Origin of the sequence: Desulfovibrio sp. JC022, from assembly GCF_010470665.1 — a bacterium.
Lineage (GTDB): Bacteria > Desulfobacterota > Desulfovibrionia > Desulfovibrionales > Desulfovibrionaceae > Maridesulfovibrio.
The window spans coordinates 173,015-288,357 of record NZ_VOPZ01000004.1 but is presented as its reverse complement, the minus strand read 5'-3'; the positions used below and the strand labels follow the sequence as shown (position 1 = coordinate 288,357).

General features: G+C 48.6%; 100 protein-coding genes and 1 tRNA gene (2 of these 101 running past the window's edge). 51 read left to right on the top strand and 50 right to left on the bottom strand.

Going from position 1 to position 115,343, the window contains the following annotated elements:
* Nucleotides 1–1,125, top strand: partial view of a PEP/pyruvate-binding domain-containing protein gene (locus FMS18_RS08335; protein WP_163293358.1) — the final stretch only. 1,455 nt of this gene lie to the left of the window's left edge; 1,125 of the gene's 2,580 nt are visible here — the last part of the coding sequence; its start codon lies off the left edge, out of view; the stop codon is at nt 1,123–1,125.
* Nucleotides 1,126–1,529: 404 nt separating this feature from the next.
* Here FMS18_RS08335 and FMS18_RS08330 read toward each other — a convergent pair whose 3' ends face one another.
* The 5 genes from FMS18_RS08330 to FMS18_RS08310 form a co-directional block, all read right to left on the bottom strand.
* On the bottom strand, nt 1,530–1,925 hold the full coding sequence (locus FMS18_RS08330; RefSeq protein ID WP_163293356.1) for a CBS domain-containing protein: 396 nt from the start codon (nt 1,923–1,925) through the stop codon (nt 1,530–1,532).
* Between the two features lie 12 nt (nt 1,926–1,937).
* Nucleotides 1,938–2,285, bottom strand: a complete 348-nt coding sequence (locus tag FMS18_RS08325; protein WP_163293354.1) for a P-II family nitrogen regulator — start codon at nt 2,283–2,285, stop codon at nt 1,938–1,940.
* 67 nt (nt 2,286–2,352) lie between these two features.
* Complete coding sequence (locus tag FMS18_RS08320; protein ID WP_163293352.1) at nt 2,353–3,168, bottom strand: DUF1538 domain-containing protein; 816 nt, start codon at nt 3,166–3,168, stop codon at nt 2,353–2,355.
* A gap of 64 nt (nt 3,169–3,232) precedes the next feature.
* Complete coding sequence (locus FMS18_RS08315) at nt 3,233–3,997, bottom strand: DUF1538 domain-containing protein (RefSeq protein WP_163293350.1); 765 nt, start codon at nt 3,995–3,997, stop codon at nt 3,233–3,235.
* Nucleotides 3,998–4,019: 22 nt separating this feature from the next.
* Nucleotides 4,020–4,412: a response regulator gene (locus tag FMS18_RS08310; protein WP_163293348.1), complete on the bottom strand. Its 393-nt coding sequence runs from the start codon at nt 4,410–4,412 to the stop codon at nt 4,020–4,022.
* A gap of 609 nt (nt 4,413–5,021) precedes the next feature.
* Between FMS18_RS08310 and FMS18_RS08305 the strand changes: the two genes are divergently transcribed.
* From FMS18_RS08305 to FMS18_RS08270, 8 genes are all read left to right on the top strand, one after another.
* Nucleotides 5,022–6,728 (top strand): PAS domain-containing sensor histidine kinase, encoded by a 1,707-nt coding sequence (locus FMS18_RS08305; protein ID WP_163293346.1) that lies wholly within the window; start codon nt 5,022–5,024, stop codon nt 6,726–6,728.
* Between the two features lie 2 nt (nt 6,729–6,730).
* A complete protein-coding gene (locus tag FMS18_RS08300; RefSeq protein WP_163293344.1) occupies nt 6,731–7,162 on the top strand; it encodes a response regulator in 432 nt (143 codons plus the stop codon).
* 30 nt (nt 7,163–7,192) lie between these two features.
* Nucleotides 7,193–7,609 (top strand): response regulator, encoded by a 417-nt coding sequence (locus FMS18_RS08295; RefSeq protein WP_163293342.1) that lies wholly within the window; start codon nt 7,193–7,195, stop codon nt 7,607–7,609.
* Nucleotides 7,581–7,973, top strand: a complete 393-nt coding sequence (locus FMS18_RS08290) for a response regulator (protein ID WP_163293340.1) — start codon at nt 7,581–7,583, stop codon at nt 7,971–7,973. The genes FMS18_RS08295 and FMS18_RS08290 overlap by 29 nt, the downstream gene beginning before the upstream one ends.
* A gap of 53 nt (nt 7,974–8,026) precedes the next feature.
* Nucleotides 8,027–9,307 carry a sulfite exporter TauE/SafE family protein gene (locus FMS18_RS08285; RefSeq protein ID WP_163293338.1) on the top strand — a complete coding sequence of 427 codons (1,281 nt, stop codon included), beginning with the start codon at nt 8,027–8,029 and terminating at the stop codon, nt 9,305–9,307.
* 1 nt (nt 9,308) lies between these two features.
* Nucleotides 9,309–9,995 carry a hypothetical protein gene (locus FMS18_RS08280; protein WP_163293336.1) on the top strand — a complete coding sequence of 229 codons (687 nt, stop codon included), beginning with the start codon at nt 9,309–9,311 and terminating at the stop codon, nt 9,993–9,995.
* A 119-nt stretch (nt 9,996–10,114) separates the two neighbouring features.
* A complete protein-coding gene (locus FMS18_RS08275) occupies nt 10,115–11,623 on the top strand; it encodes an ATP-binding protein (protein WP_163293334.1) in 1,509 nt (502 codons plus the stop codon).
* Nucleotides 11,624–11,625: 2 nt separating this feature from the next.
* The gene (locus FMS18_RS08270) at nt 11,626–12,963 is read left to right on the top strand and encodes a sigma-54 dependent transcriptional regulator (protein ID WP_163293332.1); all 1,338 of its coding nucleotides are present in this window, start codon (nt 11,626–11,628) and stop codon (nt 12,961–12,963) included.
* Nucleotides 12,964–13,222: 259 nt separating this feature from the next.
* Here FMS18_RS08270 and FMS18_RS08265 read toward each other — a convergent pair whose 3' ends face one another.
* From FMS18_RS08265 to FMS18_RS08225, 9 genes are all read right to left on the bottom strand, one after another.
* Nucleotides 13,223–14,356, bottom strand: a complete 1,134-nt coding sequence (locus tag FMS18_RS08265; RefSeq protein ID WP_163293330.1) for an ATP-binding protein — start codon at nt 14,354–14,356, stop codon at nt 13,223–13,225.
* A gap of 342 nt (nt 14,357–14,698) precedes the next feature.
* The gene (gene lipA, locus FMS18_RS08260) at nt 14,699–15,574 is read right to left on the bottom strand and encodes a lipoyl synthase (RefSeq protein ID WP_163293328.1); all 876 of its coding nucleotides are present in this window, start codon (nt 15,572–15,574) and stop codon (nt 14,699–14,701) included.
* Nucleotides 15,516–16,160, bottom strand: coding sequence for a lipoyl(octanoyl) transferase LipB (gene lipB / locus FMS18_RS08255; RefSeq protein WP_163293326.1), 645 nt, complete (start codon nt 16,158–16,160; stop codon nt 15,516–15,518). Before lipB ends, lipA begins: the two co-directional genes overlap by 59 nt.
* Nucleotides 16,161–16,406: 246 nt before the next feature.
* Nucleotides 16,407–17,594, bottom strand: a complete 1,188-nt coding sequence (locus FMS18_RS08250; protein WP_163293324.1) for a small ribosomal subunit Rsm22 family protein — start codon at nt 17,592–17,594, stop codon at nt 16,407–16,409.
* Nucleotides 17,584–19,143 carry an ASKHA domain-containing protein gene (locus FMS18_RS08245; RefSeq protein ID WP_163293322.1) on the bottom strand — a complete coding sequence of 520 codons (1,560 nt, stop codon included), beginning with the start codon at nt 19,141–19,143 and terminating at the stop codon, nt 17,584–17,586. The genes FMS18_RS08250 and FMS18_RS08245 overlap by 11 nt, the downstream gene beginning before the upstream one ends.
* 132 nt (nt 19,144–19,275) lie before the next feature.
* On the bottom strand, nt 19,276–20,073 hold the full coding sequence (locus FMS18_RS08240) for a sirohydrochlorin cobaltochelatase (RefSeq protein WP_163293320.1): 798 nt from the start codon (nt 20,071–20,073) through the stop codon (nt 19,276–19,278).
* A 116-nt stretch (nt 20,074–20,189) separates the two neighbouring features.
* Nucleotides 20,190–21,968, bottom strand: a complete 1,779-nt coding sequence (locus tag FMS18_RS08235; protein WP_163293318.1) for a chemotaxis protein CheA — start codon at nt 21,966–21,968, stop codon at nt 20,190–20,192.
* A gap of 5 nt (nt 21,969–21,973) precedes the next feature.
* Nucleotides 21,974–22,711 (bottom strand): Hpt domain-containing protein, encoded by a 738-nt coding sequence (locus FMS18_RS08230; RefSeq protein WP_163293316.1) that lies wholly within the window; start codon nt 22,709–22,711, stop codon nt 21,974–21,976.
* A gap of 28 nt (nt 22,712–22,739) precedes the next feature.
* Nucleotides 22,740–23,135: a response regulator gene (locus tag FMS18_RS08225; protein WP_163293314.1), complete on the bottom strand. Its 396-nt coding sequence runs from the start codon at nt 23,133–23,135 to the stop codon at nt 22,740–22,742.
* Nucleotides 23,136–23,293: 158 nt separating this feature from the next.
* Here FMS18_RS08225 and FMS18_RS08220 point away from each other — a divergent pair, with 158 nt between their 5' ends.
* The gene (locus FMS18_RS08220) at nt 23,294–23,884 is read left to right on the top strand and encodes an RNA methyltransferase (RefSeq protein WP_163293312.1); all 591 of its coding nucleotides are present in this window, start codon (nt 23,294–23,296) and stop codon (nt 23,882–23,884) included.
* Nucleotides 23,885–24,041: 157 nt separating this feature from the next.
* On the opposite strand, the gene FMS18_RS08215 is transcribed toward FMS18_RS08220, so the two are convergent.
* Entirely contained in the window at nt 24,042–25,718 is a 1,677-nt protein-coding gene (locus FMS18_RS08215; protein WP_163293310.1) for a glycosyltransferase family 2 protein, read from the bottom strand.
* Nucleotides 25,719–25,919: 201 nt separating this feature from the next.
* Between FMS18_RS08215 and FMS18_RS08210 the strand changes: the two genes are divergently transcribed.
* From FMS18_RS08210 to FMS18_RS08170, 9 genes are all read left to right on the top strand, one after another.
* A complete protein-coding gene (locus FMS18_RS08210) occupies nt 25,920–26,528 on the top strand; it encodes an L-threonylcarbamoyladenylate synthase (protein WP_163293308.1) in 609 nt (202 codons plus the stop codon).
* Between the two features lie 1,314 nt (nt 26,529–27,842).
* The gene (locus FMS18_RS08205) at nt 27,843–28,322 is read left to right on the top strand and encodes an NUDIX hydrolase (protein ID WP_163293306.1); all 480 of its coding nucleotides are present in this window, start codon (nt 27,843–27,845) and stop codon (nt 28,320–28,322) included.
* A 29-nt stretch (nt 28,323–28,351) separates the two neighbouring features.
* The gene (glgA, locus tag FMS18_RS08200; RefSeq protein ID WP_163293304.1) at nt 28,352–29,800 is read left to right on the top strand and encodes a glycogen synthase GlgA; all 1,449 of its coding nucleotides are present in this window, start codon (nt 28,352–28,354) and stop codon (nt 29,798–29,800) included.
* 82 nt (nt 29,801–29,882) lie between these two features.
* Nucleotides 29,883–31,787, top strand: a complete 1,905-nt coding sequence (gene glgB / locus FMS18_RS08195; protein WP_163293302.1) for a 1,4-alpha-glucan branching protein GlgB — start codon at nt 29,883–29,885, stop codon at nt 31,785–31,787.
* A 257-nt stretch (nt 31,788–32,044) separates the two neighbouring features.
* On the top strand, nt 32,045–33,025 hold the full coding sequence (pdxA, locus tag FMS18_RS08190) for a 4-hydroxythreonine-4-phosphate dehydrogenase PdxA (protein WP_163293300.1): 981 nt from the start codon (nt 32,045–32,047) through the stop codon (nt 33,023–33,025).
* A gap of 208 nt (nt 33,026–33,233) precedes the next feature.
* Nucleotides 33,234–35,096 (top strand): methyl-accepting chemotaxis protein, encoded by a 1,863-nt coding sequence (locus FMS18_RS08185; RefSeq protein WP_163293298.1) that lies wholly within the window; start codon nt 33,234–33,236, stop codon nt 35,094–35,096.
* A gap of 454 nt (nt 35,097–35,550) precedes the next feature.
* Nucleotides 35,551–36,303, top strand: a complete 753-nt coding sequence (locus FMS18_RS08180) for an ABC transporter substrate-binding protein (protein ID WP_163293296.1) — start codon at nt 35,551–35,553, stop codon at nt 36,301–36,303.
* Between the two features lie 10 nt (nt 36,304–36,313).
* Entirely contained in the window at nt 36,314–36,937 is a 624-nt protein-coding gene (locus FMS18_RS08175) for a hypothetical protein (RefSeq protein WP_163293294.1), read from the top strand.
* Nucleotides 36,938–37,092: 155 nt separating this feature from the next.
* Nucleotides 37,093–38,244 (top strand): GGDEF domain-containing protein, encoded by a 1,152-nt coding sequence (locus tag FMS18_RS08170; protein ID WP_163293292.1) that lies wholly within the window; start codon nt 37,093–37,095, stop codon nt 38,242–38,244.
* 37 nt (nt 38,245–38,281) lie between these two features.
* Here the strand turns inward: FMS18_RS08170 and ettA are convergent, their stop codons facing one another.
* On the bottom strand, nt 38,282–39,964 hold the full coding sequence (ettA, locus tag FMS18_RS08165; protein ID WP_163293290.1) for an energy-dependent translational throttle protein EttA: 1,683 nt from the start codon (nt 39,962–39,964) through the stop codon (nt 38,282–38,284).
* Between the two features lie 241 nt (nt 39,965–40,205).
* Here ettA and FMS18_RS08160 point away from each other — a divergent pair, with 241 nt between their 5' ends.
* The 6 genes from FMS18_RS08160 (at nt 40,206) to FMS18_RS08135 (ending at nt 47,286) form a co-directional block, all read left to right on the top strand.
* A complete protein-coding gene (locus FMS18_RS08160) occupies nt 40,206–42,530 on the top strand; it encodes a methyl-accepting chemotaxis protein (protein WP_163293288.1) in 2,325 nt (774 codons plus the stop codon).
* A 129-nt stretch (nt 42,531–42,659) separates the two neighbouring features.
* A complete protein-coding gene (locus FMS18_RS08155; protein WP_163293286.1) occupies nt 42,660–43,007 on the top strand; it encodes a TraR/DksA C4-type zinc finger protein in 348 nt (115 codons plus the stop codon).
* A 14-nt stretch (nt 43,008–43,021) separates the two neighbouring features.
* The gene (locus tag FMS18_RS08150) at nt 43,022–45,004 is read left to right on the top strand and encodes a cation:proton antiporter (protein WP_163293284.1); all 1,983 of its coding nucleotides are present in this window, start codon (nt 43,022–43,024) and stop codon (nt 45,002–45,004) included.
* Between the two features lie 2 nt (nt 45,005–45,006).
* A complete protein-coding gene (locus FMS18_RS08145; protein WP_163293282.1) occupies nt 45,007–45,810 on the top strand; it encodes a hypothetical protein in 804 nt (267 codons plus the stop codon).
* Nucleotides 45,811–45,819: 9 nt separating this feature from the next.
* On the top strand, nt 45,820–46,656 hold the full coding sequence (gene zupT, locus FMS18_RS08140) for a zinc transporter ZupT (protein ID WP_163293280.1): 837 nt from the start codon (nt 45,820–45,822) through the stop codon (nt 46,654–46,656).
* 69 nt (nt 46,657–46,725) lie between these two features.
* Complete coding sequence (locus FMS18_RS08135; RefSeq protein ID WP_163293278.1) at nt 46,726–47,286, top strand: flavin reductase family protein; 561 nt, start codon at nt 46,726–46,728, stop codon at nt 47,284–47,286.
* 36 nt (nt 47,287–47,322) lie between these two features.
* Here FMS18_RS08135 and FMS18_RS08130 read toward each other — a convergent pair whose 3' ends face one another.
* Entirely contained in the window at nt 47,323–48,933 is a 1,611-nt protein-coding gene (locus FMS18_RS08130) for a hypothetical protein (protein ID WP_239060988.1), read from the bottom strand.
* Nucleotides 48,934–49,460: 527 nt separating this feature from the next.
* Here FMS18_RS08130 and FMS18_RS08125 point away from each other — a divergent pair.
* The 9 genes from FMS18_RS08125 (at nt 49,461) to FMS18_RS08085 (ending at nt 61,817) form a co-directional block, all read left to right on the top strand.
* Nucleotides 49,461–52,565 (top strand): UvrD-helicase domain-containing protein, encoded by a 3,105-nt coding sequence (locus tag FMS18_RS08125; RefSeq protein ID WP_163293276.1) that lies wholly within the window; start codon nt 49,461–49,463, stop codon nt 52,563–52,565.
* A gap of 339 nt (nt 52,566–52,904) precedes the next feature.
* Entirely contained in the window at nt 52,905–53,666 is a 762-nt protein-coding gene (cbiR, locus tag FMS18_RS08120; RefSeq protein WP_163293274.1) for a cobamide remodeling phosphodiesterase CbiR, read from the top strand.
* Between the two features lie 100 nt (nt 53,667–53,766).
* Nucleotides 53,767–54,273 (top strand): bifunctional adenosylcobinamide kinase/adenosylcobinamide-phosphate guanylyltransferase, encoded by a 507-nt coding sequence (locus tag FMS18_RS08115; protein ID WP_163293272.1) that lies wholly within the window; start codon nt 53,767–53,769, stop codon nt 54,271–54,273.
* A 2-nt stretch (nt 54,274–54,275) separates the two neighbouring features.
* A complete protein-coding gene (locus tag FMS18_RS08110) occupies nt 54,276–55,268 on the top strand; it encodes a bifunctional oligoribonuclease/PAP phosphatase NrnA (RefSeq protein WP_163293270.1) in 993 nt (330 codons plus the stop codon).
* Nucleotides 55,269–55,317: 49 nt separating this feature from the next.
* Entirely contained in the window at nt 55,318–58,029 is a 2,712-nt protein-coding gene (polA, locus tag FMS18_RS08105) for a DNA polymerase I (RefSeq protein WP_163293268.1), read from the top strand.
* A 68-nt stretch (nt 58,030–58,097) separates the two neighbouring features.
* On the top strand, nt 58,098–58,400 hold the full coding sequence (locus tag FMS18_RS08100) for a DUF1844 domain-containing protein (protein ID WP_163293266.1): 303 nt from the start codon (nt 58,098–58,100) through the stop codon (nt 58,398–58,400).
* 119 nt (nt 58,401–58,519) lie between these two features.
* Nucleotides 58,520–59,572 carry an N-acetyl-gamma-glutamyl-phosphate reductase gene (argC, locus tag FMS18_RS08095; protein WP_163293264.1) on the top strand — a complete coding sequence of 351 codons (1,053 nt, stop codon included), beginning with the start codon at nt 58,520–58,522 and terminating at the stop codon, nt 59,570–59,572.
* A 102-nt stretch (nt 59,573–59,674) separates the two neighbouring features.
* Nucleotides 59,675–60,943: an EAL and HDOD domain-containing protein gene (locus FMS18_RS08090; RefSeq protein WP_163293262.1), complete on the top strand. Its 1,269-nt coding sequence runs from the start codon at nt 59,675–59,677 to the stop codon at nt 60,941–60,943.
* 19 nt (nt 60,944–60,962) lie between these two features.
* The gene (locus FMS18_RS08085) at nt 60,963–61,817 is read left to right on the top strand and encodes a protein-glutamate O-methyltransferase CheR (RefSeq protein ID WP_368854154.1); all 855 of its coding nucleotides are present in this window, start codon (nt 60,963–60,965) and stop codon (nt 61,815–61,817) included.
* Between the two features lie 54 nt (nt 61,818–61,871).
* Here the strand turns inward: FMS18_RS08085 and FMS18_RS08080 are convergent, their stop codons facing one another.
* The 3 genes from FMS18_RS08080 to FMS18_RS08070 form a co-directional block, all read right to left on the bottom strand.
* A complete protein-coding gene (locus tag FMS18_RS08080) occupies nt 61,872–62,249 on the bottom strand; it encodes a response regulator (RefSeq protein ID WP_163293260.1) in 378 nt (125 codons plus the stop codon).
* Between the two features lie 203 nt (nt 62,250–62,452).
* On the bottom strand, nt 62,453–64,504 hold the full coding sequence (locus tag FMS18_RS08075) for a ribonucleoside triphosphate reductase (protein ID WP_163293258.1): 2,052 nt from the start codon (nt 64,502–64,504) through the stop codon (nt 62,453–62,455).
* Nucleotides 64,452–65,132, bottom strand: a complete 681-nt coding sequence (locus FMS18_RS08070) for an anaerobic ribonucleoside-triphosphate reductase activating protein (protein WP_163293256.1) — start codon at nt 65,130–65,132, stop codon at nt 64,452–64,454. Before FMS18_RS08070 ends, FMS18_RS08075 begins: the two co-directional genes overlap by 53 nt.
* 539 nt (nt 65,133–65,671) lie before the next feature.
* On the opposite strand from FMS18_RS08070, the gene FMS18_RS08065 reads away from it, so the two are divergent.
* A complete protein-coding gene (locus FMS18_RS08065; RefSeq protein ID WP_239060987.1) occupies nt 65,672–66,178 on the top strand; it encodes a hypothetical protein in 507 nt (168 codons plus the stop codon).
* Here FMS18_RS08065 and FMS18_RS08060 read toward each other — a convergent pair.
* Nucleotides 66,144–66,446: a zinc-ribbon domain-containing protein gene (locus FMS18_RS08060; RefSeq protein WP_163293254.1), complete on the bottom strand. Its 303-nt coding sequence runs from the start codon at nt 66,444–66,446 to the stop codon at nt 66,144–66,146. The genes FMS18_RS08065 and FMS18_RS08060 overlap by 35 nt on opposite strands.
* A 286-nt stretch (nt 66,447–66,732) precedes the next feature.
* Here FMS18_RS08060 and FMS18_RS08055 point away from each other — a divergent pair, with 286 nt between their 5' ends.
* Nucleotides 66,733–68,316 carry a hypothetical protein gene (locus FMS18_RS08055; protein WP_163293252.1) on the top strand — a complete coding sequence of 528 codons (1,584 nt, stop codon included), beginning with the start codon at nt 66,733–66,735 and terminating at the stop codon, nt 68,314–68,316.
* 77 nt (nt 68,317–68,393) lie between these two features.
* Here FMS18_RS08055 and purU read toward each other — a convergent pair whose 3' ends face one another.
* Complete coding sequence (gene purU, locus FMS18_RS08050) at nt 68,394–69,263, bottom strand: formyltetrahydrofolate deformylase (protein WP_163293250.1); 870 nt, start codon at nt 69,261–69,263, stop codon at nt 68,394–68,396.
* Between the two features lie 260 nt (nt 69,264–69,523).
* Here purU and FMS18_RS08045 point away from each other — a divergent pair, with 260 nt between their 5' ends.
* Nucleotides 69,524–70,180, top strand: a complete 657-nt coding sequence (locus FMS18_RS08045; RefSeq protein WP_163293248.1) for a trimeric intracellular cation channel family protein — start codon at nt 69,524–69,526, stop codon at nt 70,178–70,180.
* 126 nt (nt 70,181–70,306) lie between these two features.
* Entirely contained in the window at nt 70,307–70,774 is a 468-nt protein-coding gene (locus FMS18_RS08040; protein ID WP_163293246.1) for a pyridoxamine 5'-phosphate oxidase family protein, read from the top strand.
* Nucleotides 70,775–70,862: 88 nt separating this feature from the next.
* Here FMS18_RS08040 and FMS18_RS08035 read toward each other — a convergent pair whose 3' ends face one another.
* The 9 genes from FMS18_RS08035 to FMS18_RS07995 form a co-directional block, all read right to left on the bottom strand.
* Nucleotides 70,863–71,267: a hypothetical protein gene (locus FMS18_RS08035; protein ID WP_163293244.1), complete on the bottom strand. Its 405-nt coding sequence runs from the start codon at nt 71,265–71,267 to the stop codon at nt 70,863–70,865.
* A 157-nt stretch (nt 71,268–71,424) separates the two neighbouring features.
* Nucleotides 71,425–72,159 (bottom strand): ABC transporter ATP-binding protein, encoded by a 735-nt coding sequence (locus FMS18_RS08030; RefSeq protein WP_163293242.1) that lies wholly within the window; start codon nt 72,157–72,159, stop codon nt 71,425–71,427.
* Entirely contained in the window at nt 72,159–72,926 is a 768-nt protein-coding gene (locus FMS18_RS08025; protein ID WP_163293239.1) for an ABC transporter ATP-binding protein, read from the bottom strand. The genes FMS18_RS08030 and FMS18_RS08025 overlap by 1 nt, the downstream gene beginning before the upstream one ends.
* 26 nt (nt 72,927–72,952) lie before the next feature.
* Nucleotides 72,953–74,029, bottom strand: coding sequence for a branched-chain amino acid ABC transporter permease (locus FMS18_RS08020; protein WP_163293237.1), 1,077 nt, complete (start codon nt 74,027–74,029; stop codon nt 72,953–72,955).
* Nucleotides 74,030–74,044: 15 nt separating this feature from the next.
* Nucleotides 74,045–74,953, bottom strand: coding sequence for a branched-chain amino acid ABC transporter permease (locus FMS18_RS08015; protein ID WP_163293235.1), 909 nt, complete (start codon nt 74,951–74,953; stop codon nt 74,045–74,047).
* Between the two features lie 51 nt (nt 74,954–75,004).
* Nucleotides 75,005–76,186 carry an ABC transporter substrate-binding protein gene (locus tag FMS18_RS08010; protein ID WP_163293233.1) on the bottom strand — a complete coding sequence of 394 codons (1,182 nt, stop codon included), beginning with the start codon at nt 76,184–76,186 and terminating at the stop codon, nt 75,005–75,007.
* Nucleotides 76,187–76,378: 192 nt separating this feature from the next.
* Nucleotides 76,379–78,445, bottom strand: coding sequence for a methyl-accepting chemotaxis protein (locus tag FMS18_RS08005; RefSeq protein WP_163293231.1), 2,067 nt, complete (start codon nt 78,443–78,445; stop codon nt 76,379–76,381).
* 137 nt (nt 78,446–78,582) lie between these two features.
* On the bottom strand, nt 78,583–78,900 hold the full coding sequence (locus tag FMS18_RS08000) for a hypothetical protein (protein ID WP_163293229.1): 318 nt from the start codon (nt 78,898–78,900) through the stop codon (nt 78,583–78,585).
* 16 nt (nt 78,901–78,916) lie between these two features.
* Nucleotides 78,917–80,527 (bottom strand): aminotransferase class I/II-fold pyridoxal phosphate-dependent enzyme, encoded by a 1,611-nt coding sequence (locus FMS18_RS07995; RefSeq protein ID WP_163293227.1) that lies wholly within the window; start codon nt 80,525–80,527, stop codon nt 78,917–78,919.
* Nucleotides 80,528–80,846: 319 nt separating this feature from the next.
* Between FMS18_RS07995 and FMS18_RS07990 the strand changes: the two genes are divergently transcribed.
* Nucleotides 80,847–81,320: a ferritin family protein gene (locus FMS18_RS07990; protein WP_136673927.1), complete on the top strand. Its 474-nt coding sequence runs from the start codon at nt 80,847–80,849 to the stop codon at nt 81,318–81,320.
* Nucleotides 81,321–81,398: 78 nt separating this feature from the next.
* On the opposite strand, the gene FMS18_RS07985 is transcribed toward FMS18_RS07990, so the two are convergent.
* The 4 genes from FMS18_RS07985 to hslV form a co-directional block, all read right to left on the bottom strand.
* On the bottom strand, nt 81,399–82,985 hold the full coding sequence (locus FMS18_RS07985) for a flagellar hook protein FlgE (protein ID WP_163293225.1): 1,587 nt from the start codon (nt 82,983–82,985) through the stop codon (nt 81,399–81,401).
* Nucleotides 82,986–83,241: 256 nt separating this feature from the next.
* Nucleotides 83,242–83,988: a lipopolysaccharide assembly protein LapB gene (locus FMS18_RS07980; protein WP_163293223.1), complete on the bottom strand. Its 747-nt coding sequence runs from the start codon at nt 83,986–83,988 to the stop codon at nt 83,242–83,244.
* A 184-nt stretch (nt 83,989–84,172) separates the two neighbouring features.
* Nucleotides 84,173–85,549 carry an ATP-dependent protease ATPase subunit HslU gene (gene hslU, locus FMS18_RS07975; RefSeq protein WP_163293221.1) on the bottom strand — a complete coding sequence of 459 codons (1,377 nt, stop codon included), beginning with the start codon at nt 85,547–85,549 and terminating at the stop codon, nt 84,173–84,175.
* Nucleotides 85,550–85,566: 17 nt separating this feature from the next.
* The gene (gene hslV / locus FMS18_RS07970; RefSeq protein ID WP_136673931.1) at nt 85,567–86,106 is read right to left on the bottom strand and encodes an ATP-dependent protease subunit HslV; all 540 of its coding nucleotides are present in this window, start codon (nt 86,104–86,106) and stop codon (nt 85,567–85,569) included.
* 251 nt (nt 86,107–86,357) lie between these two features.
* On the opposite strand from hslV, the gene FMS18_RS07965 reads away from it, so the two are divergent.
* Nucleotides 86,358–86,747: a hypothetical protein gene (locus FMS18_RS07965; protein ID WP_163293219.1), complete on the top strand. Its 390-nt coding sequence runs from the start codon at nt 86,358–86,360 to the stop codon at nt 86,745–86,747.
* Nucleotides 86,723–87,433: a hypothetical protein gene (locus tag FMS18_RS07960; protein WP_163293218.1), complete on the top strand. Its 711-nt coding sequence runs from the start codon at nt 86,723–86,725 to the stop codon at nt 87,431–87,433. The genes FMS18_RS07965 and FMS18_RS07960 overlap by 25 nt, the downstream gene beginning before the upstream one ends.
* A 46-nt stretch (nt 87,434–87,479) precedes the next feature.
* Here FMS18_RS07960 and FMS18_RS07955 read toward each other — a convergent pair whose 3' ends face one another.
* From FMS18_RS07955 to FMS18_RS07905, 11 genes are all read right to left on the bottom strand, one after another.
* Nucleotides 87,480–89,297 carry a chloride channel protein gene (locus FMS18_RS07955; protein WP_163293217.1) on the bottom strand — a complete coding sequence of 606 codons (1,818 nt, stop codon included), beginning with the start codon at nt 89,295–89,297 and terminating at the stop codon, nt 87,480–87,482.
* A complete protein-coding gene (locus FMS18_RS07950; RefSeq protein WP_163293216.1) occupies nt 89,297–90,280 on the bottom strand; it encodes a bifunctional riboflavin kinase/FAD synthetase in 984 nt (327 codons plus the stop codon). The genes FMS18_RS07955 and FMS18_RS07950 overlap by 1 nt, the downstream gene beginning before the upstream one ends.
* Nucleotides 90,281–90,346: 66 nt before the next feature.
* Nucleotides 90,347–91,810 carry a M48 family metallopeptidase gene (locus tag FMS18_RS07945; protein WP_239060985.1) on the bottom strand — a complete coding sequence of 488 codons (1,464 nt, stop codon included), beginning with the start codon at nt 91,808–91,810 and terminating at the stop codon, nt 90,347–90,349.
* A 153-nt stretch (nt 91,811–91,963) separates the two neighbouring features.
* Nucleotides 91,964–93,238: a transcription termination factor Rho gene (gene rho / locus FMS18_RS07940; protein WP_163293215.1), complete on the bottom strand. Its 1,275-nt coding sequence runs from the start codon at nt 93,236–93,238 to the stop codon at nt 91,964–91,966.
* Nucleotides 93,239–93,572: 334 nt separating this feature from the next.
* Nucleotides 93,573–94,088, bottom strand: coding sequence for a CarD family transcriptional regulator (locus FMS18_RS07935; RefSeq protein WP_163293214.1), 516 nt, complete (start codon nt 94,086–94,088; stop codon nt 93,573–93,575).
* 216 nt (nt 94,089–94,304) lie between these two features.
* On the bottom strand, nt 94,305–94,922 hold the full coding sequence (gene pth / locus FMS18_RS07930; protein ID WP_163293213.1) for an aminoacyl-tRNA hydrolase: 618 nt from the start codon (nt 94,920–94,922) through the stop codon (nt 94,305–94,307).
* A 76-nt stretch (nt 94,923–94,998) separates the two neighbouring features.
* Nucleotides 94,999–95,604, bottom strand: coding sequence for a 50S ribosomal protein L25 (locus FMS18_RS07925; protein WP_163293212.1), 606 nt, complete (start codon nt 95,602–95,604; stop codon nt 94,999–95,001).
* 66 nt (nt 95,605–95,670) lie between these two features.
* Nucleotides 95,671–96,615 (bottom strand): ribose-phosphate pyrophosphokinase, encoded by a 945-nt coding sequence (locus FMS18_RS07920; RefSeq protein WP_163293211.1) that lies wholly within the window; start codon nt 96,613–96,615, stop codon nt 95,671–95,673.
* Between the two features lie 40 nt (nt 96,616–96,655).
* Nucleotides 96,656–96,731: transfer RNA gene (locus tag FMS18_RS07915), tRNA-Gln, on the bottom strand.
* A 35-nt stretch (nt 96,732–96,766) separates the two neighbouring features.
* Nucleotides 96,767–97,639, bottom strand: a complete 873-nt coding sequence (ispE, locus tag FMS18_RS07910) for a 4-(cytidine 5'-diphospho)-2-C-methyl-D-erythritol kinase (protein ID WP_163293210.1) — start codon at nt 97,637–97,639, stop codon at nt 96,767–96,769.
* Nucleotides 97,640–97,733: 94 nt separating this feature from the next.
* Entirely contained in the window at nt 97,734–99,182 is a 1,449-nt protein-coding gene (locus FMS18_RS07905; RefSeq protein WP_163293209.1) for a DegQ family serine endoprotease, read from the bottom strand.
* 220 nt (nt 99,183–99,402) lie between these two features.
* On the opposite strand from FMS18_RS07905, the gene FMS18_RS07900 reads away from it, so the two are divergent.
* Nucleotides 99,403–101,388: a DUF3365 domain-containing protein gene (locus tag FMS18_RS07900; RefSeq protein WP_163293208.1), complete on the top strand. Its 1,986-nt coding sequence runs from the start codon at nt 99,403–99,405 to the stop codon at nt 101,386–101,388.
* Here the strand turns inward: FMS18_RS07900 and nagA are convergent.
* Entirely contained in the window at nt 101,357–102,517 is a 1,161-nt protein-coding gene (gene nagA / locus FMS18_RS07895; protein ID WP_163293207.1) for an N-acetylglucosamine-6-phosphate deacetylase, read from the bottom strand. The two genes, FMS18_RS07900 and nagA, sit on opposite strands and share 32 nt — an antisense overlap.
* 8 nt (nt 102,518–102,525) lie before the next feature.
* On the bottom strand, nt 102,526–103,323 hold the full coding sequence (gene nagB, locus FMS18_RS07890) for a glucosamine-6-phosphate deaminase (RefSeq protein ID WP_163293206.1): 798 nt from the start codon (nt 103,321–103,323) through the stop codon (nt 102,526–102,528).
* Between the two features lie 228 nt (nt 103,324–103,551).
* Between nagB and nagE the strand changes: the two genes are divergently transcribed.
* From nagE to ptsP, 3 genes are all read left to right on the top strand, one after another.
* The gene (gene nagE, locus FMS18_RS20660) at nt 103,552–105,411 is read left to right on the top strand and encodes an N-acetylglucosamine-specific PTS transporter subunit IIBC (protein ID WP_163293205.1); all 1,860 of its coding nucleotides are present in this window, start codon (nt 103,552–103,554) and stop codon (nt 105,409–105,411) included.
* A 64-nt stretch (nt 105,412–105,475) separates the two neighbouring features.
* A complete protein-coding gene (locus FMS18_RS07880) occupies nt 105,476–105,733 on the top strand; it encodes an HPr family phosphocarrier protein (protein ID WP_163293204.1) in 258 nt (85 codons plus the stop codon).
* A 39-nt stretch (nt 105,734–105,772) separates the two neighbouring features.
* On the top strand, nt 105,773–107,485 hold the full coding sequence (gene ptsP, locus FMS18_RS07875; RefSeq protein WP_163293203.1) for a phosphoenolpyruvate--protein phosphotransferase: 1,713 nt from the start codon (nt 105,773–105,775) through the stop codon (nt 107,483–107,485).
* On the opposite strand, the gene FMS18_RS07870 is transcribed toward ptsP, so the two are convergent.
* Nucleotides 107,486–108,709: an ROK family transcriptional regulator gene (locus FMS18_RS07870; RefSeq protein ID WP_163293202.1), complete on the bottom strand. Its 1,224-nt coding sequence runs from the start codon at nt 108,707–108,709 to the stop codon at nt 107,486–107,488.
* A gap of 138 nt (nt 108,710–108,847) precedes the next feature.
* Here FMS18_RS07870 and FMS18_RS07865 point away from each other — a divergent pair, with 138 nt between their 5' ends.
* Complete coding sequence (locus FMS18_RS07865) at nt 108,848–109,225, top strand: hypothetical protein (protein WP_163293201.1); 378 nt, start codon at nt 108,848–108,850, stop codon at nt 109,223–109,225.
* Between the two features lie 74 nt (nt 109,226–109,299).
* Here FMS18_RS07865 and FMS18_RS07860 read toward each other — a convergent pair whose 3' ends face one another.
* Nucleotides 109,300–110,013 (bottom strand): GntR family transcriptional regulator, encoded by a 714-nt coding sequence (locus FMS18_RS07860; protein ID WP_163293200.1) that lies wholly within the window; start codon nt 110,011–110,013, stop codon nt 109,300–109,302.
* Nucleotides 110,014–110,312: 299 nt separating this feature from the next.
* Here FMS18_RS07860 and FMS18_RS07855 point away from each other — a divergent pair, with 299 nt between their 5' ends.
* From FMS18_RS07855 to FMS18_RS07835, 5 genes are all read left to right on the top strand, one after another.
* The gene (locus tag FMS18_RS07855; protein WP_163293199.1) at nt 110,313–111,323 is read left to right on the top strand and encodes an amino acid ABC transporter substrate-binding protein; all 1,011 of its coding nucleotides are present in this window, start codon (nt 110,313–110,315) and stop codon (nt 111,321–111,323) included.
* 75 nt (nt 111,324–111,398) lie between these two features.
* Nucleotides 111,399–112,778 carry an amino acid ABC transporter permease gene (locus tag FMS18_RS07850; RefSeq protein WP_163293198.1) on the top strand — a complete coding sequence of 460 codons (1,380 nt, stop codon included), beginning with the start codon at nt 111,399–111,401 and terminating at the stop codon, nt 112,776–112,778.
* 2 nt (nt 112,779–112,780) lie between these two features.
* Entirely contained in the window at nt 112,781–113,869 is a 1,089-nt protein-coding gene (locus FMS18_RS07845) for an amino acid ABC transporter permease (RefSeq protein WP_163293197.1), read from the top strand.
* A gap of 12 nt (nt 113,870–113,881) precedes the next feature.
* Complete coding sequence (locus FMS18_RS07840; RefSeq protein WP_163293196.1) at nt 113,882–114,661, top strand: amino acid ABC transporter ATP-binding protein; 780 nt, start codon at nt 113,882–113,884, stop codon at nt 114,659–114,661.
* Nucleotides 114,662–114,672: 11 nt separating this feature from the next.
* Nucleotides 114,673–115,343, top strand: partial view of a glycerophosphodiester phosphodiesterase family protein gene (locus tag FMS18_RS07835; protein ID WP_163293195.1) — the 5' portion only. 157 nt of this gene lie beyond the right edge of the window; only the first 671 of its 828 coding nucleotides appear in the window; the start codon lies at nt 114,673–114,675; its stop codon lies off the right edge, out of view.

Here is a 115,343-nt window from a genome sequence, read left to right as displayed (position 1 = left end):
GGCGGAGTCATGGTTCTCAAACAGGCCCTGCCAAGCCGAGCGGCGTTATTGGACCGGTGCAGTGCGGTGATCACCGAGCAGGGAGGCATGGCCGGACACCTTGCCAATGTGGCTCGTGAATTCGGGGTTCCTGCCCTTTTCGGAGTCAAGGGGGCCCTTGATAAATTACAAGAAGGACAAATTGTAACTGTGGATGCTGACGGGCATGCGGTATATTCCGGTCCGGTGGAATCCTTGCTTACCGAAAAGCCCCGCAAACGGCTTATGAAGGGGAGCCTGGTGCAGACTGCGCTACGCAAGGCTGCAAGGCACATCGTTCGCCTTAATCTCACTGATCCGGATTCTCCTGATTTTCGTCCTTCAAAATGTAAAACCTACCACGATATCATGCGCTTCTGTCACGAAATGGCCGTTCGGGAGATGTTCGGGTTCGGTATAAGTGATGAGCATCTTATGGCCGCATCAAGGCAGCTTATCTGTAATGTGCCCAAGCAGTTCTGGATTCTTGATCTCGGCAATGGAGTCAGTGAGGAGGGAGATATTAATCTCAGATGTGTATTTATGGAGCATGTGCGTTCCATTCCCATGCGGGCTCTCTGGGCCGGGATGCAGGCTGTTCCCTGGGAGGGGCCCCCGGCAATCCATGGAAAGGGTCTAATGTCGGTCATGTTTGAAGCGACCATGAATCCCAACCTGAATATGACGTCACGCTCCCGTTATGCTCAGAAAAATTATTTCATGATTTCTGAGAATTATTGCTGTCTGCAATCCCGTTTTGGATTTCATTTCTGCTCCGTGGAGTCACTCGTTGGAGAACGTACTTCAGAAAATTATGCCAGCTTCCAGTTTAAGGGAGGGGCAGCAAACCCTGAACGCAAGATCCTTCGAGCAAAATTTATCGGCAGTATTCTCGAGGAACTGGATTTCAGGATTCGGATTCGTGAGGACAGTCTTACAGCCCGCCTTGAAGGACTGATTCAAGAAGACATGGAGTACCATCTCAAGGTTCTCGGCTATATGATAACCCATACCCGGCAATTGGATATGATCATGACTAATCCTGCAAGTGTTGAAAAATACAGACAGAAGTTTTTAAACGATTTTAAGATGTTTGAAAGTGACTGATCTGGCCGGGCCTCTTAAGTATCAATCAGGACCCGGGGAAGGCTGTTCAATTTTAAGTCGAAAAGTGGATTTAAAAACGTAAAACGGCGGATAAGGTAGTCCGCCGTTTCGAAGTCCGACCTGGGGGTGTTGGTGTGGTCAACTGTCGGACTATGTATGTCGATCCTAATTCTATCTTGATGAGATTCTGTTTTTACAACTGGTTTTTTGGTGAGGGGATACTCTGTCCGCAATTTGAGCATTTAATTGTTTTCAGCTTGTCTTCATATTTGACAATATTGATTTTACCACAATTCCGACACTTGCGTTTGCGGTTAAATGCTGCTTTGAGAGACGAATATATTCCCCACATGATGTTACTTCCTAAATAAGCTTATGCCCTTACAGTTGTTTCTGGAGGCAGATTATAGCAGGTCATTATCAAGTATAAGTGACTGAAGAGTGACCATCCCTACTATCTCGCCCATGTGTTCAACCGGTGCGCGTTGCACATCTGTGCGGTGCAGCAGCCGGACAGCATACCGGATATCCATCTGTGCGGGAATTGTAATCACAGGTTTGGTCATGATTTCATAAACAAAGATGTTTCCAGCATCACGATCAGGGACGAGAATTTTACCAATCAGGTCACTTATGGTGATAATGCCCCATGCATCGTCTTCATTTCTTTTGCTGACCAGAAGCTCTGAGACCTTGGTGGAACGCATGATTTCAGCGGCTTCTTTTGCCGAAGCCATGCCGTCAACTGTCTGAACATCACAGTTCATTACATCCCGAACCCTTACAATAACTGAATCCATTTCAATTCTCCCTTAAAAATAACTGTCGCGTACTTTTTCTTTGAAGATCTCAATCTGGCTTTCCATGCCGAATACATTTTCCACAGGCAGGACGAACGCAATACCTGTTCCCGGCTTGTGAAATTCCCCGGCAGTCTTGATGGCTTCCGTGACCGGTTTGACCAGATGTTCTTCCAGCAGGAAGAGAACAATATCTGTCTGGTCTTCAAGGGTCAGGCCGAAAAACGTCTTTGCCTCGCGCATTCCTGTTCCCCTGGCGGGAATAATTGTTGCGCCGGTAGCTCCGACTTCTTTGGCTGCATCAACAATGGCGTCGGTCTTGTCAGGTTTTACTGGAGCAAGGATAATCTTAAATTTCATTTTTCCCCCTGAGTCTACAGGTCCGGATATTATCGCATCGCGGTTACGAAGCGGTTGTCTTTATTATTTAAGTTTCACAGAGGCAGCTTTTTCTGGCTGTCTTTGTTTCTTCCGTTTTTGCTTTTCGGGCGGCCACGAAATGCGTGTACTGAGCATATCCCATGACCGTGATAATTGGAAACAGGCTGGCAAAAGCTATAAGCCCGAATCCGTCCAGAGCAGGGTTGCGGCCCGGAACTGATTCTGAAAGTCCCAGTCCTAAAGCAGCTACCAGTGGCACAGTCACCGTGGATGTTGTCACCCCGCCGGAATCATAGGCAAGGGCGATAATTTTCTTTGGTGCCATGAAGGTCTGGATTATCACGATCACATAGCCGGCCAGTATGTATATATAAAGAGGTGTACCGGTTACGATACGGAATGCCCCGAGAGAGATTCCCACCGCAACTCCGACAGCCACAGTAATACGCAGACCCCACTGACTGATAACCCCACCGGACACTTCCTTGGCTTTAATGGCAACCGCCAGCAGCGATGGTTCGGCAATTGTGGTTGAAAAGCCGATCATAGCTGCAAAAAGGTAAACCCAGCCGTAGGAAGTCCAGTCTGTGATAGCGTCGACTGCACCATCCCCCGCCAGCAGTGATGGCGCGGAGAGCTGGGTCGCCATGATCTTGCCTACTGGAAACAATGCTTTTTCCAGGCCGATCAGAAACATTGCCAGTCCCAGAACAACGTAAATGCCGCCTATTATGAGGCTGCGCAGGTTTGGGATAGATTGACGCAGAACAAACAGCTGAAAGCACGTAATCAAAATCAGTATGGGCAGAATATCTCTTATCGTAGCAAGGAATACCTGTCCGAATTCAATCAGGAATGTCATTACAGTGCTTTCCTCTCTGTAAATGTTTATCAGGCCGCAGGAGGCATCTCCCGCGACCTGAATATTAAAAAACGGTCAGCCCGTACCCCATAACAAAGATCATAGGAAGGAGGGAGGCAAAAGCGATCAGTCCAAAACCATCCAACAGCGGACTGCGCCCTTTGATGATAGAAGCCAGCCCAACTCCCAGAGCAGCTACAAGGGGGACGGTGACAGTGGAGGTGGTAACCCCACCGGCGTCGTAGGCAATGCCTACAATCTCTTTGGGAGCAATCAGGGTCATCAGCATGACAACCACATAGCCTCCTATGATCAGATAATGTACTGGCCAACCGCGTAATATCCTCAAAACACCTATAAGAATAGCCACCCCGACGGAGAAGGCCACTGACAGGCGAAGTCCTAATGCGTACCTGTTCAATGACTCTTCTCCGGGAGCGATCAGATTGCCTTGTGCGGCAATACTGGCAGCCTCTGCTGAAACGGCTATCAACGCAGGCTCTGCAACCGTTGTTGAGAATCCGAGCAGAAAGGCGAAAGTCAGCAGCCAGAATAAACTGCCCTTTCTTGCCAAGGCCCGGGCCATTTCTTCTCCGATGGGAAATAGTCCCATCTCCAGCCCCTGTATAAAGAGCATCAACCCGAGAACGACAAGCAGGCCGCCGAAAGCCACCTCTCCCAGATTCGGCAGAGGTTGCCTGAGAACAACAATCTGAAAAAAAGCAATTACCAGAATTATCGGCAGCAGATCCTTGAAGGAACTCCAGAGTTTCTTCAATACCACCAGAGTGATTCTGCGTGTACAAAATGCCTGTTTACTGCTGCTCATGGTATATTTGAAATCCCTATGTTTAAACCGCTTCATCTCTGCCGATGCGGCCTTGCCTTGCCGCATCCACAATTCTGTTTATCAGAATTTCGGTGTTTGCAGGCTTGAGCATTAAATCAAATGCTCCTGCGGTCATTGATGCAAGTGCACTCTTCATGTCCGTGTTTCCAGTAAGAACAATAACTTCCACTTGAGGATGTTCGGTTTTGATTATTCTCAGCACTTCAAGACCATTCATCCCCGGCATTTTCATATCCAGAACTACCACTTGATAGTCATGAGTTTCGAGTCGGTGTAACGCTTCCTCCCCACAAAGGGCGGTGCTTACATCTACCGCTCGTCTGCTCAGCCTCTTGGCCAGTACTGAAGAAAAACCTTCCTCGTCATCTACAAGAAGTACTCGAACACTTTTCATGTCCCCTCCGTAACTATGAACGTACAGTTACAATGAATATGCCAAACCGGAAGGTATTTTGCGCATAAAGACGCTTGCTCACATGGCTTTTGTTTGCTTATCCTGTTGATATTTAGGTCTTTTTGTCTGGGGAAGTAAGTTTGTACCAGCCGTTGAATCGATGGTGGGAAGATAGATTAAATGCAGCAGAATAAAGCTGGTATGCCTTTATTCAGGTTATCTTAATTTATGACGGGGTGTTTCGCCCCACCCGGTTGCAGTTGGGTACCTGGACTTTTGTGAAAAAGGTAACAGAGCCGGGAAGTGGGTCTAAAATGTACCAGCCGGGGCGTTCTGTACTACCGGGGCAAAATGTATCGATATGCATTGAATCGCCTTATATCCATGTTTTTCATTACTGGATTCATCCTTGCCCTTCATTAATATAAAGGCTCTTCATTGAACTGTAATAAAAGTATTATGTTTCAGCTGTTTACCGCAAAAAATCTAATCGTGGGGTAAAAAATCTCAGATGCCATTTATGGCACACCGCTTGCTCAAGGGGCATTAAGGACCACCCGTTTCAGACGGGGCGAAAATCTCAAGGCAAAGAGCAAAGCGGAAAAATATATGCAGACTGAAAAAAGAACATCTTACGACAAGCTTTCCCGCAAGATCGTGCTGACCGTAATTGCGGTTTCCATTGCACCGCTGATACTTGTGGGCGGGTTAATCTTTGATCAGTTCCGTTCCATTTATCGGGCCAAGGTTTATGCCCACCTCGCCGAAGTTGTGGATAAGCACAAAGACAACGTGAACAATTTCCTGCACGAAAAACAGGGCGAAATACAGTTCCTGAACCGTGCATTCACATACGACCAGCTAAGCGAACCTCAGTTCCTTGAAAGGACACTGAAGTCAATGCAACAGCAGTACGGGCGCATTTTTGTGGATCTGGGAATAATTGACAAAAGCGGCAGACAGGTTGCCTACGCAGGGCCTTTTGATTTGCTCGGAGCAGATTACTCCAATGCCGACTGGTACCTTAACAGCCGCAACAAGGTTTCCGGAATAAGTGATGTTTTCATGGGACTGCGGCAGTCTCCGCATTTCATCATCGCCATCAACAGCGATGACGGGGAACGCGAATGGACACTGCGCGCAACTATTGATTTTCTGGCTTTCACGCATCTGGTGGAGAACATCCGGATAGGAAAGACCGGATATGCATACATTCTTAATAAAAATGGAATCTTCCAGACCAGACCGCCGGCCAACAGAGACAGCAACCTGATGCTGACACCCTATGAAACCATCTCAAGTCCCAACCTTAACGAGAGTGTAACTATCCAACTCTCTGAAGGTAGCGACAATGAAAAATATATAACTGTTTCCTCTGTGCTCAAGGACGGTGATTGGAAGCTGGTCTATCAGCAAAATGCAAACGATGCCTTTTCAGCCATGATTCGCAGTGAATTTTTTACTCTGGTGATATTCCTGACCGGAGGACTCGGCATCATTGTAATGGTCGTATATCTTTCAAGAAAATTAATAATAAGGCTTCGAACTATAGACGAAGAAAGCGAAATGATGAACCGCCAGATGGTAGAAACCGGCAAACTTGCTTCAATTGGCGAACTGGCTGCAGGCATTGCCCATGAAATCAACAATCCGGTGGCCATCATGATCGAAGAGGCCGGCTGGGTCAGTGACCTGCTAGAAGATGAAGGCCGCTCCATGGCCTGCTACCCGGAGATTTTCAGAGCACTTGAACAGGTACGGACACAGGGTGGACGTTGCAAAAATATAACCCACAAGCTGCTGAGTTTCGCACGCCAGACCGACTCCAGAATTGCCGAAGTTTCCCTACCGGCACTGATTGAAGAAGTCGTAGAAATATCAATGCAGCAGGCTCGTTACGCCAGGGTTGAACTTTCACTGGATCTGGACCGCAACATGCCGCTGGTAAAGGCTTCAATTTCAGAACTTCAGCAGGTCTTTCTCAATCTGGTCAACAACGCCATTCAGGCTATGGAAAGCACCGGCGGCAAGCTGATGATCAGCTGTTACGCCGGGGATGAGATGGCTCATATCTCGATAGCAGACACTGGTCCCGGGATACCCGAGGCCTATCTGAGCAGGATTTTTGACCCCTTCTTTACCACCAAACCGGTAGGCAAAGGAAGCGGTCTGGGACTGTCTATCTGTTACGGACTGATCCACCGGATGGACGGGGATATAGAGGTTGAGAGCGGAGTGGGCATGGGAGCCCGGTTCAATATCAGACTGCCCCTGCCCGAAACCGGCAGCGGTCAGGAACAAACCAAGGAGGATTAACCATGATTGATGCAACCATTCTCTTCGTGGACGATGAACAAGCTTTCGTTGACGCAATGTCTAAAAGGCTGGAACGCAGAAACATGACGGTACATAAGTCCTTTGACGGAGATACCGCTTTGCGCCTGCTGAGCGAGAATCCGGGAATTGAAGTCGTCATTCTTGATGTCAAAATGCCTGTAAAGGACGGACTGGTAGTGTTGCGCGAGATCAAGAGAGATTATCCCAAGGTGGAAGTAATCATGCTCACAGGACACGCCACCGTTGAATCAGCAATCGAAGGTATGCAGAACGGAGCTTTCGACTACCTGATGAAACCCTGCTCCATCGATGATCTGATCGAAAAAATACGTGCAGCTGTGAAACTCTTTCATGATCACGAGGAAGAAGAGGTTAAGGCCAGAATCGACGATATAACTCATCGCATTGCTTAGTTCCGGCAATGAAGGCCTGACGGGTGCAAGATGGAAGACGGCAACAAACAAATAAGACTGCTCATTGTGGACGATGAGGTCGGTTTTGCGGAAGTACTGCGCAAACGCATGAGCAGGCGGGGCATTCTCGTCGAGACTGCCTACTGCGGTGAAGATGCGGTGAGGATGCTCCGCGAGAAAGAAATTGACGCAGCCGTTCTTGATTTGAAACTCGAGGGGATGGATGGAATAGAAATTTTAAAAATTTTCAGGCTGCTAGACCCGAAACTGCCTGTTTTGATGCTCACCGGCCACGGCTGCGAAAAGGCCGTTGCAGAAAGCATCAGACTGGGAGCGGAGGATTATCTGTCCAAGCCGGTGGATTTCAACCTGCTGCTTGAAAAAGTAAAGCAGGTATGCGCCCGGAAGGAGGTTCCCAGTGAAAGGGATAAAGATTCTTCTGGTTGACGATGAAAAGGATTTCTCCCGTATTCTTGCCCGCAGGCTGAATAAACGGGGGATGAATGTCAGCACGGCTTCGTGTGCGAGTGAAGCCATGGAGACACTCAGGCTTGATGAGATGGATGTTGTTCTGCTGGATGTCAAAATGCCCGGCAGGGACGGAGTCCGGCTCCTCGGAGAAATAAAAACGCTGTATCCGCAGATTGCGGTCCTGATGCTCACAGCTCACATAAACCCGGATCTGGTGATTTCCTGCCTCTCAATGGGGGCAAATGGTTACCTGACAAAACCGGCTGATATGGGCGAACTGACGGAAAAAATTGCGAATGCGGCCCTAAGCAGGAAGACTGCTCCGGTCGGCGAAAAGTGAACTTCCGCCCGGGGTGAAGGCACAACAACCAATTTTAATATGTGAGGCTAACCATGGGTTTTTTCAATCAATGGGGTAGATTTATGATGGCCGGGGCCGGTTATATGGCCCGCTGGGAAATAGACAACGCCAAGGCAATCATGGGCAGCAGAAAGCTGCGCATGGTTCTGGGGTTGATGCTCATTCCCGTTATTCTGGGCGGTATAGCTTTCGCCGATGACATTGCACCGATTTTACCGGATCTGCTCGGCGGCAAGAAATCGTACAGCCCTGCTTTCTACAGCTTCGGAATCTTTTTGGTTTCCATTGCCATCGGCATGGGGGCCGGGCTGATCACAGGCTGTATCGGCGCGGGCGGAGGATTCATTATCGCCCCCGCTCTGATGAGTGCAGGGATCAAAGGTATCCTGGCAGTGGGAACAGACCTGTTCCATATTTTTGCCAAAGCGATCATGGGCAGCGTTATTCATCGCAAAATGGGTAATGTATCCGTACCGCTGGCAGTCGTATTTCTTATCGGAGCGATTGGGGGAGCCACTGCGGGTGGTATAATCAACCGTGTCCTGTACGAAATCAACCCCGTACTTTCCGACGCGTTTATTACCACTGTATACTCACTTATGCTCGGGTTCCTCGGTTCCTACGCTATGTATGACTACCTGAAAGCACGCAAGTCCGGTTTCAGCGGTGATGCCCATGGCGGCGGCGAAGGTGCTGAGCTTGGTTCCGTCTGCAAGTCATTACAGTCCATAAACTTTCCGCCCATGGTGAAGTTTGATCAGGACCTCACCCCCGGCGGCCGTCAGATCTCATGGATATTCCTGGTTCTTTCCGGCGCGCTGGTAGGTCTGGCCGCAGGTATCATGGGCGTAGGCGGCGGCTTTCTGACCTTCCCCATCTTTGTATACGTACTTGGCGTTTCTTCCATGACCACTGTTGGTACTGACATCTTCCAGATTGTTTTTACCGCAGGCTTTGCATCAATCAGCCAGTACGCAATCTACGGCTTTATTTTCTACACTCTTGCCATGGGCATGCTGCTCGGCTCCTTGCTGGGTATCCAGATCGGCGCACTGGTAACCAAGGTTGTTCCCGGCGTTACCATACGCGGCTTCTACGCCATGGCTGTACTGGCCGGTTTCGTAAACCGTATTTTCGCACTTCCCGGCAAGCTTGGTGAAATGGGCTACATTCCCATCTCCCCGGCAATGGGTGAAATACTAAACACTATTGGTATCTGGGCCTTCTTCGTGGTCATCGGCGGATTTTCGGTATGGGTAATCGGAACATTCCTCAAGAATATCAAAAAGCTCAAGGTAGAAGGAGCGCACTAAAATGATAGTTAACAGGAAAGAATTTAGTGGTGGTCTGGCCCTGCTCGCCTTCTTCTTCGCGGTACTGATCGTAATGTTTCAGCCCATCTTTGACGGCAAGAATTCCATGGCCTATCTGGATGCGATGTACAACTCCATCTCCAAGGGGTCGGTAAACTATATCGATCCCCTGCGGGAAGAAGTAAAAGAACTCAATAACAAGGATGTAACCCTGAACCTGAAGTTCAGCTCAAAGATTCAGGCCGAACAGTCCGAAAAGCTATTCCATCGGGCCGGCGTAAAAACCAGTCTCAACGGCAGCAATCTTGAAGTAAGCGGTCCCATTGCCGCCATGCTGAACAGCAGTCTGGATGACGCGGAACTGATGTACCACAACAAGGCGGAAGATATTCAGTCCAAATACGGTATTGAGGCTCGCAGGACTACATTCAACTGGTGGACCAGTCTCGGACTGATGGAAAAATCCCTGAACTCTCAGGAAGAGTTTAAAATTGCCAAGGTAACATCAACCGTGCTGAAAAAAGCTGTAGAAACTGCATACAACTACTATGAAATCGAGCCGCTTAAAATAATGGACAAGCTCGGTCTGGTCATCTTCTCACTTGTCTTCTACGTAGTTTACACTTTGTGGTACGGATTCGCCATCCTATTCGTATTCGAAGGATGGGGACTCAATATCGGTCATTAGCAACCGAAACGTACCTCCCTTAGAACTGCGGACGATCCGGCTCCCTCCAGTACCGGATCGTCCGTACACACTTTACTCCCATCAATATTCGCCTTATTCTTGAAAATGGGGACGTAAATATGAATCTTCAGGAATACTACGACACCATAATGCAGCTCAGCCACGGCATAGTGGTTACCCTTGATTTGAACGGCGGAATTATTCACGGTAATTCCCGGCTGGAATCACTTACCGGATATTCCATGAAGGAACTGGCCGGAAAGGACTGGTTTGAAACGTTCATATCCGAGGACCAGCGTGATGAAGCCAGAAAAGAAATTCTTGGCAAGACTGAACAACGTGAAATTTCGAGAGTTTCCGGTAATCTTCGTTCCCGTGACGGGGATAAGGTATATATTGATTGGAACTTAAAGGCATTGAGTGATTCCGACGGCAATATCATAAGTATTCTTTGTGTCGGTCAGGATGTTACAACTCATATGCTCAGGCAAAAAGGTCTGCTCAGGGAACGGTTTACCCTTATTGAGCGCAATAAAGAACTTAACTGCCTGTTCGAGATAAGCAAGCTCGGCGGCGATGTTACGCTGGGGCTCAAGGAAACCCTTGAAAGAATCACCAAACTGCTGCCTTCAGGATTTCAGAATCCCGGAAAGACCCATGTCCGGTTGCGGGTGGGGAGTCTCAGCTGGGAGACTGACGGTTTCACCAAAACTGAAAATATTCTGGTTGAATCGGTGGAATCAGGCCGGGAAATCCGCGGAAATATAACTGTGGCCGTGGAAAACGACGGCCAGCAGGGTGAAGGTGAGTCTGTCTTTATAGATGATGAAAAGGATCTGCTGACCACTGCTGCGCAACAGGTATCCATTATTGTGGCCAAGAAGGAGATCAAGTCTGCCAAGCAGGAACTTGAGCAACAGTTGCGTCAGGCGGACCGATTGGCCAAAATCGGCCAGTTTTCGGCCGGCGTGGCTCATGAAATAAATGAGCCGCTGGCAAATATTTTAGGCTATTCTCAACTTGCCCTACAGACACCGGAGCTTCCGGAACAGGTCCGCTCGGATCTGGACAGCATAGTTGAGTCATCGCTGCATGCACGTGAAATTATCAAGAAAATAATGTTCTTCAGCCGGCAGTTGCCTCCGCAGTTCATCCCCACTAATCTCAATGAAACTATCGGGCAGGCTCTGCGCATAACCGAGACAGCCGCCAAACGCAGCAATATTGAAATCAACTGCAAGTTTGATGATAATCTCCCACTTGTCTCAGCTGACCCGCAGCATATCAAGCAGGTCATCGTCAATTTGGCCGCCAATGCAATACAGGCCATGGGTGACGGGGGAAAACTGACTATAAAAACACTAAACAATAAAAATGATGCCTATATTGTAGTGCAAGACAACGGTCCCGGTATTGCGGCAGAGGAACTGAAGCAGATTTTTAATCCTTTTTTCACCACAAAAGATGTGGACAAAGGGACCGGGCTGGGGCTTTCAGTGGTCCTTGGCATTGTGAAGGCACACAACGGATTTATCCAGGTTCACAGTGAACCGGGCCAGGGAACCCGTTTTGAAGTGGCTTTGCCCTGTATACAGAACGACCAGCCAATAAATAATTTGACGGACTAAACATGAGTGAAAAGATAAGAATTCTGGCAGTTGACGATAGTAAGAGTACTCTGGAGGTACTCAAGCGCAATCTTGAATCAAGCGGATATGAAGTGCTTACCTGCCTGCGGGTGGATGAGGCCCTGCCTCTGCTTGATGAATATGATATTGATATCGTCATAACAGATTTCCGAATGCCTCAAGCTACCGGGCTGGACCTCATCAGACACGTACGAGAGAACCATCGCGACGTTGAAATAATGATGATCACCGGCTATCCGTCAATATCCGGTGCTGTTGAGGCCATCAAGGACGGTGCAGGTGAATACCTGCCCAAACCTTTTACAACTGAAGAGTTGCTCACAGCCATGGACCGCATTGAAAAAAGAGTCCTCCGCAGGCGGGCGGTCAAAGTTGTTGAGAACCCTGAAGAGAGTTATGGAATAGTTGGTAGTTCGCCTGGAATGCAGCTGATTTTCCGCCGTATCAGCAAGGCTGCTTCCACCAATGCCAATGTACTGATTTCCGGTGATTCCGGTACAGGTAAGGAGCTTGTCGCCCGTGCTGTACATTACCACAGTGACCGCAGAGCTGCACCATTTGTACCGGTTAACTGCGCTGCAATTCCTGATTCTCTGGTGGAGAGTGAACTTTTTGGTCACGTAAAAGGTGCGTTTACCGGAGCCAAGGAAGGGCGGGCCGGTTTCTTTGAGGTCGCCAATGGTGGATCTGTTTTTCTGGATGAGATAGGGGATGCAAGCCCCAATATGCAGGCCAAGCTGTTACGCGTGCTTCAGTCAAAGGAATTCTGTAAGGTGGGATCAAGCGTGGTTCATACTGTTGATACCCGCATTCTTGCTGCAACCCACAGGAACCTGAAGCAGCTGGTGGTGGACGGATCTTTCCGCGAAGATCTCTATTACCGTCTTAATGTGGTTGATGTTCCGGTGCCTTCATTGGCCGAGCGAGGGGATGATATCCTTATTCTGGTCAGCAATTTTCTGGTCAAGTTTTCCCAATCCATGCAACGCCCCACACTGGGCATAACTGATGAAGCTCTACAGGCTCTGCGAAACTATTCATGGCCCGGCAACGTCCGCGAGCTGGAAAACCTTATTCAGAGGCTGGTTGTAATGGTGGATCACGATCCTATCGAGGTGAATGATCTGCCTGCCAACATGCGTTTCAGTCTCCCCGTAGACAGCCGGGTGGACCGTTCACTTGCGGACGTAGAGCGTGAGCACATCAAAAATGTACTGGCCATGACCAATAACAATAAGACCCGTGCGGCCGAGATTCTGGGCATCAACCGAAAGACACTGCGAGAGAAACTCAAGCGAACGGAGGCTTCGCAGCAGTAGCTCCTCATATTCTTATTAAATATCAATTAGACCAACAGCTCCTGATTACTCATTTATTAAGTAATCAGAATCAGCTTCATGAGTATCTTTGTGCGTTGTTGGTCTTTCCGAAGCGAAGATTGAAGTCTGCTTGGAAGGCAAAGGCTGTTCGCTATAATTTGTTCTCGAAGTAGTTTCAGCATCCCCTGCAATGGTTTGGGAGTTTAATCAACGGAATACGTGTCGATGATTTGTGTATGTATCTCTCGCTACACCTGACTTATTCGCGTTTCAGCCAGGCTTTCATGACTGGATCCACAACACGCCAAAGACCATCGTGGTCAGCATCCTGTTCAATCAAATCTTGGGCAACCAATGCCTTTCTTGCGTATGCGACATTGGATGAGATCAAATCGTGACGTTGGCAATAGTCAGCAGCCGTCAATTGATGGGTAGGTTCAACGGCTAGAGACTTCAGGAGTTTTATCTGATTTGCAGGCAGGGTAGTAAGAAGCATTTCAAAGCCGGGACTGGCTTGTTCTAGCACGGCTTCAGTTGCTTCTAGGACTGCCGTTTGATCTACAGTCGTCTCAGTTACGCTAAAAGCAAAATAGCCGTATTGCTGGGCATAAAAACCATAGCCGTAAGAAAGTGTCGCCAGTTGCTCAGCAATTGTTCGGGGGCACTTTTTCCCAGCTAAAGCAAATTGATCCATGTAGTACTGAATCAGGTCTTCAATTGGCAGCGGGGACAGGCTTTTAATGATAGCACTTTTGAAGAAAGAGCGTTTGGGATCCTCAAACATTTCTTTCAATACAGCTCGTCGACTTCCAATGAAAATGTGTGAGAATTCCTGAAATTGGATTTGAGTTCTTAGTAGGCCTTCAATGCCGTCGCTGCCGTTGAGACGGGTAATTTCCTGAAATTCATCAAATGCGATAATTATGCGATTATCGACTTTTTCAGCCATGGTCTGCAAGTCCGACATGACTTGCTCTAGAAGCTGCCTGCCTGCAATCCCAGCTTGCGGAATAGCTGAGAATGAGGGAGTGCCGTCAGGGTTGAGCTGCATGCTTGGTGAATATGAAGTGAGGGTTTTCTTTGCCCAGCGCATGGCTTTTTCAAATGTCGATTCTCTTGCGTAAATTGCAGCATAAATTCCTTGAGCTATTCTTGCCGCTACGTCTTTTTCAGAGTCCAATTTTTCGAATGACACATATATAGTCAAATATTCATCACTGCATTGATGCAAAACTCTTCGTACCAGAGATGTTTTCCCGTATCTCCGCGGAGAACTTAATACTATGTCAGAACCATTTTGAGCATATTCTTTGAGTTTCTGAAGAATTTCTATTCGGTCACAAAATGGACTTTCCACCGGAATAGGTTTGAATATGAATGGGTTTTTATTCATCTGTTTGCTCCAAGAAAGTTGTTACAATTTTTTTGTAATTAGTTTTTTGTAATTGAGCAATGTTTTTTAGGGGTATTTCATTTGTATTTTTTAAATGTAATTGTCTAGCATGGTATGCTCTAAGGTATTGTGGGTGAACAAAAGGGAATAGGGGGCTGTCTCAACAACAGTATTGAGTGTATACCCTGCGCTAAAAACAAAAAGTCACCCACATTTGTAATCAATAAATGTGGGTGACTTTTTATCTTATTAGTATATGGGATCATTGCTCAGTCGCGATTAGCGTTGTGCCAGTCGCGATTATCAATGTACAGTCGCGATTAGCGATGTAAATGACAAGAACTAAAGTTTGTCAAAAGCCTCAGCCGCATTAAAGCTGGACCTAACAAGCGGTGCACAGAACATGTGCGGCACACCGAGTTTTTTGCCGTATTCGGCGTATTCCTCGAATACTGACGGTTCCACGTATCTTTGTACTGCCGGGTGCGCTTTTGAGGGGCGCATGTATTGGCCGATGGTGATGATATCGCAATTTATGGCCGCGAGGTCGTCGATAACCTGATAGATCTGCTCGTCTGTTTCGCCGAGGCCGACCATGAGGCCGGATTTTGCGTGGATGTCGCTGAGCTGTTTGACCCGTTCGATGAGCTCCAGACTCTGCCGGTAATCTGCCTGCGGGCGGATTTCCTCGTAGAGCGCGGGCGGTGTTTCCACATTGTGGTTGATGACGTCCGGTTTGGCGGCGATGACTGTTTTCAGTGCCTCAAGGTTGCCCCTGAAATCGGGAATGAGTACTTCCACCTTGCATTCGGGATGTTCGGCGCGGATACGTTCGATGGTTTCCGCAAAATGGGCCGCACCACCGTCGTCCAGATCATCGCGGGTAACCGAAGTTATGACCGCGTATTTCAGGCCCAGACGGGTAACCGCCTCTGCCACCCGGCGCGGTTCGTCCGTATCCAGCGGCTTGATTTCACCGGGACAGATGTTGCAGAAGGCACAGTCGCGGGTGCAGTTGCTGCCCATGATCAGGAAGGTCGCCACCTTGCGTGAGAAACATTCCCAGCAGTTGGGGCATTTCGCTGACTGGCAGACTGTATTCAAATTCAGGTCTTCCAGCATCTTGCTGGTGTTATTGAAAGTTCTTCCGGTGGGCAGTTTAACCCGCAGCCATTCCGGTATCCGTAAATATTTTTCCGAATTCTTCTCTGAAGACATTTTTTACTTCCTCGGTAGAAATTTCTTTTCCAGCCTCTCTTGAAAGAGAGGTGGGGTGTGCGCCGTGTAGCCCGCAGAGGGTAATGGCGTCGAAAAGTTTCATATCGCTGGAAACATTGAATGACAAGCCGTGGTAGGTGATCCATTTCTTGACCCCGATGCCGATGGAGCAGAGCTTGCCGGGGCCGACCCAGACTCCGGGCCTACCTTCGCTTCTGGCTGCTTCTACGCCGAACCGGGCAGCAGTACGAATCGCGGTTTCTTCCATGTCATGGAAGAATTTTTTGATGCCGCCGCGTCGTTTTTCAATGCGCATAACCGGGTAGACAACCATTTGACCGGGGTAGTGGCAGGTAATGTTGCCGCCGCGAGTTGTCTGGATCACTTCCGCGCCCATTGCGTTTAATGCTTCTTCACTGATGAGCAGGTTTTCAAGTCCGCCCTGTCTGCCTAATGTGACAACAGGAGGGTGCTCCAAAAGATAGAGGGCTTCGCATGCGTTGCCCTCCATTACTTGTTTCAACCTTTCAAGTTGGACCTGTTCTGCTTCTTTGTGGGAAATTAATCCCAGATCTATAAATTCCATAAGAGTCTTTTGATGCGCTTCGCGCTTTTGATAAATAAAGTTTGCCTCCGGCGGCTGGGGAACCTTTTAGTAAGCTTCGCATGTAATGCGCTAAAGTGACCTTCGGATATACAAACGGCGAAGCCTAATAAAAGGTTTTGGGATTCTTGCACTAGCTCTTAGGTGAGCGGTCTTCCGCGAGTCTTAGAGATAGCGACAGTGAAACAAACCCTTTTGCAAAAGGGTTTAAGCCGCCGGAGGCATTTCTTAATTCTTTTTATTTTTCTCTTCAAACTTGCGCTTGTCGTGCTCGCGAATGGGCAGGGGTACGATAAGTGCGCCGGACTTTTCGTCCCGCTTTTCCTCTTCAGGAACGGGCATACCGATAAGTCCGCCGGGATACAAGGTTTTTGCACCGCCTTGCGCAGAGAGCAGGATTTGACCTTCAGCTGCACAGCCGTACTGACCGAAACCGCCTTCATCGAGCCTGAAGGATTCGGATACAGCGCGGATACGCATTTCACCTTCGCGCGGTGCTTCGATTTCTTCCTTGCGCAGCCCTACATAAAGAAAGCTAAGACTTACGTTGTCCTTTTCAAGACGACACTGGGCTGAAAGTTTCTGCAACCATGCCGGGGCGTGTTCGGAATCAAAATTGAAGTGACACCATGCCTTGCCCTGTTCACCGTTCATAGGACATTCCTGTTCATGGGTGCAGGGACCGAGGATGGGAAATCCGGCTTCGACAAATTGTCCACGGATTACGGAAAGAACTCGTCCTGAGCGGCGGATGCCCGGTTCGATGATCAGGATTCTGCCTTCCGGGGCCAGCTTGTGGACCATGGACATGCAGAATTTTTCCGCCCAGACAGGCAGAGGAATGCGTGTGCCGGCGGAAGCCTCGTTGACCATGTTGGCAGTGACCAGCAGATGTGCTCTTTCACGCAGCTTGGAGGTGGAGCCACCTTTGACGTTGACCATACGCCATGGTGATTTTTCACCGGCCAGTGCCTGAAAGAGCTTGGCTCCTTCGCGCATGGGTTTCGGGGTGCGGTCAACATTGATAAAGGTCAGTTTTTTCTCGCGCAGATCCGGCCTTGCGATCCACAGGGCCTGAGCTACGGTAAGTGGTCCGGCTCCGAGGTCAACGACAATGCCGTTGTCGGGCAGGTTGATATCCAGTCCCTGAAACAACCTTGCAAGGCGGTAGAGGTTCCAAGGCAGGAAATAGCGCAGATATGCGTTCAGGCTACGCGGGTCGCCCATGTAATCGTTGGACAGGCCGGAGCGTTCCCCGGTCAGGTCGCGGGAAAGGTCGCGGATGGCGTAGGGCAGTTCATGGCTGTGCTTGCTTTTAAGCGGAACTGTTTTTTGCAGAATTTTTAAGTAGTTATTTAATAGTTTTGTTACATCATTAGTCGGCAGGGGGAAAAGTGAACTTACTTTAATAGACATATTTGAAAATTATCCTCGCAAGATATTTATCGCCGAAATCGTTGCTTCCGGCCAGTTCCAGAACTTTGGAACGGCTGGGCAGGCTGGCGGCGAAATCCCTTGCTTTTTTATTGTGTGTTAAAATTTTTGCTCCCGTTAAGGAAGTATTTCCTGCGGCGCGGGTGATTGCACTGCTTTCCGCAGGGATGAATCCGGTTGTTACCAGATCATTTATGTTTACATGCTGGCCCATGGCCCCGCCGAGAATGAGTTCTTTTAGATCGGAAGGAGCCAGCCCTGCTTCATTCAGCAAGGCGGACATGGCGAGGTTGAAGGCTGCTTTAACTTTTAATATTTCTTCCACATCCGGGGCCGGAAGGGTCAAGCCTTCATGTCCCAGATCAAGGACCGGAGTCCCATTAATTTTTGTCAGTTTATCGGCCAGCTTTGCAGCAAACGGGGTGTTTCCCGCACCGAACTGACCTTCACGGGTCAGTACGCCGGATTTGAGCAGCAGGGCGCAGAGCGATAGATACCCTGTTCCGGTGATGCCCGGTTTTTGATTATGTTCCGGTTTTTCCGCTTTGATGGTTGAAGGCGAGAGTCCTTGCGGGGTCAGCGTGAAAGCAGATACTGCCCCCGGTCCGGCCGTGCGTCCATTGCTCATGCCTACTCCTTCAAGGGCCGGGCCCATGGGAACCGAGGAGACAATGTATTCATCCTCTGAAAGGCAAAGCACGAATTCGCCGTTTGTGCCGAGATCCGCGAAGAGATACGGCGGCTGCGCTTTGGGCTCGGAAAAATTAAGCGCTACAATTCCGGCTGTTATATCTGCACCAACAAACGGAGCCAGATGTGGCGGGATGTACGCTTCGGGGAGCTTTGCGTCAAGCTTTACTCTTTCCCCTCCTTTGCTGGGCAGAGCGTAGGGTGCACGGCTTAAGCTTTGCACATCGTCCTGCGCGAGGATGGAAGTCATGGACGGGTTGCCGGAAACAGTAAGTTCTTGGACCGGTGCGGTTTCGGCGATGATTGCTCTCAGCCGGTCCGTAACCAGTTTTGAAAGGATTTTTCGCTGTTCCGGTTTTGCGGCAAAAGCCAAGCGGGACATGACCTCGCTGCCCAGCCCCATCTGGGGGTTTAGCTCCTGCCCGGATTTTACGGTCCTGTCCTCAATAGTGAACGCCCAGTGCAACCCGGTGGTGCCTAGGTCCACGGCGAGGGCCAGGTTGTCGGGAAAGTTTTTGGAAAAATTGTCTGATACGCGCGGCACGACCCGTTCCGGCTCAGGCAGAAATATTGTTGCCGGGGTTGCCGGATGCAGACAGGAAAGCCGCCAGCCGGATTCTATTTCTGCGGCGGAAAATTTTAGCAGCTCTTCCTTGCGCGGCTCGGGCGGTGTAGATTCAAATCTCACTTTGCACAGGCCGCAACGTCCCATACCGGAACAGAGAGGCACTCCTTTGAATGCTCCGTTCAGGAAAAGAGTTTGGGCCATGTTCAACCCGGTTGCGGGGGCTATCTCCATAACTTTGCTGTTATGGCAATGCACCGTGAGACTTGTTTTCATTGCTTTCCGGTCTGTTAAAAAATTAACCGCACCAGCATAATGTATATGCGGTGCGGAGTACAATCAAGTGGGAAATTTTTGGGGACAGGTAATAAATTGTGGTGGCGTGGAGCCTGTTTTCAAAATTTCAAATTATGATTCAAGCAGGCTGATGGCTTTTTCAAGTTTGTCCATCCAACGTTGGGCGAAAATATCGAATTCCCCGACTCCCTGCACAACCGGGATCGGTTCAATGCCGCGTGAGGCCACAACATTCATCCATGATCCATCGTGTTCTCCGGCCATGTCCTTTTTTACATGGTTTCCGGCTCCGAAAAGCAGGGGAAGCAAATAGGCTTTTTTAACCCCGGATTCCTTGATACTATCGCTGATTTTTTCAATGCCGTCTTCGGAGTTGAGTTTGCCGAGGTAGGCATTTTGATCTTTTGCTTCCAGTACGTCTTTAAATCTATCATAGATGGAATTACCGCTCTCGGAATATTTGGAACCGTGGGCCACAAGGATCAAAGCCTCATTCTGCGGGTCGCGTTCTTTTATCAGGCTCAGGATGATATCGGAAATTTCATCTATTTCCTGATCATTTGTCAGCAGCGGTTCACCAAGTACTGCTTTTTCAAATTCAATTTCGCCCTTGTCGACCCGGTCCAGCAGTCTGCTGATATTGGTGAATTCCGAGCCGGGGATAACATGCAGGGACTGAACGACCACATGAGTGAATCCTTCTTCAGCCAGATTCTCAAGATTTTGTTTCACGGAGGGCAGCTTTTGGCCTTGTTCACGTAGTTTTTTGAGTACGTGTCCGGAAGTAAAGGCACTATAGACCGGGATGTCCGGGTGAGCTTCTTTTGCCATCTTCAAAATATTGCCCAGTGCCGAACTTGCGGCCCTGTTTTTTGATCCATGTGCTGCAAAAAGGATGGCTTTTTTCATCTGGTATTTCCTGCGCTGTTAATTGTCTGTTTCGTGAACACGCATGCATAGCAGACAAAGCCCATAGAGAAAAGTTTTTCCTACAGGGTGAAATTGCGCGATGATACTGAATTTTTTTAGGCTTCCCCTTCCATGTGTGCGGCAATCAACGTTTCCGTATCCACCACAAGGGCGTCGTGTTCGCCCATCATTCCGAAGCCGAGGATGGGAAGTTTATAGATGGAATTTACCGGCAGGGTAAATCCGGTGACCACTGCTTTCTGCTGGCGCAGGACTTCGTCAACGAGAATGGCGACAACCGTCTCGCCCAATTTCACCATGATGACTTTGGGAATAACTTCGGCTGTGGGGTCCGGGAGGTCAAAGACTTTGTGCATACGGATCAGGGAGTGGACTTTGCCGCGAACTGATACGGTTTCCCGGCCATCGGGAAGGTCTGTGAATTCTTTTTCCACCGGTTCGTACACTTCAAGTACTTCCCGGCTGGGGAAGATGAAGGTTTCCGGGCCGACAGAGGTGATCAGGGCATCCACAATTCCTTCGTTTACCGAGCGGCTCAAAGGGATGCTGATGGTGAAAGTCGAGCCTTTGCCCAGTTCACTGGTAATGGATACTTTTCCGTCAAGTGTATTTTGGATGGCGGCAACAACTGCGTCCATACCTACTCCGCGTCCGGAAATATCAGTGACTGCACTGGCTGTTGAAAAGCCGGATTGCAGGATGAATTCGTAAATTTCTTCTTTGGTGTATTCTTTTTCCGGATCGGCGAGACCCCGTTCAAGGGCTTTGTTGAGCAGGATATCGGCATCAAGTCCCTTGCCGTCGTCGATAATTTCTATGTAGGCGAATTCGCCCTGACGGTAGGCTTTCAGGTCAACTTTGCCGACTTCGTCTTTGCCGCACATCTGGCGGTCTTCGGTGGTTTCAACTCCGTGGTCAAGAGCGTTGCGCAGCAGGTGGACCAGCGGTTCGTTAAGACACTCCACAATGGTTTTATCCAGTGCCAGTTCTTCTCCGGTGATGGTGAACTTGATGCGTTTATTAAGCTTCTGGGAGGTTGATTTAACCAGCCTGTGCATGGGCATGAAAATCTGCTTTAGCGGAACCATCCTGATTTCATCCACTTCCGATTGCAGGTTGCGGATGACTTTATCCAACTCGGAAAGGCTGGATGAAATTTTGGAAATATTGTCCGCCTTGGTTTGGGCGATGACCGCATAGGTGACCATCAGCTTACCCACCAATTCGATGAGGGAATCAAGCTGCTGGGTGGAAACGCGAATGGATGAGATAGCCTGCGCATCCTTTTTTTTAGCGGGAGCAGGTTGGACTTTTGTGCTCTTTTCTTCATCTGGAATTTGTTTTGCGGCTGCGGCAACCGGTTCAGATTCAATTTTGTCTGCGGATTTGTCTGTCTGTTTCTGTTGTTTTTCTTCTGTTGTAACTGGCGGAGTTTCAGGCTGTGCATCCACTTTTTCCCAGCCCTCTTCTTCGTCGGGAGTTTCCCCAGTCATGGCCATCATCTCGGCCATCATTTCCTGTTCATATTTATCGGGTGCTGTGGCAATTATCTCTTGGTCTTTTATGCCGCATGCGGAAGCGTCTTCTTTTCTTGAATCAACCGGAGCCCCACCTTGATCAAGCAGTCCCCCGATGCAATAGAAGAATTTTTTTTGAGCTTCGGCAATATCAAGCAGGGAGGTGATAAGGTCCGGGGTTATGGGGGTAATGCCGTCAGCCAGCATATCCATGAGGGCGATGATCTGGGCCGACCTCATCTGGGCGTTATCAAGTCCCAGTGCGTTCAAAATATCATTAATATCACCGGCTCCGTGCTCAAGGCCGATGATTGATTCTTGAATCTGGCTTATGCAACTGGAAATACTGTCCTTCATTATCCTCAAACTCCGCTGTTGTTCAGAAAGCTTTCCCTGCTGTCAAAAACAGTCAGATAGCGTTGGAAGCCCCATGAAAAAAAAGTGCTTGTACAGTGGCTGTTCATGCCGGTGATGCCTATTTCGAAATTATCGGAATAGGAAGCGATCAGTTCAAAAAACGCAGATCCTGCGGACAAAGTGATTCCGAAATCAAAAAGGAGTTTGTTTGTTCCGTTTACAGATTGCAGGTTTTCTTCCACCTGCTTTAGCTGTTCGGAACTGTAGAGCCTGTTGACTTTAATGTTAAATATCTGTGCATCAGGTAGTGTTTCAACTTCGATGGGATTTATACCGGATTCATCCGCGGTTCCGGTTTTTTGCCCTTCCCCGCAGAGCCTGGCCTCAATGTCGTCAGTGAGTTCTTGATCAAAACTGCCGGATTCCCGAAGCTGTTCGATAAGCATGAAGATCGTGTTGACGGACTCAATCGCCAGAGCAATCTGCATAAGGTCTGCCTCAACCTCTCCGGCTTGCATTTTTTTCAAAAAATCTTCCACTTTGTGGGTAAAGGTGGAAGCCGGCTCAAACCCGGACATGAATCCGGTAACCCCTTTAATGGTGTGCAGCGGGCGCGAGAGTACCTCAATGCCTTCCTCAATGCGTTGTTCATCAAGGAGGTCGATTCCTTCAAGTACCTGCGGGTAGTACTTGTCGTTTACTTCGGAGAAAAATTCTTCAACAAGGGAATCGTCTTCACTCATTTTGCAGATGCTCCATCAGCCGGAAAGATTATTTGTTCATGAGCCCGATTTTTTCGAGCTCTTCGTAAAGTTTGTCCCTGTTTACCGGTTTGACGATGAATGCTGAGGCTTCAACATCATGGAAAGACCGGATGACTGTTTTTGGATCGTCAAGTGCTGTGGTCATGACCACCTTACAGTGGTTGATCATTCCTTTTTCTTTTTCATAGTTTCTGATCTCTTCAAGGGCGGATAGTCCATCCTGTTCTGGCATCATGATGTCCATAAGAATTAAGCTGTATGGATCACCTTCATCAAAAGCCAGTTTGTATGCCTCAACCGCTTCTCTTCCGTTTACCGCGACATCAATCACGAAAAGTGGAGCCAGAAAGGTTGAAAGCAGCTTTCTTCCTACAAACTCATCCTCTGCTATCAGCGCACGCATTAAAGCCTCCGTGAAAATATATATCCTCTGAAATCATTACATATCATCTTTTTTAAATCAATCTAATGTCGTTCTAAATAATCTGCTTTATGCTGCGTTGTAAGCTGTTTTGGTCCCGCCCCTTGCAAACTTGCAAAAGGTTGGGTACCCAGTACGCCATGGAAAGACAGAGAACACCCCAAAGAGAAGCAAGAGTCCGGGAAGTTCTGGCCAAACGCCAGAAAGATTTTACCCTGATTGTGGATAATGTCTGGGACCCCCACAATGTTTCGGCCATCCTTAGAAGCTGCGATGCTTTCGGCATCTACGGCATACATTTGTATTATACTGTATCACAATGGCCTGAACTTGCAAAAAAATCTTCAGCTTCAGGTAAGAAGTGGGTTGAGCGTACCAAACATACCGATCCGGTAAAGATGGTCGGAGGGCTGCGTGAGCAGGGATATCAGGTTGTTAGAACCGGTTTTTCCGAGACTGCAAAGCCGCTTATGGATTTTGATTTCAGCACCCCTTCAGCGGTTATTTTGAGCAATGAACACAGCGGAACCGCGCCGGAACTGGCAGAATTGGTTCCCGATGAAGTGTACATCCCCATGCAGGGCATGATCCAGAGCTTCAACGTTTCCGTTGCCGCAGCTTTGATCCTGTATCACGGATTTTCTCAGCGATTCGCAAAAGGAATGTACGACAATCCGTCTTTTTCTCCCGAAGAGATGGAAAAGCTTACCGCTGAATGGCTCGCCAGATAGCCGATAAAGCACCATCTGCTGCGTAAAGTGAATTGTTAGCGAGTTCCCGAGCTTACAAGACCTTACCCTTGAGGGCGCGCAAAAAATCCCGAAGCTCACGTATGTTTGTATACGTTTCGCTCCGGTCCTTTTTTTGCGCCTTACATCTGGCACTTTCTCAGCTATCTGGGGATAGGACCTCTGCAAGCTTTTTCCATTTGCGGTCTACATCCTGCCAGAGCATGGCCATGTCTTTTCCGAAAAGGACGCTTAGGTCGTGCTCGCTGTATTTGCTTTCCAATTTTATCTTGTTACCGAAAACCTGAGCCATGGAGCGTACATTACTCGCTTTGGCAAGGCTTGAGTGCTGGATGTGCCCGATGCGTAATTGTCCGGCGTAAACATGCTCATATCCGCCAAGGGTTGCGCGAAGATCCCGTTCAAGGTCATCGAACTGGGTGGGGTTGAAACGCACGTCAAAATCACCGCATTGGTGGATCGCCTCCATATTCAGCATGTGGCAGCAGCCGGAAACGTGCATTGCCGGGCGGGTGTAGGAAAATTGTCCGTAGTCAAAGCCGTTGCGGCAGCTGTCAAAGACCATGAGATGTTCGGTCAGTCCTTCAATTTGCGAAGTGCCGTTTCCCGGAGGGAAAAGGTGGTAATCCGCAGATTGCAATGAGCGGGGTGTCCCTGTGGAGGTTATTCTGCATCCCACAGCTCCGGGATTGTTATACGCCTGTGCTGTCGCCAGCAGTTCTTCCAGCCAGTTCGGTTCCAGTTCCACATCATCATCCAGAAATACAGCCCATTTGGCTTTGCGCACTTCCGGTTCGGCAAGCAGCCAGTTGCGGGCCGCCGGGGCTCCTACATTCACTTGCAGGTGGATAGGTTTATAATGTCCTTTTTTAAAAAGATATTGCGCTTCATTTATAACCTGTCCGGTGCTGTCATCAGAACCGTTGTTCAGGGCGAATATCCGCGCATTGCCGATATTTGATGCCGCAACATTTTTAAGCGTGTTCTCGATCAACTGCCCGTTGTTCCAAGAATAGAGCAGAATGGCGACTTCATCTGAACGGTTGAGGGCATTAGATGTTTCAATGGGATTGAGCAATCCGTGAAGCTTCTGGCCCCAGTTCAGGTTCCAAATGTTATTTTTCCAGAGTCCAGCCAGTAGATCCGTGCCTTCTTCTGTCTGCCCGGAGCGGAGCAGCAGTTCACTACGCATGTAATTCTGCCACAATGACCAGATGTTATGGTCCAGACCTTCAAGGTCTTTAAAGGTTTCTTCTGGTGAGCCGTATAAAAAGTTGTACTGTGTTTTAAGTCTCTGTTTAAGTTGGATTAAATTGTCATTCCAATTAACCAGATCAAGGGCGGTACGGGGCAACTCTGCATTGCCCATGCGTAGCAGGGTATCCCATGCATGGGTCAGCCAACTCAGACCGTCCGGCCCCCGCAGCAGGGGGAAGAGATGGCGGATAATGAGGGCTTGGTCTCCGGCCTGAAGCAGATTGTCCAGATCCTGAAGTGGGATGTCCGATGCCGGGGAATTTATCAGGGTTTGCAAAATGCTGATCAGTGCCGGCGGGCACGAAGAATCGTTCAAGCTCATACAGCGTATAGCCGCAGCCCGGTCAAGAGGATTTTGCTGCCACGCCAGCAGGGCCAGCCCGGAGCTGGCTTCCTCAAACTGTTGATTAGCAGATGAAAGATGTTGAAAAACATTTATAAGTCCGTTCTGGTGGGAAAATTCTTCAGTTCCCATAACCCAGAGAGGGACGGTGTCTTTAACTGCTGTAAGAAAGGTCTCTACTTTTTCAGTTCCAAAATTGTGTGTGGCAGCAACCATTTGTCATCTCCATTTGTTCACGTGCGAGCTGTGTCTTTTAATATGATAAATGGGTGCTAAAGTCATGCTGCTTCTGTAGTGTTTATTGTAGTTAGTTAATAATGATATTTCTGACATAGTAAAAGATGCTGGACATAAGGCATAAAGCTGGTATTAATAGTCGCTCCGTATGCCGTAATGTGTTTTTGGAGTTAAACAGGTATGAGTGAACAGGAAGCTGTAAATATAATAAGGACTGGCGGGGTTTTAGTTTATCCCACAGAAACCCTTTTTGCCATTGGTGCGGATGCCATGGACGAAAGGGCTGCGAATCGTGTTGCCCGTATCAAAGGGCGTCCGGTGTCCAAGCCTTTACCGCTTATTATCGGTAGTATTGACCAGCTTGACCTTGTTACTGAATCTGTTTCCCCTGAACTGCTCAAGCTTACCAACAAGTTCTGGCCCGGACCTCTTTCCATTCTGGTTAAAGCGCGGGAGGAGCTTCCTTCCGCTGTTAAGGATTCAAGGGGCTATACTTCCGTACGTTGGACCGAGCATGCGTGTGCTGCTGAGCTGTGCCTTAAAGCCCACACTCCGCTTGTAGCCACCAGTGCCAACATGAGCGGCAAACCGGGAACCGGCATTGCCGCAGAGCTGGATGAAGAGCTGACCATAATGGTGGAAGGCGTCTATAATCCAGATCCCGGCCCCAAAGGAGGCGAACCTTCAACTGTTGTGGAACCGCTTGAAGGTAACCGGGTGAAGGTCTACCGTGATGGAGTGGTTACTCGCGAGCAGTTGATTCGTGCCGGATTTGTGATTGCGGATTAATATTCTTTTTGAAATAGATTTTTCGGACCTGTCTTTAGTATTAAGGACAGGTCTTTTTTATTTGTGCGGTAAAAAATATTTTACCCCCGATGCCTGTTTCATCCGGTATTTGTTTGTCAGGTAAAAAATATTGTACTGAATTGCTGTTTTTAAGATGGACTGTTTATGTTTCTTAAAGTCAGTAATTACTTATGCTTAAGTGTGTTTTTATGGTTGTTTTTGACTTTGGCACAGCGGTTGCTAGATAGAGATTACCTTCAGACTTTTGCTGAAAAAAATGCTGAAACGGGCCCCGTCGGAAATGACCGACGGGGCCTTTTTCATTGTGGAGGGAAAATCATACGTACTGAGTTTATGAAGTGGGAGGATTTGTAGCGGAGCATGCTGGATAAAAAAATATGTTCTTGCTGGGCCGCAAATCCGGTAAAAAATATTTTACCCCCGATGCCTGTTTCATCCGGTATTTGTTTGTCAGGTAAAAAATATTGTACTGAATTGCTGTTTTTAAGATGGACTGTTTATGTTTCTTAAAGTCAGTAATTACTTATGCTTAAGTGTGTTTTTCTGGTTGTTTTTAACTTTGGCACAGCGGTTGCTAGATAGAGATTACCTTCAGACTTTTGCTGAAAAAAATGCTGAAACGGGCCCCGTCGGAAATGACCGACGGGGCCTTTTTCATTGTGGAGGGAAAATTATACGTACTGAGTTTATGAAGTGGGGGAATTTATAGCGGAGCATGCTGGATAAAAAATATGTTCTTGCTGGGCCGCAAATCCGGTAAAAAATATTTTACCCCCGATGCCTGTTTCATCCGGTATTTGTTTGTCAGGTAAAAAATATTGTACTGAATTGCTGTTTTTGAGATGATCTGTTTGTGTTTATTAAAGTTAGTAATTATAGGCGTTTGGCTGTGTTTTTTGGTCGTTTTTGATTTTGGCACAGCGGTTGCTAGATAGAGATTACCTTCAGACTTTTGCTGAAAAAAATGCTGAAACGGGCCCCGTCGGAAATGACCGACGGGGCCTTTTTCATTGTTACGGGATAAAATATAATTTTGCTCCAGTGTTAAGGGGGCCGCAGAACCGGGTAAACAGCTTGATAGAAGGGGGATTGTCTGAACGAAGGGACCGGGCGCAGGGTGGTTAAATATTTTGAACTCAAGCGGACTGTGTTACAAAGGTGGACTTTTAGAAAAAAATGCAGATTCCCTTGTAATGAAATTCCATTCGCGTTATTTATAGGAACTGATTGTCAGTTGTAACCTATGTGTAAAAGTTAATATATTTGCAGTAGATCAAAGAAAGGCTGTTTTTCATGCTCGGATCAAAACCGTGTCCCCATTGCGGAAAAGATGTTGTTCATTACCGCAATCCTGTTCCCACTGTTGATGTTGTAATTTACGACCCTACCCTTGGAGTTGTGCTTATTGAGCGCAACAATACTCCTTTGGGCTGGGCTTTGCCCGGAGGTTTTGTCGATTACGGGGAAACCCTTGAGCATGCTGCCGTGCGTGAGGCAAAAGAGGAAACCGGGCTTGAGGTGGTTCTGACCGGATTAGTCGGGGTTTATTCCATGCCCTGCCGAGATGACCGCCAGCATACCATCAGCGTTACCTACAGCGCGGTGACCAGCGATGTTTCCGCTTTGCAGGCCGGGGATGATGCCGGAAGGGCGTGTTTTTTCAAATTGGACAGTCTGCCTGATCTTGTTTTCGATCATAGGGACATTCTTAGCGATTTTTCTTCAAAATTGATCCGCTTGCAGGATCATGCTGCCGTGGGCAGTAAAGAATAACAAGCTGAAAATTGGGGGGAGTTTGAGCAGTGCACGACGTTCTTTATGTTACATCTGAAATGTATCCCTTTTCCAAGACCGGGGGGCTGGGTGATGTTATGGGGGCTCTGCCTCCGGCTATCCACGCCAAGGGAGTCAGGACAGCAGTCATTACTCCGTTCTACGGACGTATGAATCTTGACGGACATAAGCTGCGGCTGGTCTATTCCGACCTGCATGTCGGCTATCCATGGCCGTCCACCACAGCGGAAATCTATCAGACCGATTATGATGGGATTTCCGTTTATTTTGTGTCCCGTGGTGAATTTTTTGATCGCCGTCATTACTACAATACCCATTATGGCGATTATTTCGATAATTGTGAGCGGTTCATTTTTTTCTGCAAGGCCGTACTTAAGTGGGCGCGTATGCTTCCTTCGCCCCCGGCGGTGATTCATTCTCATGATTGGCAGTCCGCGCTGGTGCCGCCTTACCTTCATTTTGAGCGGGAAACGGATTCCTTCTGGAAGAAAACCAAAACAGTGACGACCATTCATAACCTTGCTTTTCAGGGCCGTTTTTCAGAGAGACTTTTTCATGAGTCCGGTCTGCCCGCTGAAGCATGGTCCATGCATGGGGCTGAGTTTTATGGTGATTTGAATATGCTCAAGGCCAGCATTGCCTATAGTGACGCGGTTACCACAGTCAGTCCCTCTTATGCTGAAGAGATTCTGGGGCCTGAATTCGGTTGCGGTCTGGAAGGATTTTTGAACAGTCAGACTCATAAACTTTACGGCATCCTTAACGGGGCGGATTATTCTATCTGGGACCCCTGCAATGATAAGTTTCTGCCCTGCTGTTACAGTGCCGAGGATATCAGCGGCAAACAGGAATGTAAGCGCAGCATGCTGCGTGATTTTTATATGTCCGATCAGTTGGAGGATAAACCGGTGCTCGGTTTTATCGGCCGCTTGCGGAACCAGAAGGGTATCGACCTGCTCATTGACATCCTGCCGAGGCTGATGAAGAAAGATGTTGGTGTGATTGTGCTCGGTGAGGGAGATCTCGGTTACGAAGCGCGTTTGCTGGAGTTTATGGAGGAGTATCCCGGACGATTCTGTGTTCAAGTGGGCTACACCGAAGATCTGGCTCACGGAATTCAGGCCGGGTCGGATATTTTTCTCATGCCTTCGCGCTATGAACCATGCGGGCTGACCCAGATTTATGCCTTGCGGTTCGGCACACCCCCGGTTGCTACTGCTGTGGGCGGTCTGCGCGATACAATTACCCCCTACCCGGCAGCGGATGCCACAGGTTTTACCTTTGAAAAAACAGATGCGGATTTATTTTATGACGCAGTTATTCAGGCTGTGGATGCGTGGCATGACCGTGAAGAGTGGGAGAAGATGGTTAAGCGGGCCATGCTTAAAGAATTCACGTGGGACCGCTCGGCTGCTGAGTATATAAAATTGTACCGTGAGCTTGGTTCCAGATTGTAGGGCTGCACCCCGTTGGATTCAAAAATTTATACCGGCTGTTGAATTTATGGAAAATTCCAGCAAGCCAGAGGATTAAGCCCTGATGCCAGAAACTTTACCTGTTTACATTGCCCCTTTTGATCTTTTCCTGTTCGGCAAAGGTGAACATTGGGATTTATATCGGATTCTCGGAGCGCATTTTGATCTTCAAGAAGGTCAGGAAGGCTACCGTTTTGCCGTTTGGGCACCCAATGCCCGTGAAGTTTTTGTTACCGGGGATTTTAACGGCTGGGATAACCGGGGCAACACGCTCATGCCCGTGGGTGTCTCCGGTATCTGGGCTGGTTTTATTCCCGGCGTGAAGCCCGGACAGATGTACAAATACCATGTAGTCCAGAGTGACGGACATGAAGTCACCAAAACCGATCCTCTTGCTTTTCGCACCGAGATGCGTCCCGGGCATGCGGCGGTCACATGGGGCCTTGATAATTACGAATGGCAGGATGAAGAGTGGATGGCTGAGCGTCGCAAAGCCGGATTGCCGCTGGATAAACCTGTTTCCGTTTATGAAGTTCATCTTGGTTCATGGCGCAGGGAAGGCTGGGATTACCGGACCTACCGTCAGCTTGTGGAAGAACTGATTCCTTACGCCAAGGATATGGGGTTCACCCACATCGAGTTGATGCCCATTGCCGAGCATCCCCTTGATGAATCCTGGGGCTATCAGACTACCCATTATTATTCGCCAACTTCACGGCACGGCAGTCCCGATGATCTTCGCTATTTCATAGATCAGTGCCATCAGGCCGGACTGGGGGTCATCCTCGATTGGGTTCCGGGGCATTTTCCCAAGGATGATTGGGGGCTGGGCCGTTTTGACGGCACTGCTCTCTACGAGCATGCCGATGCCCGCAAAGGAGAGCATCCGGACTGGGGAACTTATATTTTCAATTTCGGGCGGCACGAGGTCTGCAACTTTCTGCTGGCTAATGCCCTTTACTGGCTCAAGGAATTTCATATTGACGGGCTGCGCATAGATGCGGTGGCTTCTATGCTGTATCTCGATTATTCGCGTCGTGAAGGGGAGTGGATTCCCAACGAGCATGGCAGCAACGAGAATATCGAGGCTATTGAGCTGCTCAAGAAGCTCAACACTGTTGTTCATGAACAATTCCCCGGTGCCATGATGATTGCTGAGGAGTCCACTTCGTGGCCCGGCGTGTCCCGCCCGGTTTACACCGGTGGGCTTGGTTTTACCTTTAAGTGGAACATGGGCTGGATGAACGACACTCTTGATTATATAGAAAAGAGTCCCATTCATCGTTCGTTTCACCACAATAAGCTGACCTTCTCCATGGTTTATGCTTTCAGTGAGAATTTTTTCCTGCCCCTTTCTCATGATGAAGTGGTGCATGGAAAAGGCGCGTTGCTTTCCAAAATGCCCGGTGACATGTGGCAGCAGATGGCTAATCTGCGGTTGCTTTTTTCTTATCAATGGGCGCATCCGGGCAAGAATTTGCTTTTTATGGGTTGTGAGTTCGGGCAGTGGAATGAGTGGAATTGCCGTCAGGAATTGGATTGGACTTTGCTCGGCTTTCCTTCCCATCAGGGTTTGCGCAACACGGTAATCGATCTTAACCGGGTTATGCATGAGAACCCGGCTATGTACAAACATGATACCGATTGGTCCGGTTTCGAGTGGGTTGATTTTAATGACTATAAATCTTCTACCATAAGTTTTCTGCGTAAGAGTGAAGGGGAGAGTCCGGTACTTTGGGTATTCAACTTTACCCCGGTTGTTCGCAGCGGATATTGTCTCGGTTGTCCGCAAGATGGAAAATGGGAAGAAATTTTTAATTCTGATTCTGAGCTTTATGGCGGTTCAAATATGGGCAATGTAGGTAAGGTCAATGCCCGCAAAGCCGGGGATCTGGGCGCGTTTCCCTATTATCTGGAATTGACCCTGCCGCCGCTGGCCGCTATTGCACTTCGCCCCGAGCAGGCGTAGAAGAATGCCTCCGGCGGCCCTGCCGGGGGCATTAAACCCTTTTGGGAAAAGGGTTTAAGAATCCCAAAACTTTTTATCGAGGCTTCGCCGCTTCGCGAGTGAATAGTTATAAAAATCAAGGCCGCAGTATATTCAAAGATATTGCGGTCTTTTTTTTTGAAAGTCGGACTGTGAGGCATATGCGAAGCAAATTAAAAAGTTTTGAAGGGATGGGGTCTGGGGAACCAGCCGCCGGAGGCATCTTTTAAGGAGATCTTATGAAAAATATATGTATTACTCTTGGTGACCCTAATGGCTTGGGACCTGAGCTGGCTTGCCGGTTGCTGGCAGAGCGCAAAGCGGACCGTGCTTATTTGATGATCGGGCCGGAGAATGGGTTGGTGTATCATTTGGAAAAACTGGGGCATGAAAAATTTTATACCGTACTTGATGATCCTGAAAAGATTGTGGACGCGGAGCCGGGAAATTATTTGTACTGCCCGAAAGTGTTGGATGATTTTGAATTGCAGGTCGGTGTTGCGGACCCTGAAGGTGGGCGCTGTGCCGGGGAAGCCATGGAAACAGCCATGGATTTGCTGAACAGGAAGGTGCTTGCAGGTTTGGTTACCTGTCCTTTGAATAAGGCCATGCTGCAATTGGCCGGGTTTGATTTTCCGGGCCATACGGAATTTCTGGCTACCCGTTCAGGAGTAGGTCGGGAAAATGTCTGCATGCATCTGGGCGGACCGAAGCTCAAGGTCAGTCTGGTGACCACCCATCCCCGTTTTGTGGATATTCAGGGGCTGGTTACCAAAGAGCGGATTTTGCGTTGTATTGAGCTTACTGACGGTCTGGTAAAGTCTCTGGGACTTAGTAAGCCCATTGCGGTTTGCGGGTTAAATCCACATGCCGGGGAATCCGGGCGTATTGGAGATGAAGAGATTAAAGTCATAGAACCCGCTATTGCTGAAGCACGGGACAAAGGTTTTGATGTTGAAGGGCCGTTTCCCGGTGATACTGTTTTTTATTTCGCAGCGCAGGGTGATTACAGTGCCGTGCTGGCTATGTATCATGATCAGGGGTTGGCACCGCTTAAGCTGCTCCATTTCAGCGAGGCGGTGAACATTACTCTTGGTCTGCCTTTTCCTCGAACTTCCCCGGACCATGGAACCGGATACGACATAACCGGAACCGGGAAAGCTTCACTGGACAGCTTCAAAGCTGCCATGGAGTGCGCAGAAATGATGGTTGATTCGTAGATTTTGTTTTAAGAACTTTTTTAGCCCACAAGCATTCAAGCTTGTGGGCTTTTTTTGTCGTTGGTTAGCGGGAGAATGATAATAGATACAGGGCTGTTTGTTTTTGTGTTGGACGAAGACTTATTGTTGAGTTAAAGTTGCATTCGTTATTTTTAAAGTAATTGTGAGTGGTCATGTTATTTTGCAAATTCAAATAGGGAGATTTAACATGAATTGGATATCCAAAAGTTTACTGAGAGTAATCCTGTTGCCGATTATCATACCTATTTTGGCTGGAATAGGCGGGCTTGTTTTTTACGTTCAGAGTTCCTCATATAAAATGGTTCTCGACAATTCCATGGAATCTGCCGCTAGTCAGGCTGCAATCATTACTTCTTCCCTCGACCTTTTTATTACCGACACTGTCGCGGTGGTAAAAAATTTGTCAGGTCAGGAGGGTATTCGGGAAATTTTTGATAAAGATAGTTCCTCCGCCAAGAAATTATTTGAAGAAACCATGCGCAATAACGAAGTTATCTGGGCCGTGCTGGTTTTTGACCGTCATGGGAAGATTCTTTCCGGACAAACCAGTCAGGGCGGAGTTCTGGATGGGCTGGACATCAGTTCCCGCGATTACGTTAAAGCTGTTTTAAAAGGTAAAGAGACCTACATCACTGAATCGGTTTTCAGGTCCAAGACTGATAAAAGCCTGCTTTTCGGTGCCAGTTCTGCGGTCAAGGATGCTCAGGGTAACGTCTTGGGTGGAATAGCTGTTTTCGGTGACTGGATGAAATTTGCCGACCGTTTTGTGCGGCCAGTTGTGGTTGGTACGGAAGGGTACGGAGTTGTAACTGATGCCAAAGGATTGGTCCTTTACCACCCTGCGGAAAAATTGATTTTAAAAGATTTAAGCAAATATGATTTTATGAAAAGGGCACTTGCCGCTGACAATGGGAAAGAATTTTACGACTGGCAGGGTCGCAGTAAGGCCATGATTTACAAGACCGATCCTAAAACCGGCTGGCTGGTGATGCTTACCGCTTATGAAAGTGACTTGGCATCGGCTGCGGTTATGCAGCGTAATGTGCTGATAATTGTAGGTGTCCTAATTGTTCTGGTGGTTTGCGGCATTGTTTATTTTTCAGTGCGCAGGCTGGTAATCTCCCCTGTTAGCGGCGGAATGAGGGTGGCCGGGCAGATGGCTTCCGGTGATCTTACTGATACTGTTTCCAGTGACTCTGCCAATGAAATAGGAAGCTTGATGCGCTCTTTGGGAAGTATGATTTCATCCTTGCGCGGGGTTGTCATCGGCGTGAAGTCCGCAGCTGAGCAGGTGGCCGCAGGCAGTGAAGAGGTTTCCGCTTCAGCCCAGCATCTTTCTGCGGGGGCGACTGAACAGGCCGCTTCTGTGGAGGAAGTGTCAGCTTCCATCTCTCAGATGACTGGAAATATTTCCAAGAACACCGAGCTTGCTGAGGAAACTCGCGAGATCGCGGTGAAGACTGCCCGTGAGGCTGAAAACGGCGGGGAGGCAGTGGCCCAGACTGTGGATGCCATGCATAATATTGCTGAAAAAACATCTATCATTGAAGAGATCGCCCGCCAGACCAATCTTCTGGCACTTAATGCCGCCATCGAGGCCGCAAGAGCCGGAGAACACGGTAAAGGTTTTGCTGTTGTTGCATCCGAGGTTCGTAAGCTTGCTGAAAGGAGCGGGGTTGCAGCCGGAGAGATCAGAGAATTGACCGGATCAAGTCTTCAGGTTGCTGAAAGGGCTAAAAGCGTGCTTGGCGGAATGATTAAAGACATCAACCGTAACGAAGAGCTTGTAGCCGAAGTTGCTGCGGCAAGCCGTGAGCAGTTTGAAGGCGGGCAGCAGATTTCAAAGGCAATCACCCAGCTTGATGAGGTTATCCAGCGAAATGCAGCTTTTGCTGAAGAACTGTCTTCCACTTCCGAGGAATTGTCTGCTCAGGCCGTCAAGTTGCAGGAAACAATGCAATTTTTTACTGTTCCTAATGATGGATCGAGATTCTCAGCTGTTGTGCATAGAGAAAGTCCCGCTGTCGCGGCATTGGAGCCGGGGGGATGATTTTGAACGTATGTGAGGCTGACAAACCGGGAAGAATGCTTATTCTATAGTTAAGACATCTTCTTTGATGAGTTACCGGGAGGAGATAGCTGGGTTTTCCTTGGAGGCCCGTATGGTCGCAGCCCTGTTTTCCGATTTGACGGGAAAGCGGTTGCCGTGTCCGCAGGATCGGCAACTGTACATATCAGGTTGTCCACTCTGTCTGTAGTTCTTGGAGCGCATGGTCTGCTGTTGATGAGCCGGATGTATTGTCTCCGGCGTAAACAGTGAACTGTTGCAGAAGTTCTTTCGTGAGGCGGAAAGCGACTGGAAATCTCCTCCTGTTCACATAAATATCCGGTTGTGGTTTGATTGAAGTGCGTCACCATGTGGCGCACTTCTTTTTTATGTTTTTGCACTTGCTCAACTAGCTGAAAAGGTACATGTTTATGTGAATCATAATTGGAGTTCTGCTATGTTTACCGGTCACATTAAAACCTTCATCGCCATAACACTGCTCGTGCTGGGGCTTAGTGCCGGAAGTGCCCGTGCTGATAAAGTTGTTTATCTCAGTTCTCTTGAGTGGCCTCCTTATGTGGGCAAGCATCTTCCCGGCAAAGGGACCAGTGCTGACATTGTACGCAGGGCTTTCGCAGCCATGGGGTATGAATTGAAAATTCTTTTCCTTCCATGGAAAAGGTCAATGCGTATGGTAGAGACCGATTTTCAGGTTGTAGGTTATTTTCCAGAATACTATTCCAGTGAAAGGGCTGAGAAGTATGTTTTTTCAAAGAGTTACGGTTGTAGTCCGGTAAGTCTTCTGGAGCGCAGGAAGAGTCCTGTAAGCTGGGGCACCGTTGACGACCTCGCCGGACTCCGGGTGGGCTTTGTGGCCGGGTATGTGAATACCCCGCAGTTGGATGAGGCTGTTGCCAACGGAACCATAAAAGCTGATTTTGCTCCTTCTGATAAAAGCAACATAATGAAGGTGATGAAGGGCAGAATTGATTGTGCAGTGGTGGACCCTGTGGTTTACAGCTACCTTGCTGTGACTGATCCTGAAGTTAAAAAGAACAGCGATACTGTTCAGATAGGACCGAGGGCTTTTGGTGTGAACGAGCTGTTTGTTGCATTTCGTAAAGATGAACAGGGCCGTTTTTTTGCCCGGATTTTGAACAGTGGATTGAAACAGATAGGTATTACAGGTTCTTGTAAGAAACACGATTAAAGAGGTCCTGATGTCCGTTGATGAAATTTCCACCGATTGTTTTGAGAAACCATCGCTTTATCTTTTGTCTTTGCTGCTCGGGCCGCAGCATGATATTTCGGGCATGGTAATTCCGTCCGATTTTGGTCCGCTTACCTTTAAAGGGATGGACCTTTTGCAGCAGCGGGGGCAGATTCCCAGACTGGAGCTTTGTTTTGAGCTTGCGGGAGGTTTTTTTCGGGCTGTTTATTTCGGGCATGTCTCACCGTTCAAGCTGGGGGATGTGCGGCTTGAGCGAGAAGGTCTGCCGGAAATAAACCACGTTTTTTCAGAAGCCGGAAAAGTCCATATTCCCATGCAGGCAGCCTCTCAGGTTGCAGACCTTCCATCTGGGCTTGATTGGAAAATTCTGGCCGGAAGCCTTTGCTTGTGGCGGGCCTGCTCCGGGCTTCCGAACGGCTGTGATTCTTCGCTTGGTAAATATTTTAATAAAATGAAGTCTGTATCACGTTATCAGTGGAGCAATGTCAGCTATGAAATTCAAGGAAATGATATCTTTGAAGAGTGGTCTTCGTGTATTTACGATGCACAGAATGGTGAGATAAAGATTTCTTTTTTTATAAAAAATGGATTACTTGCCAGTTTAAAGTATTGATCATTAGTTTTTCAGAACAGTATATGGTGTCGTGATTCTTGCGATATTGTTTTAGTTTGCCTGAAGCATGTTTTTATTTTCATAAGCATGCTCAGACTTGACTTATAAAAATCCCACAGTTACATCTTGCCCTCGTTTTTAGCTCGGGGGGGGCTGTGGGTAAATTAAATTTTATGGGTGGATTTAAAAAATCTGCCCTTGAAGAGTCGTTTCAAAAAGAAAAATGGCCTTCAGTCAGGTTCAGGCTTCTTTTTCTTTATTTTGTCACTGTTATTACATACTTTGCAGGTGGATACAGTGATTATGTTGACCTTGGTCTTGGGTCCGAATTCCATACTGTTTTACTGGGAAGAATCTGCGCGTGCCTGCTTGGTTGTTTGGCTTTTTTTCTGCTTCTGGTTGATAAAGTCAGGCTCAGGATGCAGTACATGCTCATGTCTTTGTGCATGTTTTCTGTTTTGGGGGCGGAGTCGCTGGAGTTGGTCGTAAAGTCTTCAGACATCGGTTCACTTAGTGTGCCTACCGCAGTTTTTATCGTTCTCGCCTACTATATTCTTTTGTCACCCCGTATTCTTCCGCCTTTTGTTGCTGCTGTTTCCGGGTCCGTTGTTTATCTTTTATCTTTGGCTACAGTTGTTCCCATTCATTCCGGAACATTTGTGAATTCGTTGATTTACCTTTTCCTTGCCAATATGTTCGGAGTCTTTTTCCTCTATACTTTCGGCAGGTCATTGCGCCGGGAATATGCGGCCATGGAAGACCTGAAAAAGCTGGTGGAGTTTGATGAACTGACCGGGGTGTGCAGTCGCCGTAAGGTTCTTGAGGCCGGGGACTGCCTTTTCAAGTCCGCACGCCGTTTTAACAGTAAACTGGCAGTGCTTATGATGGATATTGATCATTTCAAGAAGGTCAATGACGATCACGGGCATTGTGTGGGTGATACTGTACTGAAAAAAACTGCCAGACGTTGCGCTGATGTGTTGCGGGAGGTTGATTATTTCGGGAGACTCGGAGGTGAGGAATTCGTGATAATCCTTCCTCATTCCAGTCTGCATGACGGGATTAAAGTCGCCGAGAGGTTGCGGTTACGAATCAAGGAAAGAATGTTTAATGTTGATGATGCTTGCCTGCCTGTTTCGGTGAGCATCGGTGTTGCTGAATTGAAGGGTCATGATGATTTTAAGGCTTTGCTTCAAGATGCGGATGAACAATTGTACCGGGCCAAAAATGGCGGGCGAAATAAAGTCTGCCCGGCAATATTCAGGGTAGTGAAGCAGATTCAATCGACTGAAGCTTATGTAGAATAAAAAAATGGGGAAGAGCGTCGCTCTTCCCCATTTTTTATTATCTGGTGAGTTTTCTGTATTTGATGCGGTGGGGCTGGTCGGCGTCTTTGCCCAATCTCTTTTTGCGGTCTTCCTCGTACTCGGAGTATGAACCTTCGTACCAGAAGGCTGAGGAATCGCCTTCAAAGGCGAGGATGTGGGTGGCGATGCGGTCAAGGAACCAGCGGTCATGCGAAATAACCAAAACGCAGCCGCCGAAGTTGTTGAGTCCTTCCTCCAGCGCACGCATGGTATTGACGTCAAGATCGTTGGTGGGTTCGTCAAGAAGCAGGACGTTGCCGCCTTCCTGAAGCATGAGCGCGAGATGGACTCTGTTACGCTCACCACCGGAAAGAACCTTACATTTTTTCTGCTGCTCAGACCCGGTCAGGTTGAATTTGCCTACGTAAGCACGCGCATTGATTTCGCGGTCGCCCAGTTTGACGAATTCATTGCCACCGGAAATCACGTCATACACCGACTTTTCAGGGTCAAGTGCATCGCGGTGCTGGTCAACGTGGGTAACCTGTACGGTTTCACCTACAACGACTTCACCATCGTCGGGAGTTTCCTGTCCGCTGATCATTTTGAACATGGTGGTTTTACCGGCACCGTTGGGGCCGATAATACCGACGATGGCTCCGGCGGGGATTATGAAGCTGGTATTTTCAAGAAGCAGCTTGTCCCCGGCCTGCTTGCGCACACCTTTCAGTTCAATAACCTGTTTACCGAGGCGCGGTCCCGGCGGAATGTAGAGCTCTAGCTCGCGTGAATATTCATCACTCTGCTGATTGGCAAGAGATTCGTACGCGCTGATACGGGCTTTGCTTTTGGAACGTCTGCCCTTGGGGGACATGCGGATCCATTCCAGCTCGCGGGCAAGGGTTTTGCGTCGTTTATCATCGGACTTGGCTTCATTGGCCAAACGTTTTTCTTTCTGTTCCAGCCAGGAAGAGTAGTTGCCTTTCCAGGGGATGCCCCGGCCGCGGTCCAGTTCCAGAATCCATCCGGCTACGTTGTCGAGGAAGTAGCGGTCATGGGTTACGGCGATAATGGTACCGGCGTAGTTCTGGAGGTGTCTTTCCAGCCATGATACGGATTCCGCGTCAAGGTGGTTGGTGGGTTCGTCAAGAAGCAGGATGTCCGGCTCTTGAAGCAGCAGGCGGCAGAGGGCTACGCGGCGTTTTTCGCCACCGGAAATAACGGAAACAGGGGTGTCGCCGGGAGGGCAGCGCAGGGCGTCCATGGCCATTTCAAGGCGGGATTCGAGATCCCATGCCCCGCAATTGTCCATTTCTTCTTGAACCTTGGCCTGACGCTCAAGCAGCGCGTCCATTTCTTCGGGTTCCATAGGCTCTGCAAACTGGGCGTTGATCTCGTTGAATTCATTAACGAGGGCAACTACGTTTGCTGCGCCTTCTTCAACCACTTCACGAACAGTGCGGGTTTCATCAACCAGCGGTTCCTGCTCAAGGTAGCCGATGGTGTAGCCGGGAGAAATGTGGGTTTCGCCTTCAAAGCTATCATCCACGCCTGCAAGAACTTTCAGGAGCGAACTTTTACCGGAGCCGTTCAATCCCAGCACGCCGATCTTCGCTCCATAGAAATATGAAAGGGAAATATCTTTAAGAATGGGTTTCTTGTCGTAAAATTTACTTACCCGGACCATGGAATATATGATCTTATCAGGTTCGTTGCTCATTTTTATTACCTCTTTGGTTGCTATTTGCTTTTGCGTTTTCCACTTGTGGCAGAAAAAACGATATCAGGCAATATTGGAATTTGGCGAGTAAACTATCCTGATCATTGTCCGATAAGTTAACTGTATCAAATTTATAATTTACTGCCGATTGTCTTATTCACTGTCTTTATGTTATGAATAATGTGGGTTAGTAAGTGCTGGTGGTGGGTTCAGTAACTATTAAAAAATGGGAAGACTGCGTATGAGGGTTAAAAGCATTAACTCAGTTGTTGCCGTGATTGTTTTTGTCCTTATTGCCTTAACTGTTTCCATAGCGGTCTGGTGGGTAGCGGGAAGTACTTATCAGGCGGTGTTTAAGGAGCAGAAGAATGCCATGCAGTCCATGGTTGACCAGTCGGAAAAAGCCCTTGAGCTTTACATGGGGCAGACTTCGGACGTGGTACGGATCATGGCAAAAGGTGAACCTGCCCGTGAAGCCCTTGAGCTTGGCAATACCGGACCCATCGATGGACTGCTTAAGTCACTTATAAACTCCTCCAGTGATTACTGGGCGGCTTTTCTTTTTGATAAAAACGGTAAGGTTGTTGCCGGTTATAATGCCAAGGGCAAGAATATGAGCGGGGCGGATCGTTCTTCCCGCGGATACGTTAAAAAAATTCTTTCCGGTACCGAGTTCTACATTCAGGACAATATCCTAATTTCCAAAAGCGGCGGCGGGATTATGATTTACGCCATTGCCCATGCCGTGCGTGATTATTCCGGTAAAGTTGTGGGTGGTATCGGAGTTTTTCCCAAGTGGGAAAGTTATACTAGAAACTTCATTGATCCATTCAGGGTGGGGAAAGACGGCTACAGCTTTATGTTGGACAATAAGGGACGCATTATTGCTCACGCTATGAATAAGAAGCTGTACCTTAAGGATCTTTCAAAATATGATTTTGTTAAGACTGTCCTTTCCAAGAAGGACGGCGGAACCACTTATGAATGGGAAGGCCGCGACAAATATATGGTTTTTAAAACCATGCCCGGAACAGGCTGGGCTATTGTTGTCAGTGCCTATGAAGACGATCTGACTGCGGCGGCAACCCACCAGCGAAATGTCCTGCTTGAAGGCGGAGTCGTGGTTATTTTGCTGCTTGGTGGGATAATGGTCTTTATTCTTAGGAAACTGGTCTTGAATCCCGTTGATAATATTCTTGAATTTTCAACTGAAATAGCCAATGGAAATCTCAAGGCTGAGTTGAAGGGTAAATATAGGTACGAGTTTGAAAATCTCGCCGAGAAGATCAACACCATGGTTGCGGAGCTCAAGAACAAGCTCGGTTTTTCCGAAGGTGTGCTGAATGGACTTACCGTTCCCTGCGCAATCGTTGATCCTGATAACAATATTCTCTGGGTCAATCAGGAAATGTGTGAGTTGATTGAAATTAGTCGAAGCCCTGCTGACTCTAATGGTATTCATGCCGGTGAGTATTTCTTTAATGATTCCAGTAGAGACACAATGTCACATGCGGCTATTGAACAAAACAGCAAGCTTGAAAAAGAAATAGTTTATACTTCCCACAAAGGAAATGAGAAGCATCTATTTGTTTCAGCCACTCCGTTCCATGATATGGATGGGGTTATGCTTGGAGCGTTGACTGTAATCGTTGATATGACCGAGATCAGGCAGCAGGGGATTGAAATCGAGAAGCAGAATGAGCGGATTACCCATGCCGCCGCTGATGCAGAGCAGATTTCGCAATCACTTTCCAGTGCTGCGGAAGAGCTTTCCGCCCAGATTGAGCAGTCTAACCGGGGCGCACAGGAACAGCGGGACCGCGTTGCTGAAACATCCACTGCCATGGAAGAGATGAATGCTACCGTACTTGAAGTGGCGCAGAATGCCGGGCTTGCAGCCGAAGATGCGGATTCGGCCCGTGACAAAGCGCAAAACGGCTCGAAACTGGTGCAGCAGATGATTGAATCCGCTGACGGTGTGCGTTCTCAGGCTGATGAACTGAAAGAGTCCATGGAGCAGCTTGGAGTTGAAGCCAAGGAAATCGGAAACGTACTCGGCGTTATTAATGATATTGCCGATCAGACCAACCTGCTGGCCCTCAATGCCGCTATTGAAGCTGCAAGGGCCGGGGAAGCCGGGCGCGGATTTGCAGTTGTTGCTGATGAAGTCCGCAAGCTGGCTGAGAATACCATGTCCGCCACCGGGGAAGTCGGCAGTGCCATCTCCAAGATTCAGAATATGACAAGGCAGAATATCTCCGCCACTGAAGATGCTGCGGATTCCGCGCAACGCAGTAGTGATCTTGCTAATGAATCAGGCCAGACTTTGACTGAAATTGTTAAACTGGTTGTCAATGCTTCGGATCAGGTCCGGGCCATTGCCACTGCCGCGGAACAGCAGTCCGCCACCAGTGAGGAAATCAACAGGGCCACTGAGGATATCAGCAGGATTTCCCTTGAGACTTCTCAGGTCATGAGCGAGTCCGCCAATGCGGTTCAGGAAGTAGCCGGAATGGCTTCAAGCCTGAATACTGTTATTGAGGATATTCAGCCCGATAAAAAATAAGCAGTCAGGATAGACATAAGCCCCCTTTGCAAACCAATTGGGTATGCAAAGGGGGCTTCTTTTTTTGGTCGATTAATCTTGCAAGCTGAACTGGGCGGAGGTAAGCTTGGAAGCTTAATGGAGAAAAGTATGAATGATAAACAAAAAGAAGAACTTAAAAATAAGATCAAAGTTGAAATTAAAAATCTTACCAAGCAGGTAAAAGATCTGGAAGGAACAGTAGATCCGGTCAAGCCGGATGCAGCTATCGGCAGGCTTTCCCGGCTTGATACCATGCTCAATCAGGGTATTAACAAGTCATCCATTGCCCAGTCACGGCAACGGATTCTGAACCTTGAAGATACACTTAACCGGCTGGAAAATGATCCGTTTTTCGGAGAATGCGAGGAGTGTGGCGAGGATATTCCCATTGCCCGGCTGTTGGCCCTGCCTGAGAGCCGTTATTGTGTGCATTGTGCTGAGCACCTTAGTGAATAGCGGAGGGAGTCGTTTTGGGAATCGCTTCTGATCTTGTTATCCTTATTGTTGCAGGTATGCTGGGTGGATTTATAGCCCGCATGCTGCGCCAGCCTCTTTTACTGGGCTATATTGTCGCCGGGGTGCTGGTCGGTCCGCATACCGGTGGTATAACCGTTTCCGGTGTGCATGAGATTGAATTGCTGGCCGAAATCGGGGTGGCTTTGCTTTTGTTCACCCTCGGTATTGAATTTTCCATCAAGGAACTTAAGCCGGTGCGCCATGTGGCACTGATCGGCACACCGTTGCAGATCATCCTGACCATGGGATTCGGCTGGGGAACCGGGCAGCTCATGGGCTGGGATTCGCATCTTTCCATCTGGTTCGGGGCTTTTATTGCCCTTTCCAGTACCATGGTGGTTTTGAAAACCCTTGAAAGCAAAGGGCTGGTAGGAACCCTGTCCAGCCGGGTCATGCTCGGTATGCTGGTGGTGCAGGATATTGTTATCGTGCCCATGTTGATTATTATGCCCCAGCTCGGCTCGGATACCTTCGGCATGCAGGAACTGGGTATGGCCGGGATCAAGACCGTGCTTTTTCTTGTTTCCATGTTTGTACTCGGGTCGCGCGTTATTCCGCAGTTTATGCGCATTGTTGCCGGGTGGAATTCACGGGAAATGTTCATGCTCTCGTGCAGTGCCATCGGGCTTGGGATCGGCTATGCCACCCATATGCTCGGTTTGTCGTTTGCTTTCGGAGCTTTTGTGGCAGGAATGGTACTCAGCGAATCACGTTATGCCTATCAGGCTTTAAGCGATATCCTGCCCCTGCGCGATATTTTCAGCCTTATTTTCTTCGCTTCCGTGGGTATGCTTATTGATCCTTTTTACGTCTGGGAGCATATCGGGACCATCCTGATTCTTGCTCTTGCCATTCTTGTGGGTAAAGGGTTCATTTTTGGAGCTATGGCTCGAATCTTTCGCTACCGCAATGTAATTCCGCTGGCCTTGGGGCTGGGCATGTTTCAGGTGGGCGAGCTTTCTTTTCTGCTCTTGCAACAGGGGGCTGAGTCCGGCTCTTTTCCCAAAGAGCATTTCCCCCTTTTCATGGGCGTGGGCATTGTGACCATGCTCATTACCCCGATCATGGCCTCCTGTACCGGACCGCTTTATTCCATGTTGCAAAGTCGCCGTAAGGCCGATCCCTTGCAGACTGTTAACCTTCCCGAAAGTGAACTTGACGGACATGTGGTCATTCTCGGGTATGGGCGGTTTGGATCATATGTTGCTGAATCCCTGCGTGAAATTGATATTCCCCATGTGGTTGTTGAGCTTAACGCCAATAAGGTGGAGCAGGCTGCCGAGGCCGGACGTGCTGTGATCTACGGCGATGCCGGACAGGAAATTGTGCTTGAAGCGGCCCGTGTATCCCATGCGCGCATGGTGCTTTTGACCATTCCTTCTGTGCGCGGTTCCACTGCCGTGCTGGAGAAGGTGCACCATCTGGCCCCGCAATCTCCTGTGGTGGCCCTTTCCCGCAACCCGGAGCACTTGGAAGTGCTAAATGAACTGGGCGTGCATCATATTATCATGCCTGAATTCGAGACCGGGCTGGAGATGGTTCGTCAGACTTTGTTTAATTTTTGCCTTCCTGCGGTTGAAATCCAAAATGTAATGGATTCCATGCGCAGGGAGAGGTATACATCCGATGTGGAACGTAATTATCCAAAGGCTGCCCAGCTTTTTCGGCTGAGAAAGGCCGCGGAGTCCATCAATCTGAACTGGGTTGAAGTGAATGAAGAAGCTGAAATTGTGGGCCGATCCCTTGCGGGCAGTAAAATCCGCACGGTGACTGGAGTTTCCGTAGCCGGTGTGCTTCGCAACGACCATTTTATCCAGAACCCGGACGGATCTTTTCAGTTTGCGGATGGAGATATTGTCGGCGTGCTTGGCGGGCGTGAAAATATTGAACGGTTCAGGTGTCTTGCATCTCAACCGGAAGATGGAAAAGAGGTTTAAAAATGTTCAGTAGTAAAATGCATATATTGTTTTTGGTTTTGTTGCTTTCTTTTATGGCCGGGTGTGCCAAGACCAGCATCCCTGATCCAAAGGGACTTGGCGAAGCTCCCCAGAGATGTTCAAATCCTGTGGATGTGCTCGGTTACTTCGAAGGTATTCCCTACCGGGGGGATGCGGCTATCAACCGCTTCGGGGATTTTACTTTTTTTGCTGAACCGGGAGTTTATCTCAAGGAACCGGGGCTTAATTGCAGCGGTTTTACCGTGGCAGCTTCGCGTTATTACTTTACCCGTAACTTCAATCTTGCCGATACCACTCTTGACCGCCTGGCAGACAGCGGCCCGGATTCAGCTTACGGCGAGGATTGGGATTTCGGTTATGACCTCGTCCTCAACGTAACCGAAGGTCTGAAGCGCAGGCCCGTGCTTCCCTTTGGGCAGAGTGCAGTCATTGAGGATAATGATGGTATGAGCCTGCGCGGGTTCGAACTCAGTGATCGCGGGGCATGGGCGGATGTGATCAAGCAGATGACACCCGGACATGTGTATCTTTTCTCCATGAGTAAGCCCATAAAATTTAAAAATTACAAACTGTTGCACTATCATGTCGGTTTGATAGTTCCTGATGATGAAGGGCATATCTGGCTTTGTCATGCCACAAGGAACAGCGGGGTTAATAAAGTGGATATTTCCAACCCGGTTAATCTTGAGCCGATCATCAAGGCCAACCCTGACTCCAAATTGGGACCGCGTAAAATTTTGATCATTGAGGCTCCTGTGCTCTGTCGCTTAAATCTGAAAAAATAAGGAAAGGATATGCTTGCCGAGAATGTCCTATTTGCCTTCGGGCTGACCGCTTTTGCCGGACTTGCCACTGGAATTGGCTCTGCCTTGGCTTTTTTCGCCAAGCGGACCAACCCAAAATTTTTGTCTGTGTCACTGGGGTTTTCCGCCGGGGTGATGATTTATGTTTCCTTTATGGAAATTATGGTCAAAGCCAAGGATGCTTTACAGGCCGATATGGGTGAAGTTGCCGGGACATGGGCCGCGGTAATCGCTTTTTTCGGCGGTATTGCTCTCATTGCACTGATTGATAAGATGGTTCCTTCCTACGAAAACCCGCATGAGATGCATCGCATTGAGGAAATGAATCCTGAAAATATTAAAGATGGCGAGGGGCTGGAGAGCGAACAGGGAAAGCGTAAGCTTTTCCGTATGGGCACCATGGCTGCATTGGCAATCGGTATCCACAACTTTCCCGAAGGGCTGGCTACTTTCACTGCCGCGCTCAGTGATCCCAGTCTCGGTATAGCTATTGCCGTGGCTATCGCTATTCACAATATTCCTGAAGGAATCGCGGTTTCAGTGCCTATTTATTACGCTACCGGGGATAAGAAGAAAGCTTTCAAATATTCATTTCTGTCCGGTCTGGCGGAACCCGTGGGGGCTATGGTCGGCTATCTGCTGCTCATGCCGTTCATGTCTGAGACCGTATTCGGCATAATCTTCGCCGGGGTGGCCGGGATTATGGTTTTTATTTCCCTTGATGAACTTCTGCCCGCTGCCGAGGAATACGGCGAGCATCATTTGTCCATTTATGGGCTGGTTAGCGGTATGGCGGTCATGGCTTTATCGTTGCTACTGTTTTTGTAAATTCCGGTGGCATTCGTTTAATATTTGTGGAATTGTTAAGCCTAGCTGACTATTTACACAGGAGTTTAAATGGCTAAGAAAAATATAGGAATTCAAGGTTTTACCTTGCCCATGCCCCAGACAATTCTGGGCTCAAGGCATGACGGACGTAACAACTTTATGGCTCTGGCGTGGGTTTCGCGGGTTAATTACAATCCGTCCCTGATGATGATTTCCGTGGGCAAGCGGCATTTTTCAAACATGGCGATCAAGGCCAGCGGCGAATTCAGCGTCAATGTCCCGTCTGTGGAGATGGTTGAAGTCACTGATTTTGTGGGGCTTGTTTCAGGTTCCAAGCTTGATAAGTCCGGCCTCTTTGATGTTGAGCCGGGGGTGCTGGAAAATGCTCCGGTGATCAGCAAGTGCCCGGTAGTCATTGAGTGCAAGGTTTTTGATTCCATGGAATTGCCAAATGATACCTTGTTTGTCGGGGAAGTTGTCGCCACATGGTGCGACGAGGAAGTTCTTACCGATGACGCACCGGATATCAAGAAGGTTAATCCCTTCACCCTGACCATGCCCGACAACCGCTACTGGGATGTCGGCGAGTGCGTGGGCCGGGCGTGGCACGATGGGAAGAAATTGAAATAAAAAAAGAGAGGGGGTGCTTAGCACCCCCTCTCTTTTTTAGCTTTTCATATAATGCTTGTAACAGGCAATGGCATTCATGGCGAAGAGCGAAGTTGTGACTTCGCTACCGACGATGATCCTTGTGGGATGGCGGACCATGGTCCATTCGTAGGCTTTGTAGGGATGCCTGAAGAACCCTTCGCCGAGATGGTTGTGTAATATCTTAATTCCTCGTTCGATGAGCCCATCTCCGCGATGGGGGTAGCGCAGCAGGCAGAGTGTCGCTACTGCCAGTGCGGCGTCAAAGGGATTGAGCGTCGCGCCGAGCATGTCGTATTTGCAGTAATCCATGGCTGCGGACCGGATTTGTTCCACTTTACCGTCGGGATCGATAAGCTGCTGTTCGTCTTCGGGAATGGTCAGCCATGTGTCGTAGAGACGCCCGGCATAACTGACATAAATTTCCGGTAAGTAAAAACGTACTGCGCTGTCCTGCTTGAAATTACCGCTAATGAATCCATTGTGATGAAACGTCAGGAACCGTTTCAGGGTTTCAAGATTGTCACCTTCAAGGGCCTTCCATTGATAGCGGTTGGCGAGGATGGCTTCAAATATGTCCATGTTGTGGCCGGGGCAGATTTCATTACCCAGAGTTTCGCGCACAATGCGTCCATCTTCTTTACTTTTCTTAAACGGCTTGTCGAGCCAGAGCGGCACCGCTCCGAAATAGTCAAGCGGACGGGTCATGGTGATGGTCGGGGGATTGGTCTTGTTGCCGGAACCGATCTGATATTCATTGATGATCTCCACCCAAGGGAAATCAAGGAAGACTTCGGCCGCACGCAGCAATTCCTGATTAGCGTTTAGATTTTTTTCCGCCACTAGGTCCAGCCATTTGCGGCTCATCGCCAAAGCAAGGAATGTTGTGTCCACATCAGGCACGTAATCGTCAAATCCCAGTTCTTTTTTGGCTTTCCAATCGCGGGGTTTGAGATTGCATAGCGGTTGGCCGTTTCCATCCTTGGGCAGACAGGTGATTGCCGGATGCTTAATGCCGGAACTCGGTGCCTCCAGCCATTCCATGCTTGTGACGATCAGGAAATGGAGCAGCGATTCCAGCATTTCCTTCAGTTTATTCTGTTCGTTGTGGGGCAATTCTTCCAATATGTAGAGATTGTAAATCTGTTCCCAAAAAATGTCGTCATAAAATCCAGTGCGGTGGGTGATCCATGAAACGCGCATGGAAAGCGGTTCGGCAATGCCTTTCCATGGGCGGCGGAATATTTTCAGAGCCAGTGGATTGGCATGCAGGAAGCAGCGCATCAGTCCGAAGAGCAGGTTGATGTTCTGAAATTCGTATGATCCCAGTCCGGTCATGATGTTCAGGAAATTTTCACCGTCGCAGATGGAATCTCCGGGCATGACGACCTGTGCGGATACCGGAAAATAAGGGTCCTTGGGATTCTTATCCCAGACCCGGATGATGTCGGAAAGTACCGCATTCAGCACTTCATTTACTTCTTTTTCCCTAACGCGCGGGGGACGGGTATCCGCTTTTTCGCGAATGCGCCACTCAGGATCTTTAACGCGATCCAACAGTTTTGCCAGTGGTGTGAAGGTTGTTTCAATCCATTCCTTATCCTGCCAGTTTTCGTAACTGGCTTGCATGGCGGCCTCCATCATCTCTTGATAGGGTCCGATTTTACTTTGGAAAATGGCCGGGTGCGAGCACCAGCGCAGGATAAAATGCTTGAACAGCGGATTGCCGAAAAGTTTTTTGTAAAGCTTACGAAGGTTTTCACCCGGTACACTAGGGTTCTCACATCTAAAGATTGGTTCATCACAAATGTCATATATAGTAGCGTTTCTCAATTGAACTCCAATTTTTAATACGAAGCGGCGAAGCCTTATTAAAAAAGTTTGGGATTCTTAAACCCTTTCCAAAGGGTTTAAGCCGCCGGAGGCGAAATTTTTTATCAAAAGCGCGTAGCGCATCAAATTCAAGTTAAAATTCCCTATCAAAGTGGGGACCGCCTTGCAATATATTGAGGCTGCATGTAGTGTCCTTCGTAAGCCTTAAAAGGGTTGTGATGATTCGATGATGATATGATAACATCCAGCTTTTACAGTTGGTTATGCTGTTTAAAAAGATAAGTTGATCAATAAGTGATCACGACGGGGAAGAACGGTAGACCATGGAAAGATTTATAGCCGACCTGCATATCCATTCCAGATTTTCACGTGCCACCAGCAAAGCATTGAACCCGCGCCTTCTGGCTGCGTGGGCAAGGGTTAAGGGCATAGATGTCATCGGCACCGGGGACTTTACCCATCCCGAATGGGTGGCCGAGATCGAAGAGCAATTGGTGGAGGACGGCTCCGGGCTTCTTTCTCTGCGAGACCCTAAAGGGCTGGAAGAATCCATCGACTGGGTGGAAGGGCCATTTGCCGGGCAGACCCGATTCATGCTCCAGACCGAAATCAGCTCCATCTACAAAAAATACGGCAAAACCCGCAAAGTTCATAATCTGGTCTATATGCCCGACCTTGAGTCGGTGAAGAAATTTAACGCCAAGCTGGACACCATCGGCAACCTCAATTCAGACGGCCGCCCCATCCTCGGTCTGGACAGCAAAGACCTTCTTGAAATTGTCCTTGAAACCCACGACAAAGCTTTTCTCATCCCCGCCCATATCTGGACCCCGTGGTTCTCACTTTTCGGTGCTAAGTCCGGCTTCGATACGGTGGAAGAATGCTATGGCGATCTGGCTTCAGAAATATTCGCCATGGAAACCGGACTTTCTTCAGACCCGGAAATGAACTGGTTTATTTCCGCGCTGGATAAGTACCGCATGGTTTCCAATTCTGATGCCCATTCCGGTGAAAATCTGGGCCGCGAAGCAAATATTTTCAGTGGCGATATGTCCTATGAGGGCATTTACCGAGCTTTGCGCGGCGAAGGACTGGGCCATAAATTTATGGGCACCATTGAATTTTTTCCGGAAGAGGGCAAATACTACATGGACGGGCACCGTAAGTGCGGAATTATGCTTGATCCCCATGAATCTAAGATACGCGGCGGGGTCTGTCCGGTCTGCGGTAAACCTTTGACCATGGGCGTTTATTCAAGGGTTATGGAGCTTGCCGACCGTGAAGAAGCGCAGCAACCCAAAGGACAGCCGGGGTTTGATTCGCTGGTGCCGCTCAAGGAAATTATTTCCGAGGTTGTGGGTACCGGACCCAAGACAAAGAAAGTGCTCGGCGTTTATGCTCCGCTGATTAAAGAGTTCGGTTCTGAATTTTCCATCTTGCAGCAGGTCCCGGTCGAGGACCTCAAGCGGCACAATGTACATCTTGCCGAGGGCATCCGTCGTATGCGCGAAGGGCAGGTCATCCGTAATCCCGGTTTTGACGGGCAGTATGGAACCATTTCCGTCTTTTCCGCTCAGGAACGTGATGAGATTGTCAACGGCGTGAAGCTGGTTGTAGTCCGCAAACCCAAGGGTGATCTTGACGATGCCAAGCCCGAAGCTGAAGTCCGCAAAACTTCCGAACCGGAAGAGGATTCCGGGATTGTGAAGTTCAACGAGGCTCAGAAGAAAGCAGTGGAAGCCGGGCCGGAACCGGTACTGGTCATTGCCGGACCGGGAACCGGTAAGACCCAGACCCTCATGGGCCGCATCAAGCACCTGCTGGAGCGGGGAACCCGTGCGCGGCGTATCCTTTCGTTGACGTTTACCCGCAAGGCCGCCGAGGAAATGAATGAGCGTATGCGCAATATGCTCGGTGAAGATGAAGTCCTGCCCCGTGCGGATACGCTGCATGCCCTTGCCCTTGAATACTGGGCCAATGCTTTTGATCATGATCCGATCATTCTTAATGAAGAAACCGCCCGCCGGGTTTTTGGACGGGCCAATCCTGAACTTAGCGGGGCTAAACTTAAGGCGGCATGGGAATCCATCAGCCTTGCCCGCGAAACCATGGCATCCTTGAGCGAAGGGCCGGCTGAAATTTTAACCAATTATACCCGCCAGAAAGACCAGTACAATCTGGTGGATTACACTGATTTGCTGGAATTTTGGCACTCGGAACTTAAATCCGATAAATATGTGCGCACATTCACCCATGTGCTGGTGGATGAGGTGCAGGACCTTTCTCCTTTGCAGCTGGCAATAGTTCAGCGACTTGTGGGAGATGACGGGGAAGGGCTGTTTGCCATCGGCGACCCGGACCAGTCCATTTACGGATTTCGCGGTGCCGCCGGGAATGTTGCCAATAGATTCCGTGCGTTCTGGGAAAATTTGATCCAGATAAACCTTGAGGATAATTATCGTTCGGCGCAGGGCGTGCTGGAAGCTTCCGCCTCGGTGCTGGAGAACCCGCCTCAGCTTAAGGCTCATAGGAATTATGAAGCAGAGATTCAACTTTTTTCGGCCCCGGACAGCAATCGCGAGGCTTCTTGGATCGGAGAACGTGTTAAACAGCTTATCGGTGCCACCAGTCACAGTCTGGTGGATGCCGGAGAAGTCGGCACCTTAAGTCCCGGTGATATTGCGGTACTGGTTCGTTTTAAGGCATTGATCGGCCCCATCGAGGCTATGCTCAAGCGGCAGGGCATCCCTTGCAGCGTACCTGAAACAGAGAGTTTCTGGCACGATTCGCGGGTGGAAATACTTTTGGCTGCTGCACGCAGAATGCTCGGATTTGCTGAGGATGCAGATGATGAAGTGCCGGAGGTTCCTGAGAAGGTTATTGCCCGTGGGCCGCTGGGCCTTTCCGCTTACCTGACCGACATGCCGCCTTTTGACCAGCTTTTCTGGGAGAGCAAACCTTTCCGGGATATGGTCAAGGGATACAAGGAACATGGCGGCTGGTCCGGTCTGCTCAACTGGATTCATATGCAGAATGATCTTGATCAGGTACGTAATAAAGCTGAGAAGGTGCGTATTATGTCCATGCATGCCGCAAAAGGACTTGAGTTCGAGGCTGTCTTTCTGGCCGGGCTTGATGATGGAATTGTGCCCTTTGCCGGACCGGATATCCTGACCGGGAAGATTTCCGGTGACGGTCCGCTGGTGCCGGAGGATACCGAAGAAGAACGCAGGTTGCTTTATGTGGGTATGACTCGGGCCAAGAAAAATCTTTACATGTCCCATGCGGCCAAAAGGCCTTTATATGGGCGGACCCTGATGTTGCCTGTTTCTCGTTTTTTGAAGAATCTTCCGGAAGGGGTGAAGAAGTCAGCGATGGTTGCACGCAAGGTTCAGAAGGAAAAGAAAATCAGCCTGCTTGATATGTAGGCTTTGCTTTTCGCTTCGTGCATATGAACAAGGATGGATGAAGGTTTTTATAATTACAGCAGAAAAACCTTGTATACTACCTTCTCATAAACCATTGACATTCTTCGTGCAGCCAACGCGCTTAAACCTGCGCCTCTGAGTCTACAGAAGATGTGCAACGGGTTGAAGTGGTGTTGGAAAAAATTCCTGACCCGTTTCATTTTTCTTTCTCCCGACATAATTGAATATGCTTTAATTTAAGCAATACTTATGCCGTGTATAAAAAGGACTTGCGCTCCAGTGTGTTGACTCAGTGAGCGGGTTACAGATTATAGATTTAATAGATGCAGGGCGGCAAAAATGTCCAGATTTTTGAATAATTTTGATTTTGTTTTTCAATTGGCAGCACCTTCATGGGTTATTCCCGGCACTGTTGCTGAGAACTGCCGTTTTCTGGCAGGCAAGGTAGATGAAGTCGCTTTGCTGTTTTTTGAAACAAAATCCTGCCTTGACTACACTGAGGCTGACCTGCCGCTTGATCTGGCGGATTGCGGGCTGTCCTTTCATATTCACCATCCGCTGGATCTGCCTTGGGACGAAGGCGGGGAGCGGGTGGCTGAGATCGTATTGGCCTTAAACTCCAAAGCTGCACATCTTAAACCTGTTGCCCATGTTATTCATCCCCCTGCTGCCGGACTTGAAGCCGCAGGGCAGATCCGCGATTTTGCAGCCGTTATTTCCCGAAGTTCGATAAAGCCTGGAACGGTTCTTTTTGAGAATATCAAGGAAAATTCATTGATCGGTCTGACCGGGGTCATAGCCGATTGCGGTATGAAAATATGCCTTGATCTAGGGCACATACTGGCTTACGCACAGGACGACCTTTTGCGTGAGTCCGGTATTGAGGGGCATGTTGGCATGTTGCATCTCAATGCGCCGGGTAAAGGCGGAAAGCATTTAGGACTTGAATATCTCGATAGCAACGGACTGGAAACTTTAGGTATTTTACTTGATTTGCTTGGAAAAGACGGTGTTGTGACTGTTGAGGTCTTTGAGGAAAAATCCTTTTTTAACTCACTGCAATTATTGAGTGATTATTGTATTGCAAGAAAAATAAAGTAAAACCTTGTGAAATTTTTCTTGTGGTTGCAGTCTTTGCTGGAAATAGAGTACGTAAAGATAGTTTTCCCGTTCTTATGTATTCATGTACCAAGGAGAAAGCTTGATTACATTTGTGCTGGGGGGCAATAAGTCGGGAAAATCAGACTACGCCCTCGACCTGTTTGCAGAATATTCCGGCCGTAAATGTTTCATAGCCACCGGAAAAGCCCGTGACATGGCTTTTCGGCAGCAGATTATGGATCATCGGCTGGAGCGTGACCCGTCCATTCCGGTTCTTGAAGCCGGAGCGGACTTGCGTCAGGTGCTTAACAGGGCTAGAGAAGAATACGACCACCTGCTGGTGGACAGTTTGGATTTTTGGCTGTTTTCCTGTTCCGAAATTGCGGACGGGGAGCAGTCTATCGGGGAGGTTGTCCGGCTTTTATCTGAATGGAAAGGGCCGGATGTTGTTTTGGTGTCATGTGAGGTGGGGCTCGGCCCGGTGGCAATGACACGTGAAGTCCGCAGTTTTGTTCGCAGGCTCGGATCACTCAACCGTACAATGGCCGCAATTGCAGATGAAGTTTATCTTGTGGCCGCAGGGTTGCCCCTGACCCTGAAGAAGTAACTATGGCTTATTTTAAACAGCTTGAAGATCAGCTTCAGGATTTGCTCGCCCTTTGTAATAAGGAAGAGCGCTGGCTTGTGGTGGTCAATGCCGACCCGGATTCCCTTGCTTCGGCAATGGCCTTTAAACGCATAATCGGACGCAGGGTCGCTGAGGTGGGGATTGCCCACATCAACGAGGTCAAGCGTCTTGATAACCTTGCCATGATGCATTACCTGCGTATTCCGGCCCAGAGGATGATTCCTACCCTTGTGGCTCAATATGACAGGTTCGCGATTCTGGATTCCCAACCGCATCATCATCCCGATTTTGAGGGATTGAAATTTTCCGTGATTATCGATCATCATCCCCTGCCGGAGGAGCCATACCCCCATGCGGAGTATGTGGACATCCGTCCAAAATATGCTGCCAACTGCACCATGATGACCGAATATCTTTACAACCTGAATATCCGTCCGGCCAAACTGCTGGCTACCGCACTTCTGTACGGTATCAAAACCGATACCCAGAGCTTTGAGCGTCCCTTTATTGACGATGACGTCAAGGCATTCAGATACTTGACTAAATATGCGGATATGGATCTCATCAAGCGCATCACCCGCAGTGAAATACATCCTGACTGGCTGCGCTATTTTTCCCGCGCTTTCTACAATCTGCGCCGCATCGGGCCCGGTCTTTTTTCCCATATCGGTAAGGTGGAGAATCCGGATACACTGGTCATCCTCGCTGATTTCCTCATGCGTGTGCACGGGGTCTCATGGGACGTTGTTTCCGGTATCTATGAAGATACTCTTGTAGTCATTTTCCGTGGTGACGGCATGCGCAAGGATATGGGCAAGATGGCAGCCAAGCTTTTCAATGAGATCGGTTCCGCAGGCGGGCACAAAGCTGCTGCACGGGCTGAGATCAAGCTGGAAGCCCTTGAAGACGCCGATCCTGAATCCTTTGTGCTTAAGAAACTGACCAAGGGCAAAAAAATCGTAAAGCGCATCTGATCTTTTTCTCATACAAAACAATCGCAGGGTCTGAACCCGAAGGCATATAATGGCACTTAGAGATAAATTGAATTTTGACGACGATCCCCTGTACCTGATTGACGGTTCAGCCTTTTTCTACCGTGGTTTTCATGCTTACCCGGACCTTAAGCGTTCTGACGGAGTGCCTACCAATGCTTTGTTTTTTGTGTTGCGTACTTTACTTAAGGTTATAAAAGAGGAAAAACCCAAATATCTGGTTTTTATGCTCGACGGAAAAGGCAAGAACTTTCGCCATGAGCTTTATGACCAGTACAAGGCCCAGCGTCCGCCCATGCCGGATGACCTACGCTCCCAGATAGAGCCGCTCAAGGAAGCCCTTAACGTTCTTGGTGTGCCGCTTATCGTATCCGAAGGCGAAGAGGCTGACGATTGCATTGCCTCCCTTGCTGCTCGTTACAAGTCCGAACGTCCGGTGGTTATTCTCGGTGCGGATAAGGACCTTAAGCAGTGCCTTGATGAAAATGTTTTCATGTGGGATCCGGCCGGGAAGAAGGAAAAGATCACTTCCCTTGCTGATTTTCGTGAAGATACCAAGATGGAGCCGGAACAGTGGGCTGATTTTCAGGCATTGGTTGGTGACTCAGCGGATAACATTCCCGGTGTTCCGGGCGTTGGTAAGGTGACCGCCACTAAGATTATGGCTGAGTTTCCCACTCTTGAAGAAATTCGCGATAATTATGACAAGCTTAAGCCAGCCATTCAGAAGAAGATGAAGGATGAGCTGGAAAATATTTTTGTTTACCGCCAACTGACCCGCATGCGTCTGGATAGCTGTGCTAATTGTGATATTGCCCAGTGCACACTGCGTGATGTTGATGCGGATCGTGCAGCAGAATTTATGTCCACCTACGAATTTCGTTCGCTGGTGCGTGACGTGAAGGCTTTGTTTAACGCTTCCGGTGCTCCGGCTCCTGCTGGCAGTTCTAAGAAAGGGGCTTCCGGTCAGGCTTCCCTGTTCGGTGAGGAAGCTTCTGCTCCTGCTGCCAAGTCCAAGAAATCAGCATCCGGTGGCGGACAGTTTTCCCTGTTCGGCGAAGATACCCCGGCTCCGGCGGCTCCAGAGAATCGGATTGAACTTCAGAAAGTTACTTCTGGTGCTGAATTGCCTGATTTCACCGATAAAGAAGTCGGTCTGGTTCGCGAAGGCAATATCTTTTTTATCGGTCTGGATGGTCAGGAGTGGATGTGCAAGGTCACAGCTGAGGAGCTTGCCGGTGGACTGCAATCAGCAAAGACTATTGTTGTTGCTGATGTGAAATCCTTTCTGCGTGCTGACGAGGCCTGGTCTGAAATTCAGCTTTCCCGCTGGTTTGATTTAAGCCTTGCCGCCTATCTGCTTAACCCTGAAGAACGCAATTACGGCTGGGACCGTATGCGGGCTATGCTTTTTGCCGGGGACGAACTGCCTGACGCAGTGGATGAAGTCCATCCTGATGCACAGGGGCTGGCTGCACTGGCTCTCATGCATGTGCTTGGGCCGCGTGTAAAATCCGCAGGGCTTGATGAACTTACCGCAAATCTTGAAATACCGTTGATCCCCGTGCTTGCGGAGATGGAAAAGGCCGGGATCACTATTGATCTTGCTGCATTTGCAGATTTTCTTACTGAGGTTAGCGAACGTATTAACGAGCTTACCCGGACTATTCATGATCGGGCCGGGGAGCCGTTTAATATCCGTTCCAGTCAGCAGATGGCGACAGTGCTTTTCGATACCCTCGGTCTCAAACCCGGTGGCAAAACTCCCAAGGGCGCGCTTTCAACCGCCAACTCTGTGCTTGAAAAGCTTTCCGGGCAGCATGAAATCATCACCGATATTCTTGAATACCGGAAGATGGAGAAACTGCGCTCCACCTATCTTGAACCTATGCCCAAGCTGGTTAATTCCGACGGGCGGATTCATACAAATTTCAATCAGCTGGCAACAGCAACCGGGCGTCTTTCCAGTTCCGGTCCCAACTTGCAGAACATCCCCATTCGTGGCGATCAGGGCAAGCGCATGCGGGCCTGTTTTACTGCCGGGCAAGGCTTGCGCTTAGCGGCAGCGGATTACTCGCAGGTAGAGCTGCGTGTGCTGGCTCATTTTTCCGGGGACCCGGCCCTTGTCTCTGCATTTGAGCAGGACGAGGATATCCACTCCCGCACAGCTGCTCTGCTTTTTGACCGTGACCCGGCGGATGTGACCTCTGATGAGAGGCGTAATGCCAAGACGATCAATTTCGGTCTGATTTACGGCATGGGACCGCAGAAGCTTTCCCGTGAACTTGGCATTAAGATTAACGAGGCCAAGGAATTTATTGCCAGATATTTTGAAAAGCTGGATGTACTCAAAGATTTTTATGATTCCGTGGTGGAGCAGGGGCGCGAAAAAGGTTATGTCACCACCCTTTCCGGGCGTAGACGTCTTTTGCCTGAGTTGCATTCCACCAGTCAGCAGGTACTTTCACAGGCCCGCAGGCAGGCTATCAACACTGTAATTCAGGGCAGTGCTGCCGACATCATCAAAATGGCTATGATCAAAGTAGCTGATAATGCAGAAATCAAACATCTTGGCGGCAGGTTGATCCTGCAAATTCATGATGAACTTTTAGTGGAAGGCCCGGAAGAGAATATCGAAGAAATAGGTAAGCTCCTGCAAAATGATATGCAGACCGTAACTAGTTTAACTGTGCCGCTCAAAGTAGATCTCGGTTTAGGGCGCAACTGGGCTCAGGCGCATTAATTTTTTAAACACTTGAATCTTGCGGATAATGTTTTTAGAATCCGGCAGATTATTTAAGGAGTTTAGTTATGTCTGACGATAAAAAATGCGGTTGCGGCAGTGAATATGCCAAGGATATGCCTATCCCAGAGGTTAATTTTTCTACTTTTGTCATGTCCATGAGTTCTTCTGCCATGGTTCATCTCGGAGAAGTGGCTGATCCTTCCACAGGCAGAGTTGATTTTTCTCCGGTGCTTGCCAAGCAGTCTATCGATGTTCTGGCCGTGATTGAAGATAAGATCAAGAACGGAATGACCGAAGATGAAGAGCGGCTCCTTTGTGAACTGCTTTACAATCTGCGAATGAAATACGTGCAGAAGACCCAGAAATAGCTAGTCTTTTTCAACATTTCTTTTTGTGCCCCTGACCGGGCATATCTTTTAATACCGATCTTTCCGGGCGCGGTTTTCCGCGCCCTTTTGTTAAATATTTATTGCAAGGATGGATGATTATGAGTGCCGTAGCTGTAGGACTTGTGGGAGTAACCGGATACACTGGTATGGAGCTTACCCGTATTTTGAGCAACCATGACGGCATGAAGCTTGTCCGGGTTACCTCTCGTGCCGAAGCAGGTAAAAAACTCGCAGATATTTATCCTTTCCTTAACGGCATGGAACTGGGCGGTCTTGAAATTACCGCACCTGATGTTGATGATCTGGCTGAATCCTGTGATCTCGTTTTTCTTGCTGTGCCCCACAAGACCGCCATGAATATCGGCGGACAGCTTTACGATAAGAATATCAAAGTGGTGGACCTTAGTGCAGATTTCAGGATTCGTGACCGCGAGACCTATGAAGAATGGTATAAAGTTGACCATACTCGCGAGGATCTTCTCCCGGAAGCTGTTTACGGTTTGCCGGAATTTTATCGCGATCAGGTTAAAGGTGCCAAACTGGTTGCCAACCCCGGCTGCTACCCTACTTCCGTAATTGTCGGACTGACCCCGGCCTTGCGCGAAGGTCTGGTTGAAACGTCCGATATTGTTATTGATTCCAAATCCGGTACCAGCGGAGCAGGACGTAAGGCTGCCGTGGGAACTCTTTTTTGCGAAGTTGCTGATTCTTTCCGCGCTTACGGTCTGACCACTCACCGCCATACCCCGGAAATCGAGCAGGAGCTTGCCGTTGTTTCCGGCGAAGATATGACGGTATCCTTCAATACCCACCTGTTGCCCATTGACCGTGGTATCCTTTCCACCATTTATACCAAAATGAAATCGGGCGTGACTACTGAAGAAATTCGCGCAGCTTATGAAAAGGCTTACGGAAATGAAAAGATGATCCGTTTCCTGCCTGAAGGACAATTGCCGGAAACCCGCTGGGTGCGCGGAACCATGTTCTGTGATGTGGCTGTGGTTCCTGATGAAAGGACCGGAAGGCTGATTGTTGTTGCTGCCATTGATAACCTTTGCCGCGGGGCCTCCGGTCAGGCTGTAGCCAATGCCAACCTTATGCTTGGGTTTGATGAAACAAGAGGTCTGTCGCTTGCTCCCATGATGCCCTAGGCTGGAGTTTATAAATCACGTTGATTGATATTAACCTTTCGGTGAGGTATGTTATCTGTAATGGTTGGATAATTTTTTAACGAACTTTGGGGTGCGGGATTTATGAGTGAATGTGAGGATCTTTTTCTGGATTCTTTTTTTGTCGCCAAACAGCCTGTTTTTGATGCTGAGAAGTCTACTTGGGGGTACGAACTTCTTTTTCGTAATTCCGAAGGAAGTAATGTTGCTGAGATTGGAGATGAAGATGCAGCGACTTCTCAGGTTATTGCTGACGGGTTTGGGTTGATACAGGAAGATATTGATGAAGGGCAGCGTTTACTGATCAATTTTCCCAGAAATATGTTGTTGGAAGGAGCTGCTGATTTTCTGCCTCCGGAAGTTTGCGTGGTGGAGATTTTGGAGCATGTTCAACCTGAACCTGATGTTCTTGAAGTACTTAAGGGACTGAAGGAAAGGGGCTATGTGCTGGCCCTTGATGATTACATCGGACAGGAAGGCTTTGAGCCTTTTATTGAGTTGGCGGATATAGTCAAAGTCGATTGCCTTGATTTGAACCCTGATGAACTGGCTAATGTTGTAGGCAATCTCAAGCAATTGGACGTGAAGCTTCTGGCGGAAAAGGTCGAAGACAATGAAATGTTCAACCGTTGCCGGGAGTTGGGATTTGAATTGTTTCAGGGGTTCTTTTTCAGTCGTCCGGAGATAATTCCCGGTAAGAAGATTTCCACTAATAATATTAATCGCATGCAGCTGTTGAGCTCCATCAGTGGCGATGATTTTGAAGTTGACGATTTGACTCAGGCCATTAACTCTGATGTTTCAGTCAGCTATCGTCTGTTGAAATTTATGAATTCACCTACCTTTGGATTGCCCAACGAAATTAATTCCATCAAGCAGGCTATTGCTTTGATCGGATACAGGAAACTGGCAGGCTGGCTGCGTATGATTCTGCTCTCGGATATGAGTTCAGGTCCGGCGGGTAACGAGCTTGCTTTTCTGTCCATAAAAAGGGCCAAGTTTTTGGAGCTGGTATGTTTGGAAATTAAGCATTGTCCGCTTTCATCTGAATCAATGTTTATGTTGGGGCTGTTTTCCCTGCTTGATGTCCTGTTGGGCAGACCTATGGCAGAGCTAATGGAAGAACTGCCAGTAGAGAAAGATATTATACAGGCTTTGGTTGGTAAACGAAATACAGTTTCGTTATATCTTGATTTGGTTAAATGCCTTGAGAAGGCGGAATGGGATGACTTGGGGCGTTTGATTATGGGCAATAATCTTTCTTCTCTTGCAGTGGCAAGAAGTCATCTGGCTGCCATGCAGTGGGCAAATGAGATTGTCCTCATGGGGCAGGTGGGTACTGAATCTGAATAGGACCGGATGAGGGAATATTGTGAGCCGCGAAGAGTTAAAGCTGGATAAGAATGATTTTGAGCTGTTGCGTAAGCAAATTTATCGAATGTGTGGATTGACCATATCCGAAGGCAAGGAATATCTAATCCAGCATCGGTTTAAAGCATTGTATAAATCCCGCAACTGTCGTTCATGGGGTGAGTTTTATAAGCTTTTGGTGTCGGGTGACATTCATTTCAAGGAAGAGGCCATCTCAGCCATAAGTACCCACGAAACCAGTTTTTTTCGTGACAATCATCCATTTACTTCCATCAGGAATAAGGTTCTACCCGAACTTTTGAAGAATCGCAGGCCGGGTGGCAAGATTAAAATCTGGTGTGCTGCATCATCAACAGGACAAGAACCGTACTCCCTCTCCATGCTCATTCATGAATGGACCAGAACAGCTGGGGGAGGAAAGCTCTCTCCGGCTGATTTTTCTATAATGGCCACAGATATTTCCGGCCCGGTGATTGAGCGGGCCAAAGAAGGACTCTTCAGCAACCTTGAAAAATCAAGGGGATTACCGTCCGGTTATGATAAGTATTTTGAGAAGAACGGCAATAGCTGGCAAGTAGATTCCGCCGTTAAGTCCCTTGTTACTTTTAAGAAATTCAACTTGCTGGATTCCTTTCGCTCTTTGGGGCAATTTGATTTTGTCATGTGCCGCAATGTGCTGATTTATTTTGATGACCCTACAAAAATTGATATTGTTCACCGCATTCACGATATGTTGCCCGACAAAGGGTATCTTATGCTGGGGGCTACTGAGACATTGGCCGGGCATACGGACCGTTTTACCACCGAACACATGGGCGCGGTGATTCTTTACCGCAAGATGCGTGGGATAAAATAAAGCCGCCGACTCCCACTGGGAATCGGCGGCAATTCTCTTATCAGAAAAAATCCGTTAAATTTCGTACTTGGTGCCGAATAGGGTTCTTATTTTTTGGATGAACATATCCATGTCCGCAACTGGCTTGAGCAGTACGTTATCTGAAGAAATACCGTAGGCCCGGACATCCGGCGGAACTGCGTAATCCACTGACCCGGTATGGATGATGAAATCCATGTCCGGATGCAGTTCTTTCAAGTTAATGATGAGATCGTTACCGTGCATCACCGGGAGACGCATGTCTACAATGGCGATATCGGCATTGTCGGTTTTCATCAGAGTCAGGGCCTCTTCCGCACTTCCTACCGAGATTACATCCAGACCTTCGTCTTCAAGGTAATCAACCAGATTTTCCCTGACCATCTGCTCATCATCTACAACCAGAATTCGCATATATTCTCCATCCCATCTGTACTTGTTTGAGTATGAAGTCCAATAAAATCAATCTCAGACTTATCTCATTTTCATGGCTAAGCATAATGCAATGTATATTTATTGGCAATGAAAATGAGTGCAAAGTTGACTTTCATGCCCGAAATAAGAAAGGAGGTCTTTAAAAAAGACCTCCTTTCTGTTTTTATATGTGCGACAGGTAGTTAGCAGCAGAATGTGTTGTAGACCTGCCGGTCTTTATATTCTGCTTTCTTGCCTTCATTCCATTGTTTTACAGGGCGGTAGTAGCCCACAATTCGGGTGTAGACTTCCGATTCCGCGCCGCAGTCGGGGCAGGTATGGTGCTCACCTTGAATGTATCCGTGCTCTTTGCAGATGGAGAAGGTCGGAGTGATGGAGAGATAAGGAATTTTTGTGTTGCGGAAGGCCTTGATAATAAAACTTTTCAATGCATCAAGGTCCGTTGTTGATTCCCCGAGGAAGGTGTGGAAGACAGAACCGCCGGTGTACAGGGGCTGTAATTTGTTCTGGTGTGAGAGAGCCAGCACCACATCTTCAGAAACACCTACGGGCAGAGTTGTTGAGTTTGTGTAGTAGGGAATTCCATTACCTGAAGTCTGGATATCCGCATAAAGGGCTTTATCGATTTTTGCCAGGCGGTAGCTGGTTCCTTCAGCCGGGGTGGCTTCAAGGTTGTAGAGGCTGCCTGTTTCTTCCTGAAATTGGGAAGTCAGGTCGCGCAGGTGATTGAGAACCCGGGTCATGAGCCTTATGCCGGAAGGTGTTTCAATCCCTTTGCCCAGCAGGTTCAGACAGGCTTCATGTCCGCCCAGCAGTCCGATGGTGGAGAAATGACCTTTATAACCGTTCTTGAGGTAACGGTGGGACCACGGGAACATGCCGTTATCAAGGTTGGTCTGGATTAGTTTACGTTTGAATTCAAGAGAATTTTTGGCCTGAATGGCGTACTCTTCAATAAGATCAAGGAAATCCTCTTCACCCTGAGCAAGGTAAGCCAGTTTGGGCAGATTGAGGGTGACCACGCCGATGGACCCGGTCAGGTCTCCAGCTCCGAATAATCCGCCGACCTTGTTGCGCAGTTCGCGCAGGTCCATTTGCAGGCGGCAGCACATGGAACGCACGTCTTCGGGGTTGAGGTCTGAATTAATAAAATTCTGGAAATAGGGCACGCCGTATTTGGCTGTCAGGTCGAGCAGGGTTTTGCCGATCTGGGAGTCCCACGGGAAATCTTCGGTGACGTTGTAAGTGGGGATGGGGAAGGAGAAAATACGGTTATGCTGATCTCCGTTGACCATAACTTCAAGAAAGGAGCGGTTGATCATTTCCATTTCTTCGGCATATTCGCCGTAAGTGGTATCCTGAAGTTTACCGCCGATGATTACCGCTTCTTTAGCGATATGTTTGGGCGGAACAAGGTCGAATGAAAGGTTGGTGAACGGGCTTTGCCCGCCCCATCTGGATGTGGTGTTCAGGTTGAACACGAATTTCTGCATGGCCTGACGCACTTCCTCATAGGTAAGACCGTCATGGCGGATGAACGGAGCGAGGTAAGTGTCAACATTGTTGAATGCCTGTGCTCCTGCCCATTCATTTTGCAGGGTGCCGAGAAAGTTGACCATCTGTCCGAGGACGGCGTCGAAGTGCCTTGCCGGTCCGGCACAGGAACGGCCTTCAAGGTTGAAACCTTCTAAAAGCAGGTCACGCAGGGACCATCCGGCGCAGTAACCGGCCAGTCCATAAGAAAGATCATGAATATGGAAGTAGCCGTGTTCGTGGGCCTGCCTGATTTCTTCAGGATATTTTTCAAGGGCGTAACGGGCCTGAATGGTTCCGGAGAGATGAAGCATGAGTCCCTGAAAGGAGTGGGTCATGTTGGCATTTTCAGCCACACGCCAGTCACTTTTTTCCAGATATTCATCAATGGTTTCTTTGATGTCGAGATAGGCGTCTTTCTGGTTTCTCAGTCTGCGGCGGCTGTCACGATAAAGAATAAATTTTTTGGCTACAGAGTGCAGGCGGGAATCCATAAGCACTTCTTCGACCATATTCTGAACATGTTCCTGTTCAGGTATGTCTACGCCGTCAAGCTTCTGCTCGACTTTTCTGGCCATACGTTTGGCCATGAGCGGGTCTTTAATTCCGTTGGCACCTAGTGCTTTGAAAATGGCCTGTGCAATTCGCTCAGTCGACCAGGTCTCCAACCGGCCGTCTCGCTTCATTATCTGCGTGGGCATGATCTCTCCTTGGAGGAATGTAGTTCTGGATGGTCAGGTCAAAGCCATCCGGAAGATAACTCTTGGCAGTTTCGACATCTTCATCTGTAAGGATAGGTACCTTGGTCAGACGAAAATAGAAGGCTTTGGGGTTGGCCTCGGCAAGCTCGAAAATCCTTTCAAGGTTTTTCTGCGCCGCTTCAGCGGTAACGGCCTGCCCGGTGAGGGCAGGATACTTCTCATACGGTCCTTTAACATCAACGGCGAACATGTCCGCCAATCCCTGCTGAAGAATATCTTCCAGAATTTCAGGAAGCATCCCGTTGCTGTCCATTTTGATGGGCAGTTTGGAAACCTGCTGAATTTCGTAAAGAATTTCTCCGAGGTTAGGTACCGTTGTAGGCTCGCCACCAGTGATTGTGACCCCGTCAAGCCATTTTGCTCGGTTCCTTAGGAAAGATTTCATATCCTCTCTGGATAGAAGGGGCAGGCACTCCATATTCCACGCCATGTCGAAATTATGGCAGGTAGGGCAGTTCAGGTTACAACCGCCGAGGAAGAATACGCAGCTGGTCCGGCCCGGCCAGTCGCAAAGACTGAGCGGCTCAATACCGCGAAGATGATTCCATCCAGATGAGAGTTCGTTCATAGTGTTTGTTTGATGAATTGTATTTTGTTTTACAGAGAGTTTTTTCTTAGATTCAGTCTCATGCCCTATGACACAAGGGCTGAAACAGGTACGGGAAGAATACTAACTCAGGGTATGAGTTTTGTACAGGGGGTTGGATGAAAAATTGTTGTTACAGTGTCATATTTGGTGATTATTTGTGATTATTATGAAATATTTGAAAAATGAAAAAGTTTTCCACAGGTTCATAACCTTAAAAGAGGGCGGAAAAACAGGACTTTTTCTAAACTAAGTTTAGAAAAAAAACTTGTTTCCAAGGCTAGGAATGGGTTTTTGACAAGGGGTGGAAAATAGTAAGGAAGGTTGTGCGGTTGCACAAAATGATCAGTTCTTTTAGCATAGCAGTATGTGCTTTGGAAAGAACATTTCCAGTGAAATTAAAAATCATCGCGGGTGCTGTGTCCCTTTAAAAGGGTAAAGGTGATCCGCTTTCCGGCCGAAAAGTTATATGTCTGAAAATATAACCTTTCTTGTGAGGTTTTATGAGAAGTCTTTTGTTTATGCTTGTATTATTCGTTCTCAGTCATGTGCCTTCGCCTGCTCAGGCCAGAAGCATGGAGGAGGAACGGGCCATGTGTCTGACCAGAAGTGCTCTTGCCCGTTCCCAGTGCAAGGATCCCCATGAATTCAGCTACGTGGGGAAAAAAAGGGGAAATATTTATATTTTCAACTCTTTTTATGGAGCTAAGTATACTGATTTTTTCTGCAAAATTGAAAACGGAGATATTACCATCATCTCCCGGAATAAAAAATTCCGGCGCAGTGTGAAGTTTTATATTGATGAAAACGAGTGCGGGATTATTGAATATTATCCTGCATCATGCACTCGTCGCTCTGTGATCAAGTGCTGTTTCCCTAAGTCTGATAAGGAATTGAAGGCCGATAAAGAAATGGAATTCTGGCAGCGGTCCGTGCCTGATCTGCTGAAAGAGGATCAGGAAAACGCGCTAAAGGAGTTACAGAACAGGACAACTAAATCTTCCGAAACCAAGCCAGAAGAGCAATAGCCGGAGTCAGTCCGTAGAGGGGCCAGTATATCTGATTGTAGGTGAAAAAAATAACAGCACCGAGCAGGAATAGAGCGTAAACCCATGCCTCACCATGTTTGGAGAAACGGCGGTCTCTTTCCATCTTCAGGCGAAACATATCGCCTTGCTCCTGCTGGGAAATATTGGTTTCCAGACGTTTATGTCCGGATTGCAATTTGTGCCCGCACTTGGAACATACTTTTGCTGCGTTATTGTTTTTTTTGCCGCATTTGGTGCAAGTGATCATTAAGCTGAAATTCCTTTTATCGCTGTCTATGGGCGATAGTTTTATTGTAGGATTTTTATTTTTTTGACTGCGTCAATATTTTATTTGTTTATCTGATTTTAGCAAGAAAAGTACCATTATTTTCAGTCGGTTCTTTTTATATGAATGATTTTCAGTAGCGCAATGGCTGTTTTGCTCAGTGCGTAACAGGAGCGTGTTAGGGCTTATAATTCTAAACTCCTTGACTATTGTGGCTGAATTGAGACATTTTCATGCAAATAATTAAGAAATTGTGGATGGAGTGTTCATGAGTGAAGTGTCCCAGGAAAACGCGCAAATTCCTGATAAAGATAAGCGGATTGATTTCTACCTGAAAGTTCTGGCTCGCCTTAAGGAGCGCAGTACCCTGCGTGAGGTTCTTGAGCGTGAGGTGTTCCTTGAATTTATCAAGTACAATAACAACCGCATTAATGAATTCCCCCTGCTGGAAAAACAGCAGAGCGGAATTATCGCCCTGTTGTGTCACCGCTCCATCGATCTGCCTGCGCATGAATTCATCAAGAAAATTTTAAGTGAATTCATCCTGATGATCGGCCGTTTCAGCAAGCTCAAAGACGGCAAGGATAAGGATGCCCTGGACAGCATTCGTTCCCGGTTGATTAATGCCGAAACTCTGCTGATCAAGACTGTTCAGGGGGTAGTTTACGCATCCTGTCTTATCTCCGATAATTTTGAAGAAGTTACCCTGCGGCATCTTGGTGAGCCTGCCCTCAAAAAATATAATGCCTTGCTTGAGCAATATGAGCTGGATAAAAATTTCTGGCAGGCCCTGATCGAGCAGTTTATCACTCAGGATGTTGAATCTTCACTTACCGACATCATTACAAATGAGCGTTATGCTCTGACCCGGGATAAGAATTATGTTATCCTGCGTTTTCCTTTTGATGATGTTACCAAACGTTTTTCTACTGAGATACCCGCCATTGATAAAACCCGTATCCAGACGGCATTTGAACAGGTCGGGGCTGACGAGGAGTCCGCTGAGACCCTGAAGATGACCTATAATTCCCTGTTGGAGAGCGGGGTTCTTGTTCATGGGGATGAACCGGTAAGCAACGATGTTGTTGAGCGTATTGCCCGTATCGTCTGTATCGATCCTGCTACCACCAAGTTCAAACAGGATTATGACAATGCCATGGAGGCCCTGCGCGAGACAGCCTACTCTGCGGACAGTGCTGAGAAAGAAGCTGAAATGGCTCGGAAGATGCAGTTTTCGCAGGATCAGATCGGGGCTTGCGCCATCGGGGTCAGTATCACTCTTGATATTGTTGTGAGGGAATTTCTGCTCGGCTTGAAAAATTTTACCCAGCGTGATGAGAAAGTACTTACCGTTTATCTGCGTATGTTCGGGGTGGAGGCTTTAGACAGACTTTTTATATATCTTACCGAGGTGAAGTTTTCTGCTTTGTTGAAGAAGAAGATGCAGGGCGAGGAAAGCAAGATGCAGTTGCGGGTGCTTAAGCGTAGGCGTGCATCGACCAAGGAAGTGCAAGCTTTACATGAAATCGGTATGACCCGCATCCGTATGGCCAGATTGTGGCTCAAGGATTCTTCAAATGAAAATTGGCTGACCTTCAAGCAAACTACTGCCAAAGAGCTGGTCAAGGAAATGCAGTTGCTGGCTCTTGAAAAAGAATTGGCTACAGCAATTTTGAGGTTGTTTGAAAAGGGCAATTTCAAGATTGAATTTCTTGTATTCATCAGTTTGCAGGCTGTTGCCAAGGCCACTAAGGATGTGCGCGGTAAGCTAAATGATCTGTTTATGCGTTTCGGCATCGGCGAGCAGAGTGATGAGCAGCTGGCCAAAAAATTGTCGGCTCCGGCAAAGTAGAAAAGATATTTTATTCACTAAAAAAGCTCTCCTCGCATTCAGCAAGGAGAGCTTTTTTAGCTTTTATTCAAATAATACTAAATAAATACGACAGTCTTGTTGCCGTCTACCAGCACTCTTTCGGTGAGGTGCCACCTTACGGCCCTGCTGAGCACCTGACGTTCAATGTCACGACCGAGCACCTTGAGTTCCTCATAGTCGTGACGGTGGGAAACACGGATAACATCCTGTTCGATGATCGGACCCTGATCCAGTTCCTCGGTAACGTAGTGTGCGGTTGCTCCGATGAGCTTAACTCCGCGTTCCCCGGCCCTGCGGTAGGGGTCGGCTCCCACAAATGCAGGAAGAAAGGAGTGGTGGATGTTGATGATTCTGCTCGGGTAGGCATCGATCAGCTTGGGGGTCAGGATCTGCATGTAGCGGGCGAGGATAACCAGATCGGCATTGCCTTTCATTAGCTCGAGGATCTTATCTTCAGAAGCCTCTTTGTTGCCTTTTTCTACCGGGACGTGGTGGAAAGGCACTCCGAAGGATTCAACAGCTTCGCGCAGGTCTTCGTGGTTGCTGATGACCATGGTGATCTCAGTATGGAGCTCGTCGCGCTTGGCTCTCCAGAGCAGATCCATAAGTGCATGGTCGAATTTTGAGACGAGGATAGCTGTTTTCTTCTTGATCCATGCCGGATTAATATTCCAATCCATGTCAAATTTATTAGCAACATTGTCGGCGAATTCCTGTCTGAACTCTTCAAGGTTGCTCTCAATTCCATTCATATGAAATTTCATTCTGAGGAAAAAACGTCCGCCCACCGGGTCGCTTGAATGCTGGTCGGAATGGATAATGTTTGCATTCTTTGAAAAAAGGAAGCCGGAAACCGCAGAAACGATACCGGGTCTGTCTTTACAGGATACAGTCAAATATGCTGTGGATGCTCTTGATGATGTCATTGTTTATCTCGATAAAATATAAAATTTGTTCCAAAAAAGGGAATTCTTTTAACAACTCAATCCATGGCAGGCAAGCCAAAGCAGCAGCTCTGAAGATTTGGTTATGGTTGTGGTTTTAAGAATAATAATTATAATTTTCGAAAGTAGGAAAAATTATCTTTACAATTGTCTAATCTGAAATTATTCAGGCTCGATTTTCGTTTTAATAAAAAACGAATGTTTAGAAAATAAATGCAGCCGGTCTGCTTTCGAGGTCGAATATGAGTGTTTTGAACGGAGAAGTGGTTTATTCCGCTATCCACGGATTTATGTATTTCGGGGACATTGTTTTTGCGGTCAGCGGCGCGCTGGCTGCGGGCAGGCGCAGAATGGATATTGTGGGTTATGTGCTGATCGGGACTATTACCGGCCTTGGGGGCGGGTCCCTGCGTGATGTGCTGCTGGACCATCCCGTCTGGTGGACCCATGAGCCTGTAGAACTTTATCTCTGTATTATGGCTACCTTATTTACCTATTTCTGCCGTTTGGAGATCAAGGACCGTTATAAGGCCACCTCATGGTTTGATGCTCTTGGCTTAAGTGCTTTTGCCGTTACCGGGAGTTCTGTGGCATTTTTACAATCTCAGGTTCCATGGACAGTGGCTGTATTCATGGGAGTTATGACCGCCACCGGGGGCGGGGTTATCCGTGATTTATTGACCGGGAACCGGCCTATGATTCTTTGCGGGGAGCTTTATGCAGTGGCTGCGCTGGCCGGGGCATTTGTAAACGTAGGTATGATGAAACTGCATGTGCAGCCCGAAGTTGCCATGGCTGCCGGGTTTATGGCTACTCTGGTTCTGCGCGGCGCGGCTATTGTCTTTGATATCCGGCTTGGCCCTCCCGGTGAATTTGTGCGTGTGGGTGGTAGGAATTAGTTGATACGCTAGTGCCGATAGCTTGGCTCATCACTGTCATTATGAAAAAGATTTGAACTATCTCTTTATGTTGGGCGGTTTCTGAAGTATTTTCAGGGTATATTTTAGACAACGGAGAGATAAATCATGTTCAAAGAGATTCAGAACACTAAAAAGATTTTGCCAGAGGGGTCTGTTAAAGAAATTTTGCAGGCCGGGGAAGAGGGCGTATTGGCGACAATAGGTGAGGACGGTTATCCTTATGCGACCCCGCTTAATTACGTTTACCATAACGGAGCCATCTATTTTCATTGCGCTTTGACCGGGCATAAGCTCGATAACATCGCGTTTAATCCCAATGTTTCTTTTTGTGTCTATGTTGATACAGAATTGCTGCCTTCTAAATTCAGCATAAAATTCAAGTCGGTTATTGCGTTCGGTAAGGCCGAAAAAGTTTCCGGAGATGAGAAGAAAGAAGCTTTGCTGGCGTTGATACACAGGCTTTCCCCGGATCATATTCCTGCAGGCGAGAAGTATATAAAAAATGATGCGGACAAGGCCGTGGTTATCAAAATTAATATTGAACATGCCACGGCTAAAGGGCGCACGAATTAATATCTAACTGATATAAATTGTAAAACGGCTGGGTTGACGAAAAGTCAAACCAGCCGTTTTTTTGTTTGTATGGTGTGTTGGTCAGTTTTTAGCGGCAAATGTATGTTGCCTTAATTTCCCCTCCGGAAAATGTAGCTGTGCTTCGCACTGTCCACTGTTTATTGCTGAAAGTAGCGTCAGATATCATGCGCATGCTGAAGCCGGCTTCACTAAGCGTTGAATCTTCATGGTAACGACCGCCGCTCATTCTGTATGTGTCGCATTCAGCGAGTCCGGGCCCTTCGCATACTTTGTAACTTCCGTCGCTGTTTTTGGTTATTTGCATAGGATATGTTCCGGGGAACATGGACGAATAGCCCTGAGCCAGTCCTTTCAATTCAAGATTCTGGCGTGAGCAGGTATAAGTGCCGGAGTAATCTTCAGCTTGGGCAAAACAGGTAAAACCAAGGACCATTACGATGCAAAGAGCTAAAATTGTGATTTGTCTAAACATACTTTTTCCTTAATTGTAGGTTGAAGGCTTATGATTTTCTTCTGTCAGCTGGCAATGGAACTGATTATGGTGCGCAATGCCTAGTTACTGAATAGCAGGAGATGTCAATGTTTAAAAGTAAAATAAAAAAACACCCATATGGTATTTAACTCTTTTGTCAGCCCCCTAAATATGCCTTTTTAACTTCTGGATCATCCATAAGTTGCGCAGATGATCCTTGAGCTACTATTTCCCCGGTGTCGAGTACATAGCCGCGATGGGCGAATTTGAGCGCGAGGTTTGCATTCTGCTCAATCAGAAGGATGGTTAACCCCTGTTCGTTCAGCTCCTTGAGGGTGCGGAACATGTCGTACATGAGCAGCGGTGCCAGTCCCATGGAAGGTTCATCGAGCATGATGAAATTGCACTTGGACATGAGCGCGCGGCCTACGGCCAGCATCTGTTGTTCGCCTCCTGATAAGGATTCGCTGCGTTGCTTGCGGCGTTCGGCAAGACGCGGGAAAAGTCCGAACACGCGGTCATAGTCACCATGAATGTCTTTGACGGAATCCTTGCGGGCATAGGTTGCAAGCTTGAGGTTTTCTTCCACAGTAAGGTTGCCGAAAATATGGCGTCCTTCCGGGACAAGGGCCAAGTGCAGGTCCGAAATGACTTTGTGCGGCGGCATGTCGAGAATGGAATTTCCTTCCCAGCAGATATCACCGGAGGCGACCTTGGGTGCTTCCGGCGGAGGCAACCGGCTGATGGAGAGTAGTGTGGTGGTTTTGCCCGCACCGTTGGCACCGATGAGGGTGACGATTTCACCTTCGTTTACATTGAATGAGATCCCGTGCAGGGCTTCGATGTTACCGTATTTTACGCGGAGATCTTTGATTTCAAGTAGAGTAGTCATCAGATTGAATCATCTCCCAGATAAGCTTTGATAACAGTCTCGCTGGACTGGATATCTTCAGGGGTTCCTTCGGCGATGGTGGCACCGAAATCAATACATTTAATCCACTGGCACAAACTCATAACCACTTTCATCTGGTGTTCGATCATGAGGATGGTGATGTCGAATTCATCATGAATCCATCTGATGAGCTTGATCAGTCCTTCAACGTCCGAGGAATTTAGACCTGCTGCGGGTTCATCAAGCAGCAGCAGCTTGGGCTGAATGGACATGGCCCGGGCGATTTCAACCCGCCGCTGCAAACCGTAGGGCAGGTTGGTGGGCAATTCTTCGGCGTATTCTTTCAGGTCCATGAATTCGAGCAACTCGGTGGAGATGCGATCAATTTCCTTTTCCCTGAGATAGTAATTTTTCGAGCGCAAGACGGCATCGAAAAAGCCGTAACCCATGCGGTAATGCTGGGCAATGCGGATGTTGTCCATCACGGTCATGTCGTGCCAGAGCCGGATGTTCTGGAATGTGCGGGCCACGCCAAGTGCGGTTACTTTATGCGGTTTGAGTCCGCGTGTGGGAGTTCCGCCGAAGGAGATGGTCCCTTCAGTTGGTTGATAAAAACCTGAAATAAGATTGAAAATGGTGGTTTTGCCCGCACCGTTTGGCCCGATCAGCCCGGTGAGGGAACCTTCTTCAAGTTCGATATTGAAATCGGATACGGCCTGTAAGCCTCCGAATCTTTGTGAGAGTCCGTCTATGCTTAAGAGTGACATTTTATCTCCTTATCTCGCGGTGGTGGCTACTTGAATTTGTAGAATTTTTTAAGCCGCGGGAACAGGTCGGGCAGCTCCTTGTTGCCCATGATTCCTTCGGGTCTGAACTGCATGAGCAGGATCAGGGTCAGCGGGATGAGCACCCATTTCCAGACCTGACTGAGATGGTAACTGTCCGGGAGCAGGTTCAGGAAATGCAGTCCGGTATCGATTGCCGGGATGATGAAACGCAGCATTTCAAGCATTAAGGTGAAAAAAATCGCGGAGAGGATTGATCCGCCCAGTGATCCCATGCCGCCGAGGTAGACCATTACAAGGCATTCAGTTGATTTCATAATGTTGAAAGACTGCGGGTTGACGTAACCGAGAACATGGGCGAAGAGCGCGCCCGCTACCCCGGCAAGGCCGGAGGAAAGCATAAAGGCGGCCATTTTCATTTTATTGGTATCCACACTCATGATTTCGGCCGCGACTTCATCCTGACAGATAGACATGATGCCTTTGCCGTATGTGGACGAGACAAAGCGGCGAATGATCCAGATGCTGGCAAATGTTCCGAGGATAACCCAGATCATCATCCAAGGGATGTCGATCACATCTTCCATGGCGTTGAGTACCCGTTTCATGCCCATGAATCCGCGTGGACCGCCGATGATGTCCATATTTTCAATGGCTGAAATGACCATGTAGTTGGCGGCAATGGTAATGATCGCCAGATAGTCGCCCCTTGTTTTGAAGGAGGGGATAGCTACGATGAGTCCGGCTACAGCGGAAACAAGGCCTGCAATAATTATTATGATGGGAAATCCCAGCGGTGCCATCTCCGGGGGCAGGATGGGGGCACCGAATATCTTGTCCTGAGCAAAAAACATTACACTCAGAACGGAAGACACATAGGCTCCGATACACATGAAACCGGCATGTCCGCAGGAAAATTCGCCCATGTATCCGTTAACCACGTTCAGGCTGGAGGAGAGGATGATGTTGATACCGATGAACATGATTACCGACTGGATATAGAGATCCAGCGCGCCGAACTGGGAAAAGGCCACGACAATGGCGGCCATTGCCCATATTCCGATATTAAAACTGTACTTCTGCATTATGTAGATTCCGTCTTAAATCTTGGTTGTCTTGGCAACGCCGAATAATCCGGTGGGCTTAATCCACAGGATGACCAGCAGGATGGAAAAGGCGAAAAGGTCGCGGAAAGTGGAGGGGAATAGGGCAACAACCCCGACTTCGATGAAGCCGAGCAGGAAGCCGCCGATAAAGGCCCCGCGAATGTCTCCGATGCCGCCCACAACCGCTGCGATAAAAGCTTTCCAGCCGATAAGTGCGCCCATGTACGGTTCAAGGATGGGGTAGGACATGGCAAAAAGAAGACCTGCCAGTCCGGCCATACCGGAGCCGAGTACAAAGGTGAACACGATCACATTATCGATAGGAATTCCCATGAGCGGAATTGCGAACTTGTCGTAGGAAATACCGCGCATGGCCATGCCGATTTTGGTTTTGGTGACGATGAATTGCAGGAGCAAAAAAACGGTAATAGCAGCGAAAATAACAATAATTTTAAGGTTGGTAACGGATACGTTACCAAAAGTGTAAATTACTTTATCGAGCAGTTCAGGAAATTTTTTACGGCTGGCACCCAGCAGGGCGAGGTTACCGTTTTCCAGAATCAAACCGCACATAAGAGCAGTGATGACCACGTAAAGCCGATGTGCTCCCTTTCTTCTTAAGGGGCGGTAGGCGATGCGTTCAAGTGTTACCCCGACTCCGGCGGTGAGGATCATGGTCAGCGGAACGGTCAAAGCCAAAACCATCCATGGAGCAAAATCCAGAAAGCCGAGCAGCGCGGTTGCCACGAAAAATGCAATGTAGGCCCCGACCATAAATATATCGCCATGGGCGAAATTGATCAGGAGCAGGACCCCGTAAACAAGGGTGTAGCCCAGCGCAATGAGTGCATAAAAGCTGCCCCATTGCAGTCCATTAAGCAGGTTCTGGATGAGGATATCCACTTTTCTCTCCCAGTCGGCGGGACTGAATCCCGCCGACTGTTTTTGATAGGATTAGGGGCAGACGGATTCGGCAAACACGAAATTCCCGTTTTCGTCGATGCGTACAACAACTGCGCATTTGATGGGATCGCCCTGACTGTCGAACTTCATGGAACCGGTGATACCTGCGAATTCCTTTATGGAACTGAGGGCGTCACGAATAGATTTACGTTCGGTTTTCAGGTCTGAGCTATAGGAGCCTGCGTCCTTGATGGCTTGGAGTACGAGGCGGGTCGCGTCCCAGGTGAGCGCGGCAACGTCGTCAGGAGTTTCGCCGTACTTTGCCTCGTAGCGGTCGATAAATTCTTTGGTTGCACCCTTGGCACCTGCTGCGGCGTAGTGGGTGGAGAAGAACTGGCCTTTGCAATCATCCCCGCAAAGTTTCATCAGTTCTGCGGAACCCCATGCATCAGAGCCCATGAAGGGACCTTTGTAGCCGAGGTCGCGGGCCTGCTTAACAATAAGGGCAACCTGATTGTAGTTGTCGGGAACAAAGATGAAATCAGGATTGGAGTTGATTATCTTGGTCAGCTGGGCGGAGAAGTCCTGATCCTTGGTTCCGTGGGATTCAAAGGCCACAATGGATTTCTTGCCGTTTTTCTTTTCAAATACTTCTTTAAAAATTTCAGCAAGACCTTTGGAGTAGTCGTTGGAAATGTCAAAGAGGACCGCAGAAGTCTTGGCTTTGAACTGCTTGGTGGCGAAGTTCACAGCAACAGGCCCCTGAAAGGGATCGAGGAATGCCGCACGGAAAACCCAGGGGCGGTTTTTGGTAGTGTCCGGGTTGGTTGACCATGGAGAGACCATGGGAGTGCGGTTATCGTTGCAGGTGCCACCTGCGGGAACAGCCTGCTTGGAGGAGTTGGGGCCGATGATGGCGACTACGCCGTCCTGTTCAATCAGCTTGAGAGCTACGTTCACAGCTGATTCAGCCTTGGATTCGTTATCTTCATAAAAGAACTCAAGAGGTATTTTTTTGCCGCCGACTTCAAGGCCGCCCTGCTCATTAATATCAGCAAGGAGCATTTCCGCAGCGTTTTTGGAGGCTTCGCCCACTTTAGGAATGTCTCCGGTCAGGGGGATGTTGAAACCTATCTTGATCTTTTCTTCCTCTTTGGAGCAGCCGCTGACAATGATCAGGGCCAGCCCGAGTACCATGAGGGCCAGAAGTGACCTGATAATCATTTTTTTCATTCTCTACCTCCTGAGATGTTTATTAGGGATATGCTTGAGTCTTTAGAGATAGTTGAAAATAGCGTAAAATAAGGGTTTTCAAAAGGTTTTTTTTAAAAAGGGTGATGAAGAATTATTGCGCAAAAAGATAGGCCCTCCTGATGAAATCCGTCAGGAGGGCCTTGATATTTTACGTATGGAGAAGTGAAGGAGCTAGAGCTTGAATCTGTCCATCATATCTTTAAGGGAGCGGGCCTGCTGGTCGAGATCTTTGACAGCTTCTTCAAGTTGGCGCGAGCTTTCAAGGTTCTGTTCCCCAGCCTGTTTGATGGAGCCGAGGGCTACTGCAACCTGATCAAGCCCGGCCAGCTGTTCCTGACTTGAAGCAGCGATCTGGGCTGATGACTGGGCCGACTGGTTGATGACCGTACTCAGGTTGAGGATGGCTTCTCCGGTCTGGGAGGAAAGGTTTGCGCCTGTTTCCACTGCCTTACCGCCCTGTTCGGTGATCATAACTGCGGAGCTTGTGGCTTTCTGGATGTCTGCGAGAATGGACTGAATCTGGGCTACGGATTGTTTGGACTGGTCGGAGAGGTTTCTGATCTCTCTTGCTACCACAGTGAATCCGCGTCCTTCTTCGCCGGCTTTGGATGCTTCAATGGAAGCGTTCACGGCCAGAATATTGGACTGGTCGGCCAAATCATTCACTACATATATAATATCGCCGATGTGCTGGGATTGCTCGGACAGTTTTACGATGGACTGGGCAATGGTGTCCATCTGGGTGCGGATATCCTTCATTCCTGAAGAAGCGTCTTCCGCAGCCCTTTTGCCCTGCTGGGAAGTGGAAACCGCTTTGCGGGCCACGTCTGCCACCTGCCTTGATTTCTCATTGGAGAGGTGGGCTGTCTGTTTTACTTCTTCGACTGTCGCATTTGTTTCAGCTACCGCGCTGGCTGTTTCCGCTGCACTGGCTGTCAGTTCCGCGGAAGCTGCTGAAATCTGGCTCAGTGAAGAGGAGAGGGTACGTACTGTTTCGTGAATTTGCTGGTTGTCACCTTTCAGGGTTTCGACCATGGTCGCCAGGGCTTTGCCGATGGTGTCGTTTTCAGAGCGGGGTTTTGCTTCCACGGTGAGGTCGGAGTTGGCCACTCTTTCCATGGCTCCGGCCATATGATTGAGCGACTCGGTCATTTTGTTGAAGGCCCGGGCCAGTGAACCGAGTTCGTCCTGACGGTCGGTTCCTTTGATTTCTTTGCTCATATCGCCTTCGGCAATACGGTAGGCTGCTTCAACAACCTTGCGCAGGGGCAGGGTGATGTTGCGTCCTACGATTACAACGGCAGCAACTCCAAGGAAAAAGGCGATGATCCCGAAAATGTATGTGTTTAATATGGCGCGGTCATTACGGGCCTGCAAGGAGGGACCTAGTTTTTCCTGATCTGAAATGATTGATGATTTTGCCTGTTCAATCAGGGTAGTCATCTTGGGCCCCATGATATCCAGTTCCGTATTAAGCAGTTTGTCTCGGGTTGCAGTCTGTGAAAACAGTTCGTTCAGGCTTCGTGTGTAGGCTGCTTTTGCTTCTTTAATTTCCTTAAGTAGAATCAGGTTTTGACCCGTTAAAAGAGAGCTGAGCTGAGTAAGCTCGGCATTAACTTCATTCATCTCGGCGAGAGCTCTTTCTTTATGGGGGGCTGAGCTTTTGTCAATAAATTTAGTTGTATATAGTCTTCCTAGTACGAGGTGGCGTACACCTTTGGCACAATGATAAAGGGCGGGAGCGTTCTTTGTTGATTTACCCAGGTTGTTGATTATGTGTTCGAAATTTTGTTCCATGAGGTCCCCGGCAGGAACCAGTATGGTGTACGCTTGGATGTCTCTTTCTTTCTGGGCTTTGGCTACTTGGGCAAAGGTGGTGTTGTAGTCGTTAAAAAGAATTTTAATTTCTTTAATGATGTTGATGCGGTTTTCTGAAACAAGTTCATTTTTTGCTTTGTCAATCAGCGGAAATATGGCTTTTGCATTTTCAGAATATTTGCGGCTGTACTTACTGTCGCCAGTGATAATGTAGTCTTTGACGTGGGTACGGCCTTGCAGAATACCGGCTTGAATTTTACCGATCAGGTTTGAATCTTTGGCAAAGTCGCGATAGTCGGTGAATCCGGTGGAGGATTTTTGCAGAGCCAGCATTGATTCCATGCTCACAATCCCAAAAAGGATGAAAACAACAATAAAGCTAGAGAATATTTTTTGTCCGACGGTAAACCTTTTCAGCATGGCGCAAAAAATCCTTTGGTTTGTTTGGCGATTAATCAGAGGCAGTGTTTCTTTCGATAGAAACACTGCCTGTATTTTGATTAGCTATTACGCCAGAGAGTCCTGACTTGCAAGGTGCACGGGAATTGAACCGGGCACTATTCGTAATTTGAATTACAGAATTCGTTGCATTTACCTTCTACGTTTCTGACGAGTTGCAGACAATCCTGCTGGTCAGCGCGCAGGCCGATTTTCATACGTACACTTTCGCAGCTCATACGGCATTCTTTGGCTGATTTGTATGGAGCGAGCATGATTTCGGAATATTTTGCACACACCGCGTCCTGAGTGTCGCAGAATTCTTCAGTGGAAAGTGACCGGCAGTAGGAGCTTACATCCTGCATGCTGGTGGGGTGACCGGAACATCCTGCCAGTAAAAGGAGCAGTAAGCTGCTTAAAAATAATTTTTTCAGCATTGATTTCTCCAAAGTTTTATAAAATGTTTTTCAGGGCTGCTAAAAACATGCGGTTACGGGAGTTGTTACCGATGGATACGGTAAGCAGGTCCGGGAGGCCGAAGTCAGCCAATGCTCTCAGCTTAAAACCGTGCTCGAGCATTTTTCCATGAAGTTCCTTTGCCGGCATGGGTGAACTGAACATGATGAAGTTGCTCTGGCTGGGATAGACAGTGCAGCCCAGTTCTTCCAGTCCCTTCTGGACGCGTTCCCTGCCCCTGATGATCAGGGCTATGGTGGAATAGTAGAACTCGCTGTGGTTGAGTGCTGCGAGTCCTGCGCCTACGTTCAGGGGACTGATGGGAGTCGGAAGTCTGGATTCTTCGAATTGTTGCGCTTTTTCACGGCTCATGAGCGCGTATCCTAGACGCACTCCCCTGAGCCCGAAAGACCATGAAAAACTGCGCAGGATAACAAGGTTGGGAGCTTTTTCCAGAAAATTAACCATGGAGTAATCATCTTCGGGCCATGAAAATTCAACAGACCTTTCATCCACTATGAGCAGGGTCCGTTCCGGCAGCAGATTGCACATGGTGGCCAGCTCTTCAGCCGGAAGTCCATAGCCGGAAGGAACATCAGGGTTGGTGATGATTACTGCGGCGGTGTTCTCGTTGGCTGTTGTTACCAGCTGGTCCAGCGGCGGTGTAAAATTTCGCCCTCTGGGTAACCGCAGAAGTTCTACCCCGCAAAGAGCTGCAACACTGCTGTATTCGGGCATGCCGTGTTCATAGCTGAGGACATGGTCACTACCGGGCATGGCGGATAAACGCAGGGCCAGATCAAGGATTTCAACCGCTCCTCCTGCCATGAGTACGCATTCTTCCGGCACATCGTGGCGTTTCGCAAGACCGAACTTAAGGCTGTCTGTGGAGCCGTTTTCAAAAGCGCAGCAATTGTTGGCCATGTTGACGATGGCGTTGGAGACAGCTTTTGAAACCCCCAACGGATTGGCATTGCTGGCAAGGTCCATATCTTTTTTTATTCCGTATTTTTTACGGAATGCAGCAGGACTGAGCTTTGTGTCTGACTTGGCTGTTGCGGCTGGCTCTTCGGTATGCTGCTTTTCTTGTGCGGGAACATTCTCTGTTTTGGCTACAGGTTCCGGCTTCGGAGCAGGCTTTGGTTGGGGGGCTGGTTCGGGCTCCGCAACTGGTTGTGCTGCTTTTTGAGGTTTGCTTGATTTCGGAGCAGGTGCTGATTCGGGTTTGGAGTACATCTCAAGGGGCAGGGTGATAATGCGGATATCGTAGCCTTCGCTCAGAGTTGCGTTGCTGACGATTTCATTAAGTTTATCAAATGAATCGATAATGATGTTCAGCAGATCGTTGCTGAGTTCAATTTCATTTTTAAAGACCTGATCAAGTACTTGGCCAATTTTACCGGCAATTGTACTGATGTTGGTCAGCTCCAGCAGTGAAGCACTTTCTTTCAGGGAAACCAGTATCCCGTAAACCTGCGCAACCGAAGCAGGTGATGGGGAGGTCATTTTTTCCATTTCTATCAGCACATTTTCAATCTGGTCCAGTTTGTCCAGCGATTGTTCCACAAAATGTTGCAGTGCTACGTCTTCTTGCAAATCATCAGTCATTCTTTCTCCCCTTGGGCAAATGTATTTATATGTAGGTTGTTTTCAAGAAACTTTATTTACGTAAACCATAGCTTGTCGGTTAAAGTATATTTGTGCAATTTTTTAAAGAAGAAATCCATTATCTTTTTATATAATTGAATGGAAAAAATGGCAAAGGTTGATCCTTAAAAATATAACCTAATACGGTTGCGCTTTTGGAAACTCTGGTTAATATTAATAATCAATGACCATCTGTTTGCAGAGATTAGGCTGATTTGTCCAAGATAAATCATGATAAATCGATTTCCACAGGAAGTTTTTTAATTAACGAGGTGTACATATGGTTACCTTTTTCAGTGCCAATGAAGTGGCAGAACTTGCAATGCGTATTGAGCAGAAAGGGCAGGCGTTTTATCTGCTGGCCGCAGATGAGGCAAAAGATCCCGCTGCAAAGGAATTTTTTGAATTTTTTGCAGAAGAAGAATCCCGGCATGAGCTTTTTTTCAGGGATATGCGTGATCGCATCGGTTCCATCGAAATTCCTCCGGGAAGCGACTATGAAGAATATACCCAGTATGTAATGGCACTTGTGGATTCCCACGATGTGTTTAATTTTGATTACACTGCGGCATTTAAGGATGAGGATTTCAATTTTGAGCAGGCTGTGCGCGCTGCTATGCGTTTTGAGAAGGACACCATCCTTCTTTTTACCGAGTTGAAAAGAATGGTTCCCGACACTGAACGTAAGTTTGTTGAAGAATGCATTGACGAAGAGCGTAAACATTTGCGCATGCTGGCTGAGAAACTCAGCTAGTTCGCAATGTAAAGACATGAAGAAGCCCCTTTCAGCTTGCTGGAAGGGGCTTTGTCTTTTGTTATTTAACCTTTTGGATTACTTCTTGATTCCAAGTGCAGTGTTGATCAGCGAATCTGTGGTGGTTATTCCCTTGGAGTTGGCCTGAAAACCGCGCTGGGTCAGGATCATGTAGGCAAATTCTTCCGCCAGATCGACGTTTGATGTTTCAAGGCTACTACTTACCACTGAACCGAGTCCTTCTTTACGGGCGACACCTTGAATAGCCTCACCGGAATCCTGCGTGGCGGAGAAGTAGTTGGAGCCTTCCCTGCGCAGGCCGTACTCATTTTTAAAATTGTACAGGTTGACCTGGTAAAGATCCGTACTCATCCCGTTGGAAAACAGGGCACTCATGATACCATCGGAATTGAAGGCCACGTTCTGGAGGTAACCTTCTCCGAATCCGTCCTGAGACTGGCTGATTGTTGAGGATGAACCATAGTAATCAGTGGTGGCAAGGGCATTAATCTTCCCGTCGTTCATACCCGGAAGAGATGCTGCGTTGCTGCCGACGTCAGCTGCGGTCATACCTGTGGTAGTCCATGTGTCTGTGCCGGAAGTTATTCCCATATCAACAGAGATGGTTTGGGCAGTTGCCGTTCCATTTGCTCCCGAGAGGGTAACATTAAAGGTAGGTGCTCCATTGCTGTTCAGTGAAGCCTGCTCCCAGTTGCTGAGGTCCTTGCCGTCAGTTGATCCGGCGGCGAGGGTGAAGGCACTCTGATTGAGCAGGGTTCCGTCCCCGGAAAAAGTAAGTGTCCCGGCCATGACCAGTCCTGCGCCGGAAGTGCCGTTCAGCGAACCGGCATCGCTACCCGGAGGTACGGTCACAACATATTCCCAGTGTCTTTTGTCGGAACTGTCGCCATCATTTACGACCTTGTCGTAGTATACCACCAGATCGTGCTTGTTTCCGTTATCGTCGTAAATTTGTATGGAGCTGTTGTATTCATATTTATCAGCGGTGAGCGGCGTATCGCTTGTACCGTCCCATTCGCTGAGCAGAGAAAAGAACGGGGACTCCGCGTTTTCGCTGTTGTCCACAGCCCCGGAGTCAAGGTTGGTGCGCATATTCACTGAATCAGTGCCCTTGGGGTCTGACTTTACAACCATGACCTTTTTGCCTGTGGCATCAGTCTCTTCCTTCATGGGCAGGACTATGTTCTGCGATGCTGTGCCGATATTGCCATCCGCATCTATTTTGTAACCTTGAAGAACGTTGTTATGGGTATCCACCAGTTGGCCGCTTTTATCAAAATGGAAACTGCCTGCGCGGGTGTAGTGACTGGTTCCTGATGCTGCTTCGGCCACACGGAAAAATCCCTGTCCGCCGATAGCAAGATCAGTACTGGAATTAGTGCTCTCGAAAGCACCTTCCTTGAAATTTATTCTGGTGCTCGCAACCCTTGTTCCCAGCCCGATCTGTCCGGCGGTATTGCTGCCCCCGGATACGATTCCGGAGTTGGCTTTGGCCGAACTATAGCTGCCAAGTGTTTCAAGAAATGTGTCGCCGCTCTTGTAGGCAGTTGTATTGACGTTGGCAAGGTTGGCACCGATCTGCTGTAGCAGTGTTCCGTGTGCCTTCACGCCCGTCGCGGCTGTGTACATTGAGCTGAAACCCATGAGTAAACTCCTTAGATAGGTGCGGCATTTATATTTGTGACTCCGCCTGCACCTGTTTAACCTGTGGCCCGGAATAAAAATCCGGTCACCTGTACTTAAGCAAGGGGCGTGCCTAAAGTTTGTATTAAGCAATATCAAGGGTTTGTTAGCTGACAGTGTGTTCAGAAGAGGAAAAAAAGTCCTTCTTAATATTGAATTAAGAAGGACTCTGGCTATCGATAAAGCTCGACTTATTGCTATGAATTGGAAATTTGGATCAGCCGGAAATTTTTTTACTCAGGTAATTCTTAAGTTTCTTTGCGGGGTTTGAGTCAGGATTGATTTCCAGACATTTCTCAGCGTTTTTAAGAGCCTCTTTGAGATCGTTTTTTTCATACAAGCAGCGGGCTATATTGAAATAAAGGTTCTCGTCATCATTGGTTAACCCCACCGCTCTGGAATAAAAATTAACAGCCTTGTCAAACATCTTGTTTTTACGCAGGGATATGCCGAAATCATTAAATAGATGTTTGTGCTCGCTTTCAAATGCGGCATCAAGATCAATCAATCTGCTGAAAATGTCTGTGGCTTTCTCAGCTTCATTGCGGTCAAGGTAGCATAGGCCTATGCCGAAGTTGGCTCTGATGTTTTCTTCATCAATATTAAGGGCCTTGCCGTATTCCATCTCAGCTGTGAAAGTGTTGCCCTCTTTGCGCTGACGGTCGGCCTTGGCAAGGGATTTGTTCAGTTTTTGGATGGCTGGAAATACTGTGGATGTATATAGCTCAACCTCCGGGGTAAATGATTCCAGCAGTTCTTCCTTGCTGATAATCTGTTCTTCCCCGGTGGGAACGTTGTTTTCATTGAGTACGCGTAAGCCGACTTCCCCATTGTCCTTTTCCTCTGCAAAGTACAGGAAAGACTGGATGACTTTTCTTTTGGTCGTTCCGGTCCCGATTTCCTGTATTAGCTTAGTGGAAAAAGTGCCCTTTATTTTGGGCAGGGGAGTTTTGCTTTTAGTCATGCTTTTAGCTGTAATTGGGGTGTTACTATGTGTTAGAATATATTAGTTAAATTGTATTGGCCTGAAGTGCCTTGGACATATAGCACATATCCGCCCGGCCCTCAATTTTAAAAAACAGTAAAAAAGCGGGACAATGTTACAATTGTCCCGCTTTAATGTTGATTATATCCAGATATAATAGCTGTTACAAAATATAACGTGAGAGATCTCTGTCTTCTGTTACATCTTGCAGTTGTTCCTGAACATATTCTTTGTCAATAACAATTGAATCACCGGAACGGTCAGGAGCTTCAAAGGAAAGGTCGGAGAGAATCTTTTCCATGATGGTGTAAAGTCTTCTGGCTCCGATATTTTCAGTTTCCTCATTGAATTTCTGGGCATTGAAGGCCACTTCTTCAAGGGCTTCGCGGCTGAAGTCGATGTTCAGGTTTTCTGTTTCCAGCAGGGCCTTGTACTGAACTGTCAGGGCGTTCTGCGGTTCGGTAAGGATGCGGTAGAAGTCGTCTTTATCAAGGGAGGTCAGTTCCACACGCAGGGGGAAACGGCCTTGAAGCTCGGGGATCAGGTCCGAGGGTTTGGCGTAGCTGAATGCACCTGCGGAGATGAACAGAATGTGGTCGGTCTTAACCATGCCGTATTTGGTGTTGACCACGCAGCCTTCAACCACGGGCAGCAGATCGCGCTGTACGCCTTCGCGGGAAACATTGGCAGAGCCGCCGCCTTCCTTGTTTCCGGCAACTTTGTCAATTTCATCAAGGAAGAGGATACCGCCCTGTTCAACTCGTTCACGGGCCAGTTCTGCCACGTTGTCCATATCGATGAGCTTGTCGGATTCCTGCTGGATGAGGATTTCGTAAGCTTCGCGAATGTTGACCTTGCGTGTTTTAGTTTTGTTGGGAAACATCTTGCCGATCATGTCATTGACCTGCATGCCCATGTCTTCCATACCGGGCATGGACATGATTTCCACGCCGCCGCCCTGTACAGAAACTTCGATTTCCACTTCACGCTCGTCGAGCTTGCCTTCGCGCCACATTTTGCGGAATTTCTCACGGGTGGAGGACTGGTCCGCTGTGGGCTGTTCCTGCTGCTGTTCTTCCGGCGCGGCAGGATTGAAGAATCCCATTCCGGGCTGTTTGGGCTTGGAGGAGGGCAGCAGGATGTCGAGCAGGGCATCTTCTGCGTGCTTTTCTGCCTTGACTTTGACCTTCTCCATTTCTTCTTTGCGTACAAGGCTGATGCCGATCTCCATCAGGTCGCGGACCATGGATTCAACATCGCGGCCCACATAACCAACCTCGGTAAATTTGGTGGCTTCGACTTTGAAGAAAGGACATTTGGCAAGCTTAGCCAGACGGCGGGCGATTTCAGTTTTACCAACGCCGGTAGGCCCCATCATGATGATGTTTTTGGGTGCGATTTCGTCGCGCAGTTCCGGCGGAAGCTGCTGACGGCGCCAGCGGTTACGCATGGCAATGGCGACCATCCGTTTGGCATCGGACTGGCCGATGATAAATTTATCCAGTTCAGAAACGATTTCTCTAGGTGTAAGATTGCTCATTTTCAGGCTCGCGACTTTTATTTTTCAAGGGTTTTGAGAACAAAGTGGTCATTGGTATAAACGCAGATTTCACTGGCTATTTCCATGGATTTCTGCGCGATCTCCGCAGCAGGCATCTCAGTGTTGCGCATGAGCGCACGGGCTGCGGAAAGAGCGTAGGAACCGCCGGAACCGATAGCTGCAACACCATCGTCAGGTTCGATAACATCGCCGTTACCGCTGATGATGAGGATGTGCTCGGCGTCAGCAACCATGATCATGGCTTCCAGTTTGCGCAGGAATTTATCTGTACGCCAGTCAGTTGCCATTTCAACGGCGGAACGAACAAGGTTGCCGGAGTAGGTTTTGAGTTTCTTTTCAAAGCGTTCAAAAAGGGTAAATGCATCAGCGGTTGCCCCGGCGAATCCGGCGATAACCTGATCATTGTAAAGGGTACGGACTTTGACCGCGGAATGTTTCATCACCACAGCCTGTCCCATAGTGACCTGACCGTCACCGATCATGGCAGTGCCTTTATCGTCCTTAACGGCCAGAATGGTTGTTCCTCTCATTTCCATATTTATCTCCTGATTCATCTATTTCAATATGACGGATTGAGTTCAATTTGTTTATGAATTCAATAATTACGCCGTGGGATATTCATTGATAGCGGCGTGAAATTTTGCGTTACCAGAACATAATACTTGTGGGGGGGATGGCAAGGGGGGATGGGGAGGTTCTTGTCTGTTGGTGATATTTACTGTTATCTATAAACCCGTTTGTGGATTTAGCCATGCGGTATGAGTTCTTGTTTTAGGAGTGAAAGGTAGTGAAAAAGAAGATTGAAAAAGAATTGATTAATAGCCTTGAACATTACATCGCGAGCATCGCTAGTCAGGTTCTTTCCGAGAAAGAGCTTTCATTGTTTGATGGGGGATTAAATGGTGCGTTGGCTATAATGAGTAGAAATCTTGAGGCTAAAACTCCTCCTCGTCCTCATGTCGTTATTTTCTCAAATGCGATAAAAGACCAACTTAGGAATGTAAAAGATGAAGTTCTTCTGGATAAATTTAATTTGTTAGTTAAGTTTTTAAGGTGTGGAAATAGCCAGTTAAATGACTCATCCTTACCTGTAGCTGAACGTTTATCACGAGGAATACACTTGGGTATATTGATAGAAATGGGAAGTTTATATTGGATTTTATGGCATCAGGATTAGGGGTAAGGCACTACCATATAGGATATAATAAAATAACTAATGATAATCTTGTGTTTGTATTGTTTCAAGGAAATGAAGCGCATTTACTTACTTTAGGAAAACATACTGATCTTTATGTTGAATCTCCAGAGTGTAAAGTATTCGAGGTCCTTATTGATGAATATTCTGATTGGGCCAATAGATGGTGTCCTGTTGCAAAAGGGGTTACGGGATTATCAAGACCAGTAGGGACTGTGCAAGATTTTAAAGCGTTGAAAGTTGCAGGATGCACCACAATGTTTCAAGATAAAAATGGTGATGTGCGTATGGTTATTAATTGCAATTCTGTCTCGCGTACTCCGTACCACACCTTTTGTTTGTCCTCTGGTATTATTCAAGAAGTCCTTAATACTTATAAATTATCACGTGAATATAAGGAGAAAAAGATAGCAAAATTGATTTCGATGGAATTTGTAGGTCAGGATCCAATGCTTATCTTTAAAATTGTTGACTCAGGAATTAATTATTTATGTATAAAAGCGAAGTCCGAGACAGCCACTGGCAGAGTGTTATCTATGGTTAAAGATTTTGCGTATCTTAATACTATTGACTGGCCTAAGGCTTATGATGAGGTTATTAAGTTAAGTAGCAGTAGTAGAAATAAAAAGAAGATAGCGCAGCATAAAAAAAATCTCCCTCCCGCATAATGCGAGAGGGAGATTTTTTCTGTCTTACTAATAGAGAGTCCAATCCTTACTCCGCAGCTTCCCGCAACTCCTTAACAGCCTTGGCATAAGCGCGGAACACATTCTCCCTGTTGATGATCCCGATGATCTTGTTGGGATCGTCCTCGCTTACAACCGGAATCTGACCGTAGTCGCTGTCTACGAATTGGAGCAGGGCTGTGTAGAGATCGTCACCCGCTTTAAGTGTGGCGGGCTTGGTGGCCAGATCCTTGGTGAGGATGAGGTCGAAGAGGTCCGGGTTGAAGAGATGGTTCCTGACATTCTGGATGGTCAGGATTCCGGTGATGATTCCTTCGTCATTTTTGACCGGGAAGTATAGCTCGTTGGTGTTGGCGATGATATCGGTCAATGCCTTGAGCGTGGTCCCTTCTTCGAGTGTGGTTACGCGGCCCGGTTTGTAATGGGTATCCACGTGTAAGCCTTCAAGGATATTGATGGTCTTATCCTCAATGTGGGCCGGGGAATCGAATTTACTTTCCACCTGATGCTCATAGAGGGAGAAACTGCGTCCCAGCACGATGCACAGCGCGGAGGCGAGCATGAGCGGAGCCAGCAATCCGTAGCCCTGTGTCAGTTCGCAGACCATGATCAGCGGGCCGATGGGGGCTTTTGCCACCCCGGCGAAAAATGCTGCCATGCCGACCAGTACGTAACCACCGGGCTGGGTGACGATATCCGGGTAATATTTTCCGGCAAGCTGACCTACGATACCGCCGGACATGCCGCCTACGAAAAGCGCGGGCGCGAACATACCGCCGGACATTCCCGAACCGATGGTCATGGATGTGGCGACGGTCTTGCCGATGACGATAGCGATCATCATCATGAGCGGGATTTCACCCATGATGGCCATTTCCAGCCAGCCGTAGCCTCCGGTGAGGACCTGCGGGAAGAACATACCCATGAGTCCCATCATCAGTCCGCCGAGAGCCGTGGCCCACATGAGGCCGACCCGGTCCCTGATCTGGTTGAATACTGAGTATTTGACGAACCGGAAAGTGCGGATGTACATCCAGCCTGCAAAAGTACAGGCAAAGGCCAGCGCGATGTAGAAGATCAGTTCCCGCGGATCGTGGAAAACAAAGCGCGGAATACCGAAGATCGGCTCTGTGCCGTAGAAAAGTGTGAACAGGGAATAGGATACCACTGAAGAGATGACTGAAGGCAGGATAGCCTCAGATTCAAAATCCTCGCGATAGATTACTTCGATGGCGGTCAGTGCGCCGCCCAGAGGGGCACGAAAGATTGCGCCTAGACCGCCTGCTGCGCCGGAAAGGAGCAGGATGCGGCGTTCTTTGGTGGATAATTTCAGCTTCTGGGCCAGCCATGAACCGACCCCGGCTCCCATCTGGGTGATGGGACCTTCACGACCGGCACTACCACCGCAGGAGATGGTGAAAACTGAACTTATCCCTTTGATGATGGGCACGATGGGCTTCATGAGTCCACCACCCTGATGGAAACATTTGATGGTCGCATCAGTACCGTCAGTACCGCCGGAAATGGTTTCAGGAATATATTTGTTGACCAGCCACCCGGTAATCAGCCCGACAATGGTCAGGCAGAGGGGGATGGTCCAGGTGCGCAGCTGTTCGCCGGGAGGGCCGTGAAAAAGCTCTTCCCCTTCGGGGGCGGGCAGAGAAAGTCCTGCCAGTTGGTTCATGAAAAAGTGTTTGCCCACTTCTACTGCACCGAAAAAGAGTACGGCCACGATGCCGGAAAGTATACCGACCACAACACCGAGAACAAGCCAGCGGAAATGACTGACATTGCGGTAGGAACGGACGAGGTCTTTCCACATATGCACATTGAGAAACGGGCTCATTACTCTGCTCCTGATTCTGATTCGCTCAGATGCAGGCCGGGACGGACCTGTGATTCAGGGTAGGAAAGAATTTCGCGGGCAAGGTTGATATCAATGCCGATCCGTTCCTTGAGTTCGTCCAGTCCGTTGAATTTTTTTTCAGAACGGATGCGCTGGATGAAGTGGACGCGAATGTCCTTGCCGTAAATATCTTCTGAAAAATCAAGAATATGTGCTTCTACGGAAAGGGCTTCATTGCCGAAGGTGGGGTTCTTGCCGATGTTGGCAACACCGGGCAGGACTTTACCTTCAACTTCCACGCGGATGGCGTAGACTCCTTTTTTGGGGAAAAGTTCATCTTCGAGTTTGATGTTGGCTGTGGGGAAACCGAGCAGTCTTCCGCCTCTGTTCATGCCGTGCACAACTTCACCTCGGACCTGATAGAAACGGCCCAGCAGCGGACGCACATCCCAGACATTACCTTCACTGACCAAGTCGCGGATACGAGAGGAACTGACCACTGCATCGTTGATGATTACCGGGTCGAGCCGCTCAATACCGTATTTGTATTTCCGGCCCAGTTCCAAAAGAGTTTCATAGTTGCCGCTACGGCCTTTGCCCAGAGCATAATCGTAGCCGACCACCATCTCTTTCATGCCCAGTGGGTTGATGAGGTATTGTTTGATAAATTCTTCAGGGGAAAGGGCGGCCATTTCCTTGGTGAAATTCAGGGCCAGAATTATGTCCGGCTTGTGCAGGGCTATCAGCTCAAGTTTCTGTGAGGTCAGGGTGATAAAGGGCGGGGTTTTGCTGTTCACCAGCACCCGCAGCGGATGGGGGTCAAAGGTTACAACCACGCTGGCAAGGCCGTTGGCCCGAGCCTTTTTGCAGGTGCTGCTGATAAGCTTCTGGTGGCCTTTGTGGACCCCGTCGAAGTTTCCGATTGTTACGCATGCGCCTTGTTCAGGCTTGATTATTTCATCTATTGATTTTGCGATGATCATGTTCGCTTCACTTTTTATTTGGAGATAGAATTTTGGAAACGAAAACCGTTACCTCAAAAGCCCGCATCATTCAAGCTTTCCCTTGCCCTCTTCCTCGGGCGGTTTCGGGTTGATTGTTTCCTGTAGTTTTTTCAGTTCTGCACGTTGTTTTTTGGTTTTTGCTAATCCTTCGGCCTTTTTAAGGTGAAACTGGGCCTGTTTAATGTCATGTCCATATAAGGCTGCGTATGCCAGTTGGGCGTGGGCTTGAAAATAGTGGCCGGATTCCCCGAGCATCCGTCCTAGATGGTAATGGATCTCCTGATCATGGGGGACCATTTCCGCAACCCTGCGCATGGTCAGAATGGCCTGTTTGTAATTTTTACGCACGCCTTCAATACGGGCAATGAAAAACAGGGCCATAACATCACGGGGATTTCGTAAATATGCTTCGCGCAGCAAGGGTGAGGCTTTATCCATCTTACCAATGGTAAAGTAGAAGCGGCCCTGTTCCCTTAAAATCAGGGTGTCGCTGGGGCAGAGGGCGCGTGCCTTATTAAATTCCTGTTCCGCTAATTTATACTTTTTCGTGCGTGAATAAACAATTCCCAAGCCAAGATGATCCAGACAGGTCCTTTTATTCTCAGGGATTGCCAGATAATGAGCAAGGGCAACGTCCGGTGAGGTTAACCTTGCCCGGATCAGGGTCTGAACTTTGAAGAATGCGGCGTCATCGTTTTTGCGTTTGAAATATTCCGGGGGCATGCGCTTAAAGCGGTCTTCAAGATAACCGATACGTGAATCCAGTCCGGGGTGAGTGGAAAGGTAGGTCGGGATATTGGTGTTGCTGATATGCCACTGGCGTTGTTTCATAACCTTGAATCCATCAACCATGCTTTCGGGATTATAGCCTGCGGCAACAAGGTAGTTCATACCCAGATGATCGGCCTCACGTTCATTTTCCTGAGTGTAGTTCAGGTATGCGCTCTTGGCACCGCCCATGGAACCCATGGCAATGGCTGAACCTAGGTTGCCCATATTGCTGCCTCCCCCGGCAATACCGACCAGCATTCCGGCCAGAGTGCCGAGCATGCTGGCAAAGCTGACCATCTTCATTTTTTCCATGCGCCGGGCCACATGCCGCAGGGATACGTGGGCAAGTTCGTGACCGATTACCGCTGCAAGCTCTGCCTCATGTTTCATGTTCAGAATAAGTCCTGTGTAAACATAGACATACCCGCCCGGAACAGCGAAGGCGTTCATAGCATTGTTGCGGATGACTGTGGCCTTGATGGGAAACGGCTGGGGCGGAATATGTTTGGCTATACGGTCCACAAGGTTCTTTACATAACCGTCGATCTGAGGATCAAGAATAACCGGAAGGCGGCTGCGAACCATTTTGTCGAATTCTTTACCAAGCCTGATCTCGTCTTTGACCGTAAAATCGCCAAAAAGAGAATTTGCTGTGGCCTGCGGAGTCATCCATAAACTGAAAAAAAAGATCAGTATTAATGATGTGGTCTGGAGGATGATTTTGTTTCTGATAAGCATGCTGAAATCTATTTGATTTAGAGATGATGTTGATTATTTCGATTTATTAGGAAGAGAGTAAGTTTTGAATGGCTGGTTGTAAAGAAAGGAAGCAAAAAGAAAACCCCGTGAGCAGAACTCACGGGGTTAATAATTCTTTATGGGATGGGCTGATTATTTGCCCATCATATCGAAGAATTCTTCGTTGTTTTTGGTGCCTTTCATCTTATCCAGCAGGAATTCCATGGAATCGATGGAGTTCATGGGGGCAAGCAGCTTGCGCAGAATCCAGACCTTGTTGAGTACGCCGTCATCAAGAAGGAGTTCTTCTTTACGTGTGCCGGAACGGTTGATGTCGATAGCCGGGAATACACGTTTTTCGGCGAGTTTGCGGTCAAGGTAGAGGTCCATGTTACCGGTTCCCTTGAACTCTTCGAAGATGACTTCGTCCATGCGTGAGCCGGTATCGATGAGTGCGGTGGCGATGATGGTCAGGCTGCCGCCTTCTTCGATGTTACGGGCTGCGCCGAAAAATCTTTTGGGGCGCTGCATGGCATTTGCGTCCAGACCGCCGGAAAGAACCCTGCCGGAGGAAGGGGTTACGGCGTTGTAGGCACGGCCGAGGCGGGTGATGGAGTCAAGCAGGATGACAACGTCACGCTTACGCTCAACAAGGCGCTTCGCCTTTTCAAGGACCATCTCGGTAACCTGAACATGACGCTGCGGAGGTTCATCAAAAGTGGAGCTTACCACTTCGGCCTTAACAGTTCTGGCCATGTCGGTAACTTCTTCAGGGCGTTCGTCGATGAGCAGAACGATGAGGTCTACGTCAGGATGGTTGGCGTTGATGGAGTTTGCGATGTTCTGCAACATCATTGTCTTACCTGTACGGGGCGGTGCCACGAGCAATGCACGCTGGCCGCGTCCGATGGGGGAAAGAATATCGATTACCCGGGAGCTGAAATTTTTGGGACCGTTTTCCATTTTAAAACGGTTGTCCGGGTATACGGGGGTGAGGTTGTCGAACAGTACCAGATTTCTGGAATGTTCCGGAGCTTCGAGCCCGATCTCATTCACCCTGAGCAGGGCGAAATAGCGTTCGCCTTCTTTGGGAGGACGGATCTGCCCGGAGATGATGTCACCTTTTCTCAGACCGAATCTTCTGATCTGGGAAGGAGAAACGTAAATATCGTCCGGTCCGGGCATGTAGCTGTAGGTCGGGGAGCGCAGGAAACCAAAACCGTCGGGAAGGACTTCCAGAACACCTTCGCCGTAAATCTGGCCATTCTGGGAGGCGCAACCCTGAAGCAGAGCGAAGATCAGTTCCTGCTTGCGCATGCCGCTGGGGTTTTCAACTTTAAATTTAGCTGCCAGATCCATAAGATCAGACATCTTCTTCTGTTTAAGTTCAGTCAGGTTCAGGTTTTCTATTTTTTTGTCTTGGCCCATACTGTATAACCGGATTTAAAAGTTTAAAAATATTATTAAGCTAACGGAAAGCAATAGTAATGCATGCAAAACGCGATTAGGCACTGCCTGCAATGCTTTACCCTTAACTGGATGATGAAAATTATATTGGATTTTCCTGAGCGAGGGGCTGTTTTCTGTTCGAATACAACGATTTTAGGTCGTATTTGATTCTTACTCCACCCTAGTTGCAGTGTTTTATTGCGGTGCTGCTAAACAGGTTGTTCCGGAAAGGGACTAACGCAACTCCAAAACGTGCAACTCATAGGGCATTAACTGAAAGAATCGTTTATGACAAGTCGTTTGAACAGGATTTTTAGGATTCCTCTTCCTGTTTTTCCAGAACGTCAATGAAAAGTGCATTTATCTCTTCCTTGATTTCTTCCTGATCAAGGCCGAGAGCGAAGGAAAGTTCCATTGAAACCAGACCCATAGCCTGTTCCAGCAGTCTGCGTTCACCAAAGGAGAGTTCTTTATCCCTTCCGATCAGGAAAAGCTCCTTGAGAACATATGCTACGTCATGGAGATCTCCGCTTTTAAGCTTTTCGGAATACTCACGGTAGCGTCTGTTCCAGTTCTGTCCGGTGTATCCGGTAAAATCAGATCTGTCCTTGAGACTTTCGAAAATCTCCATGCCCGCGTCCTTGTCACAAACTGAGCGCAAACCTACGTTGTGAGCATTCATGACCGGAACCATGAGCGTAACATTGTTACTTAAAATGCGGACAATATAAAACTCGGCAGTTGCTCCGCCGATTTCCTGACTTTCAATACGTTCTACTTTGCCTACTCCCTGCGAAGGATAGACTACCAACTGCTCTAGCTCAAACACTCATGGCTCCTTGGACTTACTAAAGAAATGTTTGGAAGGGTCAATGCGAATTTCCGGGAATACTCCGGTTTGGTGATGGCGCGATTACGTGGAATTCAGGATTAGCTGAAAACGGGTTACAGGCCCTTCCAATTTCTTTTACCCTCTTATTGATTTTATTTTCTTATAGAGGGAATTGCTACGAAAAATTATTATAACTGAATTGTGAAAAATAGTCTATGGTTCGGTTTCAGGAACATCAGGCATGAAGCTGTTCATGAATTGTGTGGCTGTTCCTTGTCCCCGCCTGAAGTGCAGGTTCAATCCTTTGATGGCTGCTTGAGTCATCTCCTGAGCAGTCTCAAGTTCTCGGGAGGTGAATTCTTCCAGAACGTAATCTTTCACTTGTGCGGAGAATTCCGGGCGGCCTATGCCTACCCTGATTCTGAAGAAGTTAGGTGATCCCAGTTTCTCCTGAATTGATTCCAAACCCCGGTGTCCATTGTTACCGCCACCCTTTTTGAACTTCATTCTTCCGCAGGGAAGGTCCAGTTCATCGTGGATGACGAAAACGTTCGATACCGGGATGGAGAATTTTCCGCATATGGCCGCAACTGCTTTACCGCTCAGGTTCATGTAAGTGAGAGGCTTTGTCACCAGCACATTGTTTCCGGCCATATTCACGCTGAATAGTTCGAAATCACCGGATATATCCATTTCCTTATAACGCATGTTCTTGCGGGATGCAGCCATTTCAGCCAAAGCATCAACAGCCATAAAACCAATATTGTGTCTGGTTTTGGCATATTGCGGTCCGGGGTTACCCAGTCCTGTAATGAGTGCTTTGTATTCCATGATAATTATCCCTGCTTAACAAACGGCAAAGGCCCCGGATAAACCGGGGCCCGAAAATGAATATATTGCTGTCGGCTTATTCTTCAGCTGCTTCTGCTGATTCTTCGCCTTCTTCGTCACCGGAGGAACCGCGGCCTGCGGCACAGCGAACGAGTGCAAAGTTGCTGTCGTGCTGTACTTTTGCGCCACCAGGCAGTTCGATTTCGTTTACGAATACGGTATCGCCAACTTCCATGCTGTCGATGTTAACGACGATTTCAGCTGGAATGGTTGCTGCGGTACAAGCAACGGTAAGCTTTTCGCGGTAAATAGCCATACGGCCACCAAGCTTAACACCGGGTGCAGTGCCTTCGGTAACAACGGGAACGTCGATCTTGAGAGGACGATCAGCTGAAACACCGAGCAGGTCGATGTGGTTGGGACGGGGACGAACGGGGTCCATCTGAATTTTCCAGATCAGGGTATCGTAAGTCTTGCCTTCAACCTCGAGGCTGAACAGACGGGTGGTTCCGACTTTGCGGTACATTTTAACGAATTCAATTTCGTTAACGGAAAGGATCAGGTTTTCGCCGTCCTGTGAATAGAAGACAACGGGAACCATACCCTGGTTACGAAGCTGACGGTTTGCGGATTTACCGGTTTTGGTACGCACTTCAGCTTTGAAGGTTACTTTTTCAGACATTATTTTCTCCTTATGGTTAACCTGCTGCCGCTCGAAATGACCGACAGAGGGTGGGAATAGGCGTAATTAAACGAAGAGTACGCTTACGGAAGACTCGGTGTGCACGTTGTGAATGCATTTAGCGAGGATTCCGGCAACGGATTTGACTTTGATCTTGCCGCCGCTCTTAGCGATTTTTTCTTCGGGAACAGGCAGGGTGTTGGTTACAATCACCTCGGAAAAAGGTGCTGCAGCCAGCCTGTCGATAGCCGGTCCGGAAAGAACCGGGTGGGTTGCGCAGGCGATTACGTCTTTTGCGCCATGGTCGATAAGGACTTTGGCTGCCTGACACATGGTGCCTGCGGTGTCGATCATGTCATCCATGACCACGCAGACTTTGTCTTTTACTTCACCTATAACGTGCATTGCTTTGGCCTGGTTGGGAGCGTCGCGACGTTTGTCCACAATTGCCAGTCCGGCATTGAGGCGTTTGGCGTATGCTCTTGCGCGTTCGGTTCCGCCTGCGTCAGGGGAAACCATGACCATGTCATCGTCACGGGTGCGCAGTTCGTCCAGCAGGACGGGGGCTGCATAAATGTTGTCTACCGGGAGGTTGAAGAAGCCTTGGATCTGGCCTGCGTGCAGGTCGATGGTGACCAGACGCTGCATACCGGCAACGGTCAGGCAATCGGCGCAGAGTTTGGCACTGATGGGTGCACGGGGGGAAACCTTGCGGTCCTGCCTTGCGTACCCGTAGTAGGGAACAACTGCGGTTACTCGGCGGGCACTTGCTCTTTTAAGCGCGTCCAGCATGAGGCACAGCTCCATGAAGTGAAAGTTCACCGGATCACAGGTGGACTGGACTACGAATACATCGCAGCCGCGCACGTTGTCCTGAATCTCGATGCGGATTTCACCATCGCTGAATTTTTCACGCAGACAGGGAGTAAGTTTGCTGCCGAGATGGTCACAGATTGCTTCTGAAAGCGCCAGATTTGACGAGCCGCTGATAATCTTGAGTTCACCGTTCATGTCGGTCTCCAACTTGACCTCTCGGGAAGAGAAATGAATTTGGCAGGGATGGCAGGACTCGAACCCGCGAATGCGTGGACCAAAACCACGTGCCTTACCAACTTGGCGACATCCCTGCACATATTATGTGGAAATATGTACTATATTAAAATTATGAAAACGTGTGAAGAACAGAGTCGACTTTCATCGAGTTTAAGACTGATGCAGCCTTTTGCGCTGTCTCTCTTTTTTTAAAGAATGAGATCACGCTGGCCCCGCTTCCGCTCATGACTGCTCCGCAGGCTCCGTTTTTCAACAAGTATTCCTTTGTCTCCCTGATTTTGGGAAACTCGGGAAGGACAACCTCTTCAAAGTCATTGAACAAAGTTACCCTCGTTTGGGAGGCCGTTCTATTATTACCGCTGGCTGACGTTGTCAAGTTAAAGGCGTCACTTTTTTTCAAATAAGTGGATTGGTCACGGGTTGACCATGCCTTGTATGCCCAGACGGTATTCACGTGCACATCCGGGCAGGCTAATAACGCGGTCAGGCCGGAAAGGTCAACCTCTGCGGGCGATAAAATTTCACCAATTCCTTTTGCCCATGCCGGACCGTCCAGCAGAAAGAAGGGAACATCCGCGCCAAGCCCCGCAGCCAAAGCGTTCAGCTTGTCGTGTTCGAGGCCCGGACTGTCCGGGTGGGTATTTAAAAAACGGAGCATGGAGGCCGCATCGGAGCTGCCTCCGCCAAGTCCGGCCCCGGTGGGAGTACGTTTGGTCAATTCTATATGCAGGCCGGGACGGAATCCGGTAGCCTGAGCGTATTTATCCCAAGCCTTGTAGATAAGATTGTCTTCCGCCGGAAGGTCGAAATCAGCGCAATGAATGGTGCAGCCTTCCCCGGTTTCCGTAACCTCAAGGGTATCGGATAAAGCAGGGAAAGGATGGAAAAGGGTATCCAGTTCGTGATAGCCGTCTTCCCTTTTGCCTACAATTTTCAGGTAAAGATTGACTTTGGCCGGTGCGGTGAGAATTGTTTTCGTCATGGGCAGTCTAATAACGTAAAGAGCTTGAATTAGGAAGCCCGTCCTGAGCTGTCTCAGGACGGGCAATTTTTTTGAGGGTCAACAACAGCCGGAGCTATTTGTCTTTCAATTCAATAGTACGGAATATGTTATGGCCCTGACGTTTCAGGAGCAGCATAACCAGCCCGCGCTTTTTGCCTTCGGTGTTGATAATCTTCTGGAGATCTTTGATGGAATTAACCTTGTGCTGGTTTGCTTCCAGAATCACATCACCTACTGCGATGGCGGCGTCTTCGGCAGGAGTGCTCTGCATTACTTCGATAACCAGCAGACCTTCTGGCCTGTCAAGACCGAGGGACTGGGCTTCAGCTTTGCGGTTGACTCTGCGGACAACAAGTCCGAGGTCATCAAGGTTTTCCTCCGCTGCTTTGGGAGATATCTTTTCCGCTTCAGCCACAACACCCTTACCGTTACGTTCGCCAAGCACTATACGCAGGTTCTTTTCACGTCCCTTGCGCCATACTTTGATGCTTACGGTTTTGCCCGGGGGCAGTGCTGCCACGGTGCGCAGCAGATCGTTGGTGTCGTCGATTTTTTCGCCGTCAACTTTGAGAATGACGTCACCGACCTTCATGCCGCCCTTCTCAGCGGGGTCTCCGGGATTGACGGAATTAACCAGCGCGCCTTTTTCGCTCTTAAGTCCGAGAGCTTTGGCGGTTTTTGCATCAGCATCCTGAATGGTGACGCCAAGCCAGCCGCGGCTGACCTTATGGTCGGTCTTGAGCTGGGAGATGACGTTCTCAGCCATGTTGCTGGGGATGGCAAAGCCGATTCCCTGACCGCTGGCGATGATGGCAGTGTTGATGCCGATGACCCGTCCTTTCAGATCGATAAGCGGTCCGCCGGAGTTACCGGGGTTGATGCTGGCATCGGTCTGAATGAAATTATCAAAGGGGCCTGCGCCGATGATGCGGCCCTTGGCACTGATAATTCCTTTGGTCACGGTGTGTCCCAGACCGAAGGGATTACCGATAGCCAGTACCCATTCGCCTACTTCAGCATTTTCGGAGTTGGCGAATTCAAGGAAGGGCAGGTCTTTTTTTACTTCTATTTTCAAGAGCGCAAGGTCGGTCTCCTTGTCGCGGCCGATGATTTTAGCCGGATATTCGTGCCCGTCATTTTGAAGCTTTATCGTGATTTCATCCGCAGAAGCGACCACATGGTTGTTGGTGACCACGTAACCGTCTTTGGAGATGATGAATCCGGAACCCAGTGAACCGGTTTTACGTTTCTGTTTGGGTTGCTTGCCATTTCCCCTGCCGCGATTATTAAACTGCTTGAAAAAATCCTCGAAGGGGTTGTTTCCGCCCTTTCCGTGGAATTTGAAAAAGTCTTCCATGGGGTTGCCCACTTCGACCATTTTCACAGTATTGATGTTAACCACAGCTGGGCCACACTTTTTAGCCAGATCGACAAAAGAGGGCAGGCCGTCTGCCTGAGCATAAACGGGCAGGATGAGTACAGTGATGAGAGTCAGTAATCCAATGTAGCGTTTTAATTTCATGTAACCTCCTGATAATACCGCCCGGAAAACGGGATAGGCGGCACTTCATTGAGTATAGGCTCCTTTTTTTAAATGTAAATAGTGCGGGAAAAATTATAAAACCAGGAGCAGGATATCTTTACTTCCGCTGGACATTAATAAGAAATTTCAGCTAATGTGATATTACTGGGGTTTTTCCATATTGCGCTGTGCTCGTATTCTAAATTAAGGTGGCTGCCGCATGAAATCATCGCAAGATTCAAAACTTGCTGCTTCCGGCAAAAAGAGATTCTTGAAGGTCGCGGTTCTTTTTTTGCTGATAACATTGACCGTATGGGTCATCCTTTTCTATGTGGCCCGGCAATACGTAGTCAGTCAGGCTGAGGATAAGATCAAAGAAATCCTGCTAGTTCATAAGGGAATGCATCACTATGTGCAGAAGATCATGCATCCTGCTTTGTACAAATATAAAGATGATAATCAGGTAGAAAAAGATTTTTACGCTCCTGAACTTTTTTCCTCGTCTTTCATCATCAGGAATATGCACGGATTTTATAATCAGGAAAAAAGTGCTGCCGGGGATGATGAAGTCTATTACAAGATGGCGGCCAATAATCCCCGTAATGAAGTGAATAAGGCTGATTTCCTTGAACGCGATTTGATTAAGATGTTTAACGAAAATCGGGAAATGAAAAAATACCGGGATATTGTCAGCATCAATGGAACCCAGTATCTATACGTTTCCATACCTTTTCTTGAAAATAACAAGGGCTGCCTTGTCTGCCACGGCAAGCGTGAAGATGCTCCGTCCCAGTTGCGAAAAAGATATGAGGGTGCCGGGGGATATGATGAGGAACTCGGAATTATCAGGGCGGTTATTTCAATCCGGGCTCCCCTGCATAAAGAACTTTTCGATACCTACATTATCGGCGTGGCATTGTTTTCCGGGATCGCGGCTCTGGTGGGATTGCTTTTTTTCAGTACCAAATTGAGGGGAGTGGTCAACAGACGGACTTCCAAGCTAGAACAGGAAATTGCAATACGCACACAGGCGGAGCAGGAAGTGGAGAAACTGCGCAATTATCTTTCAAACGTTATTGATTCCATGCCCTCGCAGATAATCGGGGTTACCCCTGACGGAATTGTTACCCAGTGGAATAGTGGAGCGGGCCGGGATTTCGGGATTTCAAAGGAAGAGGCTCTTGGTAAGAAAATAGAGCTGGTCGCCCCCCGGTTGGCGGATGAAATGGAAAGAGTGCGTAAGGCTGTGCAGTCTCGGACTGTGCAATGTGAATCCAAGCATGTGCGCAGGGAAAACGGAGAAGTACGCTATGAGGACATTACGGTGTATCCTTTGATTGCCAACGGCGTTGAAGGGGCTGTTATCCGTGTTGATGATGTTACTGGGCGTGTGAATCTGGAGCAGGTTTTGGTGCAGTCTGAAAAAATGATGTCTGTCGGAGGTCTGGCTGCTGGAATGGCCCATGAAATCAATAACCCTCTGGCCGGGATACTCGGTAGTGCTTACAACATAAAAAAACGTGTTTTTGGTGATCTTAAAGCCAACCGGAAGGCAGCGCAGGAGTGCGGGATTCATCTTGAACTTGTTCAGGATTACTTGAAGAAGAGAAAAGTGGACCGGATGCTTGAATCTATTCAGGAGAGCGGCAAGCGCGCGGCTGCAATTGTTGAGAATATGCTCAGCTTCAGCCGTAAGAGCGACAGGCATATGGATTTATTTGATCTTTCCACCCTGATAGATAAAACTCTTGATCTGGCAGCTAATGATTACAATTTGAAAAAGCTATATGATTTTCGTCAGATAAGGATAATTCGTGAATTTCAGCCGCAGATGAAACGGGTTCTATGCGATGGTAATGAGATGCAGCAGGTATTTTTGAATTTGTTCAAAAATGGTGCTGAGGCCATGACCGATAAAAAATACGGTGATGATAAGCCCTGTTTTTATTGCCGGGTTTTCGAAGAAAAAGGGCAGGCTGTGGTAGAGATTGAAGATAACGGCCCCGGCATGGATGAAGTCACCCGGTTACGGATTTTTGAACCGTTTTACACTACCAAATCAGTGGGCAAGGGAACCGGACTGGGACTTTCCGTTTCTTATTTTATCATTGCCGACCAGCATAACGGCAGCATGACAGTTGAGTCGAAGCCCGGAGAAGGGACCAAGTTTACTATCATTCTTCCTTTTGATGATGGGGCGGATTAAATCGTTTTCCGTTTTTGAATACCGCACGCACTTCTAGTGATTCCGTTTCCAAGGCCACCAGATCGGCCCGGTATCCTTTTTCGATGCGTCCGAATTCGTGGTCGATACCAATGGCCTGTGCCGGGTAGAGGGAGGTCATGCGCAGGGCTTCATCAAGTTCGATGCCCACGTGGCGCACGCAGTTGTAAACAGCTCTGTCCATGGTCAGCATGGAACCGCCGATGGTGCCGTCTGCGGCGGCGCATTTACCATTTTTTACATAAACAGTCTGGTTGCCGAGTATGAATTCGGTCTGTTCGGAAACCACTGCGGATGTTGCGTCGGTGATGCAGAAAAGTTTTTTGTCTACGATGTTTTTTGCAAGTTCCACATTGTCCCATGAAACATGCACTCCATCCACGATAATGCCGGTCCACGGCTTTTCTAGGTATACGGCCCCCACAAGGCTTGGTTCGCGCCCCTGTATCGGTTCCATGCCGTTGAACAGATGGGTTGCCATACTGATTCCGGCCCGGAACATCTCGCGGGCACGGGGGCAGGTGGCGGCACTATGTCCTGCGGAGACTTTTACCCCGGCATTTTCAAGCAATTGCACCTGTTCCTCTGAAATCACTTCCGGGGCCATGGTACACATTCTGGTCACTTCAGGTCCCAGTTCCACAATATGGTGGAGGATGCTTTCATTAGGATTTTTTATCATATCCGGGTTGTGAATGCCTTTACGTTTGCGGCTAAGATAGGGGCCTTCAAGATGCAGGCCGAGCACCATGTCCGGTGAATTCTTGCGGTATTCGCGGACTACTTCCATGGATTTCAGCATGTCTTTTTCCGGCGCGCTGACGAGCGTCGGCAGGAAAGAGGTACAGCCTGTGGAGATAATTGCGTGTGACATGCGGTCCAGCGTTTCTGCTGAAATATCGTCATTAAAGAATACGCCCCCGCAGCCGTTAAGTTGCAGGTCGATGAATCCGGGGGCAAGGATTGATCCTTCAAGGTCGATCCGCTCAGCATCCGCAGGAATATCATCCGGAGCTACAACTGAGTGAATGCGTTTCCCTTCAATGAGCAGTGCTGAATTCTCCAGCACCTCATTTCCCGTATATATTTTGCAATTTATAAGTGCGTACATGCTCTCGCCTATTTGGGATCTTGCAGGTTCTCTGCTTCTATTTGCTTAAAATATTTAAGTGTCTTAACTTTTAGTTCCATGGTTGCATCCTCATCACAGACAAGGATACCTTTGCGGTGCAGTTGCAGGGCTGAGATTGTCCAGAGGTGGTTCACTCCGTGTTCCACTGCATATGATACGGCCAGAGCTTTATTCAGGCCGGATGCAAGGATGATTACTTCCCTTGAATCAAGCAGGGTTCCTACTCCCACGGTGAGGGCGAACTTGGGCACAGCTTCCATGTCATTATTAAAAAAGCGGGAATTACCCATACGGGTTTCAACGGTCAGGGTCTTGATTCGTGTGCGGGAGGAAAGAGAGGAGGCCGGTTCGTTAAAAGCAATATGTCCGTCAGTTCCCACACCGCCGACGAAGATATGCACTCCGCCGTAATTTTTTATTTTCTGTTCGTAGGCTTCGCACTGCGCTTCGGGATCGGGAGCGTTACCGTCCAGCAGGTTGATGTTTTCCTGCGGGATATCAATATGGTTGAAGAAATTTTCATACATGTAATAGTGGTAACTCTGAGGATGATCTTCGGGCAGCCCAACGTATTCATCCATATTGAATGTCACCACATGTTCAAAGCTGACTTTCCCGGCGCGGTGCAGGTTTATCAGCTCTTTATACATACTTACAGGGGTCCCTCCGGTTGGAAGGCCTAGCACGAAGGGCTTTCTTTTATTCGGGGAAAAAAAATTGATTTTCCTTGCGATGTAATGGGCGGTCCACCAGCCCGGATCGGTTTTTAACGGAACGAGTCTCATGCTTTCCTCCATGCATTAAAACTTTCCTTTAATGCGAAATTATTCATTTTGAGGGGAAGAAATCAACTCATTATACTTTTTTTGCTGATTAAAAAAATTAAATAAAGTTGAGATGGAAGTTGCTAGACAGTATTGTGCAAATCAGGATTCAAGTATTAGAGGGATGACGGGCGTGGACTACAGGGAAGCCGTGCCCGGAATAATCAACAATTTGCCAGGAGTGATGTTATGAGGATTCTGGAAGGATTGCAGAAGCTGGGCCGCTCATTGATGCTGCCCATCGCTGTGCTGCCGGTTGCGGCTCTGATGCTGCGTCTGGGGGCCGGTGACTTGCTTGATATTCCATTTATTTTTAAGGCCGGGGATGCGATTTTTTCCAATCTGCCGTTGATTTTTGCCATCGGTGTTGCTGTAGGTCTTTCCAAGGATAATGCCGGGGCTTCCGCACTGGCCGGGGGTATCGGTTATCTTGTCTTCACCGCCGCTATCGGCAGTTTGAATAAAGACATCAATATGGGAGTCCTTTCCGGGATCATCATGGGTATTACTGCCGGACTGCTCTACAACCGTTATTACAATATAAAACTTGTGGAATGGCTGGCCTTCTTCGGGGGACGGAGGTTTGTACCTATCGTCACCTCCGGTTGTGCGCTGGTATTGGCGTATGTTTTCAGTTTTGCATGGCCTCCCATTCAGGGCGTCATTGATGCCATCGCCAACTGGGTAATCGGTTCCGGCCCGGTGGGAACCTTTGTTTACGGCACCATGAACAGACTGCTCATCCCCACCGGACTGCATCATATCATGAACAATATTGTCTGGTTTCAGTTTGGTGATTTCACCAATGCTGCCGGGCAGGTTGTGCACGGCGACCTGCACAGGTTTTTTGCCGGAGACCCCACTGCCGGTGGATTCATGTCCGGTTTTTTTCCGATTATGATGTTCGGACTGCCCGCAGCAGCTCTGGCAATCTACCGCACTGCCAAGCCTGAAAACAGGGCCATGATCGGTGGTATTCTTTTTTCGGTTGCCTTCACAGCCTTTTTGACCGGGGTTACCGAGCCTATCGAATACATGTTCATGTTTATTGCTCCGGCACTCTACGCTGTGCACGCACTGCTGACCGGGGTTTCACTCGCACTGTGTTCGATCTTTAATATTAAGCTCGGCTTCGGGTTTTCCGCCGGGGCTATTGATTATGTACTGAACTACGGTCTTGCCACCAATCCCCTGATGGGACTGGCCCTTGGCGGCGTATTCTTTGTTATTTATTACTTCCTTTTTGTTTTCGCCATCAGGTTCTTTGATCTCAAGACTCCCGGACGCGAAGAAGATGATGCACTTGTTCCGGTTGATGTTTCCGATGAAGACACCCTTAATCTGGCTCAATCCTGCATCCGTGAGCTTGGCGGCCCTGCAAACCTCGTCAACATTGATTCCTGCATCACCAGACTCCGCCTTGAAGTAAAGGACCCCTCCATTATTAATGAAGACGGTCTCAAGCGTTGCGGTGCCAAGGGCGTTGTGCGGGTCGGTGAAAAGGGCGTTCAGGTAATTCTGGGTACTCAGGCTGAACTGGTCGCCATGGCCATGGGCGGTATGCAGCGTGAAGAGAGTGAACTCTCCGCAGGAGACGCAATCACTCTTTACGCTCCTATCGAAGGTGAAATCATTCCCATTGAAGAGACCCCGGACCCGGTTTTCGCTGACAAGGCTGTGGGGGACGGTGTGGCGATCATTCCTTCCGGTGATATAATGTGCGCACCTGCTGACGGTGTAATTGGTAAGATCTTCAAGACCAACCATGCATTCAGCATGGAGACCGAAGACGGGGTTGAACTCTTTGTCCATTTCGGTATTGATACCGTCTCCCTCAAAGGGGAAGGGTTCACCCGTGTGGCTGAAGAGGGTGCAACCGTTAAAAAGGGTGATCCGGTAATTCGCTTTGACCTTAAGCTGCTTAAAGAAAAGGCCAGCTCGGTGATTACCCCGGTTGTGGTCAGCAATGCTGATGAGTTTACTGCTATGACCAAGTCCGCAGGTAAAGTTTCAATCGGTGTTCCGATCCTGACCCTGAAGAAAAAATAGCCGTTAAAATTCCGGTCCCGGCATTTTGCCGGGGCCGGATTGAATAAGAAAAAAGGATAAAGAAATGGCTGAGAAAACAATTACCATCACAGCGGAAGACGGTCTGCACGTCCGTCCCGCATCCGAATTTGTCAAGCTTGCCAAGGGCTATGAGTCCGACATCAAAGTCACTGTGGGCGGCAAATCCGCCAGTGCCAAGAGCCTTTTCAAGCTGCAATTGCTGGAACTGGTCAAGGGTGCTGAATTGCACATTGAGGCTTCCGGCAGTGATGAACAGGAAGCTGTTAAGAATCTTGCTGAATTTTTAAGTTCACTCAAATAACCGCGAATTAACCTGAAAAGGTTTGCGGAGGTTTTTGCTATGGTTGGCGGAATTGCTGTTTCTCCCGGAGTGGCCCTTGCATCTGCGCTGGTGGTGAAAAATGAGGATGTGGCTTTTGATCGGGCAGCTGTTGCTCCCGGCGCGACAGATCTGGAAATTGAACGGTTCAAAGGTGCAGTGGAGAAGTCCGCAGCCCAGCTGGCCAATATTGCCGCGCAGGTGGAAAAGAAGCTCGGTGCCGATAAGGCCGCAATCTTTGAAGGCCATCTCATGCTGGTGGAAGACGAAGAGTTTTCCGAAGCGGTGATTGAAAAAATACGCGAACAGCGTTTCCCCGCCCCGGCAGCAGTGGAGGATGTGGTCAATGAACACGCCGCCGCCATGGAAGAGCTGGAGGATGAATATTTGCGCGCCCGTGCCGCCGATATCCGCGACCTCGGGCATCGTCTGGTGCTGAACTGTCTGGGAATTTCTCCGCAGGGTTTGGAGCTTATCGATAATGAAGTGATCCTCGTGGCCGAAGATCTTACTCCTTCCCAGACTGCGACTCTTGATACCTCCAAGGTCAAAGGCATTATCACCGAAAAGGGCAACCGCACTTCGCATACCGCCATCATGGCTGCATCCATGGAAATTCCGGCCATTGTGGCTGCGGACGGTGCCACCTCCCTGATCAAAGATGGGGAGATGGTCGGCCTTGACGCCGAGCATAACCGCATTCTGGTGAATCCCACTTCATCGCAGCTGGATCAGATTAAGTATCAGCAGGAGCAATATCGGATTGAACGCAAACAGCTTGAGGAGCTTCGTGAACTACCCGCCGTAACCACGGATGGAGTGGAGATCAAGCTGGCAGCCAATATCGGTTCCCCTTCTGAAAGCGGTCCGGCTGTGTCCAAAGGTGCTCAGGGCGTGGGACTGTACCGGGTTGAATTTTTGTTCATGGAAAAAAGTGAATCCCCGGATGAAGAAGAGCAGTATCAGGCTTTTAAGTCCGTGGTGGATGATATGCAGGGCAGGCCTGTGGTTATCCGTACTCTTGATGTGGGCGGAGATAAGGATCTGCCTTATCTGGCCCTGCCTGAAGAGGCCAATCCATTTCTTGGCTGCCGGGGTATACGGCTTTGTTTTGAGCGTCCCGGATTATTGGTCAAGCAGTTGCGGGCCTTGCTGCGGGCCGGGGTGCACGGGGATGTGCGTATCCTGATTCCCATGATTTCATCACTTGATGAAGTGCGCAGGTTTAAGGAATTTCTGGCTGAAGCAAAAGCTTCTCTTGAGCATGACGGGATTTCCCATGCGGACAAACTTCCCGTGGGGGTGATGATCGAGACTCCGGCGGCGGTGTTCCTTGCTCCGCACCTGATCCGGGAGACGGATTTTTTCAGTATAGGTACCAATGACCTGACCCAGTATACTCTTGCGGTAGACCGCCAGAATGAACGCATTGCCGATTTGTTTGAGCAGCTTTCACCAGCAGTGCTCATGTCCATCAAGCAGGCCACTGACGCCGCCCGTGAAGAGGGAAAACCCGTCTGCGTTTGCGGGCAGATGGCCGGGGATGTGCTTTCCTCTCTGCTCTTGATCGGCCTTGGGGTGGAAGAACTCTCCATGAGTCCGGTTCATATCCCACGGGTTAAAAGTGCCATCCGCAAACACAGCCGTGCAGAACTGCGTGAGCTTGCGCGCAAGGTGCTGGCCCTTGCCACAGCGGATGAAGTGCGGGCCAAGCTGGAAAAGTATCTTTCTTAACTATTCGTACAAGTCCTCGGGGATGGCGCAGCTCTGGTGCAGTTTTTCCAGTACCAGTGCTCCTGCCCCGCGGGCGTAGTTTTCTTCTTTCCATGGACGGATGACCAGTTCCGGTATCTGTCCGAAAACTTCGCAGGCCCGGCTTTCCATGGCTTTGTTCAGGGGCGCGAAAAGCATATCTTTGGCCAGATAGCTTTTTCCGGTGATGATAACTTTTTCCGGGTCAAGCACACGGGTCAAATCTGAAATACGCCTGCCCAGTACGGTCCCGGCCTGAGTAAAAATATTTTGTAATTCCGGGTGTCCCTGTTTGGCTGCATCAATGACGTCTTCTATCTTGATTTTTTCAGGATTTGCGGGGTGCCATACGTTTTTTTGAGCTAGTTGTTTTGCATCGCGCAAAATAGAGAAATTTGAGCCGACAGCCTCAAGGCAGCCGCTCAATCCGCACCTGCACGGCTGTTCGTTCTGGTAGCAGCTTACATGGCCCAGTTCCCCAGCCATGCCTTTCCAGCCGCGGACCAGCCTGCCGTTGACGATCAGCCCCAGCCCGATGCCGTGTTCAAGGGTGACCACAAAGAAATTCTCGCAGCCGCGTGCATCTCCGAACCATTGCTCGTAAATAGCAAGGGTGTTGGAGCTGTTTTCAATGAATGTCTGGAATCCGGTTTCCTGCTCCACAAGGCTGCTGAAGGGTACGTCTTCCCAGCCCGCGCCGCGATTGAATCCGGGATGAAAGTGGATGAGCCCCTCTCGGTGGTTGACCAGACCGGGGATGCCCAGACCCAGCCCCACAATATCGTCAGGAATGAAACCATTGTTAAGTCGGCAGGTCTTTATGGCTTCAGCAAGCAGTTCGATGATTTCCTGCGGTGAATTTATGCCCGGAGTTACGCGCACAAAATGTGATCCCACCACCTTGGCCTCAAGATTGATGATGACCACGCTGATTTTATCGGCTGAAATATAGGCTCCGGCCACAAATGCGCCGTCCGGATTCAAGGCCAGCAGCACCGGAGGGCGGCCCGATGTGGAGGATACCGCCTCTTTTTCGTAAACGATTCCTTCTTTGATGAATTCGGCGGTGATGCCTGTTACCGTGGCAAGGCTCAGTCCGGTCTGCCCGGCAATATCTTTTCTGGAAATACAACCGCCCATCCTGATGGTTCTGAGGATGTTGCAGCGGTTGATGGCCCGCATCATGTCCCTGTTGGCAGCGCGCATTTTATGGCTCCGATGTTATGTTCTTTATATTTCAGCTACAGGATATGTGTGTTTTCAGCAAGATAGGGCAGTGTCTTGACCTTTCTAAAAACCGTTAATAGTTTTAGCGTTCAGTTTAAAAATAATTTTGGAGAATATATGGAACAGTCATCAGAATTAAGAGCGGAATACGAAAAGAAGCTTAAGGAATGCGAAGAGAGTGGAGATTCAAAAGGGAAAGCCGCAATTCTTTATGAATTGGCAAAGCTTGAAATTTCTGAAGGGAATCAGGAACAGGCTCTACTTATGCTTATGGAAGCGTACTCGCGTTTTCAGAAACTGGGTGAATCAAAAGGGCATTGTTTTGCCGGGGAGTTGCTTGGGCAGTTACTTTTTGTTTCCGGTAACCGTGAAGACGGCCTTGCAGTTGTGCGTGAATCTTTTCGGGGATTTACGGAAATGGGTATGCCTGAAGAGGCTGAGAAGACCGGACAGTTGCTTGCGGTTATGGAAGAGCATGCCGCGGCTGACGGTTAAAGTTTGAGAATTTTAAAACGCAAACAGGCCCGCAGTTTCTCAGAAGCTGCGGGCCTGTTTGCGTTGGTAGAAAATTATATCTGGTCCACGCGCAGTTCAATGGCATCGAAACGCCAATATTCATGCTCCACGGTGAGTACTGTGTCTTTGCCGTCTGTCTTGATTCGTCTAACGTAGATTCCCGGAGAGCCGTGCGGGATACCCAGATTTGAGGTCACGTCCCGTGGCAGCAGCAGCGGCCTGATCAGCAGATTTCGCTGTTTGAGACTTAAACCGTAATCTTCTTCTACTACCTGCGTCATGGCCCGGTCGGTAGTCTTGGGGATAATCCCTTCCAGTTTTTCCGCATTTAGATAGTTTAGGGTCCGGGCTACTGGCTGACCATCTATGAAGAAGGTGTTCTCCATGGAATAGACTTTTGTCCCGGCCGGAAAACCCTCGTTAGTATATGTTTCCATAGTGTCTTCGATCGTAATTATTCCGTTATCTTCAGTGGTCCATTCTGCTTTGCGGCCCTGCGATGTGGCAAGTTGGGCGAAGTTAACGTGGTCTGCCGGGTTGTAAACCATGCGGATGGGGTTCACATACCAGCCTTTTCTTTCCAGCCTGAAAATTTTTCCGTCACGTTGCAGTTTCAGCAGGGCATGGCGGATTGTGTTTCTGTTCAGAGATAAATCAGCGCAGAGAGTCCTTTCAGAGGGCAGTTTATCTCCCGGTTTTAGTTCTCCGGAGGCAAGGCGTTGCAGGATCAGATCGCGGACTATCTCGTAGTAACGTTTTTTTTCCATGGCTCGGTTGGTGTTAGAGGTTTTGCCGTTAAACTGGCACAAGATTTATACTGAGTCTCCACGTATTTGAAACTTTTTTTATAAAATCTGGTTTAAACCAGTTGAGCTGTTCTTGGCAAGTGTGTATTAAGGGTGCATACAGTGAGTTACTAGGATGACTGATTCCGGTGGCGGAAGTGAATGTTTCCGCGGCTGGTGGTCAGCAATATCTATGCAGCGCAAAGCCGTATTATTTGTTATACGGACTGGAATTCCCTCACAATGTTGCGTTGTGAAGTTTTGAGGGTGGAGGTAGTTAAATGGCTCTTTTTCGTACTTCTTTCATTTGTCTGTTGATTGTGGCCATGGCATCAATTGCCCAGGCCGGAACTTTGGAAAACGTTAAGAAAGACGGTTTTCTCAAAGCCGGAACCCACATTGAAAACCCCGGTTTTTCCGCTCTGGACAGCAACGGTAAGCGTGTTGGTTTTGACGTTGATTTCATCCGCGCAGTTGCCGCTGCCGTTGATGTTTCTGAAGTCAAATACACCCCGCTCACTTCCAAAGAGCGTCTGCCCGCTTTGCAGTCCGGTGAAATTGATCTTCTCTCCCGCACCACCACCCATACCATGAGCCGTGACGTTAAGCTCGGTCTCGATTTTACCGTGACCACTCTTTATGACGGTCAGGGTATGATGGTCCGTAAGGAACTCGGTATCAAAGATGCCAAGGAACTGGACGGCGCAACTGTTTGTTTGCAGACCGGTTCCACCACCGAACTGAACATTTCCGACTTTTTCCGTAAAAACGGCATGAGCTTCACTCCCGTTGTTTTTGACAAACAGCCTGACGTTCGTAAAGCTTACGACACCGGCCGTTGTGACGTTCACACCACCGACGTTTCCGGCCTTGCTGCTCAGCGTTCCCTGATGGAAAAGCCCGAAGATCACATTATTCTTTCCGAAGTGATCTCCAAGGAACCCCTCGGTCCTGTTGTACGCCACGGCGACAACCAGTGGTCCGACATTGTCCGCTGGACAATCTGGCTGACCATGGCTGCTGAAGAAAAGGGTGTTACTCAGGCAAATGTTGAAGAAATGTACGCTAAGAGCAAAGACCCTGAAGTTCAGCGCATGCTGGGCAAAACCGGTTCCCTGTGGACCGATCTCGGCCTTGATAAAGGCGCACCCGTACGCATCATCAAGACCGTTGGTAACTACGGTGAAATTTTTGACCGTAACCTCGGACCCAAAACTCCCCTGCGCATGGAGCGCGGACTCAACCAGCAGTGGAACAAAGGCGGACTCATCTACGCACCGCCTTTCCGCTAGGTCGTTAAAAACGTAATTATCCGCGCCGGGAATTTTCCCGGCGCGTTTTTTTATTATTAATAAAAAGGTTTATTTATGTCCGAACGTTTAGCACCGCAGGATAAGGTTCCTTTCTGGCGCAGTCCGCAGGGAAGAGCATGGATGTTCCAGCTCTGTATGGTCGGGGCTTTTCTCTGGCTGGCCGTGTCTGTATACAGGAATACGTTGGCTAATCTGGAAACCCGTGGGATCAGTTCCGGTTTCGGTTTTCTCGGGAATGAGGCAGGCTTTCGCATCGGCGAGGTGACCGGGATTCCTCTTCCGCAGGGCGGATTGCTCTGGTTTCTGCTCAGTCTTGTTACCGGACTTGTTGTTTCGCAACTTATTTCCCGTCATTTGAAGAGCAAGTCTGAAAGGCCCATGAACAGTACATGGCTTTCAGTCTGCCTGCTTTTCAGCATCGGCTTGCCCATGCTGACATTGTACATTTTCCGGGACAGTGTTGAGATTGCGCACTACACTGAATCTTCGAGTTATTTCATGGCCCTTTTAACCGGGCTGGGCAATACCTTGAAAGTCACGGTCATCGGCTGTGTCGCTTCAACAATACTCGGGCTGCTGGTTGCCCTCGGACGTCTTTCCCCCAACTGGCTGCTTTCCAATATCTGCCGCTGGTTTGTGGAACTTAACCGCAACCTGCCGGTGTTGCTGCAATTATTTTTTTGGTATTTCATTGTCTTGCAGCAACTGCCTAATGTTCGCCAGTCCATTGATCTGGGCGGGTGGCTGATTCTCAACAAGCGCGGGTTGTACCTTCCTTCACTGGTTCCGCAGCAGGGGGCCTGGCTTTTTTGCGCTGCTGTAGTGATCGGCCTTGCAGCCATCTGGGTGATCCGCAGACGGGCCAGACGTATTCTCGATGAAACAGGCGTGCCTGTTAAAATTCTTTTTCCTTCCCTTGCTGTCCTGATCGCTCTGCCCGCGTTGGCATGGTTACTTGGCGGACAGCCTTTTACTCTCGATTTTCCTGCTCTCAAGGGTTTCAACTTCAAGGGCGGTACCGGGATGACCCCGGAATTTACCGCGCTGGTGGTGGGACTGACCGTATATGTTTCCGCGTTTAACGCCGAGATTATCCGTTCAGGTATCGAAGCAGTTTCCAAAGGGCAGCGGGAAGCCGCACGCGCTCTGGCAATGAATGAGCGTCAGGTTATGCGTATCGTAATCCTGCCGCAGGCCATGCGGGTTATAGTTCCGCCCATGACCAGTGAATATCTGGCTATTGCCAAGAACAGTTCGTTGGCCGTAGCCATCGGTTATCCCGAATTTGTAAGTATTGGTGGGACCATCCTGAACCAGTCCGGGCAGGCGGTGGAGATTGTCGGTATCTGGATGGGTGTTTACCTGTGCATTTCCCTGCTGATTTCTTTTGGAATGAATATTTACAACAGCAAAGTCGCGCTGGTGGAGAGGTAATCATGGCCCAAGATATTCCTGACAGACAACCCCCGGCAACCCAGGTGGGTCTAATCGGATGGGTATGCAAGAACCTGCTCTGCCCGTGGTACAATGCAGTGCTGACCGTTGTTTCCTGCTGGGCCATCTGGTCCGCTGTCGCTCCCTTTTGGGAATGGGCGGTGACCAATGCATCCATCACCCTTGATCCGGTAGCAGCCAAGGAGCACACCGGTGCCGCATGGGGATTCATCCGTGATATGTGGCCCGTGTTCATGACCGGAGTTTATCCGGCCGAAGAACGCTGGCGTCCGCTCATCGCTCTGTGCATTGTGGTGATTTTGGTCAGCCTCAGTCTGGTGGCCTCATTCCGGCGCAGCAAATGGCTTAAAGTCCTTTGGTTTGTTTCACCCATTGTTGTTTTCGCGTTGGTTTACGGCGGCGGAATAACCGGATTGCCCGTGGTGGGAACCCACTACTGGGGCGGTTTGATGTTGACCATCATGCTTTCCATTGTCGCCATGCTGGCTGCATTTCCTCTTAGCGTACTGCTCGCATTGGGCCGTACTTCGGATATGCCTATCGCCAAACCTTTTTGCGTGGCCTATATTGAACTTATCCGCGGGGTGCCGCTGATTACACTCCTGTTCATGGCCTCGGTGGTTCTGCCTTTATTTCTGCCTTCGGGTATGGAATTGGATAAAGTCCTGCGTGCTCTTGTTGGTATCACTATGTTTTTTTCCGCGTATCTTGCGGAGAACATCCGTGGCGGTTTGCAGGGCATCAGTAAAGGTCAGTACGAAGCCGCTGACGCGCTGGGCATGGGGTATTGGAAAAAGACCATCGTGGTTATCCTGCCGCAGGCTCTGCGTATTGTTATCCCGCCCATGGTCAACAACTTTATCGGGATTCTGAAAGATACTTCCCTCGTGGGCATCGTCGGTCTGGTGGACCTTTTGCAGATTGCATTCGCCACCACTTCCAATCCTAAATGGTTCGGCAGGCTGGAGGAAGCGTACGTATTCATTGCTTTCTGGTACTGGATTCTCTGCTACGCCCTTTCCAGCTACAGTCAATACCTTGAACGCAAGATGCCTTCCGCAAGTAAATAGAGGAGAGATATAATGACTTCTGCACATATAAATACCGCTACACATCTGGGAGACAGCCCGGTTGTGATTGATATACAGGGTTTGAACAAATGGTACGGGCAGTTTCACGTACTTAAAGATATTAATCTTCAGATCCGTCAGCAGGAAAAGGTGGTCATCTGTGGGCCGTCCGGGTCGGGTAAATCAACTCTTATCCGGACCATCAATAGACTGGAGGAACATCAGGAAGGGGCCATCGTAGTTGACGGTGCGCCGCTGACCAATGATGTGAAACAGATTGAACGGGTTCGCCGCGAGGTGGGCATGGTTTTTCAGCAGTTCAATCTTTTTCCGCATATGACCATTCTTGATAATGTTGTTTCCGGGCCCATTCATGTGCGCAATATGCCGCGTAAGCAGGCCGTTGATCTAGCTCATTCATATCTTGAGCGGGTTGGAATTGCCGAGCAGGCCAATAAGTTTCCGGGCCAGCTTTCCGGCGGTCAGCAGCAGCGTGTAGCTATTGCCCGCGCCTTAGCCATGCAGCCCAAGATTATGCTTTTTGATGAACCCACTTCAGCCCTTGACCCGGAAATGATCAAGGAAGTGCTGGATGCTATGCGCGAGCTGGCCGATCAGGGTATGACCATGATCTGCGTGACCCATGAAATGGGCTTTGCCCGCGAAGTGGCCGATACCATGGTCTTCATGGATAAAGGCCAGATCGTGGAATACGCCCCGGTGAAGGAGTTCTTTACCGCGCCCAAGGAAGAACGCAGCCGCATGTTTCTTGAGCAGATTTTGAATCATTAGGATTTTAAAATATGTCCTTATCCTTAATAAATAAGCGGCCTTTGATTTGGGCGCATCGCGGGGGGCGTTCCCTTGCACCTGAAAATACTCTTGCGGCTGTGCGTAAGGCCAAAGAGGCCGGGGCGGATGGCTGGGAACTTGATGTGCAGGTCACCAAGGACGGGGAAATTATCCTCCTCCATGATTTGAATCTGCTACGCTCCACCAATGCCAGTGTCCATCCTGTGTTTGCTGTCAATCCTCCTGCTTTGCCGTGGAGGTTTGCCCTTGAGGAAATTAAGCAGCTCAGTGCTAATGTTTTTCCGCGCCGTTTCTGCCCGCCCAAATACAAAAGGCAGCCTTGGCGGGATCTGCCTGAGAATCTGCCTGATGATTTGCGTATCCCCACCCTTGTTGAGGCCCTGAAGTTAAGCAGGGAACTGGATATGTGGATCAATGTGGAGATCAAGGATCTCAGTAAGGCGGTTCCCGGTTCACTTGGTGGAAAGATTGTGGAAAAAGTGCTTGGAATTATCCGGGAGCAGTCCATGGATGATCAGGTGGTGGTTTCTTCTTTCAACCACGATTATGTGCGCAGAAGCAAAGAAATTGCTCCGCACATTCTGACCGGGGTGCTGACGGAGCATAATTTCGATGGAGATCCCCTTGAAGCCGCCCGTAAGGCCGGGGCTGATGCATGGCA

Coding starts and splice junctions, on each gene's coding strand:
- FMS18_RS08330 (WP_163293356.1), bottom strand. CDS start 1,925: ATGGATTCAGTTATTGTAAGGGTTCGGGATGTAATGAACTGTGATGTT.
- FMS18_RS08325 (WP_163293354.1), bottom strand. CDS start 2,285: ATGAAATTTAAGATTATCCTTGCTCCAGTAAAACCTGACAAGACCGAC.
- FMS18_RS08320 (WP_163293352.1), bottom strand. CDS start 3,168: ATGACATTCCTGATTGAATTCGGACAGGTATTCCTTGCTACGATAAGA.
- FMS18_RS08315 (WP_163293350.1), bottom strand. CDS start 3,997: ATGAGCAGCAGTAAACAGGCATTTTGTACACGCAGAATCACTCTGGTG.
- FMS18_RS08310 (WP_163293348.1), bottom strand. CDS start 4,412: ATGAAAAGTGTTCGAGTACTTCTTGTAGATGACGAGGAAGGTTTTTCT.
- FMS18_RS08305 (WP_163293346.1), top strand. CDS start 5,022: ATGCAGACTGAAAAAAGAACATCTTACGACAAGCTTTCCCGCAAGATC.
- FMS18_RS08300 (WP_163293344.1), top strand. CDS start 6,731: ATGATTGATGCAACCATTCTCTTCGTGGACGATGAACAAGCTTTCGTT.
- FMS18_RS08295 (WP_163293342.1), top strand. CDS start 7,193: ATGGAAGACGGCAACAAACAAATAAGACTGCTCATTGTGGACGATGAG.
- FMS18_RS08285 (WP_163293338.1), top strand. CDS start 8,027: ATGGGTTTTTTCAATCAATGGGGTAGATTTATGATGGCCGGGGCCGGT.
- FMS18_RS08280 (WP_163293336.1), top strand. CDS start 9,309: ATGATAGTTAACAGGAAAGAATTTAGTGGTGGTCTGGCCCTGCTCGCC.
- FMS18_RS08275 (WP_163293334.1), top strand. CDS start 10,115: ATGAATCTTCAGGAATACTACGACACCATAATGCAGCTCAGCCACGGC.
- FMS18_RS08270 (WP_163293332.1), top strand. CDS start 11,626: ATGAGTGAAAAGATAAGAATTCTGGCAGTTGACGATAGTAAGAGTACT.
- FMS18_RS08265 (WP_163293330.1), bottom strand. CDS start 14,356: ATGAATAAAAACCCATTCATATTCAAACCTATTCCGGTGGAAAGTCCA.
- lipA (WP_163293328.1), bottom strand. CDS start 15,574: ATGTCTTCAGAGAAGAATTCGGAAAAATATTTACGGATACCGGAATGG.
- lipB (WP_163293326.1), bottom strand. CDS start 16,160: ATGGAATTTATAGATCTGGGATTAATTTCCCACAAAGAAGCAGAACAG.
- FMS18_RS08250 (WP_163293324.1), bottom strand. CDS start 17,594: ATGTCTATTAAAGTAAGTTCACTTTTCCCCCTGCCGACTAATGATGTA.
- FMS18_RS08245 (WP_163293322.1), bottom strand. CDS start 19,143: ATGAAAACAAGTCTCACGGTGCATTGCCATAACAGCAAAGTTATGGAG.
- FMS18_RS08240 (WP_163293320.1), bottom strand. CDS start 20,073: ATGAAAAAAGCCATCCTTTTTGCAGCACATGGATCAAAAAACAGGGCC.
- FMS18_RS08235 (WP_163293318.1), bottom strand. CDS start 21,968: ATGAAGGACAGTATTTCCAGTTGCATAAGCCAGATTCAAGAATCAATC.
- FMS18_RS08230 (WP_163293316.1), bottom strand. CDS start 22,711: ATGAGTGAAGACGATTCCCTTGTTGAAGAATTTTTCTCCGAAGTAAAC.
- FMS18_RS08225 (WP_163293314.1), bottom strand. CDS start 23,135: ATGCGTGCGCTGATAGCAGAGGATGAGTTTGTAGGAAGAAAGCTGCTT.
- FMS18_RS08220 (WP_163293312.1), top strand. CDS start 23,294: ATGGAAAGACAGAGAACACCCCAAAGAGAAGCAAGAGTCCGGGAAGTT.
- FMS18_RS08215 (WP_163293310.1), bottom strand. CDS start 25,718: ATGGTTGCTGCCACACACAATTTTGGAACTGAAAAAGTAGAGACCTTT.
- FMS18_RS08210 (WP_163293308.1), top strand. CDS start 25,920: ATGAGTGAACAGGAAGCTGTAAATATAATAAGGACTGGCGGGGTTTTA.
- FMS18_RS08205 (WP_163293306.1), top strand. CDS start 27,843: ATGCTCGGATCAAAACCGTGTCCCCATTGCGGAAAAGATGTTGTTCAT.
- glgB (WP_163293302.1), top strand. CDS start 29,883: ATGCCAGAAACTTTACCTGTTTACATTGCCCCTTTTGATCTTTTCCTG.
- pdxA (WP_163293300.1), top strand. CDS start 32,045: ATGAAAAATATATGTATTACTCTTGGTGACCCTAATGGCTTGGGACCT.
- FMS18_RS08185 (WP_163293298.1), top strand. CDS start 33,234: ATGAATTGGATATCCAAAAGTTTACTGAGAGTAATCCTGTTGCCGATT.
- FMS18_RS08180 (WP_163293296.1), top strand. CDS start 35,551: ATGTTTACCGGTCACATTAAAACCTTCATCGCCATAACACTGCTCGTG.
- FMS18_RS08175 (WP_163293294.1), top strand. CDS start 36,314: ATGTCCGTTGATGAAATTTCCACCGATTGTTTTGAGAAACCATCGCTT.
- ettA (WP_163293290.1), bottom strand. CDS start 39,964: ATGAGCAACGAACCTGATAAGATCATATATTCCATGGTCCGGGTAAGT.
- FMS18_RS08160 (WP_163293288.1), top strand. CDS start 40,206: ATGAGGGTTAAAAGCATTAACTCAGTTGTTGCCGTGATTGTTTTTGTC.
- FMS18_RS08155 (WP_163293286.1), top strand. CDS start 42,660: ATGAATGATAAACAAAAAGAAGAACTTAAAAATAAGATCAAAGTTGAA.
- FMS18_RS08145 (WP_163293282.1), top strand. CDS start 45,007: ATGTTCAGTAGTAAAATGCATATATTGTTTTTGGTTTTGTTGCTTTCT.
- zupT (WP_163293280.1), top strand. CDS start 45,820: ATGCTTGCCGAGAATGTCCTATTTGCCTTCGGGCTGACCGCTTTTGCC.
- FMS18_RS08135 (WP_163293278.1), top strand. CDS start 46,726: ATGGCTAAGAAAAATATAGGAATTCAAGGTTTTACCTTGCCCATGCCC.
- FMS18_RS08130 (WP_239060988.1), bottom strand. CDS start 48,933: ATGCAAGCCAGTTACGAAAACTGGCAGGATAAGGAATGGATTGAAACA.
- FMS18_RS08125 (WP_163293276.1), top strand. CDS start 49,461: ATGGAAAGATTTATAGCCGACCTGCATATCCATTCCAGATTTTCACGT.
- cbiR (WP_163293274.1), top strand. CDS start 52,905: ATGTCCAGATTTTTGAATAATTTTGATTTTGTTTTTCAATTGGCAGCA.
- FMS18_RS08110 (WP_163293270.1), top strand. CDS start 54,276: ATGGCTTATTTTAAACAGCTTGAAGATCAGCTTCAGGATTTGCTCGCC.
- polA (WP_163293268.1), top strand. CDS start 55,318: ATGGCACTTAGAGATAAATTGAATTTTGACGACGATCCCCTGTACCTG.
- FMS18_RS08100 (WP_163293266.1), top strand. CDS start 58,098: ATGTCTGACGATAAAAAATGCGGTTGCGGCAGTGAATATGCCAAGGAT.
- argC (WP_163293264.1), top strand. CDS start 58,520: ATGAGTGCCGTAGCTGTAGGACTTGTGGGAGTAACCGGATACACTGGT.
- FMS18_RS08090 (WP_163293262.1), top strand. CDS start 59,675: ATGAGTGAATGTGAGGATCTTTTTCTGGATTCTTTTTTTGTCGCCAAA.
- FMS18_RS08080 (WP_163293260.1), bottom strand. CDS start 62,249: ATGCGAATTCTGGTTGTAGATGATGAGCAGATGGTCAGGGAAAATCTG.
- FMS18_RS08075 (WP_163293258.1), bottom strand. CDS start 64,504: ATGCCCACGCAGATAATGAAGCGAGACGGCCGGTTGGAGACCTGGTCG.
- FMS18_RS08070 (WP_163293256.1), bottom strand. CDS start 65,132: ATGAACGAACTCTCATCTGGATGGAATCATCTTCGCGGTATTGAGCCG.
- FMS18_RS08065 (WP_239060987.1), top strand. CDS start 65,672: ATGCTTGTATTATTCGTTCTCAGTCATGTGCCTTCGCCTGCTCAGGCC.
- FMS18_RS08060 (WP_163293254.1), bottom strand. CDS start 66,446: ATGATCACTTGCACCAAATGCGGCAAAAAAAACAATAACGCAGCAAAA.
- FMS18_RS08055 (WP_163293252.1), top strand. CDS start 66,733: ATGAGTGAAGTGTCCCAGGAAAACGCGCAAATTCCTGATAAAGATAAG.
- purU (WP_163293250.1), bottom strand. CDS start 69,263: ATGACATCATCAAGAGCATCCACAGCATATTTGACTGTATCCTGTAAA.
- FMS18_RS08045 (WP_163293248.1), top strand. CDS start 69,524: ATGAGTGTTTTGAACGGAGAAGTGGTTTATTCCGCTATCCACGGATTT.
- FMS18_RS08040 (WP_163293246.1), top strand. CDS start 70,307: ATGTTCAAAGAGATTCAGAACACTAAAAAGATTTTGCCAGAGGGGTCT.
- FMS18_RS08035 (WP_163293244.1), bottom strand. CDS start 71,267: ATGTTTAGACAAATCACAATTTTAGCTCTTTGCATCGTAATGGTCCTT.
- FMS18_RS08030 (WP_163293242.1), bottom strand. CDS start 72,159: ATGACTACTCTACTTGAAATCAAAGATCTCCGCGTAAAATACGGTAAC.
- FMS18_RS08025 (WP_163293239.1), bottom strand. CDS start 72,926: ATGTCACTCTTAAGCATAGACGGACTCTCACAAAGATTCGGAGGCTTA.
- FMS18_RS08020 (WP_163293237.1), bottom strand. CDS start 74,029: ATGCAGAAGTACAGTTTTAATATCGGAATATGGGCAATGGCCGCCATT.
- FMS18_RS08010 (WP_163293233.1), bottom strand. CDS start 76,186: ATGAAAAAAATGATTATCAGGTCACTTCTGGCCCTCATGGTACTCGGG.
- FMS18_RS08005 (WP_163293231.1), bottom strand. CDS start 78,445: ATGCTGAAAAGGTTTACCGTCGGACAAAAAATATTCTCTAGCTTTATT.
- FMS18_RS08000 (WP_163293229.1), bottom strand. CDS start 78,900: ATGCTGAAAAAATTATTTTTAAGCAGCTTACTGCTCCTTTTACTGGCA.
- FMS18_RS07995 (WP_163293227.1), bottom strand. CDS start 80,527: ATGACTGATGATTTGCAAGAAGACGTAGCACTGCAACATTTTGTGGAA.
- FMS18_RS07990 (WP_136673927.1), top strand. CDS start 80,847: ATGGTTACCTTTTTCAGTGCCAATGAAGTGGCAGAACTTGCAATGCGT.
- FMS18_RS07985 (WP_163293225.1), bottom strand. CDS start 82,985: ATGGGTTTCAGCTCAATGTACACAGCCGCGACGGGCGTGAAGGCACAC.
- FMS18_RS07980 (WP_163293223.1), bottom strand. CDS start 83,988: ATGACTAAAAGCAAAACTCCCCTGCCCAAAATAAAGGGCACTTTTTCC.
- hslU (WP_163293221.1), bottom strand. CDS start 85,549: ATGAGCAATCTTACACCTAGAGAAATCGTTTCTGAACTGGATAAATTT.
- hslV (WP_136673931.1), bottom strand. CDS start 86,106: ATGGAAATGAGAGGAACAACCATTCTGGCCGTTAAGGACGATAAAGGC.
- FMS18_RS07955 (WP_163293217.1), bottom strand. CDS start 89,297: ATGAGCCCGTTTCTCAATGTGCATATGTGGAAAGACCTCGTCCGTTCC.
- FMS18_RS07950 (WP_163293216.1), bottom strand. CDS start 90,280: ATGATCATCGCAAAATCAATAGATGAAATAATCAAGCCTGAACAAGGC.
- FMS18_RS07945 (WP_239060985.1), bottom strand. CDS start 91,810: ATGCTTATCAGAAACAAAATCATCCTCCAGACCACATCATTAATACTG.
- rho (WP_163293215.1), bottom strand. CDS start 93,238: ATGGGCCAAGACAAAAAAATAGAAAACCTGAACCTGACTGAACTTAAA.
- pth (WP_163293213.1), bottom strand. CDS start 94,922: ATGGAATACAAAGCACTCATTACAGGACTGGGTAACCCCGGACCGCAA.
- FMS18_RS07925 (WP_163293212.1), bottom strand. CDS start 95,604: ATGTCTGAAAAAGTAACCTTCAAAGCTGAAGTGCGTACCAAAACCGGT.
- FMS18_RS07920 (WP_163293211.1), bottom strand. CDS start 96,615: ATGAACGGTGAACTCAAGATTATCAGCGGCTCGTCAAATCTGGCGCTT.
- ispE (WP_163293210.1), bottom strand. CDS start 97,639: ATGACGAAAACAATTCTCACCGCACCGGCCAAAGTCAATCTTTACCTG.
- FMS18_RS07905 (WP_163293209.1), bottom strand. CDS start 99,182: ATGAAATTAAAACGCTACATTGGATTACTGACTCTCATCACTGTACTC.
- FMS18_RS07900 (WP_163293208.1), top strand. CDS start 99,403: ATGAAATCATCGCAAGATTCAAAACTTGCTGCTTCCGGCAAAAAGAGA.
- nagA (WP_163293207.1), bottom strand. CDS start 102,517: ATGTACGCACTTATAAATTGCAAAATATATACGGGAAATGAGGTGCTG.
- nagB (WP_163293206.1), bottom strand. CDS start 103,323: ATGAGACTCGTTCCGTTAAAAACCGATCCGGGCTGGTGGACCGCCCAT.
- nagE (WP_163293205.1), top strand. CDS start 103,552: ATGAGGATTCTGGAAGGATTGCAGAAGCTGGGCCGCTCATTGATGCTG.
- FMS18_RS07880 (WP_163293204.1), top strand. CDS start 105,476: ATGGCTGAGAAAACAATTACCATCACAGCGGAAGACGGTCTGCACGTC.
- ptsP (WP_163293203.1), top strand. CDS start 105,773: ATGGTTGGCGGAATTGCTGTTTCTCCCGGAGTGGCCCTTGCATCTGCG.
- FMS18_RS07870 (WP_163293202.1), bottom strand. CDS start 108,709: ATGCGCGCTGCCAACAGGGACATGATGCGGGCCATCAACCGCTGCAAC.
- FMS18_RS07865 (WP_163293201.1), top strand. CDS start 108,848: ATGGAACAGTCATCAGAATTAAGAGCGGAATACGAAAAGAAGCTTAAG.
- FMS18_RS07860 (WP_163293200.1), bottom strand. CDS start 110,013: ATGGAAAAAAAACGTTACTACGAGATAGTCCGCGATCTGATCCTGCAA.
- FMS18_RS07855 (WP_163293199.1), top strand. CDS start 110,313: ATGGCTCTTTTTCGTACTTCTTTCATTTGTCTGTTGATTGTGGCCATG.
- FMS18_RS07850 (WP_163293198.1), top strand. CDS start 111,399: ATGTCCGAACGTTTAGCACCGCAGGATAAGGTTCCTTTCTGGCGCAGT.
- FMS18_RS07845 (WP_163293197.1), top strand. CDS start 112,781: ATGGCCCAAGATATTCCTGACAGACAACCCCCGGCAACCCAGGTGGGT.
- FMS18_RS07840 (WP_163293196.1), top strand. CDS start 113,882: ATGACTTCTGCACATATAAATACCGCTACACATCTGGGAGACAGCCCG.